Here is a 112,262-nt window from a genome sequence, read left to right as displayed (position 1 = left end):
GCGGCGGGCATGGCGAGCAGCGCGCCGACCGACATGCAGAGCAGCAGCAGGCCGAGCCGGCCGGGGCTGAGGCCGAGCGCCTCGCGGGCCGCCGGGACCCGGGAGAACCAGCTCGCCACCGCGAGCCCGTTGAGGGCGAAGACGACGGCGACGCCGGTGCGGGCGGCCAGCACCGGCCGGGGCACCGGTGGCCGTCGCGCGGCCGGTGCGTCGAGGGTCTTGCTCACGGTGCGGTCGTCCCTTCCCCGAATGGTTCCCGTCGACGATCGCACACCTGAGAGCGCTACCACCACAAGCCCGCCCGCCCCTTACCCGCCGCGGCCCGGACCGGGCATGATGCGATCCATGGGTACGCCTGCCGCACGACCGCCCACGCTCGACGACGTGGCCCGGGCCGCCGGGGTGTCCCGGGCGACCGCCTCGCGGGTGCTCGGCGGCTACGGCTTCGCCTCGGCGCGCGCCCGGACGCGGGTGGGCGCCGCCGCCGAGCACCTCGGCTACGTGCCGGACCGGACCGCGCGGGCGCTGGTGCGCGGCGCGGGCGTACGGCTGGTGGTGGCCGTGGTGGGCCGCGACGACCGGGTCCTCGACGACCCGTACGTGCACCGGGTGGTCAGCGCCGCGTCGCGGGTGTGCGCGCCGCACGGGATCGGGGTGGCGCTGGAGTGGCTGCCGCTGGCCGATCCGTCCGGGCTGACCCGGCTCGGCGCCGACCGGGGGGTGTGCGGCGTGATCCTGGTCAACACCACGCAGGCGGCGCTGGACGCGGTGCCGACCCGGCTGCGGGGGCGGGTGGTCTCCATCGGCCGGGGCTCGGCGACCGTGCCGTCGTTCGACGTGGACAACGCCGCCGGCGCCGACGCGGTGCTCCGCCACCTGCACGCCTCCGGCCGCCGCCGGATCGTGATGGTCACCGGGCCGCGCTGGCTGACCTGTGCGGAACGGTCGGTGACCGCCTACCGGGAGCTGATGCGCGCCTCGGGTGCGCCGGCCCGGCTGGTGACCGGCGACTTCACCGCGGTCCGGGGCGGGTCGGCGGCGCTGGCGGCGCTGCGCCGCTGGCCGGACGTGGACGCGATCTACGCGGCCAGCGACGCGACCGCGTTCGGCGTGATCGCCGCGTTGCGCGGGCGGGGCGTGGGGGTGCCGCACGACGTGGCGGTGGCCGGTTTCGACGACCTGCCGTACGCGGCGATGAGCAGCCCGGCGTTGACCACCGCGACCCACCCGGTCGACCGGATCGCCGCCGCCGCGGCCACCGCCGTGCTGACCGAGGCGCCGGCGCCGCCGAGCACCGCGTTCGCGTCGACGCTGGTGACCCGGGAGAGCGCCTGAGGTGACGCCGGTCAGCGCTCCGGGCCGGTGACCGCCGCGTCGACCCGGCTGAGCACCGTCGCGTCGTCGTCCACGCCCACCCCGCGCAGCAGGTCGATGGCGGTGGCCCGGACCTGGCCGATGATGATCGCGAGCGGCAGGGTCGAGCCGGCGGTGAAGAGGCGTCCGGCCGCGCGTACCGCCTCCAGCGCCGCCGCGTCGGCGCGGGTGGCGTGCGCGTCGGCGACCTGGTCCTGGCCGCCGAGGTCGGCGGCGAGCGCGTCGCCGGCGGCGCGTACCGCCTCGGCCAGCGTGCGGACCGTGCCGCCGAGGTCGGCCGGGACCGGCGCGGCGCCGCGGGTGAACGTGACCGCGGCGCGGGCCAGCACGCGCACGTTGCGCACGGCGTAGTCGATCTGCCGGATCGACCCCTCGACGGAGCGCAGGCGGCCGAGGTGGCGGCGCCGGCGGACGTTGAGCCGCAGCGCCTCGCCGGCGGCCTGGACCGCCCCGCGCAGCCGCTCCACCCCGGCGTCGGCGTGCCGGGCCCGTTCCAGCGCGGCCAGCGCGGCCCGGTCGTCGGCGCCGTCGAGCGCGGTCGCGATGTCGTCGAGCACGTCGGCCAGCTCGGTGAACGTGTGCCGGAACTCGGCGACCAGCGGGGCGAGCGGCCGGCGGGCGTCGACGAGCTGGCTGGCGACCACCGCCACCGCGCCGCCGATCAGCGCGTCGACGAACCGGAACGGGATCAGCGACTCGGTGGGCGGGGACACCACGACCAGGTAGAGCGCGGAGACCGCGGCCTGCACCACGGTGACCGAGCTGGCGCCGACCGCCACCGCCAGCGCGACGGTGAGCAGGATGACGGTGAACACGGTCCAGGTGGTGCGCGGGCCGAGCGCCTGCACGACCAGGTCGGCGACGAGCACGCCGGCGGCCACGCCGAGCACCACCTCCACCGCGCGGCGGATCCGCTGGCCGCGTGCCTGGCCGAGCACGATCAGCGCGGCGGCGGGGGCGAAGAACGGCTGGGGGTGCCCGACGATCCGGGTGGCGAGGATCCAGGCGACGGTGGCGGCGAGTGTCGCCTCGACCACCGGCAGCCAGCCCCGGCGCAGCCGTCCGGCCGCCTCGCGTACGGCCGGGCCGATCCGCTCCCTGGTCACCGTCGCCATCGCCCGCCCTCCTGTCGCGCCCACCTCATCCTGCAACCTCGCGGCGCGGGCGGCAGTGATCGGCGGCACCCGATCGGTCGATCAGGCGCCGGTGAAGGCGCGCAGCAGGGTGCGGACGCCGGCTCGCAGGTCGTCCCGGCTGGCGCGGGTGCCGGGCGGCGGCGCGTCGAGCGCCCCGGCGCCGGCCAGGCGGTCGAAGAGCAACCCGTCGACGAACGCCACGAACTGGTCGCCCTGCCGGGCCGGGTCCGTGGCGCCGGCGCGGGCCAGCAGTTCCCGGGCCTGCACCCGCAGGATGCTGCCGTGGTGCAGGATCCGGCGCAGCTCGGGTCGGTGGGTCGCCTCCAGCAGGCAGGCGTAGCGGGCCAGGGAGCGGCTGCGCCCGACGGTCAGCCAGCGGTCCAGCACCTCGGCCACCCCGGCGGCGAGTTGGTCGAGCCCGTCCGGCCCGAGTGCCGGGGCGGGTCCGGTCGGCGCCGTGGGCAGGTCGTGCGCGGCCAGGTCCACCCGGTCGAGGTCGGCCAGGCGTTGCACCACCGCCTCGATCAGGGCCTGCCGGGTACGCAGGTAGGCCGAGGTGGTGCCGGGTGGCACGCCGGCCCGGGCGTCGACCGCGCGGTGGGTGAGCGCGCGCATGCCACCGGTGGCGAGCAGGTCCACCGCCGCGTCGGCCAGCACCGCCACCCGGGCCGCTCGTGCGCTCACGTCCGCCCCCCTCGATCCGCTCCGTCGGGCGTAGTATCTCCTTCTACATCTGTAGAAGGAGGTGGCGGGGTGGACGACACGCACGCGGTGGTGGTCGGTGCGGGGATCGGCGGCCTGGCGGCGGCGCTGGCGCTGCACCGGCGCGGGTGGCGGGTCACCGTGCTGGAGCGCGCCGACCACCCCCGCGAACTCGGCACCGGCCTGACGCTGATGACGAACGCGCTGCGCGGGCTCGACGCGCTGGGCCTGGGCGACGCGGTCCGGCGGGACGGCATCCCCGACACCCCGGGCGGGCTGCGCGCCAGCTCCGGCCGGTGGCTGTCCCGGGTCGACGGCGCCGACCTGGAACGCACGCTGGGCACCGCGGCGCTCGGCATCCACCGGACCGCCCTGCACCGCCTGCTCCGGCATGCGCTGCCCACCGGTGCGCTCCGCACCGGCGCCGAGGTCGTGGACGTCGACGCGGGCGCGCCGTCGGTGACCTACCGCGCGGGCGACGCGGTGCACGTCCTCGCGGCGGACCTGGTGGTCGGCGCGGACGGGCTGCACAGCCTGCTGCGCCGGCGGTTGTGGCCGACGCTGCCTCCGCCGGCCTACTCCGGCTCCACGGCCTGGCGCGCGGTCGTCCCCTGGTCCGCGCCGGTGGCGACCGCCGTCACCTGGGGCGCCGGGCGCGAGTTCGGCACCGTCCCGCTCGGCGACGGCCGGCTCTACTGGTACGCCGCGGACGTCGCGCCGGCCGGCGGCCGGGAGCCGGACGAGCTGGCCGCGGTGCGGGAGCGGTTCGGCGACTGGCACGACCCGATCCCGGCGCTGCTGGCCGCCACCCCGCCGGAGGTGGTGCTCCGCACCGATCTGCTGCACCTGGCCACCCCGCTGCCGACGTACGTGCACGGGCGGGTGGCGCTGCTCGGCGACGCCGCGCACGCGATGACGCCGCACCTGGGCCAGGGCGCGTGCCAGGCGATCGAGGACGCTGTGGTGCTCGGCGCCGCCTGCGCGCACGGCTCGGCGGACCTGGCCGGCGCGCTGGCCGCGTACGACCGGCAACGGCGGCCCCGCAGCCAGGCCGTGGCGCGGGCGGCCCTGCGCACCGCGCGGTACGGCCAGCAGCTCCGCCATCCGGTGGCGCGCGCCCTGCGCGACACCGTGCTCCGGCTCACCCCGTCCCGGGCGGCGCTGCGCGGCATGGCCCGGTACGCCGACTGGCAGCCACCGGGCTGAGCGTCGGCGTACCGGGCCGGTCGGTCAGCGGGCGACAAGCAGCAGCAGGCCCCGGCCGCGCAGCAGATAGCCGGTGCCCTGGCCGCCCAGCGCCGCCTCGGCGCCCGGCCGGGCCACCTGCTCCGGGCCCTCCGCCCAGGTGGAGGTGTCGGTGACCCGGTACCACTGCTTGCCGGCCCCGGGCGAGGGCAGCGTGAAGCCGACGTCGCCGGACCAGCCGTTGTAGCCGACGTAGATCGCCGACGCCGGGTCGCCGAACTCGGTGCCGTCGATCCGCCAACCGAGCGCGTGGTTGTTCGGGTCGTTCCAGTACCCGGCGTCCGGGGCGGCCCCGGCCGGGGTGAACCAGGTGAGCTGGCCCAGCCCGTTGCCGTTGCCGTCGGCGGACGAGTAGAACGTCGCCGGCCGCAGCGCCGGATGCGCGGCGCGGAACGCGGCCAGGCGGGAGGTGAACGCGCGGAACGCGCTCTGGTTCGCGTCCGGGTTCCAGGTCAGCCAGTTGGCCGACGAGTCGAGGTTGTACGGGTTGTTGTTGCACCGCACGCCGCGCAGCACCTCGTCACCGCCGGTCATCATCGGGGTGCCGGCGGAGAGCAGCAGCAGCGCCTGGCCGGTGCGGGCGGCCCGGCGCTGGTCGGCCGCGACGCCGCCCTGGTCCCAGGAGCGGTTGTCGTCGCTGCCGCCGTCGGACGGGCCGTACGGCCAGGGCTGGTTGTTGTTCTTCGCGTTGCAGGCGTAGAGGTCGCGCAGGGTGAACCCGTCGTGGGCGACGAGGAAGTTCACCGAGTTCCCCGGCCGGCGGCCGTCGTCGCCGTACAGGTCCGCGGAGCCGGCGAGCCGGGTGGCGAGCTGGCCCGGGGTGATCGGGTCGTAGCCCATCCGGTTCTGGTCGCTGCGCACCGCGTCCCGGTACTGGCCGTTCCACTCCGACCAGCCGGCCGGCAGGTTGCCCACCTGGTAGGTGCCGGCGCCGATCGCCCACGGCTCGCCGATCCAGTCCACGCCCGCGCCACCGCCGGCCGGGCGGGCCGGCATCTCCCGGACGATCCGGTTGAGCGCGGTGCCCGGGTCGGTGCGGCTGTAGCGGTAGCAGCCGTGCTGGCAGGTGTTGCCGAGCACGGTGGCCAGGTCGTGCCGGAACCCGTCGACGCCGAGCGTGTCCTTCCAGTACGCCAGCGAGTCGACGACCAGGTCCTGGGCGACCGGGTGGTAGGTGTTGTAGTTGCCGCCCACCCCGGTGTTGTCGTAGGACGCCTGCCGGTCGGCGGTCAACGAGTAGTAGGTGGGGTTGTCCAGCCCGCGCCAGGACCACAGGTCGTAGGCCGGGGCGCCGCCGATCGTGCGCGCCCCGCCCTCGCCGGTGTGGTTGTAGACCACGTCGAGCAGCACCTTGATCCCGGCGTCGTGGAACGCCTTGACCATGGCCTGGAACTCGCGGGTCGGGCCGCCCGGGGAGCGGTCGGCGGCGTACCGCCGGTCGGGGGCGAACCAGTTGAGCGTCATGTAGCCCCAGTAGTTGTCCCCGGCGGTGCCGGTCGGGTCGACGTCGTTGGTGTCGTTCTGCGTCTCCTGCACCGGCAGGAACTCCACCGCGGTCACGCCGAGCGAGGCGAGGTAGCCGGCCTTGGTCGCGGCCCCCCGGTAGGTGCCCCGCCAGGCCTCCGGCACGCTCGGGTCGTCGCGGGTGAGGCCGCGTACGTGCACCTCGTAGAGCACGTCGTCCTTGAACGCCCGGGTGGGCTTGACGCCGGTGGCGCCGGTCGCGACGGCGAGCACCGCGCCCTTCGGGGCGTACGGGCCGCTGTCCACGGTGCGGTGGGCCGGCCCGGAGGCGTAGACGGTGTCGTCGGTCGCGCCGGGGCGCAGCGGGTCGTGGCTGAGTTCCCGGGCGTACGGGTCGACGAGCAGCTTGTTGGGGTTGAACCGGTTGCCGGCGGCGTCCACGTCGGCCACGAAGCCGGCGGACGAACCCTTGGTCCAGGTGCTGGTCCACGGCCAGTTCGGCCCCCAGGCCCGGTAGCCGTACCAGATCGTGCCGGTGAGGCCGTGGGTGTCGCGCAGGATAGCGACGTCTACGGTGACGCCGAAGACCGCCGACGCGTCGCGGGTGAGCACGTAGCTGACCTTCTCGGCGGCGCCGGTGGGCGCGGCGTACAGGTAGACGGCGATCCGGGTCGCGGCGGCGGAGTGGACCCGGAACGTGATGGTCGAGCCGGTGGCGTCGTAGCGGGCGCCGAGCGCGCGGGCGTCGACGGCGGCGCCGGCGGGTGGCGCGGCGGCGGTGAGGCCGACGGCGGACAGCACCGCGGCGAGGAGCAGGGCGAGGACCGGACGGGGTCTGGGCATGGCGGTCTCCGACGGGGACGCGGGTGGACGGTGCGTGCGGACGTCGGCCGACTTCCGGCTGTTGCAAAAACTTGCAAGTTTTGCCGGAAAGATAACAGTCGATTTCAATCAGGTAAAGAGGTCCGGGTCGATCGACCCTGGTCGCCGCCGCCCGCCGTGGTCCCCAATTGAGGGGAGGAGAGGGGGTCCGGATGAGCACCGGATCGTGGCGCCGGCAGCTGAGGTGGATGTATCGGGGTGGCCGGCCGAACCGGCTCGCCCGGGTGCTGAACGGGCTCGCCGCGCGGCAGCACTCCGCCGGGCTCGGCCCCCGGCACTGGGTGACGCTGGAGGTGCGGGGCCGGCGCAGCGGCCGGACGGTCGCCCTGCCGCTGGTGGTCGCCGACCACGAGGGCGAGCGCTACCTGGTGTCGATGCTCGGCGACCGGGTCAACTGGGTGGCCAACGTCCGGGCCGCCGACGGGCGGGCGGTGCTGCGCCACCGTGGCCGGGAGGCGGTCCGACTGGTCGAGGTCGACGTCGCCGACCGGCCGCCGATCCTGCGTCGCCACCTCGCGCTCGCCCCCGGCGCGCGCCCGCACGTGCCTGTCGACAGGCACGCCCCGCTCACCGAGTTCGCGCGCGTCGCCCCGACCATCCCGGTCTTCCGGATCGTGGCGGACCGACCGGCGCCGGAAACAGCGGAATGACAACCTTTCAGGATATCGATCGCGCGCGTTTCCGGGGTCGTCCGAATGGGAGAGGCGGCCGGTAAGATCGGCGACAAAGCAGCGGCTGATCGCTGACTGCCGCGCCCGCCCCGACCACCCACACTGAGCGCATGAATACGAGACTCCGCCGCAGCCGGGCATTCCGCGTCGCGGTGTGTCTCGCCCTCGTGGCGACCCTGAGCGGCTGCATGCAACTCAACCTCGGGCTGACCGTGAACCCCGACGACACGATCTCCGGCCAGCTCCTGCTGACCGCGCAGAAGTCCGTGCTCAAACAGCGCAACCCGGACGTCGCGGTGGCCTTCGCCGAACTGCGGCAGAACATTCCCACGCTTCCCGCCGGCACCGAGACCCGCTACGAGGATCCCAACTTCTACGGCATTCAGATCACCTACCGGAAAACGCCGCTGGCGCAATTCACGAGTGAGAGCGTGAATCTTGTTCGGGATGGCGATCTCTATCGCTTCTCGCTGCCGCTGGATCCGAAGAAATACGGCGGAAAGGTGGCCGAACAGGATCCCCGCAACCAGCAGGCGTTCATGACGTTGATGTCGTTCGAGATCTCGGTGACGTTCCCCGGCCGGGTCCTCGACACCAACGGCACCACCACCGGCCGCTCGGTGAGCTGGAAGGTCGTCGCCAACCAGCCCAAGCCGGCGGAGCTGCGGGCCGTGGCCGAGGCGCCGGCGGCGCCCGCCACCAGCGCGGCCGCGGCCGTGGTCGGCGGCGGATCCTTCCCCTGGCTGCTGGTCGTCGGCGCGGTGGTCGTGCTGCTGCTGGTCGTCGCCGTGGTGGTCGTGCTGCTGCTGCGCCGCCGCCGGGGCGGGAGCCCGGCCGCCACGTCGACCGCCCCCACCACCGGACCGGCCACGCCGGGCGCACCGGCCGCGCCGGCGCCACCCGCCGGCCCGCCGGTCTGAGCCCCGCCGGCCCGGCCCCCGACCCGCGTCACCGGCGCCGGACCGACCCCGATCACCGGCGGCAGACCGCCGGCCCCACCGCCGACCGGGCGGACCCCGCAGCCATCGCCGCGGGCCGCCGCACCATCCCACCCGAGCCCGCACCACCGCACCGTCTGAAAAGGGGGATCGCCGTGAACGATCTCTTCACCTGGGCCGCGCTGGGCAGTCTGACCGGCGCCAGCGCCGCCACCCTGCTCGCCACGAACGTCATCGGCGGCCTGATCGGGCCGAGCGGCGACAAGGCCCGCAAGTGGATCGCGCTGGGCTTCGCGCTCCTGCTCTCCTACCTGACCGCCGCGTTCGCCGACGCCGGCCCCGAGAAGTGGATCATCGCGTTCTTCAACGGGCTGGTCATCTTCTCCGCCGCGCTCGGCATCAACCAACTGCCCCCGGGCAACCGGCAGGCGACACAGGCGTCGCCGACCCAGCTCGCCCAGGGCAACGAGCCCCGCTTCGTCCGCTCCTGGGTCTGAGAGAGGTGACCGTCATGGTCTTCGGCATCCTCAGCGCCGCCGTCCAGATCGCCTTCGGCGCCGTGCTCGGGCAGGCCGCCGCCGGCACCGTCGGCCTGCTGGTCGGCGCGGTCGTCGGCCTGCTCGTCGGCGCGCCCTTCGGCTGGGCGACCGCCTCCGCCGGCACGTACGGCGCCGACGCGAAGGGGGTCTTCCTCTTCGTGGTCGACCACACGTGGAGCCTGCTCAACACGTTCGCCGGGGCGCTCTACCTGGCCCTGCACCTGGTCTTCGGCCACCAGCTCGACCGGGTCGTCTCGGCCGGCAGCGGCCGGGTCAACGTGGTCGAGGGCGTCTCCCCCCGCTACGCCACCACCATCGGCACGGTCTGCGCCGGGTCCAGCCCGGGCATCCAACGGCACGAGGACGTGCACGTGTTCCAGGCCCGGCTGCTCGGCCCGCTCTACCTGCCGCTGGTGGCGCTCAACTACGCGCTGTTCACCATCGCCCCGGTGTGGCTGCTCTGGCACGACCACACCAACGCGCCGATCAACCGGTTCACCCGCTACTTCGAGATCGGCGTCTACCCGCACGTCTGGAACGAGGCCATCGCGTACCGGATCCAGGGGACGCCGCCGCGATGACCGGTGCGATCGAGGCGGCCGTCGCGGACGTCACGGCCTGGCTGACCGGGGCGGCGGGTGAGCCCGTCCCGGTCGGCCCGCCCCGCGACGACCCGGACGGCGGCCTCACGGTCTGGCCGCTGGAGTTGCGGCCGGCCCGGCAGACCGCGACCGGCGGCGCGGCGCGCGAGCCGTACCGGTTCGTGGTCCGCCTGCTGGTCAGCGGCGGCGGGCCGGCGGCGCTGCCGGCGCTGGACCGGGTGCTCGCCGCGGCCACCACCGGGACCGGCCGGCCCGAGCCGGTGCTGGACGCCGGCGACCCGGCGCTGTGGCGGGCGCTCGGCGTGGCGCCCCGGCCGGCGTTGCTGCTCGACGTGCCGGCCCGGATCGACCGGCCGGCGCCGACCGCTCCGCCGGTGCGGCAGCCGCTGCGGCTGCGGCAGCTCGACATGCGCACGCTCGACGGCCGGGTGGTCGGGCCGCAGGACCAGCCGCTGGCCGCGATGCGGGTGGAACTGGTCGGCACCGCCCAGGCCACCGAGACCGACGCCGCCGGCCGCTTCCGGCTGGTCGGCGTGCCGCACGACCCCGACGCGCCGGACCGTCCGGTGCGGATCCGGCTGGTCGGCCGGGGGCGCGTGCACACCGCCGAGCTGGACCCGGCCGGCGACGACCTGGTCGTCGTCCCCGCCCCCGACTGACTCCCCAGGAGGACCGATGCCCACCTACTTCTCCCCCGGCATCTACGTCGAGGAGGTGCCCTCCGGGGCCCGCCCGATCGGGCCGGTCGGCACGAGCACCGCCGCCTTCGTCGGGGTCGCGCCGAACCGCACCGCGTACGTCGACCGGCCGATGGCGGTCAACAGCTGGACCGAGTTCCTGCGCCTCTACGCCGACGGCGAGCACCCGGAGAGCACGCCGCTGGCCCGGGCCGTGTTCGGCTTCCTGGACAACGGCGGCACCCGCTGCTGGGTGGTCAACGTCGGCGAGGGCGGCCAGCTCACCGGCACCGGCGGGCGGCGCGGCGGCCTGCAGGTGCTGGAGGCGATCGACGAGATCTCCATCCTGGCCGCGCCCGGCCACCACGACCCGGTCTCGCACGAGGCCCTGATCAGCATGGCCGAGCGGCTGCGCACCATGGTGGCGATCTGCGACCCGCCGCCCGAGGTGGCCGACGTCTCCCGGCTCACCCGGGTCGCCACGCCCGCCAAACCCGCGTCCGGGCCGTCGGCCGGCAAGCCCGCCTCGTCCGACAAACCCGCCGACGGTACGCCGAAGGACGGCGACGACGACGCGCCCGGCACCGGCGGCGACCGGCCCCGACAGTCCGACTTCGCCACCTACTACTTCCCCTGGATCCGGGTGCGTGACCCGCTCAGCGGCGACCTCGTGTTCACCCCGCCGAGCGGGCACGTGGCAGGCATCTGGGCCCGCACCGACGCGTTGCGCGGCGTGCACAAGGCGCCGGCCAACGAGCCGGTACGCGGCGCCGTCGACCTGGCCTACCGGGTGACCCGGCCGGAGCACGACGTGCTCAACCCCAAGGGCGTCAACGTGATCCGGTTCTTCGCCGGCGAGGGCATCCGCCTCTGGGGCGCCCGTACGCTCGCCGCCGAGGCCAGCGAGTGGCGCTACCTGAACGTGCGCCGGCTGTCCATCTCCATCGAGCAGGCCATCGCCAACGGCACCCGCTGGATGGTGTTCGAGCCGAACGACTTCACGCTGTGGCGCTCGATCCGGCGCGACATCGGCGCGTTCCTGACCCGGGTGTGGCGCGACGGCGCGCTGCTCGGCCGCACGCCGGAGGAGGCGTTCTTCGTCAAGTGCGACGAGGAGACCAACCCGGCCGACGTCCGCGACGCCGGGATGGTGGTCGCGCACATCGGCATCGCGGTGGTCAAGCCCGCGGAGTTCGTGGTGTTCAAGCTGAGCCAGTGGGCCGGCGGCACCGAGACCGAGACGATCGGAGGCTGACATGCCCACCACGGCCACACCGCAGCCGGGCGCGCCCGTCGACCCGTACCGGGCGTACCACTTCAAGCTGCTCATCAACGGCATCACCAACGGGCACTTCACCGAGGTCAGCGGCTTCGAGGTGGCGATACCGTCGCTGGCCTACCGGGAGGCCGGCAACGAGCGCATCCGGGCCGTGCCGGGGCAGGTCGAGTACGCCCCGGTGACGCTGCACTTCGGCCTGACCAACGCCCGCGAGCTGTGGGACTGGGTGAACGCGGCGGCGAAGGGCACGGTGAACCGGCGCAACGTCTCGGTGGTGCTGCTCGACCCGGCCGGCACCGCCGAGGTGCTCCGCTGGAACATGATCAACGCCTGGCCGACGCGGTGGCGGGGCGCCCACCTGAACACCCTCTCCCAGGAGATCGCCATCGAGGCGCTGACCCTGGCGTACGAGGGATTGGAGCTGGAGTCCGGCAGTGCGGCCGCCCCGGCGACCGCGTGACCGGCTGGCCCGCGCCCTGCGGGCCACCGCCGACCGCCTCTCCGACCCCGGCGGCCCCGCCCACCCCGCGCCCGCCGGTAACCGGTCCACGCTCGCCGGGGACCGGTCCGCGCCCGCCGGGGACCGGTCCGCGCTCGCGGGCGGCCGGTCCACGCCTGTCGATGATCGCTCCCTGCTCGCGGAGAGCCACCCCGCCCTCGCCGGCGACCTGCCGGCACGCCGCCCCGGCGAGCCACCCGAGCACTGGCTCCGCCTGGTCGCCGCGCACGCCCCCGGCCTCCTGCACGACCTGCCCCACCCCTCGCCCGGGCTCGGTGATCAAGGAGTTCGCGTCGACAACGACCGCCCCGCCGACACGAACTCCTTGATCACCGACCGGTCGGTGGCGGGTCGGCTGGCCCGGCTGTGGCGGGCGTGGCGGGGGGACGGTGTCGGTGTCGGCTCGTCGAGATCTTGGTACGAAAGGGCCCCCCTGGGGGCCGATTCCTACCAAGATCTACCGTCGGTACCGGTTGACGGGACGAATGTCCCATCAAGTGGATTCGGTGCGGGCGCGGGTCGGTCCGACGTGACGGCGTGGATCGCGGCGGGGTTCGCCGGACCGGAGGGTGCCGGACCGCGCCCGCCCCGGACGCGGACCGGATCGCGGCCGGCCGGAGCCGGACCGGCGCGGTGGGGCCGGACCGCCGGGAGGCGCGCGACCGGAGCGTCGTCCGGGGCCGGGCCGGTCGGCGGCGACGCTCCTGGGGCATCCGGGGGCGGTCCCCCGATCCGCCACAGCACGCCGGCGTGGGGCGCCACCGGACGGGACAGCACGTGGGGACCGGGTGCCGCCGGGCCGGGCGGGACATGGGGAACCGGCGGCGTCGGCGGGCCGGACGGCACGTGGGGAACCGGCGGCGTCGACAGGCCGGACGGCACGTGGGGAACCGGCGGCGTCGACAGGCCGGACGGCACGTGGGGAACCGGCGGCGTCGACAGGCCGGACGGCACGTGGGGAACCGGCGGCGTCGACAGGCCGGACGGCACGTGGGGAACCGGCGGCGTCGACAGGCCGGACAGCACGTCGGGACGGGGCCGCACCGAGCCGGGTGGCGCGACGGGCGGACTCGACCGTGCGGGCGGGTCGGGCGGACCCGCCCGTACCGGCCGATCGGGCGGACCCGGACCGGCCGACGCGTGGGAGCGGGGCCTCGGAGGACCGGCCGGCACCTCGGGTCCCGGTGGACCGGGCGGGGTGGGGGAACCGACGGCGTCGCCGGGCCGGGTGGCTCCACCGGGCCGGGCACGTCGGGGGACGCGGCGGCCGAGGTCGGGCCGACGCGAGCGGACCGGCCGGCGGAGACGGCTCGGCGGGGCCACCCGGGCGGGGTGGTCGTCCCGGCGCGAGGGACGGCTCGGCCGGAACGGTGAGCGGGCGGGCCCGCCCGACGACGGTCGGGCCGACGCCACCGCCGGACCGGACCGGGGGACGCACGGTCGGCCGGGCGTCCGTCCACTCTCGTTCGCCCCGGCGCGGCGTGGTCCGGCGGCGGCCGACGGAGCGGGCGACACCGGCCGACACTCGGCGTGGACCGATCCCGGGCGCCGGGCCGACGACCCGTCGCGCGACGGCGAGCGTCGGATGCCGCTGTCGGCGCGGCGGCAGCGGGCGACGCAGCCGTGGGCGGCGAGCACGGTGGACGACGCCGCCCGGCCGCGTCCGTCCAGTCCGTGGCCGCCCCTGCCGGACGAGACCGGCGTCGGGTCGCGCGGCACCGGACGGGCGGGCGGGACGGGACCGGCAGCGGAGGTCGGCACGGCGCACCGGGACCTGTGGCCGGCGCTGCCCGACGAGCCGGCGCCCCGGCCGGCGACCGCGCAGCGCACCACCTGGCCGGAGAGCCGGCTGGACCGGGAACAGGCGGGTGGCTGATGGAACGCGTCGCCTTCCTCGTGGACGAGTCCGGCACCCGGGTCGACTGCCTGCTCAACCCGGAGACCGTGCAGGTCACCCGGCTGGCCGGGGTACGGCCCCGGGGCGGCCCGGACGGGCCGTTGACCGGCGCCGGCCTGGCCGACGACCCGCTGGTCTTCACCGGCGGCGGGCGCACCGAACTGGTGCTGGACCTGCTCTTCGACGTCGACTTCGTGGAGTCACCGGCCCGCCGCGAGGACGTCCGCGCGCTGACCCGGCCACTGTGGATGCTGGCCGAGAACTCGGCGGTCGAGCACGGCTGGCCCCGCCCACCGCTGGTCCGGCTGGTCTGGGGCAAGACGTGGAACGTGCCGGGCGTGATCTCGGCGATCGCGGAACGGTTCGACGCGTTCACGCTCACCGGCACGCCGCGCCGCTCCTGGCTGCGGTTGCGGCTGGTCCGGGTGGCGGAGACCGCCGACGCGGCCCAGGCCGGCTTCGAGGAGGAACTGGCCGCGGCGAGCACGCCGGCCGTGGCGCCCGGCTCGGCGGTGATCGCCGCCGCCGACGGCGCGACCGAGCCGGGCTGGTCCGGCGTCCGCTTCGACCTGCTGGCGCACGACGCGCTGGGATCGCCGCTGCGCTGGCGGCTGCTCGCCGAGCACAACCGGATCACCGACCCGCTGGCGGTGCCGGCCGGCACCGCGCTGGCGGTGCCGGCGATCGGCGGCGCCGCGCCACCGCCCGAGGCCGCCACCACGACGGGAGGCACGCCGTGAACCGCCCCGACGCCCGCCGCACGACGACCGCGCACCCACCGACCGCACGACCGAGCACCACCGCACACCCACCGACCGCACGACCGAGCACCACCGCACACCCACCGACCGCACGACCGAGCACCACCGCACACCCACCGACCGCACGACCGAGCACCACCGCACACCCACCGATCGCACGACGGAACGCCGCCGCCGGAGGCGGGCGATGACCCGGGCCGCGACGGTGACCGTGGACGGCCGGCCGCTGGCCGACCCGACCCGGCTGCGCGGGATCCGGGTCGCCGCCCGGCTGGACCGGCCGACGCAGTGCGAGCTGGCCCTGGCCACCGCGCCCGGCATCGGCGCGCTCGACCCGCCGGTACGCCCCGGCGCGGCCCTCGACGTGTGCCTGGACGGTCACCCGGAGGCCCTGTTCACCGGCGAGGTGACCGCCGTGGAGGTGGAGTACGCCGGTGACGGCGCCGCGCTGCTGCGGATCCGGGCGTACGACCCGCTGCACCGGCTGCGCAAGCGGCAGGAGCTGCGGGTGTTCGAGTCGGTGACGGCCGCCGACCTGGCCGGGGAGCTGTGCGTCGGGCTGGGCCTGAGCGTGGCCGCCGAGACCGACGGGCCGCGCCTGGACCGGCTGCTCCAGCACCGGCACACCGATCTGGAGCTGCTGTGCGAGGTGGCCGGTCGGGCCGGGCTGCACCTGAGCGTGGACTCCGACCGGCTGCGGCTGCTCACCCTCGACGGGTACGGCGAGCCGCTGCCGTTGACCCTGGGCGGGAGCGTGCACGCGCTGCGGGTCACCGAGAACCTGGACCGGGCCGGCGCGGAGTGTGCCGCGCTGGGCTGGCACCCGCAGCGCGCCGAGCCGCTGGGTCAGCGGGCCGGCGAGGCGCGCAGCGGGCGGCGGATCCCGCTGCGCCCGGAGCCCGGCGACGTCGGTGCCGACGGGGTGCGTACCGCGGTGGACCAGCCGGCGCGCAGCGACGACGAGTTGGCCGCGCTGGCCCAGGCCGGCCTGGACGCGCGGGTCGCCGCGCTGGTCACCGCCGAGGGCACGGCCGAGGGGGACCCGGCGCTGCGGCCGGGCCGGCGGATCGCGCTGGCCGGCGTCCCGGAGCCGGTGGCCGGCGTGTACGTGCTCACCGAGGTGGTGCACACGGTGGACGCGGACGGTCACCTGACCCGCTTCTCCACCGCCCCGCCGGAGCCGCCCCCGGTGACCGCGCCCCCGCCGGCGACGGTCACGCTCGGCACGGTCACCGACGTCGACGACCCGGACGGGCTGGGCCGGGCGCGGGTGACGCTGCCGGCGTACGGGGACCTGGACGCCGGGTGGCTGGCCGTGGTCTGTCCGGGCGCGGGCCGGGGCAAGGGCATCGTCGCGCTGCCCGACCCGGACGACACGGTGCTGGTGGCGTTGCCGGGCGGCGAGCCGGCGTCGGGCGTGGTGCTCGGCGCGATGTTCGGCGCGGTCGAGCCGTACGACGCGGGGATCGTCTCCGGTCGGTCGCGGCGGTGGTCGATGCGCACCGGCACCGGGCAGTCGATCGTGATCGACGACGACGGGCGCACGCTGCGCCTGGCCACCGACGCGGGCAGCTTCGTCGAGCTGCGCCCCGAGCTGACCACCGTGCACGCCGCCGGTGACCTGGTGCTCTCCGCGCCGGGGCGGGCCATGGTGGTGCGCGCGAAGACCGTCGACTTCCTGCACGCCCCGGCGGCCGAGGACGCCGAGACCGCCGCCGCCCAGGCCCGTACCCTCGCCCGTTCCTCCGGAGGTGGCTGATGCGCTGGATCCACCGCGACTCGTTGATCACCTGCGGGCACGACGGGCGGGTGGCGAACCGTCCGTCGCAGCAGTGGGTCACCGTGCGGGGCGTGCCGGTGCTGGTGCGGCCCGACCCGGAGGGGCGCGACATCACCGCCTGCCCGAACTACGGCCCGACGATCAAACCGTGCCTGCACACGATGACCGTGACGGTCGGCTACAGCGCCTGGGTGCGGGTGGACCGGCAGCCGGTGGTGCTGTCGAACCTGGACGGCCTCACCGACGGCACCCCGCCGGGGACCGTGCACCACCAGGTCCGCGACCCGCGGCAGATGTTCCTGGGGGCGGACCGGTGAGGGCGTTCCGCTTCGTCGGCGCCGGCTTCGACGCCGGTCGCGCCGGTGGTCTCGCGCTGACCGCCGCCGGCGGGCTGGCCATGACCGAGGGCGACGAGACGGTACGCCAGGCGCTGTACCTGCTGCTGTCCACCACCCCGGGTGAGCGGTTGATGCGCCCCGGGTACGGGTCCCGGCTGCACCGGCTGGTCTTCGCGCCGAACGACGACACCACCGCCGGGCTGGCCATCCACTACGTGCGGCAGGCGATCCGGCGCTGGGAGCCGCGGGTCGAGGTGCTGGACGTGGACGCCGGACCGGACCCGGACGACCCGTGGCGCCTGGTGATCCGTCTGGACTACCGGGTGCGGGCCAGCCTCTCCCCCGGCCAGTTGGTGTTCTCCGTCGACCTGCTGCCGCCCGACGACGACCCCGGCGACCGGCCGGGCGAGGAGGTCACGCCATGACGCTGCCGGTGCCGCACCTGGACGACCGCGCCTTCCTCGACCTGGTCACCGAGGCGCGGGAACGGATCCGCCGCGCGTGTCCGGACTGGACCGACCTGTCCGCGCACGACCCGGGGATGGCGCTGCTGGAGGCGTTCGCCTACCTGACCGAGGTGATGATCTACCGGCTGAACCAGTTGCCGGAGAAGGCGTACGTGGCGTTCCTGAACCTGCTCGGCGCGACCCGGCACCCGCCGGCGGCGGCCTGGGCGGACGTGCGCCTGACCCGCACCGGCGCGGACCGCGGGGCGGTGCGGGTGCCGGCCGGGACCCGGGTCGCCGCGGCCCGCGGTGCCGATCCCCGGCCGGTCGTCTTCGTGACCACCGAGCCGGTGGTGCTGCCCGCCGGCGAGACCGAGGTGACGGTACGCGTGCACCACTGCGAGCCGGTCGAGGCGGAGCTGCTGGGCACCGGCACCGGCCAGCCCGGGCAGACGTTCCGGGCGGCCCGCGCGCCGTTGACCCGCACCACCGAGGCGCTGGACCTGCTGCTCGGGGTGGAGGTGCCGGCCGGCTCGGTGGAGTTGGGCGCCGCGGCCCGCGAGCACGAGGGCCGCACGTACGAGATCTGGCGGCCGGTGGACAGCTTCGCCGGCCTCGGCCCGCAGGCGAAGGTCTACCTGGTCGACCGGGCCTCCGGGGTGGTCACGTTCGCCCCGGCGCTGGACCTGCGCCCGGTCGCGGACCCCGGGAGCGGGCCGGACGCCGGGAGCACGTCGGACCCCGGGAGCACGCCGGACCCCGGGAGCGGCCCGGCCGTCGAGGGGGCGGCCGGGGCGACCACGGTGGCGGCGGTTCCGCCGGCCGGGCGGCAGGTGCGGCTGTGGTACCGGTGCGGCGGGGGGCCGGCCGGGAACGTGGCCGCCGGCGTGCTGACCAGCCTGCGGGACCCGCTGCCCGGGGTGAAGGTGGACAACCCGCTCCCGGCCACCGGCGGGCGGGAGTTGGAGTCGCTGGAGTCGGTGCTGGCCCGCGGGCCGTACGAGTTCTTCGCCCAGCAGCGCGCGGTCACCGCCCGGGACTTCGAGATCCTCGCCACCGGCTCCGGCGCGGTGGCCCGGGCGCGGGCGTTCACCCGGGCCGCGGTCTACAGCTTCGCCCGACCGGGCGAGGTGGAGGTGGTGCTGGTGCCGTACGTGCCGGAGGCGGCCCGCCCCGGCGGCCGGCTGCCGGTGGCGGTGCTGCGCGAGCACGAGGTCGAGGAGGCGCGCCGCCGGGTCGAGGCCGACCTGGAGCGGCGGCGCGCGCTGGGCACGGCCGTCCGCGCCGGCTGGGCACGCTACAAGGCGGTCTCGGTGCGGGCCCGGGTGGTGGTGCGCCGCGAGGAGGACGTCGACGCGGTCCGCCGCCGGATCCACGACCGGCTGCACCAGACGCTGAGTCCGCTGCCCACGCCGCTCAACCCGACCGGCTGGGCGTTCGGCGAGCCGCTGCGCGCCTCCAACGTCTACCGGATGCTGGAGCACGCCGAGCCGGGCGTGCGGTACGTCGAGTCGGTGCGGTTCGTGGTCGACGAGGCGCCGGACGCGCAGGTCCGCGCGCTCGCCGTGGACCAGTACCAGCCGGACACCTGGTACGCCGGGCGCGGGCCGGTGCTGTTCCGCTCGACCGACGCCGGCGCGGGTTGGGAGCCGGCCGGCCGGTTCGACGGCGAGACGGTGGTGCGGGTCGCGCCCGCACCCGCCCCGGTGCGCCCGGGCGTGGTGCCCCGGGCCGGCTCGGTGGCGGTGGTGACCGCCCGCGACGCCGGCGGCTCCCGGGTGCGGCTGAGCACCGACCTGGGCGAGAGCTGGACGCTGCTCACCGACCTGGAGGCCGGGGTGCGGGACCTGGCCTGGATCGACCGGGACGGCACCGGCGCGCTGCTGCTGGCCACCGACGCCGGCCTCTACGAGGTGCCGCTGCTGCCGGGCGCGGTGCCGTTGCAGATCCTGGTCGACCCGGGCGACGCCGACCGGGGCTTCTACGCGGTGCGCGCGTTCGTCTCCGAGCGAGGCGCGCCCGGGGTGGCGGTGGCCGCGCAGGCCGGTTTCGGGGTCTACCTGTCCACCGCCGCCGGGCGCCCCGGCACGTTCACCCACGTCGGCCTGGCCAACGTGGACAACCGGGTCCTCGCGGTGCAGTACGACGGCCCGGCCACGCTGCTGTGGTGCGGCGCGGGCGAGCCGGACCCGAAGAAGCCCGGGCAGGGCTGCCACCGGACCCGGCTGTTCGAGTCGGACGTGCAGTGGCAGTCGATGGCCGCCGGCTGGATCGGCGGCACCTGCCGGGACCTGGCGTTCAGCGGCCCGCTGGCGCTGGCCGCCACGCAGAGCGGCGGGGTGGTCCGGCTGGACACCCTCGCCGGGCAGCCGCAGTGGCGGTCGGTGTCGGTCAACTGCGGCCTGCCGCTGCGGGACCGGACCCGGTTCTCCCCGGTGGACGCCATCGCCGCGACCGCGCCGTCCGCCGGCGGCGAGCGGCTGGTGCTGGCCGGCGGCGAGCGCGGCGTCTACCGCAGCGGCGACGGCGAGGACTGGACGGCCAGCGCCAACCAGGCCACCGCCGACGTGGTCACCGTCCCCGGCACCTGGCTGCTCTGCTCCGGCGAGCACGACATCGAGGTGGTGCGGCAGGATGCGCCGAACGGCGATTGAGCGGCTGCTGCCGGCCGCGTACCAGCGGGCCGCCGGCCCGGGCAGCGTGCTGGGCGCGCTGCTGGACGTGATGGAGGCACTGCACGCCCCGGACGAGGCGGTGCTCGCCGACGTCGACGCCTTGTTCGGGCCGTACCGGACGCCGGACGGGTTCGTGGCGTACCTGACCCGGTGGGTGGCGATGGACCACGTGGTGAGCGCGCCCCGGTCGGACGCGCCGCTGCCGCTGCCGCTGGGCCGGCTGCGTGACCTGGTCGCGCACGGCGCGCTGCTGGCCCGCTGGCGCGGCACGCCGTACGGGATGCGGACCGCGCTGGAGCTGGCGACCGGGGTGACCGGGTTCGTGCTGGACGAGCCGGCCGAGCGCCCGTTCCACCTGGTGGTACGCGTGCCGCCGGCCGCTGCGGACCGGCTGGCGCTGGTCACCCGGATCGTCGAGGCGGAGAAGCCGGCCGCGGTCACCGTCGAGGTGGTCGCCGCCGGCGCCGCCCCGCCCGCCGATCCCCGCCGCCCACCGACCCGACGCCGTCCCCGACCCGACGCCACCCCCGGCCGACCCGGCGCCGCCCGCGGAGCCGCCGCCCCGGCCGGGCCGGTGCGCGCGGTCGGCCGGGCGCACGTGCCCCCACCCCCGCCCCACGATCCGCCCGAGGAGCCGTCATGACCACCGAATGGACCGTCGCCGCCGCCGCCGAACAGTTCACCCTGGACGCCCGCAACGTCGGCGAGCTGACCTTCACCGTGTCGAACCCGGGCGCGGCGCCGGACACCGTGGTGTTCGACGTCGCGCCGGGCGAGGGCACCCAGCGTGCCTGGTTCACGGTGACCGAGCCGCAGCGGGTGGTGCCGGGGCAGGGCTCGGTGTCCGTCCTGGTACGCCTCGCCGTGCCGCCCGGCACCCCGCCCCGGCGCTACGACATGACCGGGTTCGCGTACTCGGCGAACACCGCCCCGGAGGAGAGTTCCCGCTCCAGCGGCCGGGTGACGTACGACGTGCGGGCGGTGGTGGCGCCGAAGCGCTCGCCGTGGCCGTGGCTGGCGGCCGCGGCGGTGCTGCTGCTGGTGGTCGGCGGCGTGGTGGTGTGGCTGGTGACCCGCGGCCCGGACACCTCGCCGACGCCGCAGGCCCGGCCGGTGACGGCGGAGGCGGAGACGCTCGTGGCCGGCGCCGAGGTCACCTCGAAGGGCCCCACCAAGGCGGAGGTGGTGGCGCAGGACAACTGCTGCGACGTGACCTGGTCCGGCGACAAGCAGTTGTTCTTCCTCGGCCGGGCGGTCGGCGACCGGGTGACCGTCCAGGTGGACCTGCCGGCGGACGGCACCTGGCGGTTCTCCACCGTGCGCACCACCTCGTTCGACTACGCGAACACCATCTGGCTGATCGACGGCAAGCAGGTCGGTGACACGTTCTTCGGCTTCAGCCCGACCGTGGTCCGCGCCGATGAGGCGGAGGTGGACACGCTGGCGCTGACCCGGGGCCCGCACAAGCTGACGCTGGTGGCGGTGAGCAAGACCCAGGGCACCGACCTCTACTTCGCCGGGGTGGATCTGATCCGGTTCACCCCGGTCGCCCAACCATGAGTGGCCGGCAGAAGGTGCTGCTGGTCGTGCTGGCCGTCCTGCTGGTGGCGCTCTGGGTGGTGGCGGTGGCCGGGCGGCGGGACGGTCCGGGTGACCCGGCCGCCGGGCCGGGCCCGCTGGCCCGGCTCGGGCGCGGAGCCGGGGCGGTGGATCCGGCGACGGTGACCGTGACCTGCCTGCCGCCGGCCGCCGACCCGGTCGGCACCGCCGACGGGCTGGTGGTCGGCTTCGGCGCCACCTGCCGGCTGCGGGTCGCCGACCCGGGGTCGCTGCGCACGCTGGTGCTGCGCGGGGCGACGCCGTTCGAGGTGACCGCCCGCGCGCCCGGCGACGCGGACGTCACCGTGACCGACGAGGTGACGCCCGGGCCGGACGGCGCGACGGTGGCGAAGGTGGCGGTGGACCGGGAGACCGAGGTGCTGCTGCGGTGTCCGGGAGGTGGCGGGTGCACGGTCACTGTCGCCCGGTCCTGACCGGGCCCGCCGACGCGGAGGCGCGACATGGGTGAACTGCGGAAACCGTTCCTGCTGCTGGCGCTGTTCGTGGTGGCGCTGGTGGTCGGCGTGGAGCTGGGCGCCGCCGCGTTGACCGGCGGCGGGGACGCGGGCGGCGCGCTGCGCGACAGCGCCGGGCAGCTCGGCGTCGAGCTGGGCGACGTGGGCGCGGTGGCCGAGCCGTCCGGCCGGGGCATCGGCTACCTGGCCCTGATCGACGTGGTGGCGCTCTGGACCACCGGGCTGTTCGCGCTGAGCCTGGTGCTGCCGGACCGGGTGCAGGGCCGGGTGCAGGGCGTCGCCACGCTCGTCTTCTCGATCGTGCTGCTGCTGGTGTCGCTGGTCCTGTTGATCATCGCGTTCGTCGAGCTGACGGTGATGGTCTCGCTGTTCCTGGCGCCCCCGTTCGGCACGCTCGCCTACCTGGCGGTGTGGGGGTTCTTCCCGGTCGACGACGCGGCCGTGCTGCTCGGGCTGGTGCTGCTGCTCAAGCTGATCTGGGCGGGCCTGCTGCTGGCCGCCCAGCCGCGGTTCCTGCGCAACAAGGGTCTGGTGCTGCTGGCGCTGACCACGCTGCTGTGCACGGTGGTGCTGCAGTTCCTGCACGGCCTGCTGCCGGTGATCCTGGTCAGCATCCTCGACGACCTCGGCGCGGTGGTGTTCGCCGTGGTGGCGCTGATCTGGGCGTTGGTGCTGCTGATCGGCTCGATCCCGGCGATCGTCAAGGCGGTCCGCACCACGGTCACGACGTCCGGCCGTACGGTCGGCTGACCGGGCGGCCGGTGGCCAGCTCGGCCAGGCGCGGGAGCTGCGCCGGGTCGGTGAGCGCCGAACCGACCGCCACCACCCGGACCCCGGCGGCCAGGAAGTCGCCCGCGTTGCCGGCGTCGATGCCGCCGGTGGCCACGAACCGGGCCTCCGGCAGCGGCCCGGCGACCGCCCGGAACCAGGCCGGTCCGAGGCTGACCGCCGGGAACGCCTTGAGCCAGACCAGGCCGTGGTCGAGCGCCTGCTGCGCCTCGGTCGGGGTGGCCACGCCGGGCAGGTGCGGGATGCCGTAGGTGTGCGCCGCGTCGGCGACCGCCAGGTCCAGGCCGGGCGCGACGGTGAACGCCGCGCCGGCGCTCACCGCCTGGCGGACCTGGGCCGGGGTGCGCACCGTGCCGGCGCCGACGATCCGGTCCCGGCGCCGCCCGGCCGCGGCGGCGGCGCGCAGCGCGGGCACCGCCCCGACGGTACGGATGGGCACCTCCACCACCCCGATCCCGAGATCCCAGGCCAGTTCCGCGAGGCGGACCGTCTCCTCGGGCGGCAGGTCGCGCAGGATCACCATCACCCGCGCGTCGCCGAACAGCGGTGCGAAGTCGTGCCCGGTCATGTGCCGCTCCCTCCGTCGGGACGCCGCGCCGGCGTCGCCCACTCCCGATCCGTCCACGCCAGCGCCCGGGTGGTCCACACCGGATCCGGCGGCGGCGCGGTGTCGCCCGGCGCGGCCAGCACCGGCGCCGCGGTGAGGTGCCCGAGGCGCAGACAGGATCTCAGGTCCGCCCCGCGCAGCAGCCCGGCCAGGAAACCGGCGGCGAACGCGTCCCCGGCGCCGACCGGCTCCACCACGTCCACCGGCCGCGCCGGCACGAACACCGCCGGTCCGGTACGCGGCAGCGCGGTGGCGCCGACCGGCCCGTCCTTGACCACCAGCAGCTCCGGCCCGGGCAGCAGGTCGCGCACGGCCGCCGGGTCGGCGCTGCCCCAGAGCGTCGCCGCCTCGTCCAGCCCGACGAGCACCACGTCGGCGCGGTCGGCCAGCTCGCGCAGCACCGGGGCGGCGCGCTCGACGGGCCAGAGCGCGGGCCGGTGGTTCACGTCGAAGGTGACCCGGGCGCCGGGCGCGGCCCGCCCGCCAAGGGCGTGCGCGAGCAGGTCCCGGCAGGAGTCGGAGAGCGCGGCGGTGATCCCGGACAGGTGCAGCAGGCGCACCCCGGCCAGCCGCGGGTCGGCGAGGTCCGCCGGGCCGAGGCGGCTCGCCGCCGAGCCGGCCCGGTGGTAGTGCACCCGGGTGCCGGCCGGCCCGGGATCCTTGAGGTAGACGCCGGTGGGGGCGGCCGGGTCGACGGTGACCAGGTCGACGTCCACCCCGGCGGCGGCGATCTCGGCGACCACCCGGCGGCCGAACGGGTCGTCGCCGACCCGGCTGACCCAGGCGACGCGGTGGCCGAGCCGGGCCAGTCCCGTCGCCACGTTCGACTCGGCGCCGCCGACGCCGACGACGAGTCGGGCGGCGTGTTGCAGCGGCCCGCCGTCGTCGGGGGTGAGCACCACCATGGTCTCCCCCACGCAGGCGACCTCCGGCCCCGTCACGGTGCCCCCTTTCGTTCGCGACTGCGGGGCTCGCTCCTCGCGCTCACCGGAGCACCTCCGCCAGGCGGGCCGGCACGGTGGCCGGGTCGAGGTGGCCGTCGACCACCAGCACCCGGTACCGGTGGCGCCGGGGGGTGTCGGCGGCGACCACCGCCGGCCGGTCGAAGGCGTACGCGACGCAGACGCCCGGGTACATCGCGGTGCGGACGAACCACCTGTCGCCCGACCCCAGGCCGGTGAAGACCAGCGTGTACGCGTCGCCGCCGGGCCCGGTACCGGCGAGCGCCAGCCACGGCGCGGCGGAGCCGTTGACCGCCTCCTCACCGGACGCCTCCCCGGTCCACACCCGGGCCTCGACGTCGCTGACCGCCCGCCAGAAGAAGCCCCCGTAGCCGGCGCCGCCGGAGCGGCCGTTGGTGGCCGGGCTGCCCAGGTGCACGTCCGCGCCGGTGGCGGACGTGAGCGTGCCGGACACCGTCAGCCACCAGGCGTCGTCGCCGGCCGGGGCGGCGGTGAGGCGGCGGTGCTCGCGCAGCAGCGGCCGGCCGGCCCGGTCCCGCCACGCCAGGTCGTGGTCGAGGCGGTCGGCGGCCCGCTCCCGCCAGCCGGTGTGCGCGACGGCGCCGTGGTCGTCGCGCCAGGTGTAACCGCTGCCGCGCACGTAGGTGCGCCCGCCCCAGAGGTTGGTGCCGTCGACGTCCGGCACGGCCAGCGACGCGCCGAGGTGCCAGACGTGGTCGGCGGGGAGCGCGTCGGTGACCGGGACGCCGGCGCGGGTCCGGACCGGATGCAGGTAGGGCCGGGGTCCGTGCCGGGGGTCCAGGTCCGGCCGGAGGACGTAGCGCGCGACCTCCGTCCCGGCGACGACCAGCCGTTCCACCCCGTCCGAGGCGGGGGTGACGGCGTGGCCTGCGCCCGGCGCGGCAGCGGCGGTGTCCGGGACGGCGCCGGGCCACGGAGCGGCGGTCACGACGCCTCCGGACGGATCGCCAGGTCGCGCGCCTCCGCGGGTTCCGGCGCGCCGGCCGGGCGACGGGCGTCGACCGCGTGCAGCGCCGCCAGCGTGTACCCGCCGAGGATCGGCACCGCCACCGGTGTCACCAGCGCGGCGAGCAGCGTGGCCAGCGCACAGGTCCCGGCGGCGGCGGCCCAGACGCCGGGCCGGTGCAGGCAGGTGCGGGCGGCGTGCCGGGCGGCGGACCGCCAGCCCCGGCCGCCGGTGCGCCCGACCGCGACGGCGACCAGGCCCGCGTACCCGAGCAGGGCCGCGACCACGACGGCGGTGACCGCGAGCGCCGGCCCCCCGCCGGGTACCCGGCCGGTGGCGAGCGCGAGCAGGTCGGCGGCGAGCAGCACGACGGCGGCGAGGGCGACGGCGCTGACCGCCGCCCCGGCCGGCAACGCCCGGCCGAAGCGGGCCAGGCTGGTCCGCACCGGCGGCCAGCTCCCGGTGACCGACCGGTCGTGCAGCGCGGCGGACGCGGTGGCGACCGCCGGGGCGAGCGTGAGCAGCGGCAGCGCGGCCACCGCCACGGCGAGGCCGAGCAGCGCCAGGTCGGCCGCCTCGGCCACGGTGTCCCGCCAGTCCCGGCGGGGGCGCTCGGCGGTCATCCTTTCAACCCGCTGGTGTTGATGCCCTCGACCAGCATCCGCTGGAAGGCGAGGAAGAACAGGAACACCGGCAGCAGGGACAGCACCGACATGGCGAACATCGGGCCGACCGCGCTCTGGCTGGTCGAGTCGATGAACAGGGTGAGCGCCACCGGCACGGTGTAGTCCTGGAGGGTGGACAGGAAGACGAGCTGCCGGAAGAAGTCGTTCCAGGTCCAGATGAACGAGAAGATCGCGGTGGTGACCAGCGCGGGACGGCTCAACGGCAGGATCACGTGCCGGAAGACGCCGTACGGGCTGGCGCCGTCGATCTTGGCGGCCTCGTCCAGCTCGCGGGGGATGCCCCGCATGAACTGCACCATGAGGAAGACGAAGAACGCCTCGGTGGCCAGGAAGTGCGGCACCAGCAACGGCAGGTACGGCCAGTCGCCGCCGACCAGGCCGAGGCTGCGGAACAGGATGTACTGCGGCACGATCAGCACGTGTCCGGGCAGCAGCAGGGTGCCGATCATGACGGTGAACCACACCTTGCGCAGCCGGAACCGCAGCCGCCCGAGGGCGTACGCGGCGAGCAGGCAGGACAGCGCGTTGCCGACGACGGTGAGCAGGCTGACCATGGCGCTGTTGAGGAAGAACCGGCCGAAGCCGACGTCGAAGTTGGTCCAGCCCTCGACGTAGTTGCCGGGGGTGAAGTCCTCCGGCAGCAGGCCGATGTTGTTGACGATCTCGGCCTGCGACTTGACCGAGGTGCCGAGCATCCAGACCAGCGGGTAGAGCACCACCGCCACGATCACCACGAGCACCAGCAGGCGCAGCGCCTGCCGGTTGCGCGGGCGGCGTCGGCCGGCGCCGGCGGTCACCGCGGTCATGAGTCGTCCCCTCCGTCCGAGTAGTGCACCCAGAACCGGCCGGTGCTGAAGAAGACGGCCGTGATGAGCGCGATGGCGAGCAGGAACACCCAGGCCATCGCCGAGGCGTAGCCCATCTCCAGGTCGGTGAAGCCGGAGATGTAGAGCTTGAGCGTGTACATCAGGGTGGAGTCGACCGGGCCGCCGGTGCCGTTGCTGAGCACGAACGCGGCGGTGAAGCCCTGGAAGCCGTGGATGGTCTCCAGCACCAGGTTGAAGAAGATCACCGGGGAGAGCATGGGCAGGGTGACCGCGCGGAAGCGCCGCCACACCCCGGCGCCGTCCACGGCCGCCGCCTCGTACAGCTCGACCGGGACCTGCTTGAGGCCGGCCAGGAAGATCACCATGGGTGCGCCGAACTGCCAGATCGCCAGCACCATCAGCGTCTGCAGCGCCCAGTCCGGGTCGGCGACCCAGGGCAGCCCCTCGACGCCGAAGAGGGCGAGGAAGGAGTTGAACGCGCCGTCCCGGTTGAACATGTTGACCCAGACGATGGCGAGCGCCACGCTGCCGCCGAGCAGCGACGGCAGGTAGAACAGGCCGCGGAACAGCCCGACGCCGCGCCAGGTGCGGTTGAGCAGCAGCGCCACGCCGAGCGCGGCGGCCAGCTTCAGCGGCACGGCGACCAGCGCGAACGTCAGCGTGACCCGCACCGCGTGCCAGTACGACGGGTCGGCGGTGAACATCCGCTCGTAGTTGGCCAGCCCGACCCAGCGCACCTCGGACAGCGGGGTGAGGATGTCGTAGTCGGTGAAGCTGAGCCAGAGCGACAGCAGCATCGGGAGCGCCGTGATGCCCATCAGTCCGATGAGCCAGGGCGAGAGGAAGACGTACCCCGCCAGGCCCTCGCCGTACCGGGCCCGGCCGGCCCCGCGCCGCGTGGGGCGGGGGCCGACCGGTCCGGTCCGGGGGGTCCGGCCGGGCGCCGTGGTGAGGGCCACGGGCCGGTTCCTTTCTTCTCGTCGTCGGGTCAGGCGATCGCGGCCTTGCAGGCGGTGACGAACTGCTCCGCCGCCTGCGCCGGGGTGGCCCGGCCGTACTGGGCGTTCTCGGCGGCCTTGGTCAGCTCGGACTTCACCTTGCTGTGGCCCTTGATCGGGACCTGCGGGGACGGGCCGAACTTCTGCGCCAGGTCGGACTCGACCTGGATGGACTGCTTCATGGCCGGGTCGGTGGCGGTCTCGCTGACCTTGGCCCGCAGGTCCATGTTGGAGGGCAGGCCGCGGTCGGTGCCGAGCAGCGCGACCGCCTCCGGGTCGTTGTTCAGGAAGTTGATCACGTCGACCGCGGTGTCGCGGTGCTTGCTGCCCTTGAACACCGACCAGTACATCGAGGCGCGGGCCCACTGGGCGCTCGGGTCGCCCGGGTACGCCACCACGCCCAGCTCGTCCTTGGTGTTCTTCTTCAGGTCGGGCATCTGGTTGGCCCAGACCCAGGAGGTGGCCGCCTTGCCGGTGACCACGAGCTGCTTGGTGATGTCGGTGGCGTTGCCCTGGTGGATGACGTCGGCGGTCGGGGTGGCACCGGAGTCACGGGCCCCCTTCCACAGCTCGAACCACTTCGTCACGTCCTCGACGGTGAAGCCGAGTTCCTTGCCCTTGTACAGGTCCTTGCCCTGCTGGCGCAGCCAGACCCAGAGCGCCTTGTAGTCGGCGCTCGGGTCCTGGGTGCCGGGCACCTTGGTCTTCTTCGCCACCTGCTCCGCCCAGGCGATGTGCTCCTCCCAGCTCATCCCGGTGGTCGGCTCCGGCAGCCCGTTCTTCGTGAGCAGCGTCTTGTTGTAGACCAGGCCCTGGGTGTTCTCCCCGGCGGCCACCCCGGCGAGCTTGCCGTCGACCACGCCGTACTCGAGCAGGCTCTTCGGGAACTTCGACACGTCGAGCTTGCCGGAGTCGCGGTAGCTGCCCAGGTCGAGCGTGGTGCTGCGGCCGGCGTACTCGGCGAGGTAGTTGTCGTCGATCTGGAACAGGTCCGGCGGGTTGCCGCCGGCGGTCAGCGTGGCCAGCTTGTCGAAGTAGCCCTGGTTGGCCTGCCAGGTCTTCTCGAACGTCACGTCCGGGTGCTTCTTCGTGTAGAGCGCCAGGGCGTCCTCGGTGAGCTTGGCCCGCGCGTCGCCGCCCCACCAGAAGATGGAGAGCTTGACCGGGCCGCCGTCGCCGGCGTCGTCGTCACCGCCGCAGCCGGCCGCGCCCAGGGCGAGCGGCGCGACCAGCGCGACCGCGGCCAGGCCGCGGACGAATCGACGTCGGGACAGAAGGGTACGGTGATTCCGCCCGGCGGGTGCGCCGGCGGTGGGGGGCGTTGCGGGGTGCATCTGCGCTCACTCCTCGGCTGTGGGAGGCGACGACGTCACCGGCGGCCGTCCACGGGCCGCCCGGGTCCGCACCGCTATGCGGACCCGGGCCACCTCGTCAGGCCCCGGCGCCGTTTCGACCGGGCTCGGGAACGGGCCCGGTCGAGTCGCGGACGACCAGTACGGTCTGGAGCATTACCTGTGCGGTGGTGCGACGGTCGCCGGCTGCCGCGCCCCGGCCCCGGGCGCCGCGCGGCGCGTCGGAGTCGTGTTGCAGCAACATGTCGACGGCCGTCCGGCCGGCGGCCGCGGTCGGCGTGGCCACCGTCGTCAACTTGGGGCGGGTGAGCCGGCTCAGCGCGATGTCGTCGACGCCGATCACGCTGACGTCCTGCGGCACCCGCAGCCCGAGCGCGTCGAGCCCCTCGATCAGGCCGAGCGCCATCAGGTCGTTGTAGGCGAGCACGGCGGTGACGCCGCTGCGGCGTACCGCCTCGGCCGTGGCGCCGCCGCCGGTCTCGGTGGGTTGGTTGGGCCCGAGCACGGTCAGGTCCGCGCCGCCGCCGCGGGCGGCGGCGGCCGCGGCCCGGCGCATCTCCCGGTTGGTCCAGGAGCCGCGCGGGCCGCCGAGCAGCGCGATCCGCCGGTGGCCGAGGCCGAGCAGGTGCTCGATCGCGGACCGCGCGCCCTGCCCGACGTCCATCATCACGCAGGGCAGGCCGGTGACCTGGCGGTTTATCACCACCACCGGGACCTCACGGCTGACCTGCTCGATCAGGCTGTTGCTCATCCGGGGGCTGCACAGCAGGACGCCGTCGACCTGCTTGGCGAGCGCGTGGACCAGGTCCTCCTCGGCGAGCGGGTCCTCGTTGGTGTCGGCCACGAACACGTGGTAGTCGCGGTGCCGGGCCTGCCCCTCCGCCGCCTTGATCAGCGGCGGGAAGAACGGGTTGGCGATGTCGGCCACGATCAGGCCGATGTTGTGGGTCCGGCCGGTGATCAGGGCCCGGGCGGCCCGGTTGGGCCGGTAGCCGAGGTCCTCCGCGCAGGCCAGCACCCGGACCCGGGTCTCCGGGTTGACCAGGTGCGGGGCCGAGAACGTGCGGGAGACGGTGGAGATGTGCACGCCGGAGGCCCGGGCGACGTCCCGGATGGTGGCTGGCACGGTGGGCTCCCTCGTCCGATGTGGTGGGGGTCACGTGGGTGCCGCCAATTAATGCAAACGGTTGCTCCGGTGTCAACGGTCCATTGTTACGTCTCGATTGCGGTGCGACTCCCGGTGGGCGCATAAAAGCGGACCGATGTGGATTCATGGGGCGGGATAGCCATCGACCGTTGACGACGTGTCGGCCGGCGTGGTTTCTTCGGCTGCAAACCTTTGCAGCACCGCGGGAGGCCGACGTCATGTCACCACCGGCCCGGAAACGGGTCCGCCACGCCCTGGTCGGCGCCGGGGCACGCGCCGAGATGTTCGTCCGGGCGCTCGCCCTCGACCACGCCGACACCGCCGAGCTGGTCGCGCTCGCCGACGTCAACCGGACGAGGATGGACGCGCACAACCGCTGGCTGACCGACCTCGGTCACCCTCCGGTGCCCACCTGGGCCGCCGCCGACTTCACCGCGATGCTGGCGAAGGAACGTGTCGACGTGGTGCTGGTGACCAGCGTCGACGTCACCCACGACGCGTACGTCACGGCGGCGCTGCGGGCCGGCTGCGACGTGGTCACCGAGAAGCCGATGACCGTCGACGCGGCGCGCTGCCGGCGCATCCTGGACACGGTCGCGGAGACCGGCCGGCGGGTCACCGTGGCGTTCAACTACCGCTACAACCCGCTGCACGAGCAGGTGCGGCGGCTGCTCGCCGACGGCGCGGTCGGCGAGATCGGCTCGGTGCACTTCGAGTGGCTGCTCGACGTGCGCCACGGCGCCGACTACTTCCGCCGCTGGCACCGCGACAAGGCCACCTCCGGCGGCCTGCTGGTGCACAAGGCCAGCCACCACTTCGACCTGGTCAACTGGTGGCTGGACGCCCGGCCGGTCGAGGTGCACGCGGCCGGGCGGCTGTTCTTCTACGGCGAGGACGGCCGCCGGCACGGCTACGCCCGCGACTACGACCGGGCGCACGGCGCGCCCGCCGCCGCCGACGACCCGTTCGCACTGCGGCTGGCCGAGCACCCCCGGCTGCGCGAGCTGTACCTCGACGCCGAGGCCGAGGACGGCTACCACCGCGACTGCAACGTCTTCGCCCCCGGCGTGACCATCGAGGACGACCTGGCGGTGCTGGCCCGCTACTCCACCGGCGCCACCATGACCTACCACCTCACCGCGTACGCCCCCTGGGAGGGCTACCGGGTGATGGTCAACGGCAGCCGGGGCCGCCTCGAACTGGAGGTCACCGAGAGCGACCACGTCAGCCCCGGCGGCGCGTCCGCGCTCAAGGGCGCGGCGCTGCACGGCGACGAGGCCGCCGAGGAGCGCGGCGCGGCCCGGCTCACGCTGCGACCGTTCTGGGAGCCGCCGGTGGAGATCGGAGTCGACGGCTGGACCCGGGGCGGGCACGGCGGCGCGGACGCCCGGATGACCCGGGTGCTGCTCGGCGGCGAGACCGACCCGATGGGTCGCGCCGCGACCGCGTACGACGGCGCGCTGGCGCTGCTCACCGGCCTGGCCGCCAACCGCTCGCTGGAGACCGGCGCGCCCGTCCGGGTCGCCGACCTGCTCACCCTGCCCTGACCGAGGAGCCCTCCCCCGTGCCGATCATCTCCCCCAGCGACCTGCTCCTGCCCGCCGAGCCCGGCCAGCGCGCGCTGGCCCGCGAGCTGTACGCGCTGGCCGCCGAGCAGCCGATCATCTCCCCGCACGGGCACGTCGACCCGGCGCTGCTGGCCGAGGACCGCCCGTTCCCCGACCCGGCCCGGCTGCTCATCGTGCCCGACCACTACCTGACCCGGATGCTGCTCAGCCAGGGCGTCCCCCCGGCCGACCTGGGCGTGCCGAGCGTCGACGGCAGCCCGGTCGAGACCGACGGACGCACGATCTGGCGGCGCTTCGCCGCGCACTGGCACCTGTTCCGGGGCACCCCGTCGAAGCTGTGGCTGGAGCAGACGTTCCGGAACGTGTTCGGGGTGGACACCCCGCTGTCCCCGGCCACCGCCGACGCCGTCTACGACGCGCTCGCCGCCCGCCTCGCCGAGCCGGCGTTCCGGCCCCGGGAGCTGTTCACCCGCTTCGGCATCGAGGTGCTCGCCACCACCGAGTCGCCCCTGGACGACCTGGGCCGGCACGCCAAGCTCGCCGCCGACGGCTGGGGCGGGCCGGGCGGGCGGGTGGTCACCACGTTCCGCCCGGACGACGTGGTGGACATGGAGTTCGACGGCTGGGCGGCCAACGTGGACCGGCTCGCCGAGATCTCCGGCGAGGACACCGGCACCTACGCCGGCTACCTGGCCGCGCTGCGGCGACGGCGGGAGGCGTTCATCGACGCCGGCGCCACCTCGTCGGACCACGGCCACCCCACCGCCCGTACCCTCGACCTGTCCCCGGCGGAGGCCGCCGCGCTCTACGCCAAGGGGCGGCGCGGCGCGGCCGACCCGGGCGACGCGGAGGCGTTCCGGGCGCACATGCTGCTGGAGTTCGCCCGGATGTCGCTCGACGACGGCCTGGTGATGCAGGTGCACCCGGGCGCGGTGCGCAACCACAACCGGTGGCTGCACGCCCGGCACGGCCGCGACGTCGGCGGCGACGTGCCGCAGGCCACCGACTACGTGCACGGGCTGGCCCCGCTGCTGGACGCGCACGGCAACGACAGCCGGCTGACCGTCGTGCTCTACACGCTCGACGAGGACACCTTCACCCGCGAGCTGGCGCCCCTGGCCGGCGGCTACGCCGCGCTGCGCCTCGGCGCGCCCTGGTGGTTCCTCGACTCGCCGGAGGTGCTGCGCCGGTTCCGGGAGGCGGTCACCGAGACGGCCGGCTTCTACAACACCGCCGGGTTCGTCGACGACACCCGCGCGTTCTGCTCCATCCCGGTACGCCACGACGTGGCCCGCCGGGTCGACGCCGGCTTCCTGGCCCGCCTCGTCGCCGAGCACCGGCTGGCCGAGGACGAGGCCGCCGAGACCATCGTCGACCTGGCCTACCGGCTGCCGAAGCAGGTCTTCAAGTTCGGAGGTGAGCGGTCATGACCAGGATCGTCGACGTCACCGTGCACGACGTGCGCTTCCCCACCGCCGCCAGCGGCGACGGGTCGGACGCGATCAACCGGGGCGACTACTCGGCCACCTACGTGGAGCTGACCACCGACGGCGGGCCGACCGGCGCCGGGTTCACCTTCACCAACGGCCGGGGCAACGAGATCACCTGCGCGGCGGTCCGCGCGCTCGCCCACCACGTGCGCGGGCGCACGGTCGCCGAGATCGTCGCCGAGCCGGTGGCGTTCTGGCGCTCGCTCACCGCCGACGTGCAACTGCGCTGGCTCGGGCCGGAGAAGGGGGTCATCCACATGGCCACCGGCGCGCTGGTCAACGCGGTCTGGGACCTGCGCGCCAAGCTGGCCGGCAAGCCGATGTGGCGATTCCTCGCCGAGATGCCCACCGACGAGCTGGTGGGCACCGTGGACTTCCACCACATCACCGACGCGCTCACCCCGGACGAGGCGGCGGCCATCCTCGACAAGGGGCGCGACGGTCTCGCCGACCGGCTGGCCGGGCTGGAGCGCGACGGCTTCCCGTCGTACACCACGTCGGTGGGCTGGCTCGGCTACCCGGACGAGCGGGTGCGGGCGCTGACCCGCGACGCGTACGCGGCGGGGTGGCGGGCGGTGAAGATGAAGGTCGGCGGGCGGCTCGACGACGACCTGCGCCGGGCGCGGATCATCCGCGCCGAGATCGGCCCGGACGCGCTGCTGATGATGGACGCCAACCAGGTGTGGGACGTGGACGAGGCGATCGCCGCGATGGCGGCGCTGGTCGAGGTCGACCCGTACTGGATCGAGGAGCCCACGCACGCCGACGACGTGCTCGGGCACGCCCGGATCGCCCGCGCGGTGACCGAGCTGTCCGGCGGCCGGTGCCGGGTCGCCACCGGCGAGGTGGCCGCCAACCGGGTGATCTTCAAGCAGTTGCTCCAGGCCGAGGCGATCGGCGTGATGCAGGTCGACGCGTGCCGGGTCGGCGGCGTGGACGAGGTGCTGGCCGAGCTGCTGCTGGCGGCGAAGTTCGGGGTGCCGGTCTGCCCGCACGCCGGCGGTGTCGGGCTCTGCGAGTACGTGCAGCACCTCGCGGTCTTCGACCACCTGCGGGTGAGCACCGGGCTGGACGGCCGGATGGTCGAGTACGTCGACCACCTGCACGAGCACTTCGTCGACCCGGTCCGCACCCGGGGCGGGCGCTACCTGCTGCCCACCGCGCCCGGCTACAGCGCGACCATGCGGCCGGAGTCGGTCGCCGAGTTCCGCTTCCCGGACGGCCCGGCATGGCGCTGACCGTCGACACCGGCCGGCTCGGCCTGGCCACGCTGCGCCGGCTGCCCGAGCAGTGCCGTCCGCTGCTGCGCCCCGGCACCGTGCCGGCCGGCATCGTCCACCTCGGGCTCGGCGCGTTCTACCGCGCCCACCAGGCCGTGTTCACCGAGGCCGCGGTCGGCGCGGCCGGCGGCGACTGGGGCATCGTCGGCGTCGCGCCGCGCAGCACCGACGTGGTCGAGGCGCTGGCCGCGCAGGACGCGCTGTTCAGCGTCACCACGCTCGCCCCCGAGGGCGCGACCACCCGGGTGGTCGGCGCGCTGGCCGGGGTACGGCACGCCGCCGCCGACCCGGACGCGGTGGTGCGCCTGCTCGCCGACCCGGCGATCCGGGTGGTCACGCTGACCGTGACCGAGAAGGCGTACCAGCTCGACCCGGTCACCGCCACGCTGGCCGCCGACGCCGAGCTGACCGCCGACCTGACCACCGACCGGCCGCCGCGCACCGTGCCCGGCCTGCTGGTGCGCGGGCTGCTCGCCCGGGCCGCCGCCGGCGCCGGGCCGCTGGCGCTGGTCAGTTGCGACAACCTGCCGGCCAACGGACGCCGGCTGCGCGGCCTGGTCGAGCAGTGCCTGGCGCTGGCCCGGGTGCCCGACGCCACGCTCGACCGGGTGGCGGCGCTCCTCACCTGCCCCGGCACCATGGTCGACCGGATCGTGCCGGCCAGCACCGACGCGACCCGGGAGACGGCCGGCCGGGCGCTCGGCGTGACCGACCTGGCGGCGGTCGAGGCCGAGCCGTGGTCGCAGTGGGTGATCGAGGACGACTTCCCCGGCGGGCGGCCCGCCTGGGAGCGTGCCGGGGCGGTCCTCACCGACGACGCCGGCCCGTGGGAGCGGTTGAAGCTGCGCGCGCTCAACGGCGTGCACTCGGCCACCGCGTACCTGGGGGCGCTCGCCGGCGCGGAGACGGTGGCCGAGACGCTGACGCTGCCGCACCTGGACGCGACGCTGCGCCGGCTGCTCGCCGAGGAGGTCGCGCCGAGCTTCGACCCGCCGCCCGACGTGTCCGTCGCCGACTACGGGGAGCAGGTGCTCACCCGGTTCGGCAACCCGGCCGTCCGGCACCGGACCCTGCAAATCGCCATGGACGGCTCACAGAAGCTGCCGCAGCGGGTGCTGCACACGGTCGCCGACCTGCGCGCGGCCGGCCGGTCGGCGCGCTGGTGCGCGCTGGTGGTGGCGGCCTGGCTGCGCTTCCTGCTCGGTCACGCCGACGACGGCCGGCCGCTGCCGCTGGACGACCCGCTCGCCGACCGGCTGCGCGCGGCGCTGGCCGGCGGCCGGCACACCCCGGCCGGGGTGGTCGACGCGGTGTTCGCGGTGCGCGAGGTCTTCCCCGCCGACCTGGCCGCCGACGAGGAGTTCCGCGCCGAGGTGACCGGCTGGCTGACCGCGCTGCAGCGCCACGGTGTCCGGGCCACCCTGGCGGGCGCCCGGTGACCGGCCGGGCGCCGGTCCGGCCCCTCGGCGGCGGGCCGGCCGACGGCGGCGGGCCCCGGTGAGCGGCGGGGCGCCGCCTCGGGTGGCGCTGGTCGGCGTGAACGGGCACGGGCGCTGGCACCGGCGGGTGATCGCCGCGCTGCACGCCGCCGGCCGGCTGCGCCTGGTCGCCCTGGTCGACGTGCGCCCGCCGGAACCCGAGCCGGACGCGCCCACACCGCCCGGCACCGGCGTCTTCACCGACCACCGGGCCATGCTCGCCGCGTCCCGGCCCGACGTGGTGGTGGTCTGCACGCCGCCGCACACCCACCTGCCGATCGCCCGGGACGTGCTCGCCGCCGGCGCCGACCTGCTGCTGGAGAAGCCGCCGGTGCTCGACCTGGCCGAGCACCGGGCACTGCGGGCCGCGTCCGACGCCGCCGGTCGGGCGGTGCAGGTCAACTTCCAGGCGCTCGGCTCGCCCGCGCTGACCGAGCTGACCGGCGCGCTGGCCGCCGGCCGGCTCGGCGGAGTCACCGGCATCGCCACGGTCGCCGCCTGGCAGCGCCCGGACGCCTACTACGCCCGCTCGGGCTGGGCCGGCCGGCGGTCGGTGGACGGCCGGCCGGCGCTCGACGGCGCGCTGGCCAACCCGCTCGCGCACGCGCTGATGCAGTGCCTGGCGGTCGCCGAGGCGGTGACCGGCGCGCCGGTACGGCCGGCCCGGATCGAGGTGGAGCGCTACCGGGTGCGCCCGATCGAGGTGGACGACACCGCGGTCCTGCGGCTCACCCCGCACGCCGGCCCGCCGGTGCTGGCCGCGCTCACCCTGGCCGCCGAGGAGCACCTCGCCGGCGACGTGCTGGTGACCGGCGAGCGGGGGCGGGCGGTGCTGGAGTACCCGACCGACCGGCTGCGGCTGCCCTCGGACGCCCGCCCCCGCGTCGTGCCCGGCCGGCAGGGACTGCTGGCGAACCTGCTCGACCACCGGGCCGCCGGCGTGCCGCTGATCGCGCCGCTGGCGCGCACCGGGCCGTTCACGGTGGTGCTGGACGCGCTGCGGGACGCGCCGGAGCCGACGCCGCTCGGCGGCGACGTGGTGCGCGCGGTCGGCGACGGGCCGCAGCGGGTGCGGATCATCCGCGGCGTCAACGACGTGCTGCGCGCGGCGGCGGACAGCGGCGCGCTGCCGTCCGAGGCCGGGGTGCCGTGGGCGACCCGACCGTACGTGGTGGACCTGGACGACGACCATCCCTGACCGACAGGACGGAACGAGTCATGCGCAGACGAACCGGAGCCGCCGCCATCCTCGCGGCGGCGCTCACCCTCACCGTCGCCGCCCCCGCGCCGGCCGCGCCCGCCGGGCAGCGCCCGACGCTGGCGGCGGAGCTGATCGGCCGGCAGGCGCTGGCGGCGAACGACGGCTGGGCCGCCGAGGGCGCCGGCACCACCGGCGGCGCGGCGGCGACCGCCGACCGGGTACGCGTGGTGCGTACCCGCGCCGAGCTGGTCGCCGCGCTCGGCGGCGACAACGCCACCAACGCCACCGACGCCACCCCGAAGATCGTGTACGTGGCCGGCACCATCGACGGCTTCGAGGGCCCCGACGGCACGCTCCTGGACTGCGCCGACCTGGCCGACCCGGAGTACTCGCTGCCGGCCTACCTGGCCGCGTACGACCCGGCGGTCTGGGGTCGGGTGAACCCGAGCGGCCCGCTGGAGGCGGCGCGGGTCCGCTCGGTGGCCGCCCAGACCGCCCGCACGCAGCTCAACGTCGGGTCCAACACCACCATCGTCGGGCTGCGCGGCGCCCGGCTCACCGGGCTCACCCTGATGATCGACCGGGTCGCGAACGTGATCGTGCGCAACCTGGAGTTCGCCGACGCCCGGGACTGCTTCCCGGCCTGGTCCCCCACCGACGGCGACACCGGCAACTGGAACTCCCAGTACGACCAGATCTCGGTGCGCCGCAGCGAGCACGTCTGGGTCGACCACAACACGTTCACCGACGGTGACAACCCCGACAGCGCCCAGCCGGTCCACTTCGGCCGCCCCTGGCAGGTGCACGACGGCTCGCTCGACGTCACGCACACCGCCAGCCTGGTCACCGCGTCCTGGAACCGGTTCGTCGGCCGGGACAAGCTGATGCTGATCGGCTCCTCCAACACGGTCGGCCCGGACGTCGGCCGGTTGAAGGTCACCGTGCGCCACAACCTCTTCGACGGGGACCTGCAACGGCTGCCCCGGGTGCGCTTCGGCCAGGTCGACGTGCACGAGAACCACTACCGGCTCGGCGGCGCCGGTTTCGAGTACGCCCTCGGCGTCGGCGTGCAGTCCGCCATCCACGCGGAGAACAACTTCTTCACCCTGGCCGCCGACGTCGACCCGGCGGACCTGATCCACGACTGGGGCGGCACCGCGCTCACCGAGCGTGGGAGCTGGGTCAGGCGGGGCGACCGGCTGCCCCGGCCGGTGGACCTGCGCGCCGCGTACAACGAGGTCCACGACCCGGACCTCGGCGGCGACGCCGGGTGGACGCCGACCCTGCGCGCCGCCCCGCCGCTGCCGACACCGCTGGTCCCGCCGGTCGTCGACGCCTGGGCCGGCGCCGGCCGGCTGCCGCTCTGACCCGTTCCCGTCCCCGGTGGCGGGCCGGTGTCCCCGTCGGGGACGCCGGCCCGCCACCGTTCCCCGGGGGTGTCGGCTGACACACCGGGCGCGATACGCGATGATCACCTCTGGCGGACCCGCCGACGGTGGCATGAATCGGCGGCCACCGGGGACAAGAGGGTGACAGCAGGGGGTGGCAGCGCGAGTGGGCGCCCAGGCCCGGGGACGGGCACGGGACGGAGGGCCGGACGTGACGGGTGGGACGTCCGGCCGGGTCCTCAGCATCGACCTGCCGGCCGATCCCGGCCGGCTCGCGCCCACCCGGGAGCGGCTGCGCGGCTGGTTGCACGCCCAGGGCGTCGGCGAGTGGGACGTGGAGACCGTGCTGATCGCCACCGGCGAGGCCTGCGCCAACGCCATCGAGCACGGCTACCGCTTCGCCCCCGAGGGGATCACCACGCTGCGGGTCGAGCTGCGCGACGACCGGCTGGAGATCGAGGTACGCGACCACGGCGGCTGGCGGCCCACCGACGGCGACGACGGCCTCGACCGGGGCCGGGGGCGGCTGATCATGGCGCGGGTGATGGACGAGGCGACCATCGTCGGCACCCCGGAGGGCACCTGCGTACGGCTGGTGAAGCGGCTCGCCGCGTCCGACTGAGTCAAACCCCGTTTTCCCAGCTCGGAGGCGGGTTAGCCTCGACCCGAGACGACGTGAGCGCTGCTCGCACCGACCTGCGGCGGCACGACCGGCGGGGGGTGCCGGACATGCGCGGTCCGCTCTGGCGTGGCTGGCTCTGGACGCCACGGATCTGGTGGGCGCGGCTCTTCCGCGGCGGGCAGACCACCTTCGGCGCCGACCTCCACGACTACCAGCGGCGGCACGTGGTTCGCTTCCCGACCCGCGCCCGGTGGTGGCACTACCCCTGGCTCTGGTTGGTCCTGTTCGTGGTGGCGGCGCTGACCGTCGCGGTCCTCACCCTCACCCAGTTGGTCTTTCCGCTGGTTCACCTGCTCTTCTACCACCTCGGCCTCGACCCTCCGCTCGGCCGCCTCGGCTGGCTGCCGCACCCGTGCGGCGGCAACCCGCCCGGGCAGACCGGGGACAGCCCGGGCAGGTCCTGCGCGACGATCACCAGCTTCCTCACCCCGGTCACCGGGGCGGCGCTCGCGTTCTTCGTCTTCTATCTGTTCACCCGCACGCACGTGCGCCGGTGGTACCGCAAGCGGGCACAGGACCGGCCGTGCGACCTGGTGCGCACCGCCAGCGACGACATCGACCGGGTGGTCGGCCGGGAGGAGTTGTGCGAGGTCCTGATCGAGCGCGTGCGCGACGGCCGGCTCCGCTGCCCCACCGTGATCGTGGGCGGCGTCGGCAGCGGCAAGACGGCCACCCTGGTGGCGCTGACCCGCGAACTCGCCCGCCGGGGCATCGTGCCGGTGCCGATCCGGCTGCACGACGTGCAGGACAAGAAGGACATCGACTTCGAGAAGATGGCCCGCGAGCGGTTCCTGGCGGAGATCGACGCCCGCCTGACCAGCGACTCGCAGGGCACCCGGCTGTGGCGGACGCTGCGCTGGAGCAACCACGTCGTGGTGCTGGCGGACGGCCTGGAGGAGGCGGTCCAGGCGGACAAGGAGCACAGCGGCGAGAGCGTCATCCGCACCGCCGTCGCCAGGGCCGCGGACACCCACCTGCCGCTGGTGATCGCGTCCCGCCCGTACGACCCGCTGCGCGGGATGCCGGCGATCGTCGTCGGCCTCGAACCGCTCGGCGAGGGGGCCGCGCTGGAGTACGCGCTCGGCGGCGACGACCGCCCCGGCTCGGTGACCTGGGCGCCGGTGATCGACCTGGTGCTCGCCGCCGACGTCACCGAGTCACCGGTGTTCCTGCGGATCATCCGCGACCTCAACCGGCAGGGCCGGCTGCGCCCCCGGGCCGGCTACCAGACGCAGCGGGGCGTGGCCGCCCAGGCGACCGACCGCTACGCCGTACGGTGGCAGTTGCTGGAGGACTGGCGCGAGGCGCTGCAGACCGGCCTGCTGCGGGCGGACGTCGCGTCGAGCGCGAGCCAGCGCGAGGGCACCCTTCGGGTGCTCGCCGCGTTCGCCTGTGTCGGCTTCCTGCGCGACAGCCTCCAGGTCGGCTACGCCGCCCTCACCGACGAGGGCCGCTGGGAGCGGGCCGACCACCCCCACCGGCCGATCCTCGACGCTCTGGTCCGCGGGCTGCCCGACGGCCGGGATCCGCGCGACCGTGACGTGCTCAACCATGCCGCGACCGAGGGCAGCGAGCTGGGCGTCGTCGACGCCCAGAGCGACGGCGTCCGGTTCCACCACGGTGACATCCAGGCCTATCTGGGCGCCTGGATGCTCACCGAGCCACAGGTGCGCGACGCGCTGCTGCCCCACCTGCTGAACGCGGGTCCGAGCCGGGAGCTGCTGGACGCGCTGCGACTGCTCTCCCGGCACCTGGCCGAGGTGCGGGAGAACCCGCCCGACGCCCGCTCCGGTCGAGGCTGGACCGTCCTGTCGAGCCTGCGCGAGGTCTGGGAGAGCAACCGTCGCCGGCCCGGGGACGCCGCGGACCTGACCCGGCGGCTGCGGACCCTGGCGACGAACCAACTGGCCCGCTGCTGGGAGCTGGAGTTCTCCGCGGCGGCCCTGGAGATCGACGTGAGCAGCACCCGACCCGACCACGCCGCGCTCGTGCACGAGGTGGCGGGACGCTGGCACCGGTATCAGGACGACACGCCGGACCGGCCGGTCGACGAGGCCAAGCTCGACCTGGTCCGCCGCATCGGGGAGACCGGACGCCTCATCACCGACCGGCGGCGCTTCCCCGCCGTGGACTGTCGCGAGGCGCTGCGCGCGCCGCCGTACGCGGACCTGTTCCGGATGGCCGGTCAGGAGCGGTCCTACCGGGTCCGGCTGGCCGCCGCGCGGGAGTTGGGTCTCGGCGGGACGGACGCCGCGTTGGCTCTCACCGGGCCCGATCTGCTGCGGCCCCGGGTGGAGGCCGTGGAGTCGGGCGACGACGACGGCCGCCAACGGCGCGAACAGCAGATGCGGGGCTGGGTCGTGCCGTTGCTGCACCTCTCCACGGTCCTCGACATGGGGTCCACGCAGCCCGAGGATGTGCGACGGCAGCACAGTGGCACGGCCCTGCACCAGTGGCTGACCTCGCTGCCCGGGCCGGACCGGGGCGACGACACGCTCACCCTCTCCGCCGAGATGGCGCTGGCGCAGGGGTTCCGGCTCGCCGCGAACATGCGGCGGCTCCCCGTCGGACGCCAGCAGTGGGACCGCAGCTTCCTGGCGGAGAAGGCCGAGTACGCGCTGCGGCACTCCCGTTTCTGGTACAGCCACCTCACCCTCATCCAGGCGCTCACGTTGCTGTCACTGCCGGACGACCCGGCGACCCCGCTGCCCCGGCGGGGCCGGGGCGCCAACCCGTCCGCGCTGGTGCAGCACTGGGTCGCGATCGCGGGCGCCGCCGTGCCCGGCCGGGACCGGTGCACGGCGCACCCGTTCGTGCTGGAGGTCGGCCGGCTCTGCGTGCTCGCCCTGCTCACCCGTCGACCGGAGCGGTTCTGCTGGGTTGACGAGCGGGAGACCGCGAGTCGGGTGGGGTCGTGCACCGCGTCGCCCGTGCTGCGCCACGAGCAGCGGCTGTGGATCCCCGACTCGATGGGGTGGAGCATCCTCGGTCGGCGGGCCCAGCGGCTCCTCGCCGACGTCATGCTGCTGCTCAACCTCGCCGACCGGGGCGAGAGCACGGCCGAGCGCGAGGCCCGGCTGGCCCGGGCGGACCGCTGCGACCTGCCGCCCTGCCTGACCAACGACCGCTCGGCCCTGCAGCCGCTGCGTACCGTGCGCGGGGACCAGCGATGCGACCCGGGCGCCACCTGCCTGGACGACTGCGCGTTCCGGCTCTGCCCGCTGCCGGCCCGGGGCGAGCGGTTGCCGCACGACCTGGACCAGAATTTCTGCGCCCGGCAGCGCGACCTGGCCACCCTGCGCTACGTCACCCAGGCGCGGGCGCCGTGGCAGAACAGCCAGCGCCGCTCGCTGCGGCGGTTCTGGCAGCAGATGTCCGAGCGGACGCTGCCGGGCTGGCGCCGGTGACGCCGCGCCGGGTCGGCCAGCCGACATCCACGGGCAGCGAAGATCAGCTATAAGGGAGGCATGGAGTTTCCCGCGTACCTCGCCACCATGCCGATGCACGCGATCACCGAGATCCACGGCGAGCCCGGCCTGCTGGCCCGCTTCCGGCTGGAGGTCGAGGCGTTCGACGAGGCCGCGCGCGACCGGCTGACCGAGGCGCTGGACCTCGCCGCCGACCTGCACCGCGACGACCGCCGGGTGCGCGAGCCGTACCTGAACCACCTGCTGCGGGTGGCGATCCGGATGATGCACCACTACCAGGTGCGGGACGTGGACGTGATCGTGGCGGGGCTGCTGCACGACGCGGTGGAGGACCACCCGGCCGAGTTGGCCGGCGCCGACGAACCCGCCGGCGTCGACGTCACGGCGGCGGCGCTGGCCGCGCTCGCCGACCGGTTCGGTCCGCGGGTGGCGCGGCTCGTCGCGGCGGTCACCAACCCGGCGTACGACCCGGACCGGGACCGGGACACGCAGTACCGCGAGCACGTGGCGGCCAGCCTGGACCGGGAGCCCTGGGCCCGGGTGATCAAGGTGTCGGACTTCACCGACAACGGCGTCGGCGTGATCCACACGGTCGGGCCGAAGGTGGCCCGGTCGGCCGCCAAGTACCGCCCGCTGGTGCCGGTCTTCCGCGAACTGGTCGCCCGCCCCGACACCCCGCTGTCACCCCCGGTGAAGCGCCACATCTTCGCCCAGCTAGACCTGGCCGAGGAGCGCTTCAGCGCCATCCTCGACCACCCCAACTAACCCTCCCCTCGCCCCTCGCCCTCCCTCGCCCCGTTGATCATGAAGTTAGCTGCCAGGAAAGCGCTCTCCCACCTGGCCAACTTCATGATCAACGCATGCTCCCCCATTCGCCACCGGCGGCATCGGTGGGGAGTCAGGTGGGGTCGGGGGCGCCGAGGGCGGCGGTGATGCGGTGGCGCAGGGCGGGCAGCCGGTCGGGGGCGTCCCGCAGGACCACCCGCAGGGTGGCGTGGCCGCCGGCGGCCGCCGCGCCGAGCACGTCCAGCAGCGTGCCGAGCTGGGCGGGCGGCTCGTCGGCGAGCAGGTCCGCCGCGTCGTGCACGACGAGGGTGAGTGGCCCCTCCTCGAGCCGGTCGGCGAGGACGTCGGCGAGCGCGTCCCAGTTGCGGCCGTACCAGTAGGGCAGCGGCACCGCCTCGGCGAGCGTCTCGTGCAGCGCCGCCCGGGTTCGGGTGACCGCGCCGGGCACCGGCACGCCGGCCGGCTCCGGCGTCGAGCCGGCGTCGAGCGTGAGCCACGCCGGTGGTGTCGGGGGCGCTGCGCCCATGGGAGGTGTCCTTTCGCCGAAGGCGGCGCTCAGAGCCGGTAGAAGTTGCCGTAGTGGTCGGGTGAGAACCAGGTCGCGCCGGTGCTCCTGTTCACCACGATCCGGTACGCGTCGCGGGAGGCGTCGCAGGCGCGCGGGTAGACGTCGTACTCGTAGTAGGTGGCGTTGGTGGGCAGTTGGCCCTCGCGGTTGTAGAACTGCCCGCCGGCGAAGTTGCACCTGCCGCCGCTCCAGGAGTACCAGCCGCGGCTGGTCGGGAAGCTCTTCGCCGACCAGCCGGAGCGCGCGGTGCGGGCGTCCGTGCAGCGGGACAGCGTGCAGGAGCTGTAGACGGCGGCTTCGGCGGGCTCGGCGAGCCGCGTGGAGACCGTGGCGGGGGCGACGAGCGCGGCGGCGGCCACGGCGGTGACCAGGGCGGAGGCGGCCAGGGCGCGGCGTACTCGGGTGGCGGCGGCGCGGAACGGGGTCAAGGGATCCTCCTTGAGCGAGCCGACAGGGCATCGACTGGCATCATTGGCTAGTCGGCGCTCAGTCTGCCCAGGATCCTGCCCGGCGTACAGTCCCCGCCCGGCGACCACGTACCCAATCACGGGTGAACACCCGGTGGCGGGTGCGGACGGACCGAGCCGCCCGCACCCGCCGCGTGCTCAGCGCGCGAACGCCTGGAACTCGGCGATCCGCACGTTCTGCGCCTGCGGGCTCGCCGTCGCGCAGTCGGTCGCCGCCCGTGGGTCGGCGTCCTGCTCACCGGCGTAGTCCGGCCCGCCGGTGCACTGGTTGGTCAGCACCTCGACCCGCAGGTGGGTGGCCGTGGTGCGCGGGATGTCGAACGAGCGCAGCACCAGCTCCGGCGCCCGGGGCCGCGGTGCCACCGCCGGGAAGGCGTCCGGCCGACTGGTGTACACCGGCCGGAAGTCCGCCGCGTCGGCGCAGGTCACCGCGCCCGTGGCGGTGCACGCCAGGACCCGGAACTGCCGCACCGCGGAATACCGGCTCTGGGTGCCGGCGTCGGCGTCCCCGACGACCGGGGGCCGCAGCATGGCGCTGACCTGCACCCGGCGTACCTGCTGGAGCCCGCCGGCCAGGTCGACGGTGACCTGCCGCCCGGCCACCGGCGCGCCCAGCGAGGCCCAGTTGGTGGCCTCGTCGTCGTCGGCGATCGACGCCAGGTTGATCCCGTCGCCGGTGACCGTCGCGCCCGCGCCGGCCGAGGCCAGGTTGGGTCGCAGCACCACCGGCAGCGTGCGGTTCTGCCCGGCCCGCACCGTCACCGGGCCGATCCGGGTGTGCCCGTGGCCGGGCGCCCGGACCACGAACTCGTAGGTGCCGGGCACCAGGGCCACCCGGTCGGTCAGCGGGGTGGCCGCGTCGGTGTCCGCGACCGGCACGGCCCGCGCCTGGTAGCGCCCGACGAAGAGTTGCGCGCCGGCCACCGGCCCGCGCTCACCGAGCGGCAGCAGCCGCAGCGAGCCCTCGCGGGCGTACGGCGAGGTGAAGCCCGGCGTCGGGTCGGGGTCGGCGTTGCCGACGCTGGCCGCGGTCTCGCCGAGGCCGCGCGTGGCGAACGCGTTCCAGAGCAGGTCCTGGTTGGCGCCGCCGAAGCGGATCCGGTCGGCGGCGAGCATCGCGTCCCGGGCGTCGACCATGCTGACCTGGCTGACCGCCATCAGCAGGAACGAGTCGACGACGAGCTGGATCCAGCGCCGGTTGCCCGGGCAGGCGGTCACCGGCCGCTGGCCGTTCGCGCACGCCTTCTGCACCGCCGGCGTGCCGGCGCCCCAGCGGCGCATCATGGCCGCCCGGATGTCGGTGTTGGTGGCGCTCCACACCTCGCCGGAGGCGTGCACCTGAAGACCGGTGACGTCGTAGTCGACCGACGAGTAGTTCAGCGGGCTGGCGCTCATGTTGTAGTTGCGGATGCCCGCGTTCGGGTCCTGGGTGGTGTACTCGCCGATGGTGAAGCCCCGCCGGCCCGGCGCGGCGTACCCGTGCTCGTACAGGTACTCCATGGCGAGCTGGTCGGACCAGCTCTCGCTCATGCCCTGCGGCGAGCTGACCCCGGCGCTCGGGCCGGCGATCATGCGGTTGGTGACCGCGTGGCCGTACTCGTGGGCGATCACCGACATGTCGAAGTCGCCGTCCACGCAGGGCGCGTAGAACGAACCGGCGACCGGCTGCCACAGGTACATGTTGGTGGTCGGCGCGACGCCGTCCGGCGGGGTGATCTGGTTGGCGTTGTTGCGCGCCGGGAACGTCGGCGGGCCGCCGCTCACGCCACCGGCCTGCGCGTTGCCCTGCTCGGCGTCGCCGCCGAGACCACCCCGGCCGAGGTTGTCCTGCTGGAGGTTCCAGGTGTCCTCGGTGAAGCCCAGGTGGTAGGTCCAGTCGTGCATCCGGTTGTGCATGCCGAACAGGTTGGCGCGGGCCGCGTCGATGTCGTTGGCCTGCGGCGAGGTGAACACCTCCGGGTCGCAGCGCCGTTCCTGCCACTGGTTGGTCCACGGGTAGGCGTAGGTGCGGTCCGGGCGCGGCGTCGCGGTCTCGGTGCCGACGCTGAACGGGTCGTTGCTGAACCAGTTCTGCACCGCGATCGCGTTGTTGCCCTTCGTCGTGGTGGTGGACGCCCCGGTGGCCGGGTCCACGTCCCACGCCGGGTGCCCCGGCACCCCGACCACCTCGCGGCAGCCGGCGGCCGGCGCGGCGCACCAGCGCACCCGGGTGTCGACCGAGGACCGGTCGACCCGCGGCGAGTTCGGGAACACGTCCCACGACGGGTTGTCCGCCGCGTGGTCGATCAGGTCCTCACGGACCAGCACGGCGCCGTCGCGGGCGTCCACGTAGGTCGCGTAGGCGGCCGGGTCCGCGCCGGTGGTGTCCGCGCCGAGCACGACCTCCCACGCCGCGCGCGGCCCCCGGTCCGCGGTGGGCACCGCGACCAACGAGGTACGCGACACCTGCGCGTCGGCACGGCCGGAGTCGGCGATCGCGGCCCGCCGCGCCTGCGCGGCGTCGATCGTGGCCGGCGCGGGCGCCCCGGCGTCCCGCGAGAGCGAGGAGCTGACGTGCCAAACCGCTCCCTGTCGTACGCCGATCGCCAGGATCCCGTCGACGGCGGCCGGCAGGTCGCCGAAGCGCTGCCGGAACACCACCGTCGCGCCCTGCCCCATCGGCGCCACGGTCAACTGTTCCAGCGCGGCGGCGCCCTCGGCGGTCAACCCGAGCACGTCCCGGTTCGCGGTCACGTACGCCCGGGCCGCGGCGGCCGGGTCGGCGGGCAGGCCGGTGGCGAGCGGCTTGCCGGTCGAGGTGAGCGTGGCCGGCGTACCGAAGTCGGTCCAGCGGACCCGCGCGCCCAGCGCGGCGGCCCGGTCCCGCTGCCGCGCGCTCGCCGCGACGCGGCCCTTGCGGTTGTCGGTGGCCTTGGTGTCGTGCCGGTCGCCCGGCAGGTGGTCGGGTGAGGCCTGGGTGCGGGTCTCTTCCCGGGGTGCCGCCTGACCGCCGGCTGCGGCGGTCAGGACCATGCCGGCTGCCATGAGCAGCGCGGTGGTCCCCGTCAACGCACGGGATGGTGTGCGCACGGTCCCTCCTGTCATCGTCGAACGGCGATGTCCGTCCCGACATCCGACCAGGATGATCGGCGCGCCGACACCAGCCGAACATCCATTAATAACAGTGCGTCGATGTAACAGGTCTCCGGCTCCGACGTGGTTCGGCCACGGCTAGCAGTCGCGGTCCCTACACCCTGGCGGTGAGCAGCGCCGGGTCCATACGGCCGATCTCGGAGCGCCCCGACATCACGGTGAACTGGGTACGGGGGATGCCGAACAGCCGCGGGGTAAGCGTGGCGTGTTGGTCAGCTAGCGCCATGCAGGTCGTGAAGGCCGTTGCCGTCAGGAGGGCATGCTCGGCGACTCTGTTGAGCGTCGCGGTCGGGCAGAACCCCACCCGTCAAGCGAAGTCGTCAAGGTCGGCCACAGCCCGCAGCCCCTGACTGTTCAGGATAACTATCTCCCGATAGCCGGTGGCCAGGATGCCCGCTTCCCGCATAGTTCCGAGCGCCTTCTGCAGGCTGATCTCGGCCGCCCCACAGAGGGTCGCCAGTTCACTCTGGGTCAGGCCCACGTCGACGACGAGCCCTTCGCGGCTCCGTCGTCCGTACGCCGTGGCAATCTCCCACAGAACGCGCGCCAGTCGGACCTTCACCGGGTAGGAGGCGAAGTCGACTCTGCGCCGATTTGCCCAGCGCAGCCGGTCAGCGACGATGCCGGCGACCTCCGTGGCAGCGTCCGGATTGGACCGAAGGAACGCGCGAAAGGCGTTGCGGTGGATGATTCGGACGATTGAGGCGCGGCAAGCGGTGACTGTTGCGGTTCTCGGCGTGCCGTTGAGCGCGGAGATCTCACCGACGATGTCACCGGACATACGGATCGCCAACAGCGCCTGACGGCCGTCGGCCATCTCCACGGTCACCTTGGCGAGGGCGTCGTCCAGCAGGACGACGTGGGACTCGAGCGCCCCTTCGCGAAGCACGACCTGCGACTCCTTGACCGAACGACGGATCCCGACAGCCAGGAGGCGATCTCGAGTGGTCTCGTCGAGTCGGCCGAGGAGGGTCCCGGACAACCAGATCCTGTCGGTCATCTATCACCTCCGCCACTCTCAATAGATCATCTTTCACGTTCAGCAACAAGGTCGCTACTCACCGGCGGCTGCCGCGACATGTCACCCGCCTCGGAGGATCGAGAGGAGCATCAGTCCTCCGGCGGACGCCATCGCCAGCATCATCCAAGGCATGCTCCGGCGTACCCGATGGTGTTTCGCCATTGCGATGTGGGCGAGTTCGGTGACGAGATCCCACACCTCGTCCCGGTGCTGTCGGACAGGCGCGGGAGGCGAATTGTCCTGTCTGCGAGCAAGGTTCGGAAAGGCGAACCGGTTGGTGCTCCTGGCACTGTCGAGCCGAGGCCGCAGGGCCAGGGTGAGCTGCCAGGCGGCGATCGCAAGACCCGCGACGAAGAGAAGTGCCAGGGATGCGACCAGCAGGGCTGCGCTCGGGGTACCGCCAACCGTTTGCGGGACCACTCTGTCCACGACTGCGGTGGCCACGCCGCCTTCGATCGCCAAGAGGGCGAGGGCCTTGGTGTCGGCGTATCGAATGGCGCTCTGGAACGAGGCTGCCGTAGCCAAGCCGACCTGAAGATCACGCCACGGGTCGAGGTGGGGGTGTCTGGGCGTTCGTCGAACGTTCTCCATGAGTCAAGTGAAGGCGGGCGCAGGCTCAGCTGTGAGTCGAAGTACGGGATGTCGGGCACCTGACGGTGCGGCCGAAAGCGTATTTCTATGGGGTTCCCGGCACGCCGAGCAGATAGAGATGACGGTGAAAACCCGCCGTCGTCACTGAAGGGTGGATCGCGTGCCAGATCTCACGGATCCTGACCGTCGCGTTCTCGTCGCCGTGGACATGGAGAGCTACAGCGGGCGGGACAACGTCCTGCAGTACCGGGCTCAGATGGCATTCCAGAAAATCATGAAGCACGCCTGTGAGGAGTTGGGCTTCGACCGGGTCAACTGGCTCATCCAGCAGGGCGGCGACGGGGAACTCGCGATCCTTCCTCCCGGAACGAGCGAACGCGCAGTGGTGACCCGGCTAACGCCGGTGGTCGACCGCCTACTGCGTGAGTACAACCGGGGCCTGGCGCCGGAGGCGCGAGTCCGGCTACGAATCGGCATCCACGAGGGCCTGGTCCACCTCGACGGCGCGAACGGCTATCCGGGCGATGCGGTGGTGACCGTCTGCCGGCTGATCGACTCACCACAACTGAAGGCGGCGCTGCGGCGGTTCGCCGGTGCCGCGGTGGCTCTGATCCTCTCTGACCGGATCCACCAGGACATCGTCCGGCACTATCAGGACCTGCGGCCGGAGCACTTCCAACGGGTGGCGGTCCACCTGCCGGAGAAGAACTTCGAAGCCGTCGCCTGGATTTACGTCCCGGGTGAGAACGCCGCCGACGCCGCCATGAACGACGGTGTGGAGGCTCCACGCTCTCGTGACAATCCGGAGGCGGACAGTGACGGTGCCGTTGGCCGTACCAGCCCGGGGCCGCCACCTCAGTCCTCCGGCGGCCAGAGCTTCCACCACATCACCTCGCACGGTGTGAACGCGTTCGGAAACGGCAACGTCATCTCCACCTCGGGCCTAACGGACAACACCGCTGCACGGCGGTCGAACTCGTGACCGAAACTCAGCCAGAAGGGGCCACCAGCGCGCCTGCCGCGCCGGAGGGGGACAGCGGGCGGAAGGCGGTCGTCGAGTATCCGGCTAAGCCGGACGACTCGTCGGTGCGGGTGGAGCACCGGGACCAGCCAGACGGCCGGAAGGAGGACGAGATCCCTCCGGACTCGCTCCGACTGGACCCACGAGTCGGGGAGGATCTGTACGGCCCCTATGCCAGATACTCCCGGCTCAGCGTGAGCGGAGTGAACGCCCTTGGCGACAACAACACCATCCAGCACATCACCTATGAGGGTCAGCCGGCCGCAAAGCCGATCATCCGCGATCTTGTCGGAGTGCCGGCCCTTCTCGAGGTCTACTCCGAGACGGCTGCGTGCGGACGGCTCGCGGATCTGCTGCGTGAACGTTCCACCGCGTGTTTGACCGGCCGTCCTGGCACCGGCCGATTCAGCACCGCGTGCGCCGCGCTGGCGCAGCGTCACGACCCACTTCGCGTACACGAGGTGCTGCTGCCGGACGAGGTGGGGCCGGGGGCGCTCCGCCACGCGACGGACAACCTCGATGAAGATCATGGCTACGTCCTTCGGCTACCTGGTGACAAACACGTTGAGGCGATGCGCTCACTGGCAGACGTCTTCCGACAACACTCGGCCAGCCTGCTCCTCATTCGGGATGACGACCTACCTATCGACAACAGGCACAGCGCGGAGGTCCCGCACCGCGGACCGGACCCATTAGCCGTCTTCCGCCAGCACCTGCGGCACTACCTGCGCCGTCATGCCGGACTGGACGACGAGGAAGCCGGGCGACACGTCGAGACGTACGTTCAGATCGAGAATCTGGCCACATCGATCGAAAGCACGTACGGGCCACGTGAGGTGGTGCCACTCGCACTTGCTGTCGCGCGTCGCCATCCCGCTGGCGATGACGCAGTCGCCGAGATCGTGGGAATGTCCCAACCGAGGCGAAGGAAACGCGCCGCCGAGATCCTCCGTTCCGGGGCCACCGAGGGAGAACGCCGTCCTCGAAGAGTCGACCAGCACGAACGGGCCTTCCGCATCGCGTACGCCGTCTTCGCTCGGCAACCGCTCCACTACGTCTTCGAAGCCGCGGGCCTACTCCTCGAAGAGATCGATGGGCAAGCCAAACGGCCGGAGTGGGGCCGGATGGCATTGCAGTATCCGGTGTCCGAACTGCTGGGGCCACTCGACGTCGACTGGCGGAATGGGCGGGAGTCCGTACGCTCACAGGGCGGTGTGTCCCGGTCGGCATGGCTGCACGACGGCGCCATGCGGGGCGCCATCATCGACGAGGCATGGCACGAGTTCGACAGCACAAGGCCCGCCCTACTCAAGTGGCTCGACACCCTGGTCGCTTCCGATGACGAGGCCGTGCGCCACGGGGCCGCCGAGGTGGCGGGGTTGCTTGCTCACCACGACTTCGATCGCGTCTGCGCAGACCTGATCGACGGATGGGCTGCCGCGCCGAGGCCCCGGATCCGCGAAGCCGCGGCCAGGGCGATCGTCGCGGCGGACATGGGTGGATACGTGCGCCACCTCGTCCGCCATAAGGTACGCGACTGGGCCGGCGGTCATCGCAACTACCAACGGGACACGGCCGCCCTCGTCTACGCCAGTGGACTTCAACAACCTGACCTGAGCTGGAGTCTGGCAGACCTCCGCCGCATAGCCGGGGACCGGATGCAGCAACACACCTGGGCGGTGGCCGAGAGTGTGTATCAGCTATACAACCACTCTCCCGACCAGACGAATCAGATCGTCTTGGAGTTGGCCCGATGGTCGGACGACCGCCAGTTGCGGCGGCACGCCGGCAACGCCTTCCTCGCCCTGGCTGAGAATCTGTCCAGTGCGGGACCCATCCTGATGACGAAGCTCGCAGCGAATGAAGTCGACACCGCTGCTCTCAGTCGACTATGGGAGGTGGCGCTGCTCGCCACGGTCCCCGCCCGCCGGGCTTGGCGGATCCTCGGTCAGTGGCTGCATGAGGCCGAGTCAGATGACGCCCTCCGCAAGTCCATCGGCATGCTGGTGACCGACCTGGCTGCCATGCCGGCCCTACGGCGTCGTCTGGAGTTTCATCTCGTACGACTCGACGAGTTTCAGAGCGGCCTGCCCGGGTGGCTCGTGAATGCAATCAGGGGGTGGTGACATGACGGACCTTATTGGCGCAAAGGAGCCCCGAGCGGGGTTCTGGCGGAGGGCGGGGATGTGGTTCCTGGCGCTGTGGCGTCGTCTGCTCGTGCTGCTGCAGGGGCCGGAGCCCGTTGCGGCACCGATCTCGTCGGCACCACCGCCGCCGCCACCCGGCCGGCTGACGGAACGACGGGAGATCTCAACGCCGATCGTCGTACCGGCCCGCGGTTATGTCTTCACGTTCCGCATCCGTGCCATGTTCGTCTGGTCGTCCAACGGCATCCCTCGGGAGATGCTGAGCGGATCCGCGCAGTACTTCATGCCCTACGCCGTTCGCGCTCTGACCAATCTCGCCGCGGCTCGCGCCCGCAACTTCGCCGCTCATCGAGCCCGTGACCTGGAGGTGGAGTTGCAGCGTGAGCTTGCCGCGACCGGACCGTGGCGCTACGAACGCGGCGGCGCAGAGGTCGCCTGCAAACCGTACGTCTGGGTGGAACTGGACGAGGGAGTCAAGCAGGCGGTTCGTCCCTATTGGGAACAGCTCATCAAGCTCGACTGCGAGTACGACGTCGACGTGAAGCGCGCGCAGAACGCTGATCGGCTCAGCCGGCAGTGGCTGTCGATCCTGGGGAAGCTGGTGGACAATCCGGCGGCCGGCGGCGCGGCCAAGATGACCGATGAGAACTTTGCCGCCGTCGTCCAGGAACTCATCGCCCAACAGCAGGCAGCCACGCAGCGACTCAATGACCTGATCGAGGATGGCCTCCGCAGCGACGACGAGTACGAGAGGAAGACCTCGTTCGACCTCCTCGCCGAGCGGCTGAAGTCGCACGGGCGGGCAGCGTCGGCCGAACCGCGGGAGCCGTCCCGAAACGGTGCATCACCGAGGCCCGGCGACTGATCAAGGGCGGGCGGTCGCGCTTCCGTCGGCGGGCGTAGGCCCGCACCACGCTCGCTGGCGGCCGTGGGACTCGTCGCAGTCAGCGTGCCCGGCGGTGACGCCGCACGTAGGTGAAGCCCTCGGGAAGGTCCCGGTCCACCACCTCCGAGGCAAGGACGGCGTCCCGGTGGGCCTCAACCTGCTCGGCGGATGCCTGCGCGCCGGGTGGGAGGCGCCGAACGAAGCCCGTGACCCAGTGACCTCGACGGTGGCGGTGCCATTCGTTGGCGGTTTGGCGTTGCGGCGTCACGGACTGAATCTGCGGCACGTACCGCAGCAGCAGGGTACGAACGTGGCCCGGTCGGGGCGGATACCAGGGTCGACCGTCGTGATCAACGCTGCCTTCCACCCGGAGCAGCCGGCCCCCGAGGAGGAGCTGTTCCACCGCTGGGCCTATCCGGTCCGCGCGGTGCCGCGGCAGACCGAGATCCAGGCAGTTCCGCACCAGGGCGTCCTCGGCAAGAACGGCTTCGCCATCCACGCTGAGATAGCCCAGTTTGCGCAGCGTCCGCATCGCCCAGCTCGCATCCGACAGGTCCGGTACGTCGCGATCCTGGTCAGACCCCGGGGCTGTCTCGCGCGTGACGACCTGACGGTCGTAGTGGTGCTGGAACTCGACATCGTCCACTTGCTCGGGGCGCGGCAACCGAGCTGTGCGAGCGCCGATGTCAGCACTGCCGCACCGCCACTTGAAGGTGACCAAGGTCCCGGGCAGAAGCCCCTTTGGCCATTGAATGCCGCTGATCTCCCATTGCCCGCCCCGGCGACGTAAGGCCACGGTCTGGATCGCGGCGGCCGGAGCTGGTCCTTGCTCCTGGTGGTCGAGCCGGAGCCTCAGTCGTCGGTCACCCCTCGACGGCAGCTCACCGTCGGGAAGCAAACACCAGCCACCCTGAAGATGCATCCGGTACAGGGCCGTCTGCCACACCAAATCGTCGTTGTTCTGCGCGCTGCCCGACAACCACCACGCGTGATCATCTTCCTCGGCCGGAGCCATCAGGTGTTGGTCTAGCGCTCGGCCGAAGCTCTGCGAGACCCGGTCGGCCTCGGCCTGGACAACGGCACGCGGCTCGGATCCTCTGCCGGCCCGCGACGCCAGGTCGGCGAGGTGGGCGGCAGCAGCCGCTCCACCATGTCGCTCCAGACAGGAGTCGGCGGAGACCAGGAGCCGCCTTCGATGCCTGATCACCTCCGCCAGCAGTTGCCGCGTGTGCCTCGCGACCGGGAAGCCGAGCGCCCCGGACACGACACCCGTCCGCAGGACGTGGCCGACAGCCTCGGCAGCACGATCATCTCGACAGACGACCTGGACGGTCGACGTCCCGGTAACGAGATCGAGCGCGGTGCGGCAGATGGCCTGGACTCCGCAATCCTGGACATCGACAGCTCGATCGGTGCCCGTGCGAAGTTCGCCTTCCTCGGTCAGCCAGGCATACCCGAAGACTCCGGTGCTCTGGTCGAAGTCGACGGCCACCACTGCGGTCAGACCCGCGGATTCCCGAGGAACCTGTCGCCGTACGGCTTCGCAGACGAACGCCTCAGACGGATCATCGGGGGCATTCGCCACGCCGGCGGTGGGCGTCACGGCCTCCGTCTCTCCGATTTCGCCCTCGGCTCTCCGCGGCAGGTCGACCGGCTCGAGGCGCGAGCGGACGACCCGGGCGATCGACGATGCGCAGCCGGCATGGTCCGCTCGGGAAGGCTGCTTCGAGCAGTTCTTCCGGTGCTCCTCGAACACCCGGTCGACCTGTCGGGCCAGGGCCGGGTCTGACTGCCGCACTGCCCTCGACGCCTCGGTCCCGGCCTCGACGCGTGCCGTCCGCACCTTCCGGACACGGTGGAGATGGCCTGCCTGAGCCCGCATCTCGGCCACCATGAGTTGTGCTTCCAGGCACCGCGCGCTGCCTCGGGCGTACGCCTCGGCGGCCCGACGCAAACGCGGCACGACGCCCTTTCCGCCCCTGGAGAATTCGGCCTCGAGAATGTGGCGAGCGCCCACGAGTTCGGTGAGGATCTCCTCGGTGCAGGCCACCCACTGCTCCGCGACCGCGGGGTGGGCCAGCCACTGGTCATGCTCCCAGCGGTTGACCTCGGCGACGGTTTCCCGGGTGAAACCGGCGACGTCCAGCTTGCGCAGGCGCTTGACCTCGGCGGGCAGCTCGGGATGCCTCTTGTCGTGACTCTGCAACCATCTCCAGACGTCCGAGGTCGGAGGTTCGAGCGAATCCGACCGGATGCCACGGCGGCGCAGCGCCTTCGTGAACGCCTCCTCGAAGGCTTGAGGGGCGACCCGACGGATGACCCGAGCCTCCACTGGCTCTTCGACCGCACCACCGGGTGCCGGCTGGCTTCGGGCGTGGCAGGTCGCACGGAAGGTGTCGACGGCTTCTATCCGGTGAAGTGCGAGCTCTTCGCGGGTCGCGGCCAGTTCCTCGGCTTCGCTCCCGCCGAGCCGGGCTATCCGTTCGTCCATATCGACAAGCAGTTCGGCATACCGGATCGCGGCGATGGATGAGGGTTCGCCGGCACATCGACGGTGCAGCTCCTGTTCGGATGGGGAGAGCTGCTTGCCCTCGGCGACGGACCGGTGCATGGCGGCGAGCCAGACCATGTCCCTGGGCAGAGGGCTCGCGGCGGTCGGCTGGGGTCGGCTCTCGCTCCGGGGCCCTGGATCGCGCTGCACGGCTGTCCCTTGCCGGGCGGCCTGCGGTGCCGCCTGCCGCCCGTGGCAGCCGCTGCAGAGCAACTGCGACCAGTCACCGGAGACCGTCACGACGGAGTTCGACATGGTGGTGCGCCGGCAGGTCACACACCGGAACGTCAGCGGCTTGTCCAGGGTGTACCGCCGCAGCCTGCCCCGTATGGGGTGAACCTTCCTGATCTGGTACCCGGAAGGGGGTCGGGAGACCATGCTGGGTTCCGGGGCTCAGTTGTTCGACTCGGCACGCCCGCCCGAATCTTCCTCGTCGCTGCCGCCGCGGCGGAGGGTTCGCTCGGCGATCCGGCTGGAGAGCCTTCCGGTCACCCACTTGGCCCGGTCGAGCGTCTCGTTGCCCAGGCGCACAGCGGCGCCAACGCCTTCGGCTCCAGTGTCAAGGGCCTTATCCCGCACCTCCTTCGCCGCGTCCGCCCATCGCCTCGCCTCCGACGACTGGCGGTCGCCCTCGATACCGAGCAACCCGTGAAAGTCGACGATGGCGATCGAGACCTGGTTGCTCGACTGCACCACCGCCGGCGAGTCCATCGGATTCAACAGCACCTTGGTGTTGGCCCTGGCGGCGGCCGCATCCATCCGGTCGAGCAGTCGCGCGGTGCACCGTGACATGAGGTCCAGCCGGTTCTGCCGGGCAGTCTTCAGCCCGAGGCGATGCCCGTCCAGCTCCTCCGGGCACGCGTCCAGCACCCGATCGAGTTCGAGCACGGCGACCGCGTCCTGCAGTTGGAAGCAGCGCGCCAGGACGGCGAGCCACTCGCGGCCCTTCGACTCAGCCTCCCTGGCCGCCTTGGCGAGGTCACCTATCGAGGCCTTGCTTTCCAGCTTCTCCGCGAGCGCGTCGAGCTGACGCAGCGCGTAAGCCTGGGTCTCGGCGATCGCCGCCGGCGCACCCTGCACCTTGGACCACGTGACCTCGTCGACCCGACCCTCCGCATCCCGGACGGTCATGGACTCCTCGATGACAAGGCCGACTCCGATCATGCGAGCCAGCACCGCGTCCTTCTGGGCGCGAAGCACGTCGTCGACCTTCTCGTCGATCACGGCGAGATAGTCGGTGATCTCCTTCATGCTCTGCTGCATGGCAAGCTGGGCCATGATGCCGGCGGCGCCGGCCAGCATCGCCGGGTTGCCCGCCACCGACGCCTTGTCAAACTGGAGCCATGACTTGATTGAGCCGGGCTTGCCGACCATGGCGTGGCTGACGCCCGGCGTTTTGGTCGGCGTCAGTCCGTGTTTCTGCACGAGCTGTGCGGACTCCTTGGTCAGTTTCATCCAGCGACCCGAGTGGGCGGCGATGTCGGAACCCGCCTGCACTACGGCGGCCCCGGCGTGGAGAGCAGGCCCGAGCCGACGCAGTCCGAGGTCCTTCGACGGCAGTCCCTCGGAGACAAGGAAGCGCTCGACGGCGGCCGAATCACCGATGACCGCCAGCCCGTCACCGTCACTGATCAGCTGAATCTCGTCGTTCATTGTCCGACTCCTGACGTGCGCGAGGGGATGGACGGGGCGCCTACTACTCGTTCACTGCTTGGTTCTGCGGCCGCTGGTGGCCTTCGGCGGGCGCCACGAAGTGAGTGCCTCATCGGTGAGGTGTAGCCGATTGGTCGTCTCGGCAAGGAAGCCGGCGTAGATGTCCGCCGGCGAGGCACCCCACGTCGGGTCGAACTCGCCGTACCAGTGGCGTACCCAGGGCAGGATCTCGCGCAATCCCGCGACCAGCGGCAAGAGCCGGTCGGCGGCCCAGCCATCCTCCTGCTCGCGGGCGACGACCGGGGTGGCGAGGGCCTGGGCATGCTCGCGGTGGTCCCGGCCGGCCCAGCCGACCAGCAGGGATGGGTCACCGTCGCGGCGGGCATCGGGGTACAAGACGAAGCGTCCTTGGGTTACGTCGAGCTTGCCCCAGTGCTTGCAGTAGCCGCCCTTGAGGAAATCCGCCGAGGTGCACTTCGGCGGCACCGGGATCCCCTTGCGTAACTCCCGCTTCGCGGCCTCGTCGGGCAGCGCGTCCTCCTGCCGTTGCAGGTCCCACATCTGCTCCCAGTCGGCCCGCTTAGCCAGCCCCGGCTCCTTGTAGCGCAAGTCGGCCAGGTGCGGCGCGTGCTCGTCGGCGATCAGGTCGGCACTCACCTTGCCGAGATCCCGACCGGGCGCGTAGATGCCGGCGACGGTGAGCGCGTCGTCGTCGCGGCGCAGCTCGTCGACTGACTCGGCCTGCTCCCGCAGGTCCTTTTCCAGCTTCTTGGCCTGCTTCTGCAGGTCAAGAAGAGCAGTTTCCGGTCGGTCACGCGAAGACTCTAGCCGTCCCGTCGACGGGACGGGGGTACCCGTACGTACCGAGCTCATCGACAGGCCGCTACCGATTCAGGTTCGGACGACGGCTCACGCCGTCGCGTCGATGAAGGTGGTGACCGCTAGACGGAAGTCGTACGGACTCTCGACCCACGGCAGATGACCGGATCCGGGGAGGCTCACCCGCTCGCAGTTCGACAGCGCTTGGTGCAGCGAGTCGACTCCCGAGCGGGGACGGATGTCCTCCGGGCCGTCGATAATTAGCACGGGTAGGTCGAGCGCCCGGCACCGCGCGGCCAGGTCGGCCTCTCTCAGCTCCCGTTTCACCTCGGCGTTGACGGCCCGGTTGCAGTCGCGGTTGAGACCCAGCCAGGGCGTGGCCATGTCCTCGGCGTGTCGCAGCGCGGTGTCCGGGTCGGCGAAGTCGGCCGACCACTGCAGGACCGCCTGCTCGCGTTCCACGGCCGGAGTGTGCGGGCCGGCCTCCAGCGCCTCCCACCGGTCCCGATGAGGTTCGAGCCGCCGCCGGAGATTCCGCTCGTAGTGCGGGTGCCAGCCGCGTTCCGGGTCGATGCCGGTGCCGGAGACGTAGACCAGGTGACTGACCCGCTCGGGGTGGTCGAGCGCGTACCGCAGGGCCAGGTGCGCGCCCCACGAATGGCCGAGCACCGCGACCCGGGGACCGCCGAGTTGCTCGCGGACCGCGTCGAGGTCGGCGACGAAACGGTCGACCGTGTACGGCCCGCGCCGCTCGGAGCGCCCACACCCGCGCTGGTCCCACCGGATGACGCGGACGCGGTCGTCGAGCAGCCGGGCGACCGGGCCGAGGTAGTCCCACATGCCCGGACCGCCGTGACACAGCACCAGCGGCGGCCCGGCGCCGGCCTGGTCGGCCCACAGGCGACAACCATCTTCGGTACGCACGACCACGGCCATCCGGGACAGTATGACGGGCGCCCGGAGTGGGGCGCCGCGTCTCAGCAGCCGCAGCCGGCCGCCGCCCGCAGCGGCGCGGTCAACGGGTCGACCGGCCGGCTCACCACACCGGCGGCGCTCTCCACCGGGAAACCCTCCCGCACCCAGTACTCGTATCCGCCGAGCATCTCCTTGACATGGTGACCGAGTCGGGCGAAGGCCAGCGCGGCACGGGTGGCGCCGTTGCAACCCGGCCCCCAGCAGTAGGTGACGACCACCGCGCCCGGCGGGACCAGGTCCGCCGCTCGCGCCGGGACCTCCGTGGTGGGCAGGTGCACCGCGCCGGGCAGGTGACCCTGGTCCCACGCCTCGGCACTGCGCGAGTCGACCACGAGCAATCCGGTCACGGCGGTGTGCAGATCGGCGTGCACGTCGCTGACGTCGGTCTCGAAGCTCAGTCGGGCGGCGAAGTGGGCGGCCGCGGCGGCGGGATCGGCCGGGGCGGCGGAAAGTACGGAAGACATGGCCTCGATGCTTGCCGAAGCGTCGTCCGGCGGGCAGTGGCGACAGTGCCGACATCCGCTAAGTTCGCGCCATGACCGTGGCACCCGCCGGGAACGACGCCGGCCGGAGCGTGGCGGTGCTGGCCTACGACGGGATGTCCGCCTTCGAGCTGGGCATCGTGACGGAGGTGTTCGGGCTGCCCCGGCCGGAACTCGACGTCGGCTGGTACGACCTCGCGGTCTGCGCCGAGCGCCCGGAGCCGGTGCGGATGCTCGGCGGCGCCACGCTGTCCACCGCCAACGGGCTGGACGTGTTCGAGTCCGCGCAGACTGTGATCGTTCCCGGGGTCGGCGACGTGCACGGCGCGCTCTCGCCCGCGGTGACCGCCGCGTTGCGCCGGGCGCGCCGGCGCGGAGCCCGGATCGTCTCGATCTGTTCGGGCGCGTTCGCGCTGGCCGCCGCCGGGCTGCTCGACGGCCGGCGCGCCACCACCCACTGGCGCTACGCGGAGCTGCTGCAGAGACGCTTCCCTCTGGTCCGGGTCGACCCGAACGTCCTCTACGTCGACGACGACGGTGTGCTGAGCAGCGCCGGCAGCGCGGCCGGGCTCGACCTGTGCGTCCACCTGATCCGCACCGACTTCGGCCCCACCGTCGCCAACGCGGTGGCCCGCCGGCTGGTCATTCCGCCGCACCGCGACGGCGGACAGGCGCAGTTCATCGAGACTCCGGTCGCGGTCGGTCACGACGACGACCGGATCAGCCGGAGCATGGCGTGGGCGATGAGCAACCTCGACCGGCCCCTCACCGTCGGCGAACTCGCCCGGCAGGCGCACATGTCGACCCGCACCTACCTGCGTCACTTCAAGCTCGCCAGCGGAACCAGCCCGATCCGGTGGCTGGTCGCGCAGCGGATCCAGGCGAGCCTGGCGCTGCTCGAGACGACCACCGCGTCGATCGACGAGATCGCCGCCGCGACGGGCTTCGAGAGCGCGGTGACCTATCGGCACCACTTCGCGCGGGCGATGAGGACCTCGCCATCGGCGTACCGGCGGGCCTTCCGGGTCGCGGCGGTGGGGACGAGCTGACGTACACCGGTGGGACCTGGCTGGCCGCTGACGTCCCGGCCCGGCGTGGCGTCGCCGTTGCGGAGCGGAGGTCGTCGTCCAGTTCGCGGGGCCGCGGAGGGCTGTGGAGCCGACGCCGCGCCGCCGGACGGCTCAGCCCCGGGTGCAGGCGAACAGCGTGCGGGCGTCGGCCTCGGTCGGCTCGAGCGGTCGGGCCGCGAGGTAGGCGGACAGGTCGCGGAAGTCGGCGGTGGCGTTGTGCACGCACGCCGCCAGCGCGCCGTCGAGCAGATCGCGCGCGGAGCGCGTAGCGGGCGCGGTCGCGTCCTCGATCGGTGGGACGCTGAGGTCCCGGGTGAACACCACGTGGCAGGCGTGCCGGTCGGGCGCGACGACGCAACGGTAGTTGCCCTCTTCGGTCAACTGGTTCCTGATGTCCGCCCAGACCGTCGCCTCGGACACGTCCGTCACGTCGGCACCGGCCGCGCAGGCCGTCCGGACGCGGCAGCGGGTCGGGTCTCCCGGGGCGACCGCGACCTGGGCCAGCGCCAGGCCGCCGCGGTGGAACACGGCGAAGCCCTGCACATCCGGGGTACGACGGAGGACGCCGGGGGTCCAGACCCGGTCGTAGCGCCGCTCGGCGAGGGACCTGAGAAACTCCACGGTCCGGCCGGCGGCCTGCCGCGCCTCCACGCCCATCCGGTCAGTCCCGCCCCGCCACCGGCACGGCGAGCCAGCGGAACTGGCCGTGGCGTCCGGGCAGGCGGGTGAAGTCCTGCCAGTCGAGCCGGTAGTCGCCGGTCAGGTGGCGCTCGTTCGGCAGGAAGTAGCGGCCGTCGACGCCCCACCGGAGCGCGCCGGTGAGTCGCCGGCCGTTGTGCAGCCGGAACTCGCGGTCCCGGGTGGGCTGGTCGGTGGCGGGCGCCCGCCACAGCGCGTGGTCGTTGGTGAGCAGGAGGGCCAGCCCGTTCGTCCCGTCCCGGCCGGTGCCGCAGAGGGCTTCCAGCCGCTCGACGTCGGCGACGAAGCGATTCCGTACGATCTCCGCGGCGGTGTGGCTGCGCAGGCCGTACTCCTCGCCGGTGCGTGGGTCGGCGCCGTTCCAGCGGATGGTGACGTAGGTCAGTTCGATCGCCGTCCGGCCGCCCGGGCCGTGGCAGAGCAGGTCCAGGTCCTCGTGCTGCTCCTGCCGCACCGCGAGGCGGACGCGCACGCCGCCGTCGAGCCGGCGCACCGTCCAGGCGAACGCGTGCTGGAAGTCGGCCTCGGAGTGGAACAGGGACCGCTCGGTACTCAACTCCGCCATGACACTCGCGACCGGTACGGCTCCGGCGATCAGCATTCCCACCCCACAGTGACGGCTGCATCGGACCGGCGGCGCCCCACCGTCGGTCCGATGGCGGAGCCTCACGCTACGGAGCGCGACCTGGCGGAATCAAGACGTCACGCGGAGATCGGCGTCCGGTCTGGACGGTCGGTCCCGTCAACGGGACCGACCGCATGAGCACGCTAACAGACTCTCGGCTCCAAGTCCCGCCGATAGGACCAGGGGAGGCGTCGTCCGATCGGCCGATCAGGTATCCCGAGGAGCCGCCCGCGCGGCTGCCCGACACGGCCGGCCCCGGTTGTTAGGTTGGATCGCGGGTCGCCGCACACGACGATCCACGCACCCCTCGCCCGACCGGCCCGGAAGCCGCCGAACCCGACTTCCGGGCGGGTGGCTGCCGCCCGGCGGAGGGGGTGCGATGACCGGAGAGCCGGACGACCCCGGCCGTCGGCCGACGCCCGGCGTACCCGTCGACGGCCGGCGGCGACGCTGGGCCGCCCGGGCGCGGGCGCTCGGGGACGCGGCGCGCTCGCGTACCCGCAGGTTCTGGGCCGGCGCGCAGCCGACGCTGCGGCAGCTCTGGTGGTCGGAGGCGCCGGCAACGCCGGTGACCACCGTCGACCGGCGGTTCCCGGAGCCGCTGGTGGCGCCGGCGCAGGGACAGGTCTACGTGTTCCTGGTCCGCGCCACCTTCACCTGGTCCTCCGACACCGCCCGGCCGGAGCTGTTCGGCTGGTACGTCGACTACTTCCAGCCGCAGGCCACGCAGCGGCTGCGCCGCCTGGCGGTCCGCTGCGCGGTCGAGGTGCCGCCGCACCGGCCGGGCGAGCTGCTCGCCGCATTGACCGCGGCGCTGGCCGCCGACGATCCGCCACCCTGGACGTACGCTCGCGGTGAGGTGTCGTTCGCCTGCGAGCCGGACGTGACGGTGCACCTGGACGAGCGGGTCCGTCGGCTGCTCCAGCCGTACTGGGAGCAGCGCATCGCGCTGGAGTGCGAGCGCGACCTGGCCCGGCGGCGCATCGAGTACGCCCAGGAACGCGACCGCAGCACCCCACCCGACCCGCCGCCCCCGCGCCCCGCCGCTCCGATCCCACCCGACCGGACCCGACAGACCCGAGCCGACCACCCCGGAACCCCGCACCCCCGGCAACCACACGCCGCAACCCCCGCCCCGACACCCCGGTAGAAACGTTCACCCCCTGGAGCCCTTACTCCCCCACCCCCACCCCGGACCCCCACCCCAGCGCGTCGATCATGAAGTTGACGGCAAACCTCGTCCGTTTCGTCCCCGCCAACTTCATGATCGACGCATCCCCGTGGCCCCGCTCCGACCCCGAGGGCGGCGATCTTGCAGTTACGGCCCCCGAAATATCAGTTTTCGGCCGTTCTGCCGGGGCAGTAACTGCAAGATCGACGGGCAGGGCGGGCGGCAGGCGTGATCAAGGAGTTGGCGTCGCCGCGGAGATCGACTCCGACGCGAACTCCTTGCTCACGGGTTCGGTTCCGGTTGGGCGGTCACTCGTCTGGGCCGTGGTCGGGGTGCGAGCTTCGGTCCTGGGGTGCGGTGTGGGACAGCGACACACCTGACGGTTCCTCGCGGTCGGGTGGGGAGGGGGTCGGTCAGCCGAGCAGGGTGGCGTAGCGGCCCTGGTGGGTGAGCAGGGACTGGTGGGTGCCGGACTCGATGATGCGGCCGTGGTCGAGCACGGCGATCCGGTCGGCGTCGCGGACCGTGGAGAGGCGGTGCGCGATGGTCACCACGGTACGGCCCCGGGCCAGCTCGTCCAGGGCCCGCTGCACGGCGCGCTCGGTCTCGGTGTCCAGCGCGCTGGTCGCCTCGTCGAGGATCAGGATCCGCGGGTCGCGCAGCAGCGTCCGGGCGATGGCCAGGCGCTGCTGCTCGCCGCCGGAGAAGCGGTGGCCGCGGGAGCCGACCATGGTGTCGTACCCGTCGGGCAGCGCGGCGATCACGTGGTGGATCCGGGCGGCGCGGGCGGCGGCCTCGATGTCGGCGTCGGTGGCGTCGGGTCGGGCGTACCGCAGGTTGTCGCGCACGGTGGCGTGCAGCAGGTAGGTCTCCTGGCTGACCACGCCCACGACGGCGGCCAGGTCGGCCAGGCGCAGGTCGCGCAGGTCGACGCCGTCGATGGTGATCCGGCCGGCGTCCGGGTCGTGCAGCCGGCTGAGCAGGGCGGCGAGCGTGCTCTTGCCGGAGCCGGTCTCGCCGACCAGGGCCAGGCTGGTGCCGGCCGGGACGTCCAGGCTGACGCCGGCGAGGGCGGCGGTGTCGCTGCCCGGGTAGCTGAAGGTGACGTCCTCGACGCGCAGGTGGCCGCGGACCGTGGCCGGGTCCAGCGTCGCCGGGCGGGCCGGCTCGGCGACCTCCACCGGCAGGTCGAGGTATTCGAAGATGCGGGCGAACAGCGCGAGCGAGGCGGTCAGCGTGACGCCGACGTTGAGCAGGCCCATCAGCGGGCGGAACAGGTTGCCCTGCAGCGCGGTGAACGCGACGAGCGTGCCGATGGTGAGCGTGCCGGCGGTGCCGGGCAGGCCGGCGCCCAGGTAGATCACGGCGGGGATGGCGGCGAAGACGACCGTCATGGCGGCCATCCGCCAGCGACCGGCCAGCTCGGAGCGCAGCTCCAGGTCGACGAGGCGGGCCGAGGAGGTGGTGAACCGGTCGACCAGGGCCGTGCCGGTGCCGAGCGTCTTGGCCAGCCGGACACCGCTGACCGACAGGCCCTCCTCGATGGTGACGGTGAGGTCGGCCAGCTCCCGCTGGCGGCGGGCGGTGATCTCGCGGCGCAGCCGGGCGACCCGGCGGGTGAGCCAGAGCGCGGGCGGCAGCACGACCAGCGAGACGAGCGTGAGTCGCCAGCTCAGCGCCAGCATGGCGACGACGGTGGCGACGACGGTGGTGAGGTTGGCGGCGATCGAGGTGGCGGTGGAGGTGACCACGGACTGCATGCCGCCGATGTCGTTGGTGATGCGCGACTGCACCTCGCCGGTGCGGGTGCGCACGAAGAAGCCGATCGACTGGCGTTGGAGGTGGGCGAAGACGTCGGTGCGCAGCCGGTGCATGACCTCCTGGCCGACCCGGGTGGAGATCCAGGTCTGGGCGACGCCGAGCACGGCGGTCACCGCGGCGACCGCGACCATGGCCGCGACCAGCCAGGCCAGCAGCGTCAGGTCACGGTCGGGCAGGGCCCGGTCGATGACGGTACGCAGCAGGAACGGCGACGCCATCGCGATGATCGAGGACGCCACGATGATCGCCACCACGGCGGCGAGCGGGCCGCGGTGGGCGGTGAAGAGGCCGCCGATGCGGCGCAGGGACACGTCACGGGCCTGGGCCTTCTCGGCGGCGGACACGGTTCGGCCGGTTCCACGGCCGTCGGGGGTGCGAGCCAAGGGGTTCTCCTCTGTCGGGCAACAATGCTGAGGTTACCTCATCATGAGGGAACAACAGGAGATGCTGCTACCGTATTCCCGTGACCGGCAGCGACGAGGAGAGCCTGGCCGAGACGTTCTGGGCGGTGACCCGGCGACTGCGCCACCAGACCAAACGCGCGCTGGAACCGTGGGAGATCAGCCCCGGGCAGGCGCGGGCGCTGGGCGTGCTGCGGCGGCACGGGGCGCTGCGGCCCGGCACGCTCGCCGAGCACCTGCGCATCGCGCCCCGCTCGGCCACCGAGGTGGTCGACGGGCTCCAGGAGCGTGGCCTGGTCGAGCGGCGGCCCGACCCGGGCGACCGGCGGGCCACGCTCGTCGCGCCGACCGCCGAGGGCGACCGCGTCGGCGCCGCCATCCAGGCGGCCCGGGCCACCGAGGCGGAACGGTTCTTCGCCTCGCTCGACGCGGGCGACCAGGCCGAGCTGACCCGGATCCTGCGCCGGCTACGCGACGAGTAGCGCCACCCGGCCGCCCTGCCACGGCGTCGACGCAGGCAACCGGCCGTGGCGCTACCCGGTGAGCCGGTCGCGACGCCGGCGCAGGAACTCCCGCTCGGCCGCGTTGGCGGTGCCGGCGATCGCCGCGTCGTACGCGGCCCGGGCCTCCGCCGGCCGGTCGAGCCGGCGCAGCAGGTCGGCCCGGACGGCGTGCCACACGTGGTAGCCGGTCAGGTCCAGCCGGTCCACCACGGCCAGGGCGGGGGCCGGCCCGCGTACCTCAGCCAGCGCCACCGCCCGGTTCAGCGCCACTACCGGCCCCGGTGCGCGGGCCGTCAACTGGTCGTAGAGCGCGAGGATCTGGATCCAGTCGGTGCCGGCGGCGGTGGCCGCGTCGGCGTGCACCGCGTTGATCGCGGCCTGGATCTGGTACGGGCCGGGCCGGTCGCGCCGCAGGCACCGCCGCACCAGCTCCTGCCCCTCGGCGATCAGCGCCCGGTCCCACCGCGCGCGGTCCTGCTCGGGCAGCGACACCGCGACCCCGTCCGGCCCGGTCCGGGCGGCCCGGCGCGCCTCGGTGAGCAGCATCAGCGCGAGCAGGCCGAGCGCCTCCGGCTCGTCCGGCATCAGCGTCACCAGCAGCCGGCCGAGCCGGATCGCCTCGGCGCCCAACTCGGCGCGGCCCAGCTCCTCCCCCGCGCTGGCCGTGTGCCCCTCGTTGAAGATCAGGTAGACCACGGCCAGCACCCCGCGTACCCGGTCGGGCAGGTCGGCGTCGCGGGGCACCCGGTACGGAATCCCGGCGTCGCGGATCTTGGTCTTGGCCCGGACCAGGCGCTGCGCCATGGTCGACTCCGGCACCAGGAAGGCCCGGGCGATCTCGGCGGTGCTCAGGCCGCCCAGCAGGCGCAGCGTCAACGCCACCCGGGCGGCGGGACGCAGTGCCGGGTGGCAGCAGGTGAAGATCAGGCGGAGCCGGTCGTCGGGCACGGGCCCCTCCTCGGCGGGCGGGTCGGCGGCGTGCAGCAGGGCGGCCTCGGCGTGCCGGGCGGCGCGGGTGGACTCGCGGCGCAGCCGGTCGATCGCCCGGTTGCGGGCGGTGGTGACGATCCAGCCGGCCGGGCTGGGCGGCGGGCCGTCGACCGCCCAGCGCCGCACCGCGACCGCGAACGCCTCCTGGACCGCCTCCTCGGCGAGGTCGATGTCGCCGAGGAAGCGGACCAGGACGGCGACCGCGCGGCCGTACTCGGCCCGGAAGACCCGTTCGACAGCGGTCATCCCTCGCCCTGGAACGGGCGCACCTCGATCGGCAGGCCGGTGGCGCGGGCGTAACGGCGACCCCAGTCGAGCGCGGCGTCCAGGTCGGGCGCGCGGATGATCGTGACGCCGCCCAGGTACTCCTTGCCCTCGGCGAACGGCCCGTCGGTGACCAGCACCTCGTCGCCGGCCGCCCGCAGCACGGTGGCGGTCTCCGGCTCGTGCAGTCCGTCGCCGAACACCCAGCTCCCGGCCGACCGCAGGTCCCGGCCGACCGCCTCGACCTCGCGCATCACCCCGGCCAGGAACTCCGGGTCCGGCCGGTCCGCGCCGGTCGGCTGGTACATGCTGATCAGGTACTGCTTCACAGGTTCCTCCTCGTGCCCGGCGGCGGCCCGGTGCCGCCCTCCACCCTTCACACGAACGGCGGACGCCGGTTTCGACACGCCGGGCGGGCGGGATTCTCGCCGGGATCGGGGTATGCCGGCGCGTGGGCGGCGGCCGGGTGATCGTGGTGGGGGCGGGGTTCTCCGGGCTGGCCTGCGCGCTCGCCCTGGCCGAGGCCGGCGCCGAGCCGCTGGTGCTGGAGGCGCGGGACCGGGTGGGCGGCCGGACGCTGAGCCGCCCGCTGCCCGGCGGCGGGTGGCTCGACCTCGGCGCGCAGTGGATCGGCCCCACCCAGGACCGGATGTACGCGCTGGTCGCCGCGTACGGCCTGGAGACCTTTCCGTCGCCGGCGGTCGGTGCGCCGACGCGGCTGCTGGACGGGCGGCCGGCGACCGGGGAGCCGGCCGGGCTGGCCGGGCTGCTCGACACGCTGGACGAGCTGGCGGCCGGTGTCGACCCGGTCGCGCCGTGGCGGGCCACCGGGGCGGCCGAGTGGGACCGGATGACGCTGGGCGGCTGGCTCGACGCCACCGCGGGCGACCCGGTCACCGCCCGCTACGCCGGCCGGTTGCTCGCCGGTGGCCTGCTGGCCGCCTCCCCCGACGAGGTGTCGCTGTTGCAGATGCTGTTCTACCTGCGCAGCGGCGGTGGGGCCGGCTCGCTGCTGGGCATGGCCGGTGGCGCGCAGCAGGACCGGATCGTCGGCGGGCCGGCGGCGCTGGCGCAGCGGATGGCGGACGCGCTGCCGCCGGGGCGGTTACGCCTGGGCGCGCCGGTGGAGGCGATCGCGCAGGACGCCGCTGGCGTGCGGGTCCGCGCCGGCGACGAGGTGCACGCCGGCGACGCGGTGGTGGTCGCGTTGGCCCCGGCGCTGGCCGGCCGGGTCCGCTACGACCCGCCGCTGCCGGCGTTGCGCGACGGGTTGACCCAGCGGATGCCGATGGGCGCGGCGTTGAAGGTGCACGCGCGCTACCCGACGCCGTTCTGGCGCGCCGACGGCCGTTCCGGGGTGGCCACCACGGACACCGGCCCGCTGACCGAGACGGTGGACAATTCGCTGCCCGGGCTGCCGGGCGGGGTGCTCACCGGGTTCAGCTACGGCGCGCAGGCCCGGGCGCTGCGCCGGTTGCCGGACGCCGCGCGCCGCGCCGCGCTGTGCGACGCGCTGGTCGCGCTCTTCGGCCCGGCCGCCGCCGAGCCGGCGGAGCTGATCGAGTACGACTGGTCGGCCGACCCGTGGACCCGCGGCTGCTTCTGCGGCCTGCTCACCCCCGGCTCGTGGTGCGACTACGGCCCCGAGCTGCGGGCGCCGGTGGGCCGGGTGCACTGGGCCGGGACGGAGACCGCGACCCGGTGGAGCGGCTACCTGGAGGGCGCGGTGACCGCCGGCGAGCGCGCCGCCGCCGAGGTGCTCGACTGAGTCACATCCAAAGAAAATCTTCGATACGTCTATTGAAAAGTTTCTCCGTCGTGTGACCTAATGTTGACAGTTCCTTTCGTCCAACTCCCGCCGCCCCGAGCGGCAACCCCCCGGGAGGAAAGATGCACCGTCTCCTGCGCACAGCGCTGCGCGCCACCGGCGCCGCCGTGCTCGCCACCGTCACCGCCGCCGCGACCGCCCTGGTCGGCGCGGCCCCCGCCCACGCCGCCCCGGCCGGCCTGCCCGGCATGGACGTCTCCAGCTACCAGGGCAACGTGAACTGGTCCACCGCCTGGGCCAACGGCGCCCGGTTCGCCTACGTCAAGGCGACCGAGGGCACCTACTACACCAACGCGTACTTCGCCCAGCAGTACAACGGCTCGTACAACGTCGGGATGATCCGCGGGGCGTACCACTTCGCCCGGCCGGACACCACGACCGGCGCCACCCAGGCCAACTACTTCGTCGACCACGGCGGCGGCTGGTCGAGGGACGGCAGGACGCTGCCCGGCGCGCTCGACATCGAGTACAACCCGTACGGCGCCACCTGCTACGGGCTGAGCCAGGCGTCGATGCGGAGCTGGATCGCCTCGTTCGTCAACCAGTACTACGCCCGCACCGGCCGGTGGGCCACCATCTACACCACCACCGACTGGTGGAGCACCTGCACCGGCAACACCTCACAGTTCGCCGCCAACAACCCACTGTGGATCGCGCGCTACTCCAGCAGCGTCGGCACGTTGCCGGCCGGCTGGGGCACGTACTCCTTCTGGCAGTGGTCCTCCTCCGGCACCTTCCCCGGCGACCAGAACGTCTGGAACGGCACCCTGGACCGGCTCCGGGTGCTGGCCTGCAACGGCACCTGCTGACCCGGCGACGGCGGGACGGGCCGCGACGGTCCGTCCCGCCACCGCGTTCCGTACCGACGAGGAGGCCCCGATGTCCGTTCCTCTCCCCCGGCGGGCCGTGCTGCGCGGCGCGGTCCTGCTCGGCGCCGCGGCCGGCGCCGGCGCGCTGACCCAGGTCGGCGCCGGCGACGCGCGGGCCGCCGCGGCCCGGGTCGACCAGCCGACCATCGCCAACTGCGCGACCTGGGCCGCCCGGCCGCCCTCGTCGCCGGTCAGCGTGGTGCAGAGCCGACCCAACAAGATCATCATTCATCACACGGCGTTCCCGAACACCACCGACTACAGCCTCGCCCAGGCCTACCGGAACTCCCGCGACATCCAGAACCTGCACATGGACTCCAACGGCTGGCTCGACTCCGGGCAGCACTTCACCAACAGCCGGGGCGGCTACCTGACCGAGGGCCGGCACGGCAGCCTCTACGGGCTGCTGCACGGGCAGAGCATGGTGCAGGGCGCGCACTGCGTCGGGCAGAACAGCCAGGCCATCGGCATCGAGAACGACGGCATCTACCTCGACGTGCAGCCGCCGCAGGCGCTGTGGGACAGCCTGGTCTGGTTCTGCGCGTTCACCTGCCAGCAGTACGGCATCGCGCCCACCGAGATCTACGGGCACAAGGACTTCAACTCCACCCAGTGCCCCGGCCTGCTGCACGACCGCCTGCCGGAGCTGCGCCGCACCGTCGCCGCCCGCCTCGGCGCCTGAGGTGTAAGGCGGGGCCCCTTGTTAACGCATTCGGTAGAGGAAGGGGCCCTGCTTAACACTACAGCGCTCGCTTATATAAGCGCAGCATGATACAAAGGGGTCGTGCACGCCTTCGACGTCCTCGGCGACCCGGTCCGACGGCGGATCCTGGAGCTGCTCGCCGACGGCGAGCAGCCGGCCGGCGCGCTCGGCGAGACCGTGCGGCGCGAGTTCGGCATCAGCCAGCCCGCCGTCTCCCAGCACCTCAAGGTGCTGCGCGAACACGGCTTCACCACCGTGCGCGCCGAGGGCACCCGCCGGCTCTACGCGGTCGACCCCGGCCCGCTGCGCGAGATCGACGCGTGGCTGGCCGGCTTCCGCCGCTTCTGGGCGCCGCCGCTGGCCGCGCTCGCCACCGAGCTGGCCCGGGGCCGCCGCGAACGGAGGCTGCGCGAGAACGACCCCGACGACGAGAGGACCAACCCATGATCGACGTGACCGGCCAGATCAGCGCCGTCGAGCGCCGGATCGGCGACCGTACGCTGCCCGCCGGGCAGGCGCGGGTGCTGACCATCAGCCAGACGTACGACGCGCCGGTGGACGACGTCTTCGACGCCTGCACCAACCCGGAGCGGATCCCGCGCTGGTTCCTGCCGGTCTCCGGCGACCTGGGCGTCGGCGGCCGGTACCGGCTGGAGGGCAACGCCGAGGGCACCGTGCAGCGGTGCGATCCGCCGCACGGCTTCGCCGCCACCTGGGAGTTCGGCGGCGAGGTGAGCTGGATCGAGGTACGGCTGAGCGACGCCGGCGCCGGACGTACCCGCTTCGAGCTGGAGCACGTCGCACACGTCGACGACCAGCGGTGGGCCGAGTACGGGCCGGGCGCGGTCGGCATCGGCTGGGACCTCGCGCTTCTCGGTCTCGCCTCGCACTTCGGCGCCGCCGGCGAGGGCGTGGACCCGGCTTCGGCAGCCGAGTGGATGGGCTCCGACGAGGGCCGCCGGTTCGTCACCGAGTCCGGTGACCGTTGGACGGCGGCCAGCGTGAGCGCCGGCACCCCCGCCGACCAGGCCCGCGCCGCCGGCGAGCGGGTAGCCGCCTTCTACACCGGCGCCGAGGTGTAAGGCGGGGCCCCTGCTTAACGCATTCGGTAGAGGAAGGGGCCCCGCCTAACCGCCGAGCCGAGGCGCCGGGGCGCCGGCGGGGTGGGGGTGGGCAGAATGCTGGTGTGCTGATCCGATCCGTCGCCGACCTGACCGCCGCCCTCGACTCCGGCGCCACCGTCACATACCTACGCTTCTGGGGTCATCAGCCGCAGCGGGACGGCAGCGTCGGCGCCGGCTGCCTGAGCCAGTGGTGGCCGGCGCCGTTCACCGTGGACGGTCGGGAGTTCGCCACCGCCGAGCACTGGATGATGTGGCACAAGGCCGCCCTCTTCGGCGACCACGCGATCGCCGAGCGGGTGCTCACCGCGTCGCATCCGCACCGGGCGAAGGCGCTCGGGCGGCGGGTGCGCGGCTTCGACGAGGCGGTCTGGACGGCTCGCCGCTGGGACGTCGTGGTGGCCGGCAACGTGGCCAAGTTCGGCCAGCACGAGCCATTGCGGCGGTTCCTGCTCGACACCGGCGACCGGGTGCTGGTGGAGGCGAGCCCGACGGACCGCATCTGGGGCATCGGCCTGACCGCCGACGATCCGCGCGCCGCCGCCCCGGGGACGTGGCGGGGCGAGAACCTGCTCGGCTTCGCCCTGATGGAGGCACGCGCCCAGGTGGCGGGCCGGCCGTGACGGGCGCCCGCGCCCGGCCGGCACGCCCTCGAGCGACGACGGTCCGAGGTTGGGCGGGTAACGTGCGCGGCGTGACCGCGTACTCGCACTGCTCCTTCTGTGGCGCGGCCTACCCGGCGGGCGCCGGGTGGCCGCGGGTCTGCCCGGCCTGCGGCGAGACGGTGTGGCGCAATCCGCTGCCCGTCGCGGTGGCGGTGCTGCCGGTCCGCACACCCGAGGGCCTCGGCGTGGTGGCCGTCCGCCGCGACATCGAGCCGGCCCGCGGCGAGCTGGCGCTGCCGGGCGGCTTCGTCGAGTACGGCGAGGAGTGGTCCGAGGCGCTGGTGCGGGAGCTGCGGGAGGAGACCGGGCTGCACGCCGAGGCCGGCGAGGCGCGACTGTTCGCGGTGCACGGCGCGCCGGCCGGCGGCACCATGATGGTCTTCGGTGTGCTGCCCGAGCGGCCGGCCGGTGACCTGCCGCCGTCCGCGCCGACCGAGGAGGCCACCGAGTGGCTGGTGCTCACCGAGCCGGTCGAGCTGGCGTTCTCCACGCACACCCGGGTGCTGGCCGACTTCCTGGCCGGGCAACACCCGGTCTGATCGTCAGCCTCGGGCCGGCATCGGCTGGGGGGAGAACGGCACTGCGGCCGGCGCCTCGGTGGCCGGCTCGCCGGCCGGGTGCCGCCACAGCCCGCGCCGGCGAAGGATCGGCAGCACCCCCTCGCCGAACCAGTACGCCTCCTCCAGGTGCGGGTGCCCGGAGAGGATGAACTCGTCGATGCCGAGCGCGTGGTATTCGGCGATGCGGTCGGCGACCTCGGTGTGGCTGCCGACCAGCGCGGTGCCGGCGCCGCCGCGCACCAGGCCCACCCCGGCCCACAGGTTGGGCGCGATCTCCAGGCTGTCGCGGGAGCCGCCGTGCAGGTCCAGCATCCGCCGCTGCCCCTCGGACTCGCTGCGCCGCAGCCCCTCCTGGACGGCGCGGATGTCGTCGGAGGCGATGCCGTCGAGCAGTTTGCGGGCCTGCGCCCATGCCTCGTCGGCGGTGTCCCGGCTGATCACGTGCAGCCGGATGCCGTAGCGCACCTCGCGGCCGGCCGCGCCGGCCAGCCCGCGGATCCAGTCCAGCTTGCCGGCGACCTGTGCGGGCGGCTCGCCCCAGGTCAGGTAGACGTCGCTGTGCCGGGCGGCGACCGGGCCGGCGGCGGCGGACGACCCGCCGAAGTAGATCGGCGGCACCGGATCGGGCACCCGGCCCAGCCGGGCGCCCTCCACCCGGACGTGGGCGCCGTCGTGGTCGACCGTCTCGCCGCGCCACAGCGCGCGCACCACGTGCAGGAACTCGTCGGTACGCGTGTAGCGGGCGTCCTTGTCGAGGAAGTCGCCGTACGCCCGCTGCTCGGTGGACTCGCCGCCGGTGACCACGTTGAGCAGCAGCCGGCCGCCGGAGAGGCGCTGGAAGGTGGAGGCCATCTGCGCGGCGAGCGTGGGTGAGAGCAGGCCGGGCCGGAACGCGACGAGGAACTTCAGCCGCTCGGTCGCCTCGGCGAGCATGGCGGTGGCCAGCCAGGCGTCTTCGCACCAGGCGCCGGTGGGGGTGAGCGCGCCGGCGAAGCCGAGCTGTTCGGCGCTGCGGGCGATCTGGCCGAGGTAGGCGACGCTTGCCGGGCGGGCCCCGCCCGCGGTGCCGACCGGCACGCCGTGTCCGCCGCCCACGATGGCCCGACTGTCGCCGTAGGTCGGCAGGAACCAGTGGAAGGTGAGCGACATGGTGGCCTCCGGCGGGGATCGGGCGGGCATCTCCTGAGGGGTGGGACGACCGCGCCGACAGACTACCCATAAATCCTATCGGGTTGGTAGGTTGCTGACGCCCGCCGATGGCCGGGTCATCCCCCTCCCCGAGGAGTCGCCATGCGTACCCCGTCGAGACCCCGCCGCCGCCGGGTGAGCGCGTTGCTCGCCGCGCTCGCGCTGCTCGCCGCCACCACGCTGGCGGCCTGCGGCGGCGAGCCGGCCGGCGCCCGCGGCGACGACGCCCCGCTGCGGGTCGGCTACCAACGCTTCGGCGGCCTCAGCCTGGTCAAGGCGCGTGGCGCCGCGAAGAACGTCACCTGGTCGCTGTTCGAGAGCGGCCCGGCGCTGACCGAGGCGCTCAAGGCCGGCTCCATCGACATCGGGCAGACCGGGGAGGCGCCACCCGTCTTCGCCGCCGCCGGGAAGATTCCGTTCTCCGTGATCGGCACCTCCGAGCCCATCCCGCAGGGCGAGGCGGTGCTGGTGAAGGCGGACAGCCCGTACCGCAGCTTCGCCGACCTGCGCGGGAAGACGGTCGCGCTGAACAAGGGCTCCAACGTGCACTGGCTGCTGGTGAAGCTGCTGGAGGCCAACAAGATGACGCTGGCCGACGTCAACGTCAAGTACCTCAAGCCGGCCGAGGGGCGGCCCGCGTTCGACAACGGGCAGGTCGACGCGTGGATCATCTGGGATCCCTACTTCGCGCTTGCCGAGCGGCCCGACGTGCGGGTACTCGCCGACGCCACCGGCCTGGCCGGCAACCGCGAGTACGTGCTGGCCGCGCCGGACGCGGTGAAGAACCGGACCGACCACGTACGCGCCTTCCTGGACACCTACCGGCAGACCACCGACTGGGGCATCGCCCACCCGGACGAGCGGGCCGCTGTCCTCGCCCCGGAGCTGAAGATCCCGCTGGACGTGACCACCCGGGCGCTGGCCCGCAGCGCCAAGCCACTTGCCCCGGTCACCCCGGAGATCGGCACGGAGTTGCAGGCCATCGCGGACAGCTTCGTGGAGTTGAAGCTGGTCCCCGGGCCGGTGGACATCGCCGGTCGGGTGGACGGCCGGTTCGGCGAGGCGTTCCGGTGAGCGGCCCGGCGCTGGCCGAGGCGCCGGCGCCGGTCGTACCCCGGCCGGCGCCGCGACGACCGCGGGCCGCGACCGCCTGGCGGTGGCGGCGGGTGGTCAGCCCGGTGGCACTGGTGCTGGCCTGGGAGGCCGCCGCGCGGGCCGGTCTGCTCTCGCCGGAGAAGTTGCCGGCGCCGAGCACGGTGCTCGCCACCGGCTGGCGGCTGGCCCGCGACGGCACGCTCGGCGTCCACCTGCTCGACTCGCTCACCCGCGCGGCGCTCGGCCTGCTCATCGGCGGCGGCCTGGCGCTGGCGCTCGGCGCCGCCGCCGGGCTGCTGCGCCTCGGCGACGACCTGGTCGACCCACCGGTGCAGGCGGCCCGGATGCTGCCGCACCTGGGCCTGGTCCCGCTGCTCATCATCTGGGTCGGCATCGGCGAGTCGCTGAAGGTCACCCTGGTCGCGCTCGGCGCGTTCTTCCCGATCTACTTCAACCTGTACGCCGGCATCCGCGACATCGACGAGCGGCTGGTGGAGGCGGCCCGCACCTGCGGCCTCGGCCCGGGCGCGCGGCTGCGGCACGTGGTGCTGCCCGGCGCGCTGCCCGCCCTCTTCCTCGGGCTACGGCTGGCCATCGGCGCGGCCTGGCTCAGCCTGGTCGTCGGCGAGCAGGTCAACGCCCAGACCGGCGTCGGCTTCCTGATGATGGAGGCGCGCGAGTTCAGCCAGACCGACGTGGTGGTGCTCGGCCTGGTCATCTACGCGCTGCTGGGACTCGCCTCCGACCTGGCCCTGCGGTACGCGGAGAGGAGGACGCTGACATGGCGACGCGGGCTGCGCGCGACCTGACCACGCCGGTGCTCACCGCCCGCGCGGTGACCCGGTCCTTCGGCCCCACCGAGGTGCTGGCCGGCGTGGACCTGACCGTCGCCGCCGGGGAGACGGTGGCGTTGCTCGGCGGCAGCGGCTCCGGCAAGAGCACGCTGCTGCGCGTGCTCGCCGGGCTGGACGACGCCGCCGACGGCGCCTGGACGGTGCACGGCACCGCCGCGGTGGTGTTCCAGGAACACCGGCTGCTGCCGTGGAAGCGGGCGGCCGACAACGTCGCGCTCGGTCTCGGCGGCCCGGACGTCAGCGCCCGGGTCGCCCGCGCGCTGGCCGAGGTGGGGCTCGCCGACCGGGGCCGGGCCTGGCCCGCGGAACTCTCCGGCGGGCAGGCGCAGCGGGTCGCGGTGGCCCGGGCGCTGGTCCGCGAGCCGGATCTGCTGCTCCTGGACGAGCCGTTCGGCGCGCTGGACGCGCTGACCCGGCTGCGCATGCAGGGGCTGCTGCGTCGGCTGCGCACCCAGCACGGCTTCGCCGCGCTGCTGGTCACCCACGACGTGGAGGAGGCGCTGCTGCTCGCCGACCGCGTCCTGCTGCTCGACGGCGGCATCATCGCGGAGGAGATCCCGGTCCACCTCGGCCCGACCCGCAGCCCCGACGAGCCGGCCTTCGGCGCGCTGCGCCGCCGGCTGCTCGACCGCCTCGGCGTGCCCACCGCCTGAACCCAGGGAGACCCGATGACCCGCTGGACCCCCGACCCGTCCTTCTATCCCTCCCCCGCGTCGGCCGCCGCCGCACCGGCCGAGAAGCCGGCCTACGTGGCCGCGTTCGACCGCGCCGGGCAGCAACCGGACGCCATCGCGGTGCTGGACACCGACCCGGACTCCGAGGAGTACGGCCGGGTGGTGGGCTGGACCGAGCTGCCGCACACCGGCGACGAGGTGCACCACTTCGGGTGGAACGCGTGCAGCAGCGCGCTCTGCCCGACCGCGCCGCACCCGCACGTGGAACGCCGCTACCTGATCGTGCCCGGGCTGCGCTCGTCCCGGATCCACGTGCTGGACACCAAGACCGACCCGCGCCGCCCCGAACTGGTCAAGGTGATCGGCCCGGAGGAGTTGGGCAAGCGGGCCGGCTACTCCCGCCCGCACACCGTGCACTGCGGGCCGGACGGCATCTACGTCTCCGCGCTCGGCGGCGCCGACGGCCAGGAGGGCCCCGGCGGCATCGCCGTGCTCGACCACACCACCTTCGAGGTACGCGGGGCGTGGGAGGCCGACCGGGGACCGCAGTTCCTGGCGTACGACTTCTGGTGGCACTACACGCAGGACGTGCTGGTCACCAGCGAGTGGGGCACACCCTCGATGATCGAGGACGGCATCGTCGGCGAGCTGCTGCTGGGCCGCCGCTACGGGCACGCGATCCACTTCTGGGATCTGGCGAAGCGCCGGCACGTGCAGCGCGTCGACCTCGGCGACCAGCACCAGATGGCGCTGGAGCTGCGCCCCGCGCACGACCCGACGAAGTCGTACGGCTTCGTCGGCGTGGTGATCAGCGTCGAGGACCTGTCCGCCTCGGTGTGGCTGTGGCACCGCGACGGCGACGCCTGGGCGGTGACCAAGGTGATCGACATCCCGGCCGAGCCGGCGGACCCGGCCGACCTGCCGGAGCTGCTCAAGCCGTTCGGCGCGGTGCCGCCACTGGTCACCGACATCGACCTGTCGGTGGACGACCGGTTCCTGCACGTCTCCTGCTGGGGCACCGGCGAACTGATCCGCTACGACGTCAGTGACCCGTTCCACCCGGTCCGGGTCGGCTCGGTGCGCCTCGGCGGCATCGTGCACCGCACCCCGCACCCGGCGTTCCCCGACGAGCCGCTCGCCGGCGGCCCGCAGATGGTGGAGATCAGCCGCGACGGCCGCCGCGTCTACGTCAGCAACTCGCTCTACGGCGCCTGGGACGACCAGTTCTATCCCGACGGGGTGGGCGCCTGGGTGGCGAAGCTCGACGTCGACCCGGAGCACGGCGGCCTCGTCCCGGACCCGCGCTTCTTCCCGCGCGGCGACGAGTTCCGCGGCCGGCGGGTGCACCAGACCCGGTTGCAGGGCGGCGACGCCTCGTCCGACTCGTATTGCTTCCCGTGACCGGTGCGACCTGGGCGGCGCTGGCCGGCCTCGGCGCGTTCCACGGCCTGAACCCGGCGATGGGCTGGCTGTTCGCGGTGGCCCGAGGGCTGCAGGAGCGCCGCCGGGCGGCGCTCCTGGCCGCGCTGCCGCCGATCGCGGCCGGCCACCTGGCCTCGGTGGCGGTGGTCGCTGCGCTGGTCAGCGCGACCCGCTCGGCGACCGCCGGCACCGTGGTTGCGGTGACCGGCGGGCTGGTGCTGGTCGGGTTCGGGCTGTGGCGGCTGCTGTCCGAGCGGCACTTCCGCTGGGCCGGGATGCGACTGTCGGCGGCCCAGCTCACCGCCTGGTCGTTCCTGATGTCGGCGGCGCACGGCGCGGGCCTGATGCTGCTGCCGGTGCTGCTCGCCGAGCCGGCGGTCGGCGGCGGGCCGCACGCCGGGCACTTGGCCGCCGCGCCCGCCGGCGCGCTGACCGGGTTGGCCGCGGCGGCCGTGCACACCGCCGCCATGCTCGGCGTCGCGCTGGTCGTGGCGCTGCTGGTGTACGAGGTGCTCGGCGTCGGGGTGCTGCGCCGGGCCTGGTTCAACGTGGACCGGCTCTGGGCCGGCGTGCTGGTGGCGGCCGGCGTGGTGACGCTGCTCGGCGCCACCTGAGGCGTCGGCAAGGCCGCTCCCGTGGTGTTCGGATCGCCCGTCACCGTCATCCGACGGCGGCGGGCGATCCGAGAGGGGCCGGGTCAACGGGCCGGCAGGCTGGCCAGCGTCAGATTGGGGTCGACGCCCGTGGTGTACGCGGCACTGAGCACGTAGAGGGTGCGGCCGCGCACGGCCACCGAGGTCGGGTTCTGCAGCCCGTCGGCGGCGGTCAGCAGCGTCCGGGAGCGACCGGACGCGTCGATGCCCACCACCGTGTTCGGCCCGTCCAGGGCGGCGATGACCTGGTGCTCACCGGCGCCGACGAACGTGAAGTCGTCGATGCCGACCAGACCGGTGGCCGCCACCCGGACGGGCCCGGGCCGGCCGTGCCGCACCGGGACACGCAGCAGCGTGCCCTGGTCGAGGTTGGTCGCCCACACCGCGCCGTCGCGCACCTTGATGCCGTTGGCGCCGAGGAAACCTGTCGCGGCAAGTTCCGGGGCCGCCGACCAGACCTCGACCCGGCCGCCGTGCAGGGGGACGGTCGAGATCGTGCCGAGCACCGAGTCGGTGAGGTAGAACCTCCGCGCCGCCGCGTCGAACGCCAGGCCGTTGGGAAGTCCGGCGGCCGGCAGGGCCGCGATGCGCTGCGGGGTCCCGCCGGGGCGTAGCCGGTACAGCCCGGTGGAGGCGGCGTCGCCGCTGGCGTACAGGAAATAGAGGGTGCCGTCGGTCATCCGGACGATGCCGGTGGTCAGCGCGAATGCGAGCACCGGCGTGTGGACGCCGCCGTCGGCCGGGGCCGGCAGCGTGGCCAGGATCCGCGTCCCGCCGGACGGGGTGACCGCGGCGACCTGTCGGGAGGCCGCGAACGTGACGTAGGCCGTGCCGTCCGGGTCGAGGGCGACGTTCTCCGGCATCTGCCCCTCGGTCAGGTCGAAGTGGACCGCGATCCGCGACGGCACCGGCGAGGCGGACGGTCGGGCCGCCCCCATGGTCGGGGCCCGTCCGGGTGCGGCCGGCGCCCCGCTCGACGGGGCGACGGTCACCACGCCCATCCCCGCCGCGGCGAGCGCGACGGCGAGGGTCGTCATTCTCTTGCGCATTCTTGTCTCCTGATCAGATTCCTGTTGATGGGCGCGACGGATCCGGCGCTCCTTTCGGAGCACCTCGCGTCGAGCGTTGGGATGGCGCTATGCGCGCATGGCAGGCGGCTGCGGAGCGCCGGCACGGGTGGTGACGGCCCCATGCACGAGCAACGTCATCGCCGCGTGCGAGGCCGAACCGGGTTCGGTGGTGGCGACGACGACGGTCTGACCGTCCTCGGTACGCAGGGTCTGCTGCGTCACGTCCATCGTGCCGACCAGCGGGTGACGCATCCGGTGGACCGTGTCGCCGCCGGCCTTCACCCGGTGGTCGGCCCACATGGCAGCGAACTCCGGGCTCCGCACCGTCAACTCGCCGACCAACGCGGCCGTCAGCGGGTCGTCCGGATCCTGCCCGGACGCCATTCGCAGCGTCGCCACCACCGCGCGGGCCTTGGTGGGCCAGTCCGCGTACAGGTCGCGGGTGTGCGCGTCCAGGAACACCAGCCGTGCCATGTTCGGGCCCTGGCCCGGTCGCTCCGGGATCTCCGGAGGCAGGTGACCGGCGAACAGGGCATGACCCGCGGTGTTCCACGCCAGCACGTCCGCGCGGCGACCGAGCACCACCACGGGCACGTCACCGAGCGTCGCGACGAGCTGGCGGACCGCCGGACTCGCCCGCTCCGCGGCCGGGCGGCGTACGGCGGGCCGGCGGCGGGTCCCGGCCACCAGCTCGCCCAGGTGGCGGCGCTCCGCGTCGTCGAGCCGCAGTGCCCGGGCGAGCGCGTCGAGCACCTCGGGTGAGGCGTTCACGGCCTGCCCCTGCTCCAGCCGGGAGTAGTACGACACACTCACCCCGGCCAGCAGGGCCAGTTCCTCCCGGCGCAGCCCGCGCACCCGGCGCCGTTCACCGTACGTCGCCACGCCGGTGTCCTCCGGCCGTAGCTGGGAGCGCCGGGCCTGGAGGAATTCGCCGAGCGGTCCTCTCGCGTTCATGACTCGAAGTATGGCGAGCCCGGCCCGCGCCAACCACACCCTGCCAGGGGTATGCACCGCATGGCGAGCCCGCCTTTCCTACTGATGTAATAGGAATGGCAGCGTCGCCGAGCACCGGAGGTCACCCGTGAGCCTGTCCCCCACCGAAGCCGCCCACGACGCCGAGCGGAGCCGGCAGTGGCTCGCCGGTGCGGCACGCGGCGCCGGTGTCGACCGCGACCGCCTCCGGGAGGTGGGCGCCGCGATGACCGCGGTCACCGCCGCCGCGGCCGAGCGCGAGCCGGTCGCGGTCGTCTCCGCCCCGGTCGGCGTGGACCCGCCGATCGCCAAGCCGCTGCCGCCGCACCTGCTGCGCCCGCTGGGCACCAACGCCGAGATGCGCTGGCCGGCGATGGCCGGTCAGGGGTACGTGGTGCCGACCGACCGCTTCTTCGTCCGCAACCACACCGTCACCCCGCACCTGGACCCGACCACCTGGCGGCTGCGCCTGTTCGGCGACGGGCTGCGCGGCGCGCCGACCCGCAGCGCGCCGGTGGAGTTCACCCTCGACGAGTTGCGCCGGCTGCCGGCCGAGGAGAGCACCGCGCTCGTCGAGTGCGCCGGCAACGGGCGACGGTTCTTCGCCGAGCAGCAGGGCGACCCGACGCCGGGGGTGGCCTGGGGGCTGGGCGGCGTCGGCGTGGCGCGCTGGCGCGGCGTACCGCTGGGCACCGTGCTGCGCCGGGCCGGCCTGCGCGACGACGCGGTCGACGTGATGCCCGAGGGCCTCGATCCGGACTACGTCACCGGCGGGGTGAACCTGGGCCGGGTCCGCCGGCCCCTGCCGGTCGCCAAGGCGCTCGACGACGTGCTGCTGGCGTACGAGATGAACGGCGAGCCGCTGCCCGCCGACCACGGCTTCCCGGTGCGCGTGGTGGTGCCCGGCTGGATCGGCATCTCCTCGATCAAGTGGGTGGGCCCGGTCGAGGTCTCCACCACGCCCCTGTTCTCACCCTGGAACACCCAGTTCTACCGGCTGTTCGGCCCCAGCCACCCGGTCGACGGCACGGTGCTCGGCGCGCAGCCGGTGAAGAGCGCGTTCGAGCTGGCCTGGGACGCCCGGGTGCCGGCCGGCGAGGAGCTGCTGCTGCGCGGCCGGTCCTGGTCCGGCACCGGGCCGATCGAGCGGGTCGAGGTGGACACCGGCGACGGGTGGCGCCCGGCCGACCTGGTCGCCGCCGACCGGGGCGGCCCCTGGCAGCGCTGGACCGCGCGTTGGCGCCCGCCGACCGCCGGCCGGCACACGCTGCGCGCCCGCGCCACCGACCGCACCGGCGCCGGTCAACCCGACCGGGCCGCGCCGAACGACCTCGCGTACCTCTTCGACGGCGTGGTGGCGCACCCGGTCACGGCGTGCTGACCGTCAGGTAGGCCGGCGGCACCGCGTCGGTCAGCCACACCCCGTTCGCGGACCGGTGGAACAGGTGACCGTTCGCTGCCATCGCGACGGCGTCGACCGCCAGCACCACCACCGCGCCACCGCGACGCGCGCCGACCCGCCGGGCCGTCGGCACGTCCGCCGACAGGTGTACGTGGTGTCGCCGCCCCCGGCGCAGCCCCTGCGCCAGGATGGCGGGCAGCACGTCCTCGGCGGTGCCGTGGAAGAGCCGGCCGGGCGGGTCGGCCGGGGCCAGCCCGAGGTCGACCGGGACCGAGTGCCCCTGGCTGGCGCGGATCCGCTCGACGCCGTCCGGGCCGGGCTCGACCGCGAAGCGCTGCTTGTCGTTGCCGGCCACCACGGCGTCCAGGTCGGCGCGGCCGATCCGCATCGCGGCGAGCAGGTCGGCGACCGGCACCCAGCCGGCCCGGTCGAGGGTCAGGCCGAACCGGTCGGGACGGTGGCGCAACGCCAGCGACATCCGCTTGCTCACCCGGACCAGGTCACGGTGTTCCACTCCGACAGTGTGGGCGACCGGCCCGGCCCGCGTCGACCGGGTTCCCGTGGCCGGCTCAGCGGACGGCGGCCGACGTCGCGTCGGCCATCAGGCCGGCGGCGTCCACCACCTCGAAGTCGCTGCCGCGCAGGCGGTCCAGGGCGTGCAGCGCGTCGTTGTCCCAGCGCGGATCCGGGGCGCCGGAGATGTACCAGGCCGAACCGTGGTCGGCCACGATCAGCCCATGCCGGCGCATCGCCTCGGCCACGATCCGCGCCTGCCGGGGCAGCCCGGACAGGTCGACCGAGCGCTTGAGCCGTAACCGCTGTCCGAGCTGCGGCAGGGCCGGGTCGGTGGCCGACGAGGCGGAGTGGCTGGCCGGCCAGGTCCAGCCGGTGCGGGTACGCGGCACGGTCACCCGGATCGCGTGGTCGATCCGGCCGGCCGCCACCTCGTCGTAGCGGACCAGCCCGGCCAGCACCGACAGGCCGGCCGCGTCGGCGGACGTCCAGCCCGCCCGGCGCATCCGGTTGGACCGCAGGTCGAACACCGCGCCGGACCCGGCCCGCCAGCCGCTGCCGGAGCGGTGCGCGTCGAACAGCTCGTACGCCCGGCAGGCGGTCCGGTCCCAGACGATCACGTGCCGGTCGCCGGTGCCGGACGGTCCGCCCTCCACCTTCGCGTCGGGCGGGATCGGGTACGGGCCCGGGTCGCTCTCGTCGGCGTACCCGAAGGTCACCGGGACCTTCCGCTGCCCGGCCGGGACCACGGTGACCGGGATGCCGATCGGCGCGCCCTCCCACTGCCCGGAGCCGAAGTCGGCGTGCACGTTCGCGCCCGCCCCGATCGCGCCGACCATCGCGGCCGAGCGGGAGTGCACCGGCAACCGGGAGACGTCGGCGTGCCAGACGTTGTCGGCCGGGAACACGCTGCAGGCTCGGGCCGCCGGGGCGCTCGGTCGGGCGCCGATCCCGGCCCGGGCGGCCGGCGCGGACGACGCCGACGGCGCGCCCGGCCCACCGCCGGCCGCAGATTCGCCGGCACCGGACGTGGCGCCGAGGGCGGTGGAGGTGGCGTCGGGGGCGGTGGCGCCGGTTCCGGTGGTGGCCCCGGACGCGGAGCAGCCGGCGGTGACCAGGGCGAGCACGGCGAGCACCGCGGCGCGGCGAGGGCGGGGACGGAGCATTCCGGCGATCCTGCCCCACCCCGCACTCCCCGGCAACCACCCGTACACCTCACCCGTCCTCCGCCCCATCCGTCTCGCCGCCTACCCGGCGAGTCCTGTTTCCGGGATAGACGTCTCGCATCACAGGATGGTCGTAGATCTTGGAACGAACCGGCCCCCGGAGGGGCCGTTCGGTACCAAGATCTGCCGGCGGCCGAACGAGGCACCGCCACACGCGGCGGCGGGATGTGGGTGCGCGCCGGTCAGGCGGCGGCGCGCTCCGGCAGCGGACGACGGCGCAGCGCGGGATCGGTGAGCGTCGGCGGGGACCAGGCGCCGTCGGGCTGGTAGAGGTTCATCCCGGGCGGCACGATCTCGTCGATCCGGTCGAGCACCGCGTCGTCGAGCGTCAGCGCCGCGCCGTCGAGCAGCGCGTCCAGTTGCGCCATGGTGCGCGGACCGATGATCGTGGAGGTGACCGCCGGGTGCGCGGCGGTGAACGCCACGGCCAGGTGCGGCAGCGTGCAGCCGACCTCGTCGGCGAGCGCCGCCAGGTCCTCGACGGCGGCGTACTTGGCGGCGTTGCCGGGCAGCGCCGGGTCGAACCGGGCCGGGGTGAGCGCGGGCCGGCCGGCGGTGAGGTCGACCGGCCGGTCGCGCCGGTAGCGGCCGGACAGGAAGCCGGAGGCCAGCGGGCTCCACACCAGCACGCCCATCCGGTGGCGGCGGCACGCCGGCAGCACCGAGGTCTCGATCCCGCGCGCCAGGATCGAGTACGGGGGCTGCTCGGTGCGGAACCGACCGAGCGCCCGCCGCTCGGCGACGTGCTGGGCCTCCACGATCTCGTCGGCCGGGAACGTCGAGCAGCCGAACGCGCGGATCTTGCCGGCGCGGACCAGGTCGGTGAGTGCGCCCAGCGTCTCCTCGATGTCGGTGGTGTGGTCGGGCCGGTGGACCTGGTAGAGGTCGATCCAGTCGGTGCCCAACCGGCGCAGGCTCTCCTCGACCTCGCGGACGATCCAGCGCCGCGAGTTGCCGCCCCGGTTGGGGCCCTCACCCATCGGGAAGTGCACCTTGGTGGCGAGCACCACGTCGTCGCGCCGGCCGCGCAGCGCCTTGCCGACGATCACCTCGGACTCCCCCGCCGAGTACATGTCGGCGGTGTCCACCATGTTGACGCCGCGGTCCAGCGCGGCGTGCACGATCCGGACGCAGTCGTCGTGGTCGGGATTGCCGACGGCGCCGAACATCATGGTGCCGAGACAGTGGACGCTGACCTCGATGCCGGTGCCGCCGAGGACGCGGTAGCGCATGGGAACTCCAGGGTGTGTGACGCCGCACTGACCGGGCGGCGGCCGGTCCGGTCACGGTAGGGGTTCGAGTGCGCTGGAGGTCAACGGTCGGCGGTGGGCCCGCCGGCGCCGGCCAGGTAGCCGGACGCCTGCAGCTCGAACAGCTCCCGGTAGGGCCCGTCGGTGGCCATCAGCGTGTCGTGGTCGCCGGATTGCACGAGCCGGCCGTGGTCCATGACGAAGATCCGGTCGGCGTGCCGGACGTTGGCGAGCCGGTGGGTGATCAGCACGACGGTCCGGTCGGGGTGCCGGCGCAGGTGCGCGAAGAGGGCGTGTTCGGCGCGCGCGTCCAAGGCCGCCGAGGGCTCGTCGCAGATCAGCAGCCGGGCGTCCCGGTAGAGCCCGCGCGCGGCCACCAGCCGCTGCCACTGCCCGCCGGACAGGTCCTGGCCGTTCTTGAACTGCCGGTCCAGCAACGTGTCGTACCCGAACGGCAGCTCGCTGATCATGTCGTGCGCGGCGGCGTCCCGGGCGGCGGTCTCCACGCTGGGGCCGCCCGGGCCGGTCCGGTCGTGGCGGCCGACGCGGATGTTCTGCCCGGCGGTGAACGGGAACTTCCACCACTCCTGGCTCATCACCGCCACCTGGGCGGCGGTCTGCCGGGGGTCCAGCTCGGCGGCGTCCACGCCGTCCCAGCGGATGCTGCCGCCGGTGGGCCGGTAGAGGCCGGCGATCAGCTTGGCCAGCGTGGTCTTGCCGGAGCCGTTCTCCCCCACCAGCGCGACCACCTCGCCACGACGGAAGCTGAGGCTGACCTCGTCCACCGCGGCGGTCTCGGTGGCCGGGTAGCGCAGGCTGACCCGGTCGAGGTCGATCCGGTCGAAACCGTCGACCGGGCGGTCGCCGCCGGTCGGGACCCGCCGGCGGGCCCGGTCCACGAAGTCCCGGTAGTCCTGGTAGTAGAGGGCGTCCTCGTAGAGCGAGTTGGTGGCGAAGATCGCGGTGTGCAGGCTGCCGCGGGCGGACTGCAGGGCGAGCAGCGCGGTGGCGGCCGCCGCGAGCGCGACCACGCCGGTGAGCAGCAGGCCGCCGAGCACCAGGTAGAGCCCGAACGTGGCGACCCCGGTGACGGAGAGGCCGAGCGCCCGGGTGACCGTCTGGGCGCGGGCCAGCCGCAGCTCGGCACGCGTCTCCAGGCGCGTCATCAGCCGGAATTCCGAGAGCAGGAAGTCCTGCATCTGGTAGGCGCGGATCTCGGCCGCGGTGTGCCGGTTGGCCATCAGGTCGCCCAGCATCCACTTGCGCCGGCGCCGGGTGATCCGGGCAAGCCAGTCGACGCGTTGCCGGCGGGCCATCCGCACCGCCGTGACCGCCTCCGGGGCGGCGGCGACCAGGAGGCAGGGCAGCAGCACCGGGTGGATGATGGTCACCGCCGCCGCGGTGGCCACCACACCGACCACGCCGGTGACCAGGTTGACCGTGTCGTTGACCAGCGATCCCGCCTCCGCCACCCCGCGGTCGCGGGCGCGGTCCATCTCCTCGGCGAAGCCCGCGTCGTCGAACGCCGCCAGCTCCACCTCGGAGGTCGTCTCGAACAGGCGCCGCTCGACCGTGTAGTTGATCTGCGGGATGAGCCGGGCCTGCGCCCACCCGGCGGCGACGGTGAGCGCGCCGCGAGCGGTGACGGCCGCCGCGGCCAGGGCCAGCGCGGGCAGCGCCGCGCGGATCCGCGTCGGCGTCGGCCCGGCCGCGAAGAGCTGCTGGAGTACGCCGGTGGTGGCGAGCAGGCCCAGCGTGGTGAGCACCCCGGCGGCGACGTTGAGGCCGAGCGACGCCGCGGTGTCCTGGCGACTGCTCGACCAGCCCAGGCTGACCGCCTCGCGCACCAGCTCGGGCAGCCGCCGCGCCACCGACCAGAAGCCGGTGTCGGCAAGTTCGGTCGCGCGGTGCATCCAGTGCGGATCGACCAGCTCCGGCAGCGTCGGGTCACCGGACGGCTCGTCCGGCTCCGACGAATCGGACGCGGGACGTGGACGGACCACCCCGGCCATGGCACCTCCTGCGACGATCGGGCAGCAGGATATTACGTTCGGCTATCGGACCATGCCAGCCAGTGACGGCGTGTCGTACAGATGTCGGAACCGCGTGTCGCGCCGGCCACGCTCACCGGGTGGGTGACGCCGGGTCGCGTCGCGGCGACCGGCCGCGGGTGGCAGGCTGGTGGGGTCGCCGGCGAACGCCGACCGCCCGTCGTGAAGGAGAAGATCGACCCGATGGCTGTGGACGTCACCACCACGGACGAATGGCAGGCGCTGCGCAAGCACGCCGAGGCGATGCGCGGCACCCACCTGCGTGACCTCTTCGCCGCCGACGGGCAGCGGGGCGAACGGCTCACCGGCGAGGTCGCCGACCTGCACGTGGACTACAGCAAGAACCTGCTCACCGACGAGACGGTCGCGCTGCTCACCGCGCTCGCCGAGCGGGTCGGCCTGGCCGGGAGGATCGCGGCCATGTTCGCCGGCCGGCACATCAACGTCACCGAGGACCGGGCGGTGCTGCACACCGCGCTGCGGCTGCCCCGCGACGCCTCGCTCACCATCGACGGCCAGGACGTCGTCGCCGACGTGCACACCGTGCTGGACCGCATGTCGGCGTTCGCCGAGCGGGTGCGTTCCGACGCGTGGCGCGGCCACACCGGCGAGCGGATCACCACCGTGGTCAACATCGGCATCGGCGGCTCCGACCTGGGGCCGGTGATGGCGTACGAGGCGTTGAAAGCCTACCGCGACGCGGGGATCGCCTGCCGGTTCGTGTCCAACATCGACCCGACCGACATCCACGACAAGACCGCCGACCTGGACCCGGCGTCCACGCTGTTCGTGGTGGTGTCGAAGACGTTCTCCACCCAGGAGACGCTGGCCAACGCCGACCAGGCGCGGCGCTGGCTGCTCGCCGGGTTGGACGCCGACGACGACGCCGTCGCCCGGCACTTCGTCGCGGTCAGCACCAACGAGCAGCGGGTCCGTGACTTCGGCATCGACCCGGAGAACATGTTCGGCTTCTGGGACTGGGTGGGCGGGCGATACTCGCTGCCGTCGGCGGTCGGGTTGTCGGTGATGCTGGCGATCGGCCCGGACCGGTTCCGCGAGATGCTGGCCGGCTACCACGCCGTCGACGAGCACTTCCGCGCGACGCCGGTCGAGCGCAACGTGCCGGCGCTGCTCGGCCTGCTCAACGTCTGGTACACCGACTTCCTCAGCGCGGAGACCCACGCCGTGCTCCCGTACGCGCAGTACCTGCACCGGTTCCCGGCCTACCTGCAGCAGCTCACCATGGAGAGCAACGGCAAGTCGGTACGCATCGACGGCGCGCCGGTCACGTACCCCACCGGGGAGATCTTCTGGGGCGAGCCCGGCACCAACGGTCAGCACGCCTTCTACCAGCTCATCCACCAGGGCACCCGGCTGATCCCGGCGGACTTCATCGCGTTCAGCCGGCCCAACCACGACCTGGGCGACATGCACGACCTGTTCATGTCGAACTTCTTCGCGCAGACCGCCGCGCTCGCCTTCGGACGGACCCGCGAGCAGGTCGAGGCGGAGGGCACCGCGGCCGAGGTGGTGCCGCACCGGGTGATGGCCGGCAACCACCCGACCACGTCGATCCTGGCGCCGAAGCTCACCCCGGCGACGCTGGGCCAGTTGATCGCGCTCTACGAGCACATCGTCTTCACCGAGGCCGCGGTCTGGGACATCAACGCCTTCGACCAGTGGGGCGTGGAGCTGGGCAAGGTGATGGCCAACCAGCTCGCCCCGAAGCTCACCGGGTCGACCCCGGACCTGACCGAGGTGGACACCTCCACCGCCGAGCTGATCCGCCGCTACCGCGCCGAGCGCGGCCGGAGCTGACCCGACCGGCGATGCCCGGGCGGTCCGGCCGCCCGGGCGTCGCCGCAGCACCACCGCGTCGACCCGGCCAACCCGGGGTTCCGCGCGCCGCTCCACGGCGCGCGGTCCCGCTGTTTCGTGGTCACCACCCGCCACCAGCTCGACGAGCCGCCGCGGCGGCAGGTGCATGGCAAGGGCTCCGCCCCGCACCTGGCCGGGACGCTGCCGGACCGGCTGCCGCGCCGCACCGCCGCCGAGACCGCCGCCGGGCTCTTCGGGCGCGGGCGGGCTGACCAGCCGACGGGTCGAGGTGCCTTCCGCCGGTGACCGCCCCTCGGCGCCCCGTCCGGCCCATGGGTGGAACGCCACGGGTGAGTCAGGTCCCCGTTGACACCCATGGCGTTCCACTCAGGGCCCACTCTGCCCGGGAGTGGAACAGCACGGGTGTGCCAGTGCCCCGTAGACACCCATGGCGTTCCACCCGACTGCCGAACGACCGCTGAGGACACGCTGCGCCCACGCGACCGCAGCTCCCACCTCGACCGCAGCTCCCACCTCGACCGCAGCTCCCGCCCCGGCCGCAGCTCTCACCTCGACCGCAGCCCTCACGAGCAGACCGGAACCGGTCCGCGCGACGGTTGCCGCCCCGCCGGCGCGCTCACCCGAGCGCCACCCTCATCATGACCGCCCACCCACCAGCGCCCCCATGGCCCGGCCTGGACTCGGCGCCCCGCACACCCATCCGTCGATCGATCTTGGAGTTGTGGCACCTCAGATAACGGTCCGAACAGGACAATTTCTGGCACCACAAGTCCAAGATCGGCGGGCAGGGCGGGGCGACCCGGGGCGGGCAGGGCGGGCCGGGCAGGGCGGGCCGGGCAGGGCGGGGCGGGGCGACCCGGGCGGGCAGGGCGAGGCGGGCGGGGCGGGAGCCGCGCGGAAGGTGGGGCGGGAGCGGAGGGGGTCAGGGGCGGCGCAGGAGGTCGCTGTGGGCGGCCTTGAGGCGGGTGAGTGCGGGGTCTCCGGCGGGGGCGCGACGGTCCAGCTCGGCCCACGCCTCGGCGAGCGCGTCGGTCAGCGCCCGCAGCTCGGCGGCGTGTCGCCGGCTGGACTGGCGGTGCAGCTCCTCCAGGCGGCGGGCCCAGCCGGCGCTGATCGCGGCGACCCGCTCCGCGTCGGCGCGGGCCTGGGCGCCGGTGCGGGCGGCCGGGGCGGGCACGATCGCGGCGATCGGGCGTGGGTCGCCGTCGCGGGTGACGACGGTGACGGTGTCGGTCAGCTCGGCGAGGGAGACGAGCTGGGTGAGCCGGGTGCGGACCTCGCGCAGCGGCAGGGCGCGCGGCTGGGGGGACCGGTCGGCCAGTGCGGGGACAGCCATGGACACATGTTGACGTCCGGGTACGACAAGAAAGACGCTCAGGCCGTCCACTCCGGCGCGAGCACCGACCAGACCTCCATGTCGGCGCGGCCCTCGGGCACCGGCGCGGCGCCGCGCAGCACCCCGTCGCGGCGCATGCCGAGCCGGCGGGCGACCGCGATGCTGCGCTCGTTGCCGGCCCGGGTCACCCACTCGACCCGGTGGATGCCGCGTTCCCGGACCGCCCAGTCGACGACGATCCGGGCGGCCCGGGTGACCAGGCCCTGACCCTGGGCGTCCGCCTCCAGCCAGCAGCCGGCTTCGCACACCCCGCGGGCGGTGCTCAGCGACACCAGGAGTACTCCCCCGACGAGCGTGCCGCCCTGCCAGATGCCCCAGATCCCGCCGTCGTCGCGGGCCCACCGGTCGGCGTACGCCTGGAGGACCCGGCGGGCCGACTCGGCGTCGGTGGCCACGAACGACGCGCCGACCCAGGGCGCGATGTGCTCCCGGCAGCGGTCGAGGTTGGCGAGGAACTCGTCGGCGTGCCAGGGCTGCAACGGTCGCAGCTCGGCGTCGTCGGTCAGGGCGATCGCGAACATCCGTGCAACCTACCGGCCCGGGGTGCCGTCGCGCCCGCGGATTCCGCCGCTCAGGGCCGCATCTCGTACGCCCCGGCGAGGTCGGCGACCCGCTGCCACACCCGGGCCGTGCGGTCGGCGTCGACCACCGGACGCCGGACGTGGGCGAGCGCCCAGGCGGCCTGCTCGTCGGTGCTGGCCGGCTTGCCGTGCAGCTCGGTGGCGTAGCCGGAGAAGTCGCGTACCAGCAGGTCGAAGATCTCGTCCAGCAGGTCCGTGTCGAGGCCGGTGGACCCGGCCTGTTCCAGGATGAGCTGGCCGTAGACGACGAGCGCGAAGAGCTGGCCGATGGTGAGCAGGAAGTCCAGGTCGCGCTGCTGTGTCTCGTCCGGGGCGTGCGCGGCGAGCAGCGCGACCAGGCCGTCGGCCTGCTCCCGGAACCGGGCCACGTTGGGCAGGTGGGCGTGCGCGTCGTAGGCGGCGCGCCAGTCGTGGAAGCGGATCGCGCCGAGGCCGCGGGCCGGGCCCTGCCGGAACAGGAACTCGTCGTCGGCCGGGTCGCGCCGGGCCGGCACCGTCGGGTAGGACTGCGGCCGGAACAGGTAGTTCGGCATGAACTTGAGGATCAGGGCCAGGTTGACGTGCACCGTGCCCTCCAGCTTCGGCAGGCCGCGGATGTCCTTGGCGGCCTTGTCGAAGTAGGTGTCGGCCTCGAAGCCCTTGGCGGCGATGACGTCCCAGAGCAGGTCGACCACCTTCTCGCCCTCGGTGGTGACCTTCATCTTGGTCATCGGGTTGAACAGCAGGTAGCGGCGGTCGTCCGGGCCGGCCGAGCGGAAGTAGTCGACCGCCCGGTCGCTGAACAGCTTCATCGCCACCAGGCGGGCGTACGCGTCGGTCAGCTCGCGGCGCACGTGCGGGAAGTCGGTGACCCGCCGGCCGTAGAGCATCCGGCCGTGGGCGTGGGTGACCGCCTCGTACATGGCGTGCTCGCAGATGCCGATGGACGCGGTGCAGAGGTTGAACTTGCCGACGTTGACGGTGTTGAGCGCGGCGTCGAACGCGGCCGGGCCGGTGTGCAGCACGTCCTCGGCGCGCACCGGGTAGTCCTCCAGCCGGAACTCGGAGACGTACATCTGGGCGTTGACCACGTTGCGGACCAGCCGGTAGGCCGGGTGGCGGCTGTCGGCGGCGAAGAACACGTACCCCTCGGGGCCGTCGACGTCGGCGCGCCGGCCGAAGACCGAGACGAGGCCGGCGACGTTGCCGTTGCCGATGTAGTACTTGCCGCCGGTGGCCCGGAAGCCGCCCTCGCCGTCTGGGGTGAGCAGCATGTCGGTGGCGTAGATGTCGGCGCCGTGCGCGCGTTCGGAGAGGCCGAACGCCATCACGTGCCCCTGGTCGAGCAGTTCGGCGGCGCGGGCGCGGGCGGCGGGGTTGCCGCTCTGCCAGACCGGGCCGAGGCCGAGCACGGTGACCTGCCAGGTGTACCAGTAGCCGAGGCCGTAGAAGCCGAGGATCTCGCTGAGCGCCGCGTTGCGGGCGGTGTCCCAGCGCTTGTCCTTGTCGTCCGCGCCGTCGGCGGCCGGGGTGAGGAAGGTGGCGAAGAGACCTTCGCGGGCGGCGAAGTCGAGGAAGTCGGCGTACCACTCGCGCGCGTGGTAGCTGTCGACCAGGGCGCGCTTGCCGCGGGTCTCGAACCAGTCGATCGTGGCGCGCAGCAGCCGCCGCGAGGTCTCGTCGAGGTCGGCGGGGTCATAGCGGTGCGGGTGGAACAGCAGCGGGTCGCTCACGCGGAGGGCCTTTCCGGGTCGGGGTCGAGGTGGCGGAGGGTGGTCAGGACGTCGTCCAGCCAGGCCAGCACCATCCGTTCGTACGCGATGCCGCCGCGCAGCACGACGTGCTGGAGCGCCGCGCGGGCGTCGGGTGCGGCGGGGTCGCCGAAGTCGCGGCGCTCGCCGGCCAGGTAGCCGGCGAGGACGCTCTGGTGGTCGGCGCGGTAGCGCTCGACCTCGGCGACCAGGGTGGCGCGGCCGGCCGCGTCGTCGAACGCGGCGCCGCGGATCTTGACGGCGAGTTCGTGCCGGACCGCCTCCGGGCGCACCGGCGCGTGCAGCCAGTCGACGAGCGCGGCCCGGCCGGCCGGGGTGACCGACCAGATCTTCTTGTCCGGCAGGTTCTCCTGGCCGACCTCGACGCCGGTGATCCGGTCGTCCTCGGCCATCTGCCGCAGCACGCGGTAGATCTGCTGGTGGGTGGCGGTCCAGAAGCGGCCGATCGAGCGGTCGAAGCGCCGGGCCAGCTCGTAGCCGGAGGCGGGCTGCTCCAGCAGCGAGACGAGGATGGCGTGCTCCAGCGACATGCCGGTCATCTTGCTATGCACTTTGTTGCATAGCAAGCCCCGATCCGATCGAGGTAAGGGCCGGTCGTGACCGTGGTCATAACGGCTGGACGGCCGGCGTCCCGGTGCTGCTAGCCTTCTCGGCAGGTCATGAGCGCCAGCGTCAAGCCCCGGCTCGCTGGCCGGCAACCCTCCACCACGGTGGGGTGCTCCGGGTGAGGACCAGGCGCCGGCAGCCGTCGGCGCAAGCGTGGCCTGGCACCCAGGTCAGCACCGACGACCAGGGAGAACCATGTTCGCGCCACCCCCCGCACCGTCCCGCCCCGCGCTGGTCAGGCGTCGCCACGTCGACCTGATGCGGGTGTGCAGCGACCGCTGTCGCGTCGCGCGCTGAGCGAGCGTTCCGCCCCCTTTCCCGATCCACCCTCCCGGCTCCGCCGTGCCCCGGCGCCGCCGGCACCGGCACGCGTCCCGCGTGTCCGTCCACTCTGGAGAGACATCGTGCGTATCCGTACCGCCCTGACCCGCGTCGCCGCGCTCGGCGCCGCGGCCGTGCTCGCCGCCACCGCGCTGACCGCCTGCGGCGGTGGGGCCGACGACGCGGCCGACAACCCGTACGGCCTGCTGCGGCCCGGCGTGATCCGGGCCGGCACGCTCACCGACGCCCCGCCGAACGTCTACCTGAAGAACGGGAAGTTCACCGGCTTCGACAACGACCTGCTCACCGCCGTCGCCGGCAAGGTCGGCCTCAAGGTCGAGTTCGTCGGCACCGACTTCTCCGCCCTGCTCTCCCAGGTCGACAACCGCACGTTCGACGTCGGCAGCTCGTCGATCACGGTCACCGAGGCACGGAAGAAGACGGTGGACTTCGGCAACGGCTACGACTTCGGCTACTTCGGCCTGGACGTGCCGACCGGCTCCTCGATCACCGGCTTCGACCAGCTCGCCGGCAAGCGGGTGGTGGTCGTCCAGGGCACCGTGCAGGACGACTTCGCCACGAGGCAGAACCTGGACCCGGTGCGGGTGCCCGACTACAACGGCGCGGTCAACCAGCTCAAGGCCGGCACCGCCGACGCCTGGATCGCCCCGGCCGAGATCGGCGACAAGTCCGCCGCCGACAGCAAGGGCCGGATCACGGTGGCGGCGAAGCAGCTCAGCCCGGCCCCGACCGCGTACGCGGTGGCGAGGGGCAACGACAGGCTGCGCGAGGCGCTGGACAAGGGCCTCGACCAGGTGATCGCGGACGGCACCTGGAGCCGCCTGCAGGCGCGGTACTACCCGGGCCGGCCGATCCCGGCCGACTTCACCCCGGGCAGCGGCACGGTTCCGGTCCCCTCGCCGTCGGCCGGCTCCTGAGCCGGCAGCCGGGACCGAGCAGAGCGGACGGAGGAACGATGGATCCCCTGCGCACCCTCTGGGAGACCTTCTTCGACGGTGACTCGATGCGCGAGGCGCTGCCCGAGATGCTGACCGTCGGGTTGCCCAACACGCTGATCCTGGCCACCTCCGCCGCCCTGCTCGGCTCGGTGCTGGGCATGCTGCTGGCGGTCGCCGGCATCTCGCGTACCCGATGGTTGCGTTGGCCGGCCCGGGTCTACACCGACGTGTTCCGCGGCCTGCCGGCCGCGGCGACCATCCTGCTCATCGGCGTCGGCCTGGCGCCGCTGGGCATGCGGGTGTGGGGGCCGAACCCCTACCCGCTGGGTGTGCTGGCGCTGTCGCTGATCGCCGCCGCCTACCTGGGCGAGATCTTCCGCGCCGGCATCCTCAGCGTGGAAGCCGCCCAGTTGGAGGGCGCCCGGGCGCTCGGCTTCTCCTGGGGCGAGGCGATGCGCCTGGTGGTCATCCCGCAGGGCGTGCGCCGGGTGCTGCCCGCCTGGGTCAACCAGCTCATCGCGTTGATCAAGGACTCCAGCCTGGTCTACTTCCTCGGCCTGCTGGCCAGCCAGCGGGAGCTGTTCCGGATCGGCCAGGACTACGCGGCGAACACCGGCAACCAGTCCGCGCTGCTGCTGGCCGGCCTGTTCTACCTGGTGCTGACCGTGCCGCTGACGCACGCGGTCAACTGGCTGGACCGGCGGTTGCGGCAGGGCCGCCCGAGCGCGCCGCCCGAGCCCGAACCCGAACCGGCGCCGGCCGGCGTCACCCCGACCGGAGGGAACCCGCGATGACCACGACCACCGCCGGCTCGGTCAGCCTCGCCGTACGCGACGTGCACCTGGCCTTCGGCGCGCACCGGGTGCTGCGCGGCGCCGACCTGGACGTCGCCCGGGGCGGCACGGCCTGCGTGATCGGGCCGTCCGGCTCCGGCAAGTCCACCCTGTTGCGCACGATCAACCGGCTGATCGAGCCGGACCGGGGCGACGTGCTGCTGGACGGGCGCAGCGTGCTGCGCGACGACCCGGACGCGTTGCGGCAGCGGATCGGCATGGTGTTCCAGCAGTTCAACCTCTTCCCGCACCTGAGCGTGCTGCGCAACGTCACGCTCGCGCTGCGCAGGCTGAAGAAGCTCGACGAGGACGAGGCGGTGACGCTCGCCCGCGCCCAGCTCGACCTGGTCGGGCTGGCCGCGAAGGCGGACGCCCGGCCGGCGCAGCTCTCCGGCGGCCAGCAGCAACGCGTCGCCATCGCGCGGGCGCTGGCGCTGCGCCCGCAGGTGATGCTCTTCGACGAGGCCACCTCGGCGCTGGACCCGGAGCTGGTCAAGGGCGTGTTGGCGGTGATGGCGGACCTCGCCGCCGGCGGCATGACCATGGTGGTGGTCACGCACGAGATGGGCTTCGCCCGCACCGTCGCGGACACGGTCGCGTTCATGGACGCGGGCGTGGTGCTGGAGGCCGGGCCGCCGGCCGCCGTGTTCGGGGCGCCGGAGCATCCCCGGCTGCGCCGGTTCCTGTCCCAGGTGCTCTGAAGGTCAGCCCTTCACCGCGCCGATCAGCACGCCCTTGATGAAGTGCCGCTGGACGAACGGGTAGACCGCGACGATCGGCGCGACGGTCAGCACCACCACCGCCATCTTGATCGCCTCGGTCGGTGGCATGCTCACCCCGGTGGTGCCGCCGGCGGTGTGCGGCGCCTGCCCGGCCAGCAGGTAGCTCTGCAGCACCCGCTGGATCGGGTACATGTCGTTGCGGTCGATGAACAGCAGCGCGTCGAACCAGACGTTCCAGTAGCTGACCGCGTAGAACAGGCCGACCACGGCGATGACCGCGCGCGACAGCGGCAGCACGATCCGACCCAGGGTACGGAAGTCGCTCGCGCCGTCGATGCGGGCGCTGTCCAGCAGCTCCTGCGGGATGCCCTGGAAGAAGCCGCGCACCACGACCAGGTTGAACACGCTGATCGCCGGCGGCAGGACCAGCGCCCAGATGGTGTCCTTCAACCCGAGGCCGGTGACCACCAGGTAGCGGGGCACCAGCGGCGGATAGACCAGGAACGGGATCAGGAAGTACGCCAGCAGCCAGCGGTGACCGAGCGAGCCCGGCCTGGACAGCCCGTACGCGGCCAGCACGGTGACGGTCAGCGCGACCAGGGTGCCGCATACCGTGACCAGCGTGCTGATCCACAGTGCCCGGGTCACCGCGCCGCCGGCCAGGATGGTCTGGTAGGCCGAGGTGTCGATGCCCTTCGGCACGACCACCAGGCCACCGGCGTCGGCGATGGTCTGCCGGGAGGAGAGGCTGGTCACCAGCACCACCCAGAGCGGGAAGAGCACCCCGAGCACCAGCAGGGTGAGCAGGACGGCCTTGAGCCCCTGGCCGACCGGGGTCGGTGGCTCCTCCCAGGCCGGGCGGCGGGCGCGGGCGCCGGACGGCCGGCGGATGCTCACGGTCATGACTTCGAGTAGATCCCTCGCTCGCCGAGCAGGTGCGCCACCCGGTTCGCGGCGAGGATCAGCACGAGGCCGACGACGGCCTTGAACAGCCCGGCCGCCGCGCCGTAGCCGTAGTTACCGGTGGCGATGGAGAAGTGGTAGACGAACGTGTCGAGCACCTCGGCGGCCTGCCGGCCGACCGCGTCGCGTTGCAGCAGGAACTGCTCGAAGCCGACCGACAGCGCGTCGCCGAGACGCAGGATGAGCAGCAGCACGATCACCGGGCGCAGGCCGGGCAGCGTGATGTGCCACAGCCGTCGCCACCGCCCGGCGCCGTCCGCGGCCGCCGCCTCGTAGAGGTTCTGGTCGATGGTGGACAACGCGGCCAGGAAGACGATGGTGCCCCAGCCCACGTCCTTCCACACCGCCTCCGCGGTGACCAGGACGATGAACGTGTCCGGGTTGGTCATCACGTTCCACGGCTGCATGCCGGCCTCGCGCATGGTCTGCGCCAGCAACCCGGCGCCGCCGAGCATGGCGACGAAGAAGCTGATCACCAGCACCCAGCTGAAGAAGTGCGGCAGGTAGACGACCGTCTGGACGAACCCGCGCAGCCGGCTGGAGAGCAGGTTGTGCAGCATGACCGCCAGCAGGATCGGCAGCGGGAAGAAGAACACGAGCTGGAACGCGGTGATGGCGAGGGTGTTGCGGAACGCGTCCCAGAACGCCGGGTCGTCGAAGAGGAGCTGGAACTGCCCGAAGCCGATCCAGTTGCTGTGCGTGAACGCCGCCCACGGGTTGTCGCCCAGGTAGGGGTTGTAGTCCTGGAACGCGATGACGTTGCCGGCGATCGGCAGGTAGCTGAAGACCAGCAGAATGCCGAAGCCGGGCGCCACCATGGCCAGCAGTTGCCAGTCGCGGCGCAGCCGGCCGGCCAGCGGCACGCGTCGGCGGCGGGGCACGCGGGCCGGCGCGTCGGGTCGGGTCCGTTCGGGCCCGACCACGACGGCCGGCCCGCTCACTTGGCCGCCTTGGGCAGCGAGTCGGCGAGCAGCTTGCGGGCTTCCTCCCCGCCGTTGGCCTTCCACTCGTTGACGATGGCGTCCACGTCGCTCATCGGACGCCGGCCGCGCAGGACGTCGGTGAACTTGTCCTCCGTCGGCACCTGATTGGCCTTGAAGGCGGCCGGCATCTCCAGCTTGACCCCGGCCCAGGGGTTCTTCTCCATGAACGTGACCATCCGGTTGGAATAGTTCAGCACGTCCGGCACGTAGCGGGGGGTCTCCGGGAACGGCCCGATGGTGGGGTTGCGGCCGCTGATGAAGAAGTATTGGTTCGCGATCTCCTTGAACGCCAGGTCGGTCTTCACCGGCCCGTTCGGCGACGTGGTGTGGTGCTTGCCCTCGACGCCGAAGTCGCGGAGCTGGGCCTCCTGGCTGCCCAGCGGCGCGGAGCACCAGTTGATGATCCGCAGCAGCTCCTGGACCCGGTCCTTGCCGAGGCCCTTCTTGACGAAGGTGAACGAGATCGGCTTGTCCTCGCCCCAGACCAGCGGGTCGCCACCGGTGGCGGAGAAGACCGGCACCGGCTGGATGTTCAACTTCGGGTTGGTCTTCTGGTGCTCGGCCTGGGCGCCCTGCCAGAAGCCGACGCCGTCCTGCTTGAACACGATCGCGCCGTTCTTGGCGAACAGTTGTTTGGCGTCCGCGCCCTTGCTGGCGACGATGTCCGGGTGGACCAGGCCGTCTTTGTAGATCTTGGCCATCACCTCGAGCGCCTGGCGGAACTCCGGGGTCTCGTACTTGAACTCCGGCGTGCCGTCGGAGCGCACCCGCCACCCCTGGTTGGCGCCGGGTACCCGGTGGAACATCTGGATCATGGCGAAGACGTCGTCGAACGCCCAGACCTTGCGGGCCGGGTCGGTGACCTGCCTGGCGACGGAGAGCAGGTCGTCCAGGTTGGCCGGCAGCGCCAGGCCGCGCGCGTCGAGCAGGTCCTGGCGGGCGAACAGCGCCCAGGCGAACGGCCCGTCGGTGGGGTTGGGCACGGACACCAGCCGCTCGTTCCAGACCGCCTGGCGCCAGGCCCCGGTCGGGAAGCTGGCAAGCATCGGGTACGCGTTGACGGCGTCGCCCCTGAGGTGGTCGGTGAGGTCCTCGAAGAGCACCTTGATCGCCTCGGCGAAGCGCGGGATCTTCTCCACCTCCCAGCTCGGCACGCAGAGCAGCTCCGGCACGTCCCGGGCGCCGAGCATCGCGTTGAGCTTGTCGGCGTAGGTGTTGCCGTCCTGGACGGTGAAGTTGACCGGCGTGCCCAGCTCGGCGTTGACGGCCTGGAGGTAGGCGCTCTGCGCGATGCCGGTCGGCGCCGGGCCCCAGGCGGGCGTCATCGCGGTGACCTGCTTGCCGCTGGTGCCGGGCTTGTCGGTGATCGCGTCGACCAGGGTGGCCGGGTATCTGGTGTAGCCGTCGGGCACCGGGCGGGTGCCGACGATGTCGGGCTTGATCGCGCCGGTCAGATCCTTGTGCGTCGGCAGCACGCCGGAGACGGCGTCGAGCTGCTGGGCGCCGCCGGAGCCGGCCGGCTTCTCGGAACAGCCGGCGAGCAGCGGGCCGGCGGTGGTGGCGGCCACGCCGAGGCCCACCAGGCCGAGGAAGTGGCGGCGGGAGGAGCCCGGCTCGGGGTGGTGCACGCTCATCGGTCCCCCTTTCGGAGGGATGCACGGTGGAGTGTTCGTATGGATGGTCAACAAACTAATCTCGACCGTGAGCTTGCACAAGAGCGAACCGGGGAGCGTCGGTCAGGCCTGACAGCGGTCGGAGAGCGCGTACCGGGTCAGCACCACGTCACCGATCTGGCGCACCTCGACCACCCGCGCGCGGCGGCCCGGGTGCCACGGGAAGCGGCCCTCCCCGACGAACCGGGGCGCCCGCCCGTCCCCCACGAAGAACGGGGCGACCACCAGGTGCAGCTCGTCGGCGAGACCGGCGGTGAGGAACTGGCGGTGCATGGTGCCGCCGCCCTCGACCATCAACTGGCCGATCCCGCGCCCGGCCAGGTCCGCGACGACCGCGTGCGCGGTCGCCGGCTCACCGGCGTCGACCACGGTGGCCACCGCGCCGACCTGCTCCCGGGCCTTCTCCACCACCCCGCTCGGGCAGTAGACCAGCTTGAGCCCCTCGCCAACGGTGAAGAACCGGGCCGACGGGTCGAGGTCGCCGCTGCCGGTGACCGTCACCTTCACCGGCGACGGGGGTAGCCCCCGGGCCACCCGCTCGGCCCGCCGCCGCTCGCTGCGGACCAGCAGCCGGGGGTCGTCGCGGCGGACCGTGGCCGCGCCCACCATGATCGCGTCGCACCCGGCCCGCGTCGCGTCGACCCGGTCCAGGTCGTCGTCGTTGGAGAGCAGCAGCCGTTCGGTGGTCGCGTCGTCGATGTAACCGTCGATCGACATGGCGCAGCTCAGCAGCACGTACGGGCGGGTGCTCACGGCACGAACGGCAGGTCGAGGGCGTGGTCGGCGCGACTGACCTTGGCCGCCAGGTAGTCGGCGTTGGCCGGGGACAGGTGCACGCCGGTGACCACCCGGTCGGCCACCGTGACGCCGAGGCGGTCGAGTTGGGCCGCCTTGTCCGGGTTGTTGCTGAGCAGCGCCACCCGGTCCACGCCCAGCGCGGCGAGCATCTGCGCGGCCACCGTGTAGTCCCGCTCGTCGGCGCCCCGGCCCAGCGCCAGGTTCGCCTCGTACGTGTCGAGGCCGCCGTCCTGCAGGGCGTACGCGTCGAGCTTGGCGTAGAGGCCGATGCCCCGCCCCTCCTGGCGCAGGTAGAGCAGGTAGCCGCCGGCCTCGGCGATCCGCTCGACCGCCTCGCGCAACTGCGGACCGCAGTCGCAGCGCTGGCTGCCGAACACGTCACCGGTGAGGCACTCGCTGTGCGGGCGCACCAGCGGCGGGTCGGCCCTGCCGTGCTCGCCCAGCCCGAACGCCAGGTGCTCGCGGCCGTCCACCAGGCCGTGGAAGGTGTGCACCAGGGCGGTGGTGCCGTAGCCGTCGGGGAACCGGAGCGGGACCGAGACCCGGGTCCGGACCGTCGCGGTGGGCAGGGTTTCGTCCATGGTTCTCCTCCGTCCGGTCGCCGGGCTGACCCGGCGACACACACCTCGCACCCTCACCGTATGCGGGATCACCGACAGTTGCCGGGCTCCCGCCGGGGCAGCCGACGCGCCAGCAGCACCACCGCGCCGGGCAGGCTGGCCACCAGGACCAGCGCGCCGTAGACCGTGCCGGTGGCCACACCCTGCGCGGCGGTCAGGCCGGCGGCGGCGAACGCCCAGGCGGCCACCCCCTCGCGCGGCCCGAAGCCGCCCACGTTGAGCGGCAGGGCCATGGCCAGCAGGGCGAGCAGGGTGAGCGGTAGCAGGCGGGACAGCGGGGCGTCGGTCCCCGCCGTGCGCGCCGCCACCATGAACGTGGCCAGGTGGCCGGCGAACACCAGGGTCGAGGCGATCACCACGCCGGCCCAGGTCCGGCGGGCCAGCAGCCCGGAGCGGACGTCGGCGACCGCGGTGCGGGCCGCCCGGGCCAGCCGGGACGCCCCGGAGCGCGGCACCGCGCGGGCGGCCAGCACCAGCGCCACCGCGGCCACCGCGCCGACGGCGGCCACCGCCGGGAGGTACGGGCGCACCGGGGACGGGAACGCGGCCAGCACCGCCACCGCGATGACCAACTGCACCACCTGCCCGGCGGTGCGCTCCCACACCACGGCGCGTACGCCCCGGGCCAGGTCACCGGCGTCCCGGCCGTGCCGCACCGCGCGGTGCACGTCGCCGAGCACCCCGCCGGGCAGGGTGGAGTTGAGGAAGACCGCCCGGTAGCAGTGCGCCACCGCGGCCCGCATCGGCAGCCGTACGCCCAGCCCGCCGGCGACCAGCGACCAGCGCCAGGCGCAGCAGACGGTGGTGACCACGCCGATGCCCAGCGCGGCGGCGAGCGCGGGCGCGTCGATCAGCCGCAGGCCGGCCAGGAACGGGCCGGTGCCCACGGCGGCGACCAGCGCCGCGAGCACGACCAGCCCGGCGGCCGGGCGTGCCCACGCCGCGCCGCGCCGGACCGCGCGGGCCCGGACGGGCTCCGGCGCGGACGCGGCGCCCGACGCCGGCCCGGGCGGCACGACCGGCGCCACGGTGACGGGCGCCGGCCTGGGCGGCACGGCTACGGCGACGGCGACGTGTGACAAGCGGTCCTCCTCGTTCCCACCGGATGTCACGTGTCGGCGGGCCGTACGGTTCAGCCGGCGAGCAGGTCGGCGTGGTGCAGCACCACCTCGACCCGGCCGGCGGCGACCTCGTCGAGCCGCCACTGGGTATACGTCCGGGCGGGCCCGGCCAGATGCGGGTGTTCCTCGACGGCCGCCTCGACCCACCCGGTCAGCCACTCGGCGGTCAGCGCGGCCTGCGCCGGGCCGAGCCGCCACGGGCTGGGCCGCACCGCCACCTCGACGCCGTGCCGGCCGAACGCGGCCACGGTGGCCGCCACCGCGTCCGGCCCGAGCAGGGTCCGGCCGCCGACGGTGCGCCGCTGGTGGGCGTTGAACGCGTCGGCCAGCTCGCGGTCGAGCGGGTCGGCCGGGGTGAACTCGGCCCGGCCGGACACGGTGAGCGCGAACAGCGTCGGGTGGCCGGCGCACGCCGCCACCATCCGGTCGATCTCGTCGGCGGTGAGCATGTCCAGCAGCGCCGACGCGGTGACCAGGTGGGCGTCGGCCAGGTCGTCGGCGGTCAGCCGGGTGATGTCCGAGCCTCGGGTGGTCACTGTGACCGGAGCCCCGTCGGCGGCGGTGAGCCCGCCGCCGGCCAGCGCCAGCAGCGCCTGGTCGCGCTCGTGCAGCACCCAGTGCTGCGGGCCGGGCAGCCGGGGGGCGAGCCAGCGGGCCATCGAGCCGGTGCCGCTGCCCAGGTCGTGCACGACCAGCGGACGGTCGGCGGGCAGCCGGTCGCGGGCCGCGTCGGCCAGCTCGACCGAGCGGGCGGCCGCGTCGGCCGGCTCGCGCAGCCGCAGCCAGTCCGCGAAGCCGGGTGGGAGTGAGGTGGTCATGCCGCGGTCGCCTCCTTCAATGCCGTTGCCAACCGGTCCACGGTGACCGGCCAGCCGGTGAGGGTGTCCCGCCGCCGCCGGGCGGCGCGACGCAGCCGGTCCCGCAGGCCGGGATCGGTGAGCCAGCGGCGCAGCGCGGCGGCGGTCGCGCCCGGATCGTCCGGCGGCACCAGGAGGCCGGGCCGGTCACCGCCGGGTGCGTGCCCGAGCGTGGCCGGCAGGCCGCCGGTGTCGGCGGCCAGCACCGGTACGCCCCGGGCCAGCGCCTCGGTGACCACCATGCCGTACGTCTCCCGCCGGGACGGCTGGACCAGCAGATCGGCGGCGGCGTACGCGCCGGCCAGCTCCGCCGCGGCGCGCGGGCCGGCCAGCCGGACCCGGTCGGCCAGCCCGGTCCCGCCGAGCCGCTCGCGCAGCCGGTCGACGAACGCCGGGTCCCGGTCGAGCGGGCCGATCCAGTCGCAGGTCCAGCCCAGGTCGGCGACCTCGGCGAGCGCCGCGGCCAGCACGTCGTGGCCCTTGACCGGGGTGACCGCCGCGACGCAGAGCAGCCGCCCCCCGTCGGGGGTGCCGGCGGCGACCGGCGCCGGGTCGACGCCGGGCGGCGCGACGGTCACCCGGTCGGGGGCGAGCGGGTAGCGCGCCAGCAGCCGCCGGCGGGTCCACTCGCTGGTGGCGACCACCACGGTCGCCGCGTCGAGGGCCCGCCGCTCGGTCTCGCCCTCGATCGGCAGGTGCACCAGCACCACCAGGCGCAGCCGCGCGGCGTGCGGGGCGAGCACGTCCGGCACGGTGGAGGCGACCAGGCCGTCGAGCAGCACGGTCGCGCCGTCGGGCAGCCCGCCGAGCAGCCCGCCCAGCGCGGCCCGCTCCGGCTCCCCCGGCCGTGGCCAGCCGCCCGGCACCTGGTGCTCGCGCACGGTCCAGCCGAGCGCCGCCAACCCGCGGCAGACCTGCCGGTCGTAGGCGTTGCCGCCGCTGGGGTTCACCGGGTCGTCGATGTCGCCCGGCAGCACCACGTGGACCGTGGTCATCCGGTCACAGCGACCGCTCGTAGCTCGCCCACGCGACGTGCGACTCGTGCAGGGTGACGGTGATCCCGGCGAGCCCCCGCGCCCCCTCCCCCAGCCGGCCGGCGTGCACCGCGTCGGCGAGCCGGTCGGCGACGGTGCGGGCCAGCACCTCGGTGGTGGTGTTCACCCCGGCGAAGGCCGGCTCGTCGTCCAGGTTGCGGTAGGTCAGCTCGCCGAGCACGGCCCGGAGCTGCTCGGTGGCCAGCCCGATGTCGACCACGATCCCGTCGGCGTCCAGCTCCGGCCGGCGGAACGTGGCGTCGACGACGAAGGTCGCGCCGTGCAGCCGCTGGGCCGGGCCGAAGACCTCGCCGCGGAAACTGTGGGCGACCATCATGTGGTCCCGGACGGTCACGCTGAACACGATCACTCCTCGCCGTAGGTGATGAGATGGCAGAGCGCCGGCAGCCGGCCCGAGGCGAGCCGGTCCAGCACGTCGGGCAGGTCGGTGAAGCGGGACCGGCCGGTGAGCAGCGCGTCGAACGCCGGGTCGGCCAGCAGGTCCAGGGCGAGGGCGAGCCGGTCGGCGTAGCCGCGGTCGGCGCGCCGGGGCGAGACGGTGCCGACCTGACTGCTGCGGATGCCGAGCCGTCGGGAGTGGAACGCGCCGCCGAGCGCGAGGGTGACCGGGCGGTCGCCGTACCAGCTCAGCTCCAGCACGGTGCCCTCCGGGCGGAGCAGGTCCAGGCCGCGTTGCAGCCCGTCGGCGCTGGCGCTGGCGTGCACCACCAGGTCACGGTCCCCGGTCGCGTCGGTGGGCAGGGCGAAGTCGACGCCGAGCGCGTCGGCCACCCCGGCGCGGGCCGGGTCGGCGTCGACCAGCTCGACCCGGACGCCGGGGAACCGGGCCAGCAGGGCGGCCACGCCGCACCCGACCATCCCGCCACCGATCACGGTGACCCGGTCGCCGACCAGCGGCGCGGCGTCCCAGAGCGCGTTCACCGCGGTCTCCACGGTGCCGGCCAGCACGGCGCGTTCCGCCGGTACGCCGTCCGGCACGACCACCACGGCCTCGGCCGGGACCACGTACGCGCTCTGGTGCGGGTACAGGCAGAACACGGTCCGGCCGCGCAGCTCCGCCGGGCCGGCCTCGACCGTGCCCACGTTGAGGTAGCCGTACTTGACCGGGGCCGGGAAGTCGCCCTCCTGGTGGGGCGCGCGCATGGTCGCGTACTGGTCGGCGGGGACGCGGCCGGTGAAGACCAGTGTCTCGGTGCCCCGGCTGACGCCGGAGAACCGGGTGCGTACCAGCACCTCGCCGGGGCCCGGCGGGTCGAGGCGCACCGGGCGGATCTCGCCCTCACCGGGGGCGCGAAGCCAGAACGCGTGGGCGTCGACGGTCACGAACCCTCCTCATCTCCCGCATTCCGACCGAGTTGTCGATCATAAACACGGAAGCGGGGCGGCCATGGTTCGAACCGCCCGGCGCCCGGGGGCGATCAGGCGGCCCGTCGCCGCTGCCCGGCGACCCGACCCGCCCGCTCACCGTGGTCGGCGCGCTGGTCGGCGTCCCCGGCCAGGCGCATCGCCCGGCGCGCGGCCTCCAACGGCTCGCAGGGCGCCGGCCGGCCGGCGCAGAGCAGGCTGGAGCACCGGCCGGCGGCGTCCGGCCGGTGCGCGGCGGCCACGTCGTAGGCGGAACGCCACAGCAGCGGGTCGGTGACGCCGCGAGGCAGCGCGGCGTCCTGACTGGACCTGGTCCGGTTCGTCTCGGGCACCGGTGTTCCCCTTCCGTCGGCACTCCCGGTATCAGTGACCCGGTGAGTCGGGATCAAACCTCTCACCTGCGGACACGTGTCGACCAGCAATACATCTCACGTCCGGCGGGTCAGCCGGACGGGGCGACCGGGGGCTTGCCCTGCCAGGGCCAGCGGCCGTCCAGCTCCACCTCCAGCGAGAAGCTCAGGAACGTCCGGACCAGCACGATCAGCGCCAGCACGCCGACGCTGGTGAACGTGGGCGACACCGCGACCGTACGGATGATGTCGCCGCCGACCAGGAACTCCAGGCCGAGCAGGATGGCCCGCCCCACCCCCTGCCGGAACGCCCGGTAGTGCGGCACCACCTGCCGGGAGCGACCGCACCGCACCGCGAACACCACCGAGGCGACCGCGACGCCCACCGCGATGACCAGCACCCCGGCCAGGTCCAGCAACGCCCCGACGTGCTGGATGATCTGCTTGGTCGACACCCGACACCCCCGTACGCCTCCGGTCTCAGCCTGGCCCACGGGGGTGCGTCGGGGAGCGGTTTCTCCGCCGGATCAGTCCTGCGCGCGCCAGCGGTAGAAGACGGTCGCCACCTGGTCCTGCGGGCCGTGGCTGAGGTCCGGCCGGTACGGCTCGACGTACGGGCCCAGGTCCTGCATCACCTTGCCGAAGGCCGGTTTCTCGGCGTGCTGGTTCCGGGTCGCCTCGGCGGCCGACGACTCCTGCTCCAGCAGGTGCACGTAGACGTCGTCGATCGAGTAGAGCCAGCGCCCGGTGACACCCAGGTCCCTCGGGAGCGACCCGGCGTCGGACTCGCCGAACACCCGGGCCACGTCCGGTTCGGCGCCCGGCTTGATCCGCCCCACGATCACGGTCAGCGTGGTGTCCGCGGGCGGCTCGCCGTCCGGGGCCCAGTGGTAGAACTCCTTGGCCACCGAGTCCGACGGGTTCTTCCAGTAGCGCGGGTACGGCGTCACGTACGGGCCGATCTCCTCGGCGATCTTCTGGAAGGCCGGCAGCCCGCGGGTCTGCCCGGAGATCCTCGGGTCCTGCTCCCGTTCGATCACGTGCAGGTAGAGGTCGTGGTGCGACAGCAGGTACCGGCCGATGACCCCGAGGTCCTGGGGCCGGGTGATCTGGTCGTAGTGACCGAAGACGTTCCCGACGATCTCCTCGCTGCCGGGGACCATGTGGCAGACGATCACGTTCCGGAAGACCATGACGTGCTCCTTGACTGGTGGGCGGGCTAGACGGTGAAGGCGACCGGCAGTTCCAGCAGGCCGCGGAAGGGCGAGGCGGCGGGCAGCCGGCGCACCTCGGCGAGCGGCACGGCGAGCCGGAGCCCGGGCAGCCGGCGCAGCAGGGCGGAGAGCGCGAGCAGCGCCTCCATCCGGGCCAGCGAGACGCCCAGGCAGTAGTGCACGCCGTGACCGAAGCCGAGGTGCGGGCCCCGGACCCGGCGCAGGTCGAGCCGGTCCGGATCGGTGAAGTGCGCGGGATCGTGGTTGGCCGCGTTGATCGCCACCCCGACGATCGCGCCGCGCGGGATGCGTACCCCCTGGTAGTCGACGTCCTCGGTGGCGATGCGCGGGCTGGCCACCGGCAGCGGGCCGTCGAAGCGCAGCAGCTCCTCGATCGCGGTCGGCAGCAGGCGCGGCGTGCTGCGCAGCAGCTCCATCTGCTCCGGGTGGGTGAGCAGGGCCAGCACCGCGTTGCCGAGGAAGTCGGCGGTGGTCTGGTGCCCGGCGAACAGCAGCAGGAACGTGGTGGTGACCAGCTCCGCCTCGGACAGCGTCCGGTCCCGGTCGACCGCGTCCACCAGCGCGCCGATGATGTCGTCCGCCGGGTCGGCGCGCTTGGCCCGGACCAGGTCGGCCAGGTAGTCGTGCAGCCGGAGCTGGGCCTCCTGCACCGCGGCCCGCTCCTCGGCCGGCGGCCGGCTGGTCGACCCGGAGGTGCGGATGACCTGGGTCCAGTCGAGCACCCGGTCGTGGTCGGCCGGCGGCACGCCGAGCAGCTCGCAGATGACGGTCATCGGCAGGGGGATGGCGAATTCCCGCATCAGGTCCGCCTCGCCCCGCGGCACCATCTTGTCGATGAGCTGGTCGACGATCGCGGCCACCCGGGGACGCAGCGCCTCGATCCGCCGCGGCGCGAACGCCTGCGACACGACCCGGCGCAGGCGGGTGTGCTCGGGCGGGTCGGAGTTGAGCATGTTGCGGTTCAGGCCCTCCGAGTTCGGGCCGAAGATTCGCAGGTAGTGCTGGTCGGGGCCGTAGAGGTCCTTGGACAGCCGCGGGTCGGTCAGCGCGGTGCGCGCGTCGTCGAACCGGGTGATCAGCCACGAGTCGAACCGCGGCGAGCCGACCGGGCAGACCGGCCGCTGCGCGCGCAGCCGGGCGAAGGTGGGATAGGGATCGGCCGCGAACGCGTCCGTGTACAGCTCGGCCGCCGGCACCACGTCCTCGGTCATCGGGCCTCCCCCGGTTCGCCTGTCACGCTGTGCAGCACCTGGTAGGTGTGTCGCTCCGCGGACTCGCGCAGCTCCCGGATCACCCGCAGCAGCCGGTCGCGGTGCGCGCTGCGGCCGAACGCGTCCAGCCGTTCCCGGTCCGCCCAGTCGCTGATCACCAGGTAGACGCGCGGGTCGTCGGCGTCGCGGATCAGGTCCTGGTGCAGGCAGCCGTCCAGGGTGCGGATCTCCTCGGCGGCGGCGCGCCACTCCGCCTCGAAGCGCTCCTCGCAGCCCTGGCGGGTGCGCATCGCCAGCACCGTGCGGACCCGGCTCACCGCTCGCCGCCGAAGATCAGGTGCAGGTGCTTGCGCAGCGCGTCCGCGTCGACCGGGGCGCCGCGGAACCCGACGTGCCCGTCCGGGCGGATCAGGTAGAGGCCGGTGCCGGCCAGGCCGTACCCGGCGCGGAACCGCCGGTCGGCGTCGCGCAGCACCGGCGGGTCGGCCAGGCGCGGCTCGTCGGCGTCCGGATCGAGCAGCAGGTACGCGTCGAGCTCGCCGCCGGCCTGCCGCCGCGCGTCGGCGCAGAGGGCGGCGAACCCGGCCAGCTCCCCCGGGTCGGCCGTGGCGTCGGCGTAGAGCAGCAGCGTGTGCCGGGTGCCGTGGGTCAGGTCCCGCAGCCGCAGCGGGTGCCCGACACCACGGCGACGCAGGCCCTCGACGTCCGGCGCGCGGTCGCCGGGGCGGGGCGCGTCGCCGAGCGCGGCCGGGTCGGAGACGGTCTCCCCGACCAGCGGGCTGCCGGCGTAGCTGAGCAGCAGCGACATCTCCTGGAGGAACTGCCGTTCCAGGTCGGCCCGGTCCAGTTCCTCGGTGCCGGCCATCCGCACCGCGCGGCCGACGATCTCCTCGCCCTCCGGGCGCCGCTCCGCCTCGTAGCTGTCCAGCAGGCCGGGTGCGGCCTGCCCGCGTACCGCCAGGGCCAGCTTCCAGGCCAGGTTCCAGGCGTCCTGGATGCCGGTGTTCATGCCCTGGCCGCCGGCCGGCGGGTGCAGGTGGGCGGCGTCGCCGGCGACGAAGACCCGGCCGTGACGGTAGCGGTCGACGATGCCGTGGCTGATCCGGAACACCGACGACCAGCGCAGGTTCGTCGCCCGGGTGCCGGGCGGGGCGAGACGGTCGAGGGCGGCCTGCACGTCGTCGAGGGTCGGCTCGCCGAGTTCCTCGCTGAACCCGGGCGGGGCGTCCTGCCCGCCGGTCCGCGCGAAGAACCGGGGTGGGGCCAGGGTGGCGATGCGGTAGCGATGCTCGCCGCGCAGCGGGACGCAGACCAGCATCCCGTCCATCCGCCCGTCGGTGGTGTGCAGGAAGCGCAGCAGGTGCCCGTCCGGCATGTCCCAGTCCACGTCCACGTCGACGAGCATGAAGAGCTGCGGGAAGCGGCCCAGCCCGCCGGTGAAGGTGAGACCGAGGCGGTCCCGCACCCGGCTGTGCGCGCCGTCGCAGCCGACCAGGTACGCCGCGCGTACCGTCTCGACGGTGCCGTCGGCGGTGCGCACGGTGGCGGTCACGCCGTCCGCGTCCTGGGTGAAGTCGACCAGCTCGGCGCCGAGCCGGGGGCGCACCCCGAGCGTGGCCAGCCGGGCGGTGAGGATGCGTTCGGTCTCGTACTGGGGCAGGCCGAGGTGGTCGTAGGGCAGGCCGGGCAGCTCCCAGCTCATCCGGTGGGTCTGCTCACCGTTGACGAAGACCATGTTGCCGGTGAGCCAGATGCCGGCGTCCATCGCCTCCCGGACGACACCCTGCTCCTCCCAGATCTCCATGGTCCGGCAGTGCACGCCGATCGCCTTGTCGGCCTGCCCGGCCGGGGTCGCCCGTTTGTCGATCACCAGGCAGTCGACGCCGCGCCGGGCCAGCTCGACGGCGGCGGTCAGCCCGGTGGGGCCCGCCCCGACGACAAGTACGTCCGTTGTCCTCTGCACGTCGGCCTCCCTGCCGGTGATGTGGGACCGCCGGCCGTCGGCGTCGGGCGCGACGTGGAACAGGCGGCGGCGGATGTCGAGGAGGAACGGCGCGATCGGCCCGGCCTGCGCCGAGGCGTGGGCGGGATCGGCGATCCAGTCGAGGAACTCCGCCGCGCCGTCCCACTCGGCGAAGATGTGGTGCACGTCCGAGCCGGGTTCGCGGAGCAGTTGCTCACGCCGGTAGCCGGGCACGGCGGCCATCCGGCGTACCACCTCGGGGTAGCCGTGGTGGAACTCGGCGAGGCGGGAGCCGGGCACGGTCAGCTCCACGTCCACGTAGACCGGGCCGGTCCCCTCCTCGGTCTCGGCCATCGGCGGATAGTCGGGCGGGTCGGCCGGCTCGGTCAGCGGCCGGAGCAGGTCGGCCAGCCGGGCCGCCACCGGCCCGTCCCGGTAGGCGCGCAGGGACTCCTCGTCGGCCCACTCGGTGACCACGACGAAGCCGTACGGGTCCAGCGCGTCGCGCAGCAACTCGTGCCGCAGGCTGCCGGGAAGCGCGCTGAGCTGCCCGGCGATCATCTCCCAGGCCGGTCCCACCGCGGGCTCGCATCCCGGACGCGCACGCAGCCGGAGCATCGTCCTGATCATGCCGCCCCCTCGCACCGAGCCGTCCTCGTGCCGCGACCCTGCCGGAGTCCGCGTCACCAGGTCGTCACCGGCGACCCGGGCGGTGTCGACGGACGGTGACGTCCCGGCGACGCCACGCCGCGCTGACCGCCCGGCCGGGGCTAGCCGCCCGGGCCGGTGCGCGGCGCCATGGCCGGGGACCAGGTGACGTCGTAGCGGTCGGCGGCCACCGACTCGGCGAACGCCTCCGCCGCGGTCGGCGAGCCGGCGATCCGCCAGTCCTGCTCCTTGTCCACCTCGAACCAGATCAACCCGATCAGGTCCCGGTAGCGGGGCAGCGAGTCGAACGTCTCCCGGATCCACCGCGCCTTGTGCCCGCTGCTCTCGGCGGCCGCGGTCTCGGTGACGACGAGCGGCTTACGGGTCATGCCGCGGATCTCCGCGATCGTCGGCCCGAAGATCTGGTCGAAGGACGAGTAGGTCTTGGTGAAGGCGCCCATGCCGTAGTAGCCGGTGACGCCGACCCAGTCGACGTAGTCGTCGCCGGGGTAGAGCCCGGTCAGCCCGGCGGTCGTCTTGTCCCACCTGGCGTTGGGGCTCCACACCCAGGCGACGTTGGTGGCGCCGGCCGCGGCGAAGACGTCGTGCACGTGCCGCCAGGCCCGCACGTAGTCACCGGGGTGGTTGCCGTTGGCCCGCTCGCACCACGGGTACCAGTCGCCGTTCATCTCGTGCGCGAACCGGATCGCGACCGGGTAGCCGAGCGACCGGACGCCGTCGGCCCAGGAGCGCAGGTAGTCGTCGAAGTCGCCGGCGGTGATGCGGGCCAGCCGGTACTCCGGCTGGGTGGACCGGAGCCGGT

107 protein-coding genes and 1 riboswitch (2 of these 108 running past the window's edge) are annotated in these 112,262 nt (G+C 73.9%); of the genes, 52 read left to right on the top strand and 55 right to left on the bottom strand.

What is annotated here, in order from left to right; translation table 11 throughout:
* A protein-coding gene (locus tag H1D33_RS07750) for an MFS transporter (protein ID WP_181568719.1) crosses the window boundary here: on the bottom strand, positions 1-227 show its beginning. Its footprint begins 1,009 nt before the window's first position; only the first 227 of its 1,236 coding nucleotides appear in the window; its start codon is at positions 225-227; its stop codon lies off the left edge, out of view.
* Positions 228-345: 118 nt separating this feature from the next.
* Here H1D33_RS07750 and H1D33_RS07745 point away from each other — a divergent pair, with 118 nt between their 5' ends.
* On the top strand, positions 346-1,335 hold the full coding sequence (locus H1D33_RS07745; protein WP_181568720.1) for a LacI family DNA-binding transcriptional regulator: 990 nt from the start codon (positions 346-348) through the stop codon (positions 1,333-1,335).
* A gap of 11 nt (positions 1,336-1,346) precedes the next feature.
* Here the strand turns inward: H1D33_RS07745 and H1D33_RS07740 are convergent, their stop codons facing one another.
* Positions 1,347-2,489: an FUSC family protein gene (locus H1D33_RS07740; protein WP_181568721.1), complete on the bottom strand. Its 1,143-nt coding sequence runs from the start codon at positions 2,487-2,489 to the stop codon at positions 1,347-1,349.
* An 81-nt stretch (positions 2,490-2,570) separates the two neighbouring features.
* On the bottom strand, positions 2,571-3,194 hold the full coding sequence (locus H1D33_RS07735; RefSeq protein ID WP_246411551.1) for a TetR/AcrR family transcriptional regulator: 624 nt from the start codon (positions 3,192-3,194) through the stop codon (positions 2,571-2,573).
* A gap of 69 nt (positions 3,195-3,263) precedes the next feature.
* On the opposite strand from H1D33_RS07735, the gene H1D33_RS07730 reads away from it, so the two are divergent.
* Entirely contained in the window at positions 3,264-4,418 is a 1,155-nt protein-coding gene (locus tag H1D33_RS07730) for an FAD-dependent oxidoreductase (RefSeq protein ID WP_181568722.1), read from the top strand.
* A 24-nt stretch (positions 4,419-4,442) separates the two neighbouring features.
* On the opposite strand, the gene H1D33_RS07725 is transcribed toward H1D33_RS07730, so the two are convergent.
* Positions 4,443-6,764 carry an isoamylase gene (locus H1D33_RS07725; protein ID WP_181568723.1) on the bottom strand — a complete coding sequence of 774 codons (2,322 nt, stop codon included), beginning with the start codon at positions 6,762-6,764 and terminating at the stop codon, positions 4,443-4,445.
* 191 nt (positions 6,765-6,955) lie between these two features.
* On the opposite strand from H1D33_RS07725, the gene H1D33_RS07720 reads away from it, so the two are divergent.
* From H1D33_RS07720 to H1D33_RS07640, 17 genes are all read left to right on the top strand, one after another.
* The gene (locus tag H1D33_RS07720; RefSeq protein WP_246411553.1) at positions 6,956-7,453 is read left to right on the top strand and encodes a nitroreductase/quinone reductase family protein; all 498 of its coding nucleotides are present in this window, start codon (positions 6,956-6,958) and stop codon (positions 7,451-7,453) included.
* A gap of 131 nt (positions 7,454-7,584) precedes the next feature.
* Positions 7,585-8,394 carry an LppM family (lipo)protein gene (locus tag H1D33_RS07715; protein WP_307755369.1) on the top strand — a complete coding sequence of 270 codons (810 nt, stop codon included), beginning with the start codon at positions 7,585-7,587 and terminating at the stop codon, positions 8,392-8,394.
* Positions 8,395-8,567: 173 nt separating this feature from the next.
* A complete protein-coding gene (locus H1D33_RS07710; RefSeq protein ID WP_181568724.1) occupies positions 8,568-8,909 on the top strand; it encodes a hypothetical protein in 342 nt (113 codons plus the stop codon).
* Between the two features lie 14 nt (positions 8,910-8,923).
* On the top strand, positions 8,924-9,532 hold the full coding sequence (locus H1D33_RS07705; RefSeq protein ID WP_181568725.1) for a glycine zipper family protein: 609 nt from the start codon (positions 8,924-8,926) through the stop codon (positions 9,530-9,532).
* Positions 9,529-10,212 (top strand): carboxypeptidase-like regulatory domain-containing protein, encoded by a 684-nt coding sequence (locus tag H1D33_RS07700; RefSeq protein WP_181568726.1) that lies wholly within the window; start codon positions 9,529-9,531, stop codon positions 10,210-10,212. Before H1D33_RS07705 ends, H1D33_RS07700 begins: the two co-directional genes overlap by 4 nt.
* A gap of 16 nt (positions 10,213-10,228) precedes the next feature.
* Positions 10,229-11,485, top strand: a complete 1,257-nt coding sequence (locus H1D33_RS07695) for a phage tail sheath family protein (protein ID WP_181568727.1) — start codon at positions 10,229-10,231, stop codon at positions 11,483-11,485.
* Between the two features lies 1 nt (position 11,486).
* Entirely contained in the window at positions 11,487-11,969 is a 483-nt protein-coding gene (locus H1D33_RS07690; protein WP_181568728.1) for a phage tail protein, read from the top strand.
* A 1,624-nt stretch (positions 11,970-13,593) separates the two neighbouring features.
* Positions 13,594-13,884, top strand: a complete 291-nt coding sequence (locus tag H1D33_RS07685) for a hypothetical protein (RefSeq protein WP_307755368.1) — start codon at positions 13,594-13,596, stop codon at positions 13,882-13,884.
* Positions 13,884-14,645 (top strand): CIS tube protein, encoded by a 762-nt coding sequence (locus tag H1D33_RS07680; RefSeq protein WP_181568730.1) that lies wholly within the window; start codon positions 13,884-13,886, stop codon positions 14,643-14,645. Before H1D33_RS07685 ends, H1D33_RS07680 begins: the two co-directional genes overlap by 1 nt.
* A gap of 208 nt (positions 14,646-14,853) precedes the next feature.
* Positions 14,854-16,425 carry a phage baseplate assembly protein V gene (locus H1D33_RS07675; RefSeq protein WP_181568731.1) on the top strand — a complete coding sequence of 524 codons (1,572 nt, stop codon included), beginning with the start codon at positions 14,854-14,856 and terminating at the stop codon, positions 16,423-16,425.
* Positions 16,425-16,763 carry a hypothetical protein gene (locus tag H1D33_RS07670; protein ID WP_181568732.1) on the top strand — a complete coding sequence of 113 codons (339 nt, stop codon included), beginning with the start codon at positions 16,425-16,427 and terminating at the stop codon, positions 16,761-16,763. The genes H1D33_RS07675 and H1D33_RS07670 overlap by 1 nt, the downstream gene beginning before the upstream one ends.
* Entirely contained in the window at positions 16,760-17,209 is a 450-nt protein-coding gene (locus H1D33_RS07665; RefSeq protein ID WP_091055921.1) for a GPW/gp25 family protein, read from the top strand. The genes H1D33_RS07670 and H1D33_RS07665 overlap by 4 nt, the downstream gene beginning before the upstream one ends.
* Positions 17,206-19,884, top strand: coding sequence for a putative baseplate assembly protein (locus tag H1D33_RS07660; RefSeq protein ID WP_181568733.1), 2,679 nt, complete (start codon positions 17,206-17,208; stop codon positions 19,882-19,884). Before H1D33_RS07665 ends, H1D33_RS07660 begins: the two co-directional genes overlap by 4 nt.
* The gene (locus tag H1D33_RS07655; protein ID WP_307755367.1) at positions 19,865-20,548 is read left to right on the top strand and encodes a phage tail protein; all 684 of its coding nucleotides are present in this window, start codon (positions 19,865-19,867) and stop codon (positions 20,546-20,548) included. The genes H1D33_RS07660 and H1D33_RS07655 overlap by 20 nt, the downstream gene beginning before the upstream one ends.
* On the top strand, positions 20,545-21,465 hold the full coding sequence (locus H1D33_RS07650; RefSeq protein WP_181568734.1) for a hypothetical protein: 921 nt from the start codon (positions 20,545-20,547) through the stop codon (positions 21,463-21,465). The genes H1D33_RS07655 and H1D33_RS07650 overlap by 4 nt, the downstream gene beginning before the upstream one ends.
* A complete protein-coding gene (locus H1D33_RS07645) occupies positions 21,462-21,938 on the top strand; it encodes a hypothetical protein (protein WP_181568735.1) in 477 nt (158 codons plus the stop codon). The genes H1D33_RS07650 and H1D33_RS07645 overlap by 4 nt, the downstream gene beginning before the upstream one ends.
* 27 nt (positions 21,939-21,965) lie before the next feature.
* A complete protein-coding gene (locus tag H1D33_RS07640) occupies positions 21,966-22,730 on the top strand; it encodes a hypothetical protein (RefSeq protein ID WP_181568736.1) in 765 nt (254 codons plus the stop codon).
* Here the strand turns inward: H1D33_RS07640 and H1D33_RS07635 are convergent.
* The 8 genes from H1D33_RS07635 to H1D33_RS07600 form a co-directional block, all read right to left on the bottom strand.
* Complete coding sequence (locus tag H1D33_RS07635) at positions 22,702-23,337, bottom strand: bifunctional 4-hydroxy-2-oxoglutarate aldolase/2-dehydro-3-deoxy-phosphogluconate aldolase (RefSeq protein WP_181568737.1); 636 nt, start codon at positions 23,335-23,337, stop codon at positions 22,702-22,704. The two genes, H1D33_RS07640 and H1D33_RS07635, sit on opposite strands and share 29 nt — an antisense overlap.
* Complete coding sequence (locus H1D33_RS07630) at positions 23,334-24,317, bottom strand: sugar kinase (protein WP_246411557.1); 984 nt, start codon at positions 24,315-24,317, stop codon at positions 23,334-23,336. Before H1D33_RS07630 ends, H1D33_RS07635 begins: the two co-directional genes overlap by 4 nt.
* Positions 24,318-24,360: 43 nt before the next feature.
* Positions 24,361-25,287, bottom strand: coding sequence for a DUF6807 domain-containing protein (locus H1D33_RS07625; protein ID WP_181568738.1), 927 nt, complete (start codon positions 25,285-25,287; stop codon positions 24,361-24,363).
* Positions 25,284-25,928 carry a hypothetical protein gene (locus H1D33_RS07620; RefSeq protein ID WP_181568739.1) on the bottom strand — a complete coding sequence of 215 codons (645 nt, stop codon included), beginning with the start codon at positions 25,926-25,928 and terminating at the stop codon, positions 25,284-25,286. The genes H1D33_RS07625 and H1D33_RS07620 overlap by 4 nt, the downstream gene beginning before the upstream one ends.
* Positions 25,925-26,797: a carbohydrate ABC transporter permease gene (locus H1D33_RS07615; RefSeq protein WP_181568740.1), complete on the bottom strand. Its 873-nt coding sequence runs from the start codon at positions 26,795-26,797 to the stop codon at positions 25,925-25,927. The genes H1D33_RS07620 and H1D33_RS07615 overlap by 4 nt, the downstream gene beginning before the upstream one ends.
* Positions 26,794-27,777 carry a carbohydrate ABC transporter permease gene (locus tag H1D33_RS07610; RefSeq protein ID WP_181568741.1) on the bottom strand — a complete coding sequence of 328 codons (984 nt, stop codon included), beginning with the start codon at positions 27,775-27,777 and terminating at the stop codon, positions 26,794-26,796. Before H1D33_RS07610 ends, H1D33_RS07615 begins: the two co-directional genes overlap by 4 nt.
* Before the next feature lie 29 nt (positions 27,778-27,806).
* The gene (locus H1D33_RS07605) at positions 27,807-29,150 is read right to left on the bottom strand and encodes an ABC transporter substrate-binding protein (protein WP_181568742.1); all 1,344 of its coding nucleotides are present in this window, start codon (positions 29,148-29,150) and stop codon (positions 27,807-27,809) included.
* A gap of 97 nt (positions 29,151-29,247) precedes the next feature.
* The gene (locus tag H1D33_RS07600) at positions 29,248-30,294 is read right to left on the bottom strand and encodes a LacI family DNA-binding transcriptional regulator (protein ID WP_181568743.1); all 1,047 of its coding nucleotides are present in this window, start codon (positions 30,292-30,294) and stop codon (positions 29,248-29,250) included.
* A 239-nt stretch (positions 30,295-30,533) separates the two neighbouring features.
* Between H1D33_RS07600 and H1D33_RS07595 the strand changes: the two genes are divergently transcribed.
* From H1D33_RS07595 to H1D33_RS07555, 9 genes are all read left to right on the top strand, one after another.
* Positions 30,534-31,862 carry a Gfo/Idh/MocA family protein gene (locus H1D33_RS07595; protein WP_181568744.1) on the top strand — a complete coding sequence of 443 codons (1,329 nt, stop codon included), beginning with the start codon at positions 30,534-30,536 and terminating at the stop codon, positions 31,860-31,862.
* A gap of 17 nt (positions 31,863-31,879) precedes the next feature.
* Positions 31,880-33,313 carry a glucuronate isomerase gene (uxaC, locus tag H1D33_RS07590; protein ID WP_181568745.1) on the top strand — a complete coding sequence of 478 codons (1,434 nt, stop codon included), beginning with the start codon at positions 31,880-31,882 and terminating at the stop codon, positions 33,311-33,313.
* Positions 33,310-34,611: an enolase C-terminal domain-like protein gene (locus H1D33_RS07585; RefSeq protein ID WP_181568746.1), complete on the top strand. Its 1,302-nt coding sequence runs from the start codon at positions 33,310-33,312 to the stop codon at positions 34,609-34,611. The genes uxaC and H1D33_RS07585 overlap by 4 nt, the downstream gene beginning before the upstream one ends.
* A complete protein-coding gene (locus H1D33_RS07580; protein ID WP_181568747.1) occupies positions 34,602-36,092 on the top strand; it encodes a mannitol dehydrogenase family protein in 1,491 nt (496 codons plus the stop codon). Before H1D33_RS07585 ends, H1D33_RS07580 begins: the two co-directional genes overlap by 10 nt.
* A gap of 58 nt (positions 36,093-36,150) precedes the next feature.
* The gene (locus H1D33_RS07575; RefSeq protein ID WP_181568748.1) at positions 36,151-37,329 is read left to right on the top strand and encodes a Gfo/Idh/MocA family protein; all 1,179 of its coding nucleotides are present in this window, start codon (positions 36,151-36,153) and stop codon (positions 37,327-37,329) included.
* Positions 37,330-37,349: 20 nt separating this feature from the next.
* Positions 37,350-38,699 (top strand): pectate lyase family protein, encoded by a 1,350-nt coding sequence (locus tag H1D33_RS07570; protein WP_181568749.1) that lies wholly within the window; start codon positions 37,350-37,352, stop codon positions 38,697-38,699.
* A 232-nt stretch (positions 38,700-38,931) separates the two neighbouring features.
* Entirely contained in the window at positions 38,932-39,342 is a 411-nt protein-coding gene (locus H1D33_RS07565; protein WP_181568750.1) for an ATP-binding protein, read from the top strand.
* Positions 39,343-39,395: 53 nt separating this feature from the next.
* A complete protein-coding gene (locus H1D33_RS07560) occupies positions 39,396-42,809 on the top strand; it encodes an ATP-binding protein (protein ID WP_181568751.1) in 3,414 nt (1,137 codons plus the stop codon).
* 60 nt (positions 42,810-42,869) lie between these two features.
* Positions 42,870-43,595, top strand: a complete 726-nt coding sequence (locus tag H1D33_RS07555; RefSeq protein ID WP_181568752.1) for an HD domain-containing protein — start codon at positions 42,870-42,872, stop codon at positions 43,593-43,595.
* Positions 43,596-43,728: 133 nt separating this feature from the next.
* On the opposite strand, the gene H1D33_RS07550 is transcribed toward H1D33_RS07555, so the two are convergent.
* From H1D33_RS07550 to H1D33_RS07530, 5 genes are all read right to left on the bottom strand, one after another.
* On the bottom strand, positions 43,729-44,142 hold the full coding sequence (locus H1D33_RS07550; protein WP_181568753.1) for a barstar family protein: 414 nt from the start codon (positions 44,140-44,142) through the stop codon (positions 43,729-43,731).
* 29 nt (positions 44,143-44,171) lie between these two features.
* Positions 44,172-44,612: a ribonuclease domain-containing protein gene (locus H1D33_RS07545; RefSeq protein WP_181568754.1), complete on the bottom strand. Its 441-nt coding sequence runs from the start codon at positions 44,610-44,612 to the stop codon at positions 44,172-44,174.
* Between the two features lie 177 nt (positions 44,613-44,789).
* Positions 44,790-47,699: a M36 family metallopeptidase gene (locus H1D33_RS07540; protein WP_246411559.1), complete on the bottom strand. Its 2,910-nt coding sequence runs from the start codon at positions 47,697-47,699 to the stop codon at positions 44,790-44,792.
* Positions 47,700-48,090: 391 nt separating this feature from the next.
* Positions 48,091-48,783 carry a Crp/Fnr family transcriptional regulator gene (locus H1D33_RS07535; RefSeq protein ID WP_181568756.1) on the bottom strand — a complete coding sequence of 231 codons (693 nt, stop codon included), beginning with the start codon at positions 48,781-48,783 and terminating at the stop codon, positions 48,091-48,093.
* Positions 48,784-48,864: 81 nt separating this feature from the next.
* Positions 48,865-49,395 carry a Pycsar system effector family protein gene (locus H1D33_RS07530; protein ID WP_181568757.1) on the bottom strand — a complete coding sequence of 177 codons (531 nt, stop codon included), beginning with the start codon at positions 49,393-49,395 and terminating at the stop codon, positions 48,865-48,867.
* 208 nt (positions 49,396-49,603) lie between these two features.
* Here H1D33_RS07530 and H1D33_RS07525 point away from each other — a divergent pair, with 208 nt between their 5' ends.
* From H1D33_RS07525 to H1D33_RS07515, 3 genes are read left to right on the top strand one after another with little or no spacing between them, the layout of a single operon-like run.
* The gene (locus tag H1D33_RS07525; RefSeq protein ID WP_181572841.1) at positions 49,604-50,377 is read left to right on the top strand and encodes a hypothetical protein; all 774 of its coding nucleotides are present in this window, start codon (positions 49,604-49,606) and stop codon (positions 50,375-50,377) included.
* Positions 50,374-52,542, top strand: coding sequence for a hypothetical protein (locus H1D33_RS07520; RefSeq protein ID WP_181568758.1), 2,169 nt, complete (start codon positions 50,374-50,376; stop codon positions 52,540-52,542). The genes H1D33_RS07525 and H1D33_RS07520 overlap by 4 nt, the downstream gene beginning before the upstream one ends.
* A 58-nt stretch (positions 52,543-52,600) precedes the next feature.
* Positions 52,601-53,428, top strand: coding sequence for a hypothetical protein (locus tag H1D33_RS07515; RefSeq protein ID WP_181568759.1), 828 nt, complete (start codon positions 52,601-52,603; stop codon positions 53,426-53,428).
* A gap of 79 nt (positions 53,429-53,507) precedes the next feature.
* Here the strand turns inward: H1D33_RS07515 and H1D33_RS07510 are convergent, their stop codons facing one another.
* The 5 genes from H1D33_RS07510 to H1D33_RS07490 form a co-directional block, all read right to left on the bottom strand.
* A complete protein-coding gene (locus tag H1D33_RS07510) occupies positions 53,508-56,078 on the bottom strand; it encodes a hypothetical protein (RefSeq protein WP_181568760.1) in 2,571 nt (856 codons plus the stop codon).
* Positions 56,079-56,393: 315 nt separating this feature from the next.
* Positions 56,394-57,653 (bottom strand): hypothetical protein, encoded by a 1,260-nt coding sequence (locus H1D33_RS07505; RefSeq protein ID WP_181568761.1) that lies wholly within the window; start codon positions 57,651-57,653, stop codon positions 56,394-56,396.
* A 51-nt stretch (positions 57,654-57,704) separates the two neighbouring features.
* Complete coding sequence (locus H1D33_RS07500) at positions 57,705-58,526, bottom strand: DUF7008 domain-containing protein (RefSeq protein WP_181568762.1); 822 nt, start codon at positions 58,524-58,526, stop codon at positions 57,705-57,707.
* Positions 58,527-58,562: 36 nt separating this feature from the next.
* The gene (locus H1D33_RS07495) at positions 58,563-59,408 is read right to left on the bottom strand and encodes an alpha/beta fold hydrolase (RefSeq protein WP_181568763.1); all 846 of its coding nucleotides are present in this window, start codon (positions 59,406-59,408) and stop codon (positions 58,563-58,565) included.
* Positions 59,409-59,449: 41 nt separating this feature from the next.
* Entirely contained in the window at positions 59,450-59,911 is a 462-nt protein-coding gene (locus H1D33_RS07490; protein ID WP_181568764.1) for a rhodanese-like domain-containing protein, read from the bottom strand.
* A gap of 71 nt (positions 59,912-59,982) precedes the next feature.
* Between H1D33_RS07490 and H1D33_RS07485 the strand changes: the two genes are divergently transcribed.
* Complete coding sequence (locus tag H1D33_RS07485) at positions 59,983-60,978, top strand: helix-turn-helix domain-containing protein (RefSeq protein ID WP_181568765.1); 996 nt, start codon at positions 59,983-59,985, stop codon at positions 60,976-60,978.
* Positions 60,979-61,110: 132 nt separating this feature from the next.
* Here H1D33_RS07485 and H1D33_RS07480 read toward each other — a convergent pair whose 3' ends face one another.
* Entirely contained in the window at positions 61,111-61,656 is a 546-nt protein-coding gene (locus H1D33_RS07480; protein ID WP_181568766.1) for a hypothetical protein, read from the bottom strand.
* Positions 61,657-61,660: 4 nt separating this feature from the next.
* Positions 61,661-62,263, bottom strand: coding sequence for a hypothetical protein (locus tag H1D33_RS07475; RefSeq protein ID WP_307755366.1), 603 nt, complete (start codon positions 62,261-62,263; stop codon positions 61,661-61,663).
* Positions 62,264-62,702: 439 nt separating this feature from the next.
* On the opposite strand from H1D33_RS07475, the gene H1D33_RS07470 reads away from it, so the two are divergent.
* Positions 62,703-63,473: a hypothetical protein gene (locus H1D33_RS07470; protein WP_246411563.1), complete on the top strand. Its 771-nt coding sequence runs from the start codon at positions 62,703-62,705 to the stop codon at positions 63,471-63,473.
* A 434-nt stretch (positions 63,474-63,907) separates the two neighbouring features.
* Here H1D33_RS07470 and H1D33_RS07465 read toward each other — a convergent pair whose 3' ends face one another.
* Positions 63,908-65,659: an ABC transporter ATP-binding protein gene (locus H1D33_RS07465; RefSeq protein WP_246411565.1), complete on the bottom strand. Its 1,752-nt coding sequence runs from the start codon at positions 65,657-65,659 to the stop codon at positions 63,908-63,910.
* Between the two features lie 119 nt (positions 65,660-65,778).
* On the opposite strand from H1D33_RS07465, the gene H1D33_RS07460 reads away from it, so the two are divergent.
* Positions 65,779-66,198: a MarR family winged helix-turn-helix transcriptional regulator gene (locus H1D33_RS07460; protein ID WP_181568769.1), complete on the top strand. Its 420-nt coding sequence runs from the start codon at positions 65,779-65,781 to the stop codon at positions 66,196-66,198.
* A gap of 51 nt (positions 66,199-66,249) precedes the next feature.
* Here the strand turns inward: H1D33_RS07460 and H1D33_RS07455 are convergent, their stop codons facing one another.
* Entirely contained in the window at positions 66,250-67,455 is a 1,206-nt protein-coding gene (locus H1D33_RS07455) for an RNA polymerase sigma factor (protein WP_181568770.1), read from the bottom strand.
* Positions 67,452-67,802, bottom strand: coding sequence for a YciI family protein (locus H1D33_RS07450; RefSeq protein WP_181568771.1), 351 nt, complete (start codon positions 67,800-67,802; stop codon positions 67,452-67,454). The genes H1D33_RS07455 and H1D33_RS07450 overlap by 4 nt, the downstream gene beginning before the upstream one ends.
* A gap of 122 nt (positions 67,803-67,924) precedes the next feature.
* Here H1D33_RS07450 and H1D33_RS07445 point away from each other — a divergent pair, with 122 nt between their 5' ends.
* From H1D33_RS07445 to H1D33_RS07415, 7 genes are all read left to right on the top strand, one after another.
* Positions 67,925-69,241: a flavin monoamine oxidase family protein gene (locus H1D33_RS07445; RefSeq protein WP_181568772.1), complete on the top strand. Its 1,317-nt coding sequence runs from the start codon at positions 67,925-67,927 to the stop codon at positions 69,239-69,241.
* 122 nt (positions 69,242-69,363) lie between these two features.
* The gene (locus H1D33_RS07440) at positions 69,364-70,110 is read left to right on the top strand and encodes a lysozyme (protein ID WP_181568773.1); all 747 of its coding nucleotides are present in this window, start codon (positions 69,364-69,366) and stop codon (positions 70,108-70,110) included.
* A gap of 70 nt (positions 70,111-70,180) precedes the next feature.
* Entirely contained in the window at positions 70,181-70,852 is a 672-nt protein-coding gene (locus H1D33_RS07435) for a peptidoglycan recognition protein family protein (protein ID WP_181568774.1), read from the top strand.
* A 102-nt stretch (positions 70,853-70,954) separates the two neighbouring features.
* Positions 70,955-71,320, top strand: a complete 366-nt coding sequence (locus tag H1D33_RS07430) for an ArsR/SmtB family transcription factor (protein WP_181568775.1) — start codon at positions 70,955-70,957, stop codon at positions 71,318-71,320.
* Positions 71,317-71,955 (top strand): SRPBCC family protein, encoded by a 639-nt coding sequence (locus H1D33_RS07425; RefSeq protein ID WP_181568776.1) that lies wholly within the window; start codon positions 71,317-71,319, stop codon positions 71,953-71,955. Before H1D33_RS07430 ends, H1D33_RS07425 begins: the two co-directional genes overlap by 4 nt.
* Before the next feature lie 104 nt (positions 71,956-72,059).
* Positions 72,060-72,617: an NADAR family protein gene (locus H1D33_RS07420; protein WP_181568777.1), complete on the top strand. Its 558-nt coding sequence runs from the start codon at positions 72,060-72,062 to the stop codon at positions 72,615-72,617.
* A 71-nt stretch (positions 72,618-72,688) separates the two neighbouring features.
* Positions 72,689-73,198, top strand: coding sequence for an NUDIX domain-containing protein (locus H1D33_RS07415; protein ID WP_181568778.1), 510 nt, complete (start codon positions 72,689-72,691; stop codon positions 73,196-73,198).
* A gap of 3 nt (positions 73,199-73,201) precedes the next feature.
* Here H1D33_RS07415 and H1D33_RS07410 read toward each other — a convergent pair whose 3' ends face one another.
* A complete protein-coding gene (locus tag H1D33_RS07410) occupies positions 73,202-74,368 on the bottom strand; it encodes an LLM class flavin-dependent oxidoreductase (protein ID WP_181572842.1) in 1,167 nt (388 codons plus the stop codon).
* A gap of 141 nt (positions 74,369-74,509) precedes the next feature.
* Between H1D33_RS07410 and H1D33_RS07405 the strand changes: the two genes are divergently transcribed.
* From H1D33_RS07405 to H1D33_RS07385, 5 genes are read left to right on the top strand one after another with little or no spacing between them, the layout of a single operon-like run.
* Positions 74,510-75,481, top strand: coding sequence for a sulfonate ABC transporter substrate-binding protein (locus H1D33_RS07405; protein ID WP_181568779.1), 972 nt, complete (start codon positions 74,510-74,512; stop codon positions 75,479-75,481).
* Positions 75,478-76,311 (top strand): ABC transporter permease, encoded by an 834-nt coding sequence (locus H1D33_RS07400; RefSeq protein WP_181568780.1) that lies wholly within the window; start codon positions 75,478-75,480, stop codon positions 76,309-76,311. Before H1D33_RS07405 ends, H1D33_RS07400 begins: the two co-directional genes overlap by 4 nt.
* Entirely contained in the window at positions 76,284-77,009 is a 726-nt protein-coding gene (locus H1D33_RS07395) for an ABC transporter ATP-binding protein (RefSeq protein ID WP_181568781.1), read from the top strand. The genes H1D33_RS07400 and H1D33_RS07395 overlap by 28 nt, the downstream gene beginning before the upstream one ends.
* Positions 77,010-77,024: 15 nt before the next feature.
* Positions 77,025-78,431 carry a selenium-binding protein SBP56-related protein gene (locus H1D33_RS07390; protein ID WP_181568782.1) on the top strand — a complete coding sequence of 469 codons (1,407 nt, stop codon included), beginning with the start codon at positions 77,025-77,027 and terminating at the stop codon, positions 78,429-78,431.
* Positions 78,428-79,066, top strand: coding sequence for a hypothetical protein (locus H1D33_RS07385; protein WP_181568783.1), 639 nt, complete (start codon positions 78,428-78,430; stop codon positions 79,064-79,066). Before H1D33_RS07390 ends, H1D33_RS07385 begins: the two co-directional genes overlap by 4 nt.
* Positions 79,067-79,149: 83 nt before the next feature.
* Here the strand turns inward: H1D33_RS07385 and H1D33_RS07380 are convergent, their stop codons facing one another.
* The gene (locus H1D33_RS07380) at positions 79,150-80,154 is read right to left on the bottom strand and encodes an SMP-30/gluconolactonase/LRE family protein (RefSeq protein ID WP_181568784.1); all 1,005 of its coding nucleotides are present in this window, start codon (positions 80,152-80,154) and stop codon (positions 79,150-79,152) included.
* Between the two features lie 87 nt (positions 80,155-80,241).
* Complete coding sequence (locus tag H1D33_RS07375; RefSeq protein WP_181568785.1) at positions 80,242-81,129, bottom strand: helix-turn-helix transcriptional regulator; 888 nt, start codon at positions 81,127-81,129, stop codon at positions 80,242-80,244.
* Between the two features lie 127 nt (positions 81,130-81,256).
* Between H1D33_RS07375 and H1D33_RS07370 the strand changes: the two genes are divergently transcribed.
* Positions 81,257-82,528 carry a sulfite oxidase gene (locus tag H1D33_RS07370; RefSeq protein ID WP_181568786.1) on the top strand — a complete coding sequence of 424 codons (1,272 nt, stop codon included), beginning with the start codon at positions 81,257-81,259 and terminating at the stop codon, positions 82,526-82,528.
* Here H1D33_RS07370 and H1D33_RS07365 read toward each other — a convergent pair.
* From H1D33_RS07365 to H1D33_RS07350, 4 genes are all read right to left on the bottom strand, one after another.
* Complete coding sequence (locus H1D33_RS07365; protein ID WP_181568787.1) at positions 82,515-83,063, bottom strand: RNA 2'-phosphotransferase; 549 nt, start codon at positions 83,061-83,063, stop codon at positions 82,515-82,517. The genes H1D33_RS07370 and H1D33_RS07365 overlap by 14 nt on opposite strands.
* A gap of 55 nt (positions 83,064-83,118) precedes the next feature.
* Positions 83,119-84,228 (bottom strand): hypothetical protein, encoded by a 1,110-nt coding sequence (locus H1D33_RS07360; RefSeq protein ID WP_181568788.1) that lies wholly within the window; start codon positions 84,226-84,228, stop codon positions 83,119-83,121.
* Between the two features lie 242 nt (positions 84,229-84,470).
* Entirely contained in the window at positions 84,471-85,520 is a 1,050-nt protein-coding gene (locus tag H1D33_RS07355; protein ID WP_181568789.1) for an aldo/keto reductase, read from the bottom strand.
* Positions 85,521-85,600: 80 nt separating this feature from the next.
* A complete protein-coding gene (locus H1D33_RS07350; RefSeq protein WP_181568790.1) occupies positions 85,601-87,550 on the bottom strand; it encodes an ABC transporter ATP-binding protein in 1,950 nt (649 codons plus the stop codon).
* A gap of 222 nt (positions 87,551-87,772) precedes the next feature.
* Between H1D33_RS07350 and pgi the strand changes: the two genes are divergently transcribed.
* Both pgi and H1D33_RS07340 read left to right on the top strand, forming a co-directional pair.
* Positions 87,773-89,407: a glucose-6-phosphate isomerase gene (pgi, locus tag H1D33_RS07345; RefSeq protein WP_181568791.1), complete on the top strand. Its 1,635-nt coding sequence runs from the start codon at positions 87,773-87,775 to the stop codon at positions 89,405-89,407.
* A 117-nt stretch (positions 89,408-89,524) separates the two neighbouring features.
* The gene (locus tag H1D33_RS07340; RefSeq protein ID WP_181568792.1) at positions 89,525-89,713 is read left to right on the top strand and encodes a hypothetical protein; all 189 of its coding nucleotides are present in this window, start codon (positions 89,525-89,527) and stop codon (positions 89,711-89,713) included.
* Positions 89,714-90,350: 637 nt separating this feature from the next.
* On the opposite strand, the gene H1D33_RS07335 is transcribed toward H1D33_RS07340, so the two are convergent.
* From H1D33_RS07335 to H1D33_RS07320, 4 genes are read right to left on the bottom strand one after another with little or no spacing between them, the layout of a single operon-like run.
* Positions 90,351-90,764, bottom strand: coding sequence for a type II toxin-antitoxin system Phd/YefM family antitoxin (locus H1D33_RS07335; protein ID WP_181568793.1), 414 nt, complete (start codon positions 90,762-90,764; stop codon positions 90,351-90,353).
* 38 nt (positions 90,765-90,802) lie between these two features.
* Positions 90,803-91,345: a GNAT family N-acetyltransferase gene (locus H1D33_RS07330; RefSeq protein ID WP_181568794.1), complete on the bottom strand. Its 543-nt coding sequence runs from the start codon at positions 91,343-91,345 to the stop codon at positions 90,803-90,805.
* A gap of 50 nt (positions 91,346-91,395) precedes the next feature.
* Positions 91,396-93,117, bottom strand: coding sequence for an acyl-CoA dehydrogenase family protein (locus H1D33_RS07325; RefSeq protein ID WP_181568795.1), 1,722 nt, complete (start codon positions 93,115-93,117; stop codon positions 91,396-91,398).
* Entirely contained in the window at positions 93,114-93,686 is a 573-nt protein-coding gene (locus tag H1D33_RS07320) for a PadR family transcriptional regulator (protein ID WP_181568796.1), read from the bottom strand. The genes H1D33_RS07325 and H1D33_RS07320 overlap by 4 nt, the downstream gene beginning before the upstream one ends.
* A gap of 125 nt (positions 93,687-93,811) precedes the next feature.
* A riboswitch (SAM riboswitch) is annotated at positions 93,812-93,922 on the top strand.
* Between the two features lie 244 nt (positions 93,923-94,166).
* Between H1D33_RS07320 and H1D33_RS07315 the strand changes: the two genes are divergently transcribed.
* Genes H1D33_RS07315 through H1D33_RS07305 form a run of 3 tightly spaced genes read left to right on the top strand, consistent with a single transcriptional unit; the run spans position 94,167 to position 96,576 of the window.
* Positions 94,167-95,021 carry an ABC transporter substrate-binding protein gene (locus H1D33_RS07315; RefSeq protein ID WP_181568797.1) on the top strand — a complete coding sequence of 285 codons (855 nt, stop codon included), beginning with the start codon at positions 94,167-94,169 and terminating at the stop codon, positions 95,019-95,021.
* A 38-nt stretch (positions 95,022-95,059) separates the two neighbouring features.
* Positions 95,060-95,836, top strand: a complete 777-nt coding sequence (locus H1D33_RS07310) for an amino acid ABC transporter permease (RefSeq protein ID WP_181568798.1) — start codon at positions 95,060-95,062, stop codon at positions 95,834-95,836.
* A complete protein-coding gene (locus H1D33_RS07305; RefSeq protein ID WP_181568799.1) occupies positions 95,833-96,576 on the top strand; it encodes an amino acid ABC transporter ATP-binding protein in 744 nt (247 codons plus the stop codon). The genes H1D33_RS07310 and H1D33_RS07305 overlap by 4 nt, the downstream gene beginning before the upstream one ends.
* 3 nt (positions 96,577-96,579) lie before the next feature.
* Here the strand turns inward: H1D33_RS07305 and H1D33_RS07300 are convergent, their stop codons facing one another.
* The 17 genes from H1D33_RS07300 to H1D33_RS07220 all read right to left on the bottom strand — a co-directional run.
* Complete coding sequence (locus H1D33_RS07300; protein WP_181568800.1) at positions 96,580-97,500, bottom strand: carbohydrate ABC transporter permease; 921 nt, start codon at positions 97,498-97,500, stop codon at positions 96,580-96,582.
* Positions 97,497-98,501 carry an ABC transporter permease gene (locus tag H1D33_RS07295; protein ID WP_181568801.1) on the bottom strand — a complete coding sequence of 335 codons (1,005 nt, stop codon included), beginning with the start codon at positions 98,499-98,501 and terminating at the stop codon, positions 97,497-97,499. Before H1D33_RS07295 ends, H1D33_RS07300 begins: the two co-directional genes overlap by 4 nt.
* Positions 98,498-100,177 carry an extracellular solute-binding protein gene (locus H1D33_RS07290; RefSeq protein ID WP_181568802.1) on the bottom strand — a complete coding sequence of 560 codons (1,680 nt, stop codon included), beginning with the start codon at positions 100,175-100,177 and terminating at the stop codon, positions 98,498-98,500. Before H1D33_RS07290 ends, H1D33_RS07295 begins: the two co-directional genes overlap by 4 nt.
* Before the next feature lie 102 nt (positions 100,178-100,279).
* Positions 100,280-100,969, bottom strand: a complete 690-nt coding sequence (locus H1D33_RS07285) for a RibD family protein (protein ID WP_181568803.1) — start codon at positions 100,967-100,969, stop codon at positions 100,280-100,282.
* The gene (locus tag H1D33_RS07280) at positions 100,966-101,595 is read right to left on the bottom strand and encodes a GTP cyclohydrolase II (protein ID WP_181568804.1); all 630 of its coding nucleotides are present in this window, start codon (positions 101,593-101,595) and stop codon (positions 100,966-100,968) included. The genes H1D33_RS07285 and H1D33_RS07280 overlap by 4 nt, the downstream gene beginning before the upstream one ends.
* Before the next feature lie 68 nt (positions 101,596-101,663).
* Positions 101,664-102,551: a lysylphosphatidylglycerol synthase transmembrane domain-containing protein gene (locus H1D33_RS07275; RefSeq protein WP_181572843.1), complete on the bottom strand. Its 888-nt coding sequence runs from the start codon at positions 102,549-102,551 to the stop codon at positions 101,664-101,666.
* Positions 102,552-102,766: 215 nt separating this feature from the next.
* On the bottom strand, positions 102,767-103,573 hold the full coding sequence (locus H1D33_RS07270; RefSeq protein WP_181568805.1) for an SAM-dependent methyltransferase: 807 nt from the start codon (positions 103,571-103,573) through the stop codon (positions 102,767-102,769).
* Entirely contained in the window at positions 103,570-104,607 is a 1,038-nt protein-coding gene (locus tag H1D33_RS07265; protein WP_181568806.1) for a glycosyltransferase family 4 protein, read from the bottom strand. Before H1D33_RS07265 ends, H1D33_RS07270 begins: the two co-directional genes overlap by 4 nt.
* A 4-nt stretch (positions 104,608-104,611) precedes the next feature.
* Positions 104,612-105,010 (bottom strand): 6-pyruvoyl trahydropterin synthase family protein, encoded by a 399-nt coding sequence (locus H1D33_RS07260; RefSeq protein ID WP_181568807.1) that lies wholly within the window; start codon positions 105,008-105,010, stop codon positions 104,612-104,614.
* Between the two features lie 2 nt (positions 105,011-105,012).
* Positions 105,013-105,990 carry a zinc-dependent alcohol dehydrogenase gene (locus tag H1D33_RS07255; RefSeq protein ID WP_181568808.1) on the bottom strand — a complete coding sequence of 326 codons (978 nt, stop codon included), beginning with the start codon at positions 105,988-105,990 and terminating at the stop codon, positions 105,013-105,015.
* Between the two features lie 95 nt (positions 105,991-106,085).
* Positions 106,086-106,364 (bottom strand): hypothetical protein, encoded by a 279-nt coding sequence (locus H1D33_RS07250; RefSeq protein WP_181568809.1) that lies wholly within the window; start codon positions 106,362-106,364, stop codon positions 106,086-106,088.
* A gap of 110 nt (positions 106,365-106,474) precedes the next feature.
* Positions 106,475-106,837, bottom strand: coding sequence for a DUF1622 domain-containing protein (locus tag H1D33_RS07245; RefSeq protein ID WP_181568810.1), 363 nt, complete (start codon positions 106,835-106,837; stop codon positions 106,475-106,477).
* Positions 106,838-106,909: 72 nt separating this feature from the next.
* Positions 106,910-107,575 carry a TcmI family type II polyketide cyclase gene (locus H1D33_RS07240; protein WP_181568811.1) on the bottom strand — a complete coding sequence of 222 codons (666 nt, stop codon included), beginning with the start codon at positions 107,573-107,575 and terminating at the stop codon, positions 106,910-106,912.
* Between the two features lie 26 nt (positions 107,576-107,601).
* Positions 107,602-108,828 (bottom strand): cytochrome P450 family protein, encoded by a 1,227-nt coding sequence (locus H1D33_RS07235; protein ID WP_181568812.1) that lies wholly within the window; start codon positions 108,826-108,828, stop codon positions 107,602-107,604.
* Positions 108,825-109,118 carry a putative quinol monooxygenase gene (locus tag H1D33_RS07230; protein ID WP_246411568.1) on the bottom strand — a complete coding sequence of 98 codons (294 nt, stop codon included), beginning with the start codon at positions 109,116-109,118 and terminating at the stop codon, positions 108,825-108,827. Before H1D33_RS07230 ends, H1D33_RS07235 begins: the two co-directional genes overlap by 4 nt.
* 23 nt (positions 109,119-109,141) lie before the next feature.
* A complete protein-coding gene (locus H1D33_RS07225) occupies positions 109,142-111,409 on the bottom strand; it encodes an FAD-dependent oxidoreductase (protein WP_246411570.1) in 2,268 nt (755 codons plus the stop codon).
* Positions 111,410-111,561: 152 nt separating this feature from the next.
* Positions 111,562-112,262 carry the 3' portion of a glycoside hydrolase family 26 protein gene (locus tag H1D33_RS07220; protein ID WP_181568815.1) on the bottom strand. Its footprint extends 442 nt past the window's final position, so the window shows 701 of its 1,143 coding nt (coding positions 443-1,143); its start codon lies beyond the right edge, outside the window; its stop codon occupies positions 111,562-111,564.

Origin of the sequence: Micromonospora ferruginea (genome assembly GCF_013694245.2) — a bacterium.
GTDB classification, from domain to species: Bacteria; Actinomycetota; Actinomycetes; order Mycobacteriales; family Micromonosporaceae; genus Micromonospora; species Micromonospora robiginosa.
This window is presented reverse-complemented; position numbering and strand designations above follow the sequence as displayed.

Excerpts from the sequence above, each read along its gene's own strand:
- H1D33_RS07695 (WP_181568727.1), top strand. The coding sequence starts at position 10,229 with ATGCCCACCTACTTCTCCCCCGGCATCTACGTCGAGGAGGTGCCCTCC.
- H1D33_RS07700 (WP_181568726.1), top strand. The coding sequence starts at position 9,529 with ATGACCGGTGCGATCGAGGCGGCCGTCGCGGACGTCACGGCCTGGCTG.
- H1D33_RS07455 (WP_181568770.1), bottom strand. The coding sequence starts at position 67,455 with ATGACCGCTGTCGAACGGGTCTTCCGGGCCGAGTACGGCCGCGCGGTC.
- H1D33_RS07290 (WP_181568802.1), bottom strand. The coding sequence starts at position 100,177 with ATGAGCGTGCACCACCCCGAGCCGGGCTCCTCCCGCCGCCACTTCCTC.
- H1D33_RS07375 (WP_181568785.1), bottom strand. The coding sequence starts at position 81,129 with ATGAACGCGAGAGGACCGCTCGGCGAATTCCTCCAGGCCCGGCGCTCC.
- H1D33_RS07495 (WP_181568763.1), bottom strand. The coding sequence starts at position 59,408 with ATGGCCGTGGTCGTGCGTACCGAAGATGGTTGTCGCCTGTGGGCCGAC.
- H1D33_RS07640 (WP_181568736.1), top strand. The coding sequence starts at position 21,966 with ATGGGTGAACTGCGGAAACCGTTCCTGCTGCTGGCGCTGTTCGTGGTG.
- H1D33_RS07725 (WP_181568723.1), bottom strand. The coding sequence starts at position 6,764 with ATGCCCAGACCCCGTCCGGTCCTCGCCCTGCTCCTCGCCGCGGTGCTG.
- H1D33_RS07645 (WP_181568735.1), top strand. The coding sequence starts at position 21,462 with ATGAGTGGCCGGCAGAAGGTGCTGCTGGTCGTGCTGGCCGTCCTGCTG.
- H1D33_RS07440 (WP_181568773.1), top strand. The coding sequence starts at position 69,364 with ATGCACCGTCTCCTGCGCACAGCGCTGCGCGCCACCGGCGCCGCCGTG.
- pgi (WP_181568791.1), top strand. The coding sequence starts at position 87,773 with ATGGCTGTGGACGTCACCACCACGGACGAATGGCAGGCGCTGCGCAAG.
- H1D33_RS07425 (WP_181568776.1), top strand. The coding sequence starts at position 71,317 with ATGATCGACGTGACCGGCCAGATCAGCGCCGTCGAGCGCCGGATCGGC.
- H1D33_RS07740 (WP_181568721.1), bottom strand. The coding sequence starts at position 2,489 with ATGGCGACGGTGACCAGGGAGCGGATCGGCCCGGCCGTACGCGAGGCG.
- H1D33_RS07510 (WP_181568760.1), bottom strand. The coding sequence starts at position 56,078 with ATGGTCTGGCTCGCCGCCATGCACCGGTCCGTCGCCGAGGGCAAGCAG.
- H1D33_RS07655 (WP_307755367.1), top strand. The coding sequence starts at position 19,865 with ATGCGCCGAACGGCGATTGAGCGGCTGCTGCCGGCCGCGTACCAGCGG.
- H1D33_RS07225 (WP_246411570.1), bottom strand. The coding sequence starts at position 111,409 with ATGCTCCGGCTGCGTGCGCGTCCGGGATGCGAGCCCGCGGTGGGACCG.
- H1D33_RS07515 (WP_181568759.1), top strand. The coding sequence starts at position 52,601 with ATGTGGTTCCTGGCGCTGTGGCGTCGTCTGCTCGTGCTGCTGCAGGGG.
- H1D33_RS07475 (WP_307755366.1), bottom strand. The coding sequence starts at position 62,263 with ATGGCGGAGTTGAGTACCGAGCGGTCCCTGTTCCACTCCGAGGCCGAC.
- H1D33_RS07355 (WP_181568789.1), bottom strand. The coding sequence starts at position 85,520 with ATGCGCTACCGCGTCCTCGGCGGCACCGGCATCGAGGTCAGCGTCCAC.
- H1D33_RS07435 (WP_181568774.1), top strand. The coding sequence starts at position 70,181 with ATGTCCGTTCCTCTCCCCCGGCGGGCCGTGCTGCGCGGCGCGGTCCTG.
- H1D33_RS07615 (WP_181568740.1), bottom strand. The coding sequence starts at position 26,797 with ATGACCGCGGTGACCGCCGGCGCCGGCCGACGCCGCCCGCGCAACCGG.
- H1D33_RS07350 (WP_181568790.1), bottom strand. The coding sequence starts at position 87,550 with ATGGCCGGGGTGGTCCGTCCACGTCCCGCGTCCGATTCGTCGGAGCCG.
- H1D33_RS07410 (WP_181572842.1), bottom strand. The coding sequence starts at position 74,368 with ATGTCGCTCACCTTCCACTGGTTCCTGCCGACCTACGGCGACAGTCGG.
- H1D33_RS07745 (WP_181568720.1), top strand. The coding sequence starts at position 346 with ATGGGTACGCCTGCCGCACGACCGCCCACGCTCGACGACGTGGCCCGG.
- H1D33_RS07605 (WP_181568742.1), bottom strand. The coding sequence starts at position 29,150 with ATGCACCCCGCAACGCCCCCCACCGCCGGCGCACCCGCCGGGCGGAAT.
- H1D33_RS07635 (WP_181568737.1), bottom strand. The coding sequence starts at position 23,337 with ATGACCGGGCACGACTTCGCACCGCTGTTCGGCGACGCGCGGGTGATG.
- H1D33_RS07270 (WP_181568805.1), bottom strand. The coding sequence starts at position 103,573 with ATGACCACCTCACTCCCACCCGGCTTCGCGGACTGGCTGCGGCTGCGC.
- H1D33_RS07705 (WP_181568725.1), top strand. The coding sequence starts at position 8,924 with ATGGTCTTCGGCATCCTCAGCGCCGCCGTCCAGATCGCCTTCGGCGCC.
- H1D33_RS07235 (WP_181568812.1), bottom strand. The coding sequence starts at position 108,828 with ATGACCGAGGACGTGGTGCCGGCGGCCGAGCTGTACACGGACGCGTTC.
- H1D33_RS07230 (WP_246411568.1), bottom strand. The coding sequence starts at position 109,118 with ATGCGCACCCGCCAGGGCTGCGAGGAGCGCTTCGAGGCGGAGTGGCGC.
- H1D33_RS07680 (WP_181568730.1), top strand. The coding sequence starts at position 13,884 with ATGGAACGCGTCGCCTTCCTCGTGGACGAGTCCGGCACCCGGGTCGAC.
- H1D33_RS07360 (WP_181568788.1), bottom strand. The coding sequence starts at position 84,228 with ATGCTCCGTCCCCGCCCTCGCCGCGCCGCGGTGCTCGCCGTGCTCGCC.
- H1D33_RS07330 (WP_181568794.1), bottom strand. The coding sequence starts at position 91,345 with ATGTTCGCGATCGCCCTGACCGACGACGCCGAGCTGCGACCGTTGCAG.
- H1D33_RS07685 (WP_307755368.1), top strand. The coding sequence starts at position 13,594 with ATGCCGCTGTCGGCGCGGCGGCAGCGGGCGACGCAGCCGTGGGCGGCG.
- H1D33_RS07280 (WP_181568804.1), bottom strand. The coding sequence starts at position 101,595 with ATGGACGAAACCCTGCCCACCGCGACGGTCCGGACCCGGGTCTCGGTC.
- H1D33_RS07405 (WP_181568779.1), top strand. The coding sequence starts at position 74,510 with ATGCGTACCCCGTCGAGACCCCGCCGCCGCCGGGTGAGCGCGTTGCTC.
- H1D33_RS07390 (WP_181568782.1), top strand. The coding sequence starts at position 77,025 with ATGACCCGCTGGACCCCCGACCCGTCCTTCTATCCCTCCCCCGCGTCG.
- H1D33_RS07480 (WP_181568766.1), bottom strand. The coding sequence starts at position 61,656 with ATGGGCGTGGAGGCGCGGCAGGCCGCCGGCCGGACCGTGGAGTTTCTC.
- H1D33_RS07305 (WP_181568799.1), top strand. The coding sequence starts at position 95,833 with ATGACCACGACCACCGCCGGCTCGGTCAGCCTCGCCGTACGCGACGTG.
- H1D33_RS07670 (WP_181568732.1), top strand. The coding sequence starts at position 16,425 with ATGCGCTGGATCCACCGCGACTCGTTGATCACCTGCGGGCACGACGGG.
- H1D33_RS07300 (WP_181568800.1), bottom strand. The coding sequence starts at position 97,500 with ATGACCGTGAGCATCCGCCGGCCGTCCGGCGCCCGCGCCCGCCGCCCG.
- H1D33_RS07620 (WP_181568739.1), bottom strand. The coding sequence starts at position 25,928 with ATGACCGCCGAGCGCCCCCGCCGGGACTGGCGGGACACCGTGGCCGAG.
- H1D33_RS07240 (WP_181568811.1), bottom strand. The coding sequence starts at position 107,575 with ATGGTCTTCCGGAACGTGATCGTCTGCCACATGGTCCCCGGCAGCGAG.
- H1D33_RS07660 (WP_181568733.1), top strand. The coding sequence starts at position 17,206 with ATGACGCTGCCGGTGCCGCACCTGGACGACCGCGCCTTCCTCGACCTG.
- H1D33_RS07570 (WP_181568749.1), top strand. The coding sequence starts at position 37,350 with ATGCGCAGACGAACCGGAGCCGCCGCCATCCTCGCGGCGGCGCTCACC.
- H1D33_RS07690 (WP_181568728.1), top strand. The coding sequence starts at position 11,487 with ATGCCCACCACGGCCACACCGCAGCCGGGCGCGCCCGTCGACCCGTAC.
- H1D33_RS07650 (WP_181568734.1), top strand. The coding sequence starts at position 20,545 with ATGACCACCGAATGGACCGTCGCCGCCGCCGCCGAACAGTTCACCCTG.
- H1D33_RS07675 (WP_181568731.1), top strand. The coding sequence starts at position 14,854 with ATGACCCGGGCCGCGACGGTGACCGTGGACGGCCGGCCGCTGGCCGAC.
- H1D33_RS07310 (WP_181568798.1), top strand. The coding sequence starts at position 95,060 with ATGGATCCCCTGCGCACCCTCTGGGAGACCTTCTTCGACGGTGACTCG.
- H1D33_RS07470 (WP_246411563.1), top strand. The coding sequence starts at position 62,703 with ATGACCGGAGAGCCGGACGACCCCGGCCGTCGGCCGACGCCCGGCGTA.
- H1D33_RS07550 (WP_181568753.1), bottom strand. The coding sequence starts at position 44,142 with ATGGGCGCAGCGCCCCCGACACCACCGGCGTGGCTCACGCTCGACGCC.
- H1D33_RS07485 (WP_181568765.1), top strand. The coding sequence starts at position 59,983 with ATGACCGTGGCACCCGCCGGGAACGACGCCGGCCGGAGCGTGGCGGTG.
- H1D33_RS07585 (WP_181568746.1), top strand. The coding sequence starts at position 33,310 with ATGACCAGGATCGTCGACGTCACCGTGCACGACGTGCGCTTCCCCACC.
- H1D33_RS07530 (WP_181568757.1), bottom strand. The coding sequence starts at position 49,395 with ATGGAGAACGTTCGACGAACGCCCAGACACCCCCACCTCGACCCGTGG.
- H1D33_RS07715 (WP_307755369.1), top strand. The coding sequence starts at position 7,585 with ATGAATACGAGACTCCGCCGCAGCCGGGCATTCCGCGTCGCGGTGTGT.
- H1D33_RS07720 (WP_246411553.1), top strand. The coding sequence starts at position 6,956 with ATGAGCACCGGATCGTGGCGCCGGCAGCTGAGGTGGATGTATCGGGGT.
- H1D33_RS07490 (WP_181568764.1), bottom strand. The coding sequence starts at position 59,911 with ATGTCTTCCGTACTTTCCGCCGCCCCGGCCGATCCCGCCGCCGCGGCC.
- H1D33_RS07335 (WP_181568793.1), bottom strand. The coding sequence starts at position 90,764 with ATGGCTGTCCCCGCACTGGCCGACCGGTCCCCCCAGCCGCGCGCCCTG.
- H1D33_RS07265 (WP_181568806.1), bottom strand. The coding sequence starts at position 104,607 with ATGACCACGGTCCACGTGGTGCTGCCGGGCGACATCGACGACCCGGTG.
- H1D33_RS07535 (WP_181568756.1), bottom strand. The coding sequence starts at position 48,783 with ATGACCGACAGGATCTGGTTGTCCGGGACCCTCCTCGGCCGACTCGAC.
- H1D33_RS07505 (WP_181568761.1), bottom strand. The coding sequence starts at position 57,653 with ATGAACGACGAGATTCAGCTGATCAGTGACGGTGACGGGCTGGCGGTC.
- H1D33_RS07395 (WP_181568781.1), top strand. The coding sequence starts at position 76,284 with ATGGCGACGCGGGCTGCGCGCGACCTGACCACGCCGGTGCTCACCGCC.
- H1D33_RS07595 (WP_181568744.1), top strand. The coding sequence starts at position 30,534 with ATGTCACCACCGGCCCGGAAACGGGTCCGCCACGCCCTGGTCGGCGCC.
- H1D33_RS07500 (WP_181568762.1), bottom strand. The coding sequence starts at position 58,526 with ATGAGCTCGGTACGTACGGGTACCCCCGTCCCGTCGACGGGACGGCTA.
- H1D33_RS07320 (WP_181568796.1), bottom strand. The coding sequence starts at position 93,686 with ATGTCGCTGGAGCACGCCATCCTCGTCTCGCTGCTGGAGCAGCCCGCC.
- H1D33_RS07525 (WP_181572841.1), top strand. The coding sequence starts at position 49,604 with ATGGAGAGCTACAGCGGGCGGGACAACGTCCTGCAGTACCGGGCTCAG.
- H1D33_RS07580 (WP_181568747.1), top strand. The coding sequence starts at position 34,602 with ATGGCGCTGACCGTCGACACCGGCCGGCTCGGCCTGGCCACGCTGCGC.
- H1D33_RS07555 (WP_181568752.1), top strand. The coding sequence starts at position 42,870 with ATGGAGTTTCCCGCGTACCTCGCCACCATGCCGATGCACGCGATCACC.
- H1D33_RS07380 (WP_181568784.1), bottom strand. The coding sequence starts at position 80,154 with ATGCGCAAGAGAATGACGACCCTCGCCGTCGCGCTCGCCGCGGCGGGG.